Genomic DNA, 115,343 nt, shown 5'->3' with positions numbered 1-115,343 from the left:
TCAAGTAAGTTTAATTTGCCTTGTTGATAATATGTTGGGAATATCTGTTTCTTCTGCCATGCATAGATGTACTAATTAAGATCAAAGAAAAATATCCCAATCAACCTCTGCTAATGATTCAATTACACCTATTGAGTATGTTTTTTTTGAATTATCTTTATGATATCTTTCCCCGAATCCAAACTTGGTAATTGTTACACCATCAAACACACAAATAATTATAAATCAATTCATTAACACAATTAAAATAACCTTTCAATTTAATAAAATATGCCATGCCCGATATTAAATTAAATAGTCCCGCAGAAGATGTTACCACATACATTGCCAATTGTCCGGCAAAAGTGCAGGAGGTTTTGGAAAAATTGCGAAGCACTATACAAAAAGCTGCTCCCGAGGCGGAAGAATTGATCAGTTACAAGATGCCAGCCTATAAATACCATGGTATGTTAGTATACTTCGCTGCATTCAAAAATCATATCGGATTCTATGCCACGCCCACTGGCCATAAAAAATTTGAAAAAGAATTGGCACCGTATAAACAAGGGAAAGGCTCGGTTCAATTTCCGTTAGACCAACCCCTGCCTTTCCCATTAATTGCCAAAATTGTAAAATTCCGTATGCAGGAGAACCTCTTAAACTTTCAAAATAAAGAGAACAGTAAAAGGTGATTTTTTTAGGTGTTGGAAGGAATGCACCCAATGGACTAATCCTTAAAAAATAGGTTCTAAATGTCAAAAGAAATGTTTGGATCCAGAGTACAGGCCCACTTCAATTTCAACAAAAAACTCCAATTTCATACCTTAGTGGCTTCATTTAATTATTGTGGCCACAATATAAAAAGGGAACTTATAACTCCATGGCCCAATGCCATGGTTTTGTTATCTTCCATTTTGTTTTTATTATGACTTTTTAAAGACTAATTTTGGCATATGATGAAAAACTACTTAGTCCATTTTCTTTTGTGTATTTCCATTATTCTAGGCATTGCTTTGCCCACAGAGCTGAGGGCCCAAGAAATTAAGGTGTTTTCAGTTCAAGATTTTGATTTAAACGGACCGGTTAAATCTTGTTTGGTTGCAACCGATTATGGAAAGGAAGAATATACCTTTAACGAAGAGGGTCTTCTAACAAAGGCCGTTACCCGTTATAACGATACGGATTATGATATTACAATTTATAAGTTGAATGGAACGGCACTATTGGAAAAACGGGTAGAAAATTACAGGGACGGTATTTTTGTCAAGAACACCTCCATTGCCAATTTTTATGAATTGGATACCACAGAAGGCAGAAAGATTACCGAAAAAATAATTTCATACAACAAGGAGTTTTTAGATCAATATGAATACAACTATGGAGAGGATGGGAAACTCTCCACCATAAAACGCACCAATGACAGCGGTATTGACGAAACTGCCCTAAAATATGAAGTTTACAAGGGTGAGCTTACCACAACCTATTATTTGAACGATATAATATTTAAATCCATTAGAACCTCAAAAGTAAAAGGGAAAGACAATAGCGTTCAAAAATTAATCCTGACGAAGGAATTTCTTGAAGGATTACCCCAAAAGGCCTTGGAACAAACTTATGATAGCAATAACAAATTAATATCGGAAAAAAAGTTTATTTACAACGATGGCCAAAAAACATTTATTCCCACAGAGAGTACCATATACACTTACAACGACAAGGGAATGCTAGGTTCACTTAAAACGGTAAAGGGCAAATCTGTATCCGTCCAAGAATTCATTTACCAATACGACAGTCATGAATCCGGTAATTGGATCAAACAGATCATTACCCCGGACAACACTTATAAAACCAGAAAAATTAAGTATTACGAAAAAGAACCTATACAGGAAGTCAAGTCGTAAATCTTTCATCATAAAAAATTAACCCCATTCCTCCTTTAGAAGGCCATAGCAGCAGGTATTTCTTTTGTATCCATCCAGCAGGTAAACGTTTTTGCGCAAAATACCTTCCAATTTCGCTCCCAATTTTTCAACTGCTTTGCGGGAACGATTATTGCGCTCGTCAATCCTAAATTCAACCTTTTCAAAATGCATTTCATTAAAAGCGTAATCGAGCATTAGAAGTTTTGCATGACCATTCAGGCCAGTACCTTGAAATTCCCTTCCTATCCATGTGGAGCCTATTTCAAGAACCTTATTTTTTTGATCGATATTCATAAACCGGGTACTGCCCGCATACTTTTTGCTCCTTTTATCATAGATGATGAAGGGCATGGCCAAAAAAATTCTTTCTTTCTCCAAAGCTTGTTCCACATACTTTTTTAGAGCTTCGGGAGTCTCAATATCCGAGGGGGAAAATTGAATGAGTTTTTCCTGACTGGCAATAGGCAGCAAATAATGGTAGTTGCTTAATGAGAGTGGCGCCAATTTCACAAAATCGTTTTCCAGAATAGGGGTAAAACTTTTCATTCCATTAGACTGATTAAAATATCCTTTCTTATTTCATGTCCGCCATCAAATTTAATCAATTCAGCTTTTCCGCTAAATAGTGAGTCCATTTTTTTCGTCTCTTTTATGAGACGGGCTTCCGTTATAAATTCATCCTTATTGCCCAACACCATTTTAATCTTGGCATTTCCGGCAAGTAAAAATTTAAAATCGTCTGGGGTTAGTTCTTCTGGAATACCACCGGCATACAATATCAATTGATCAAGGTTTATTTTACTTTTTGCGGCCCAACGGGTAGCTATGGACACCCCTTGGGAAAACCCCAATACTATTAGCTGGCAATGGGCGGGTATGTTTTCCGAGGCAAAAAGATTATCCATATAATTTAGGACATTCGTCGTTTCCAAAACCGTGTTTTCCTTGGTAAGCCAACTAGCTCCAACATACTTAAAATCCTTGTTTAAATAATATTTTGAGGGGGCTTGTGGCGCAATAATATAATTTTCCTCCTTGGGAAGTTCATTAAAATATTTAATAAAATATCTACTTAAAAATCCAATACCGTGAAATACTACCCATACATTCCTGGTTTTTTCATTTAACGTATTCATGGTACTGTAGGTATTGGCCGTTGTGTATGAAATTTGCTTTTCTTTGGATGCCATAAATTTTGGGATAAGGGATAAAGTAACGCAATTGTTGAATTTCTAATGCTTAATTTTACAAAAAAATAATTCATGAACGAATACAAAGAGAAAATTCTAAAAATTTGTAATGAGTCCAACAAGGCTACCCTAATGGAAACCTTGAATATAGAATATATTGATGTGGGAGAGAATTATTTGGTAGCAAAAATGCCCGTTACCTCGCAGGTACACCAGCCTGATGGAGTTTTACACGGTGGTGCCACTGTAGCTTTGGCAGAAAGTGTAGGAAGTATGGCTTCCCATATTTTTTTGGATACCAAAGAATTTTTTGTTCGTGGTTTGGAAATTTCGGCCAATCATGTCAAGAGCATCAGGGAGGGGGATGTATACGCTAGGGCAGAGGTAGTACATAAAGGCCGTACAACACAAATCTGGGATATTAAAGTAACGGATAAAAACGGGAACCTAATTTCAATTTGCAAACTTACCACCATTGCCTTATCAAAAAAATAGTATGTCCCTAGGTTTTTTCCATCAAATTGAAGAACAGTTTCGTAAAGATCTGCCATTTGTAGCTTATAGAAAACCCAATGAAGTTGAAGTAAAGGTAATTTTTCAAAATGATCGGGAATTAAATTATGTAACCGACTATTCCGAGAGCGGCTTTGTTTTTGCTCCCTTCGATGGGGAAGTTCCTGCTGTGTTAATTAGAAAGGACCAAGCTATTGCTGAAGCCATTGAATTGGAACCGGAATATACCGAAAATCCAATTTTACCCTCATTAAATCAGGACTCCGATAAAGATTTTTACCTCAAGTTAATAGAAAAGGCGATCAATAGCATTGATTCTGGAAGTTTAAAAAAGGTAGTGCTATCCAGAGGTATAGAAGTAGAGACCTCCAAGACACCTTTTGTGATGTTCAGAGAATTGCTGAACCAATATTCAAAGGCTTTTTGTTATATCTGGTTCCACCCTAAAATAGGGCTATGGTTAGGAGCCACTCCCGAAATATTTCTGGAAACGAAAAACAATAAATTTAGGACTATGTCCCTGGCAGGCACCCAATTGTATAAGGTTGGTGAAGCGCCAATTTGGAAAGAAAAAGAACTTGAAGAGCAGGAGATGGTGACCCAATTTATCCATAGCTCTCTGGAAGACAAGGTTTCTTCCCTAGAGGTATCTGAGGCCATGTCCTTTAAAGCGGGTAATCTTTGGCATATAAAAACATCCGTGTCCGGGAATATGAATAATTCGCGACTTGAAGAAATTATAGGAGCCCTACACCCAACGCCGGCGGTTTGTGGACTGCCAAAAAAATCAGCTCTAAAATTTATTTTGGAAAATGAGAATTACGAACGTCAGTTCTATACCGGATTTTTAGGGGAGTTAAATTTTAAGGAAGATATGAGTAGGCCATCCACAAGAAGAAATCAGGAAAACAGGGCCTATAGGACCATAAAGAACAGAACCTCTTTATTTGTGAATTTAAGATGTATGCAGATATTGGGAAATACGGTCAAAGTGTATGTTGGCGGTGGCATAACCAGTAGATCCGTCCCGGAAAAAGAATGGCAGGAGACGAAGGATAAAAGTAGTACCATGTTAAATATAGTTTTAAAGTAAACCAAAAAGCAGCATTGAATTGGTTTTAGAAATACCTGAATTGTAATTTTGCAATAATGAAATATTCCAATATTCCCTCCGCACAGTCACTTGTTCATCATTGCAAAGCAAGGGGCATTAAAAATATAATTATTTCTCCGGGATCCAGAAATGCGCCTTTGACCATAAGTTTTTCGGAAGACCCTTTTTTTAATTGCTATAGTATCGTTGACGAGCGCTGCGCTGCATTTTTTGCGCTCGGCATAGCTCAACAACTAAATCAACCCACAGTGCTTTTATGTACCTCCGGTAGCGCATTATTAAATTATTATCCCGCCATTGCGGAAGCTTTCTATAGCGATATACCCTTAATTGTTATATCGGCGGATAGGCCCTCTTATAAAGTAGATATTGGGGACGGACAGACTATAAGGCAGGAAAATGTGTTTGAGAAGCATATTGGTTATTCGGCAAACCTTAAGCAGGATATTTGTCATGCAACCCATAAAGTCAGGAAATATGACCCGGATCAATTGGCGGAAGATACTGTTGACCAATCCCAAACCCTGGTTCAAAAGTATAATGACAAAATACTTAACAAGGCCTTAAATATAGCCTCTGCCAATAGTGCTCCGGTACATATAAATATTCCTTTTGAAGAGCCTTTGTATGAAACAGTGGAGGAATCCACACTTATGCCACAAATTAGTTTGTTGAAGGACCAGGGGGAAAATAGCCAGGAAGAATGGCAGGAATATGTTCATAGCTGGCAAAATGCTTCCCGAAAAATGGTGTTGGCGGGTGTAAATCCGCCTAACGGGATAGAACAAATGTATTTGGAAATTCTTGCAAAAGATCCAACGGTCGTGGTAATGACAGAATGTACCTCCAACTTATTTCATCCCAACTTTTTCCCCAGTATAGACAGTATCATAGCTCCGATTGAGAAATCTGCGGACAAGGAAGAATTGTTTAAAATGCTACGGCCAGAAATTGTCCTAACGTTTGGGGGACTTATTGTTTCCAAAAAAATAAAAGCATTTTTAAGGGATCATCCTCCCTTAATGCATTGGCATGTAAATCCTAAAAAGGCGTACAATACCTTTTTTTGTCTATCAAAACATTTTAAAACAAGTCCCAATGAACTATTTAAGAACCTTTTGGCAAACACCTCGGTTCAAGAAAGTGACTATTACGACTTTTGGGCAAAAAGGAAAGATCATTACAAGTTAAGAAGAGAACAGTACTTGCTGGAAATACCATTTTCGGACATGTGGGTATTCCATAAGGCCCTGGAAAGCATTCCAAGTAATTATCAACTACAATTATCCAACAGTTCCACTGTTAGATATGCCCAATTATTCGATTTGGAGCCCTCTATCCGCGTTTTTTGCAATAGAGGCACCAGTGGTATAGACGGTAGCACTTCAACAGCTATCGGGGCTTCGATTTATGATAGCAACCCCACATTGTTGATAACGGGCGATTTGAGTTTTCTCTATGACAGTAATGGTTTATGGAATAATTATATTAAGCCTAATTTTAGAATAATAGTTATCAATAATGGCGGCGGAGGCATTTTTAGGATCTTACCGGGCAAAGAGGAAACCGACAATTTTAACACCTTTTTTGAGACAACGCATAAGCTTAAGATACAGTCTATAGCTGACATGTATAACATTGAATTTGAGTCCGTTTCGAATAAAATCGATTTAATTAAGGCTTTGGGTAATTTTTATAAAGAGTCCGAAAAACCAAAAATCCTGGAAATAAAAACCCCAAGAATATTAAATGACAATATTTTGCTTAGTTATTTTGATTTCATATCTTAGAAGGATATTAATCTAATCATTAAGAATATTAATAATTATGAGCAAAAGAGATGAATTAATCGAAAAATACGCTGCAGACATCAAGGACAAATTTGGTGAAACACCTAATATGGATTTATTGAAGAAGGTGACCATCGGATTGGGTCCATCGATATATAACATGGATGCATCAAAAGTGTCCGGATCGGATGATAAAGAATTACAAACGGTTAAAAATAACTTCCTGATTAAAAAACTTGGATTAAAAGATAGCCCGCAATTAATGGATGCTATCAAAACCGTGACAGATAAATACGGTAGTTCTGTGAAGAGTAAGCACAGGGCAGTAGTTTATTATATGTTGGCGAAACACTTTAAAAAGGAGTCCGTATATAAATAATAGTCTCTGTAGTATAATAAATATGAGCCGCCTTTAAAAAGAGCGGCTTTTTTTTATTGAGATTCTTTTTAAACGTATTTTTGCCCCATGATAGCACTTGGAAAATATAACAATTTAGAAATACTTAGGGATACTACTGTAGGTCTCTTTTTAGGAGATGATGAAGGTAATGACGTTTTACTGCCCAATAAGTATGTACCAGAAGAATTTGAGATCGGAGACCACCTAGATGTATTTTGCTATCTGGACCATGAAGAGCGAATTGTGGCAACCACATTGGTGCCTTTTGTGACCGTTGAACAGTTTCAATTGCTCCAGGTTGCAGAAGTAAATGAATACGGCGCGTTTATGGACTGGGGGCTGGAAAAGCATTTGTTGGTTCCTTTTAGGGAACAACGCAATAAAATGCAAGAAGGTCAATGGTACGTTGTATACTGCTATTTGGATGAAAAAACGGATAGATTGGTAGCTTCCAACAAACTGGATAAATTTTTGTCCAATGATGAATTAACAGTGCAAGCACTGGACCAGGTGGATCTTGTGGTTACCAGACTGACCGATTTAGGCTGGGAGGTGATTATCAACCATAAGCACAAAGGATTGGTCTACTCCAATGAAATTTTCAAAAAAGTAGCCGTTGGGGACAAACTGAAAGGATATATTAAGAATATAAGACCGGATAACAAGATAGATGTTAGCTTACAACCTATTGGATACCAAAGTTTAGAGCCGGCGGCGAACCTAATTTATGACAAACTTGTTTCCAATGGTGGGGTCTTAAATTTGCACGACAAATCCGACCCTGAGGATATCAAACGAATGTTGCGGATGAGCAAGAAGACTTTTAAAAAGGGAATAGGAGCCCTGTACAAGGAACGCAAAATAGAAATTAGGCCAGATAGTATTAAGTTGCTATAATCGACTTGCTTTAAATAACAGTCTTTAAATTAATGGTGTCCAAATATTTAAGGATTTTAGTTTCAATTATTTGCCGTTTTGCAACAAAAACCATTACTTTTACAACAACCATGTTTGAAAACATAAATAGTCGATTTATTTTTACTAATTTTAGTACTCATCCCCTAAACAATTAAGACTATGCCATTCATAGAGGAAAGTGATTTATTGGAATTGCATAAAGACATAGACAAGGCTCAAATTATAAATGAGCGTCTATTGGATCAAATAAAATACAAGAACAAAGAATTAAAGCGCAGTAAGATACAACGCAATCTATTTGGCAGTATTACCGTGCTTTTTTTAATTGGCACCCTGGCCATTTTCTCGTACAATGCGGGATTTATCAGGTCTTCCAATTATGAAAATAGGAATAACATGGGCAATAACCTGTTGGTGTCCATAGATAGCCTTGAGGTAATAAAGGCCAGAATAGATAATCTTAAGGAGCAAAACGAAGAACTTAGTTTGGTGAAGGAGTTTTATTTGGCCAAAAAGTTTCTGGATAAAGAAAAAATTTATTCAGTACAGGTTAAATCCTTTGTAGACAACAACATAACACTTGCTTCAGAATCACTTAACAATACGATATTTGTAAAAACCAATCCCTTTTATTCCTACTCCCTAGGAAATTTTGAAACCTTGGAAGAGGCCAGATCTTTTAGGTTCCAATTGGTGAAAATGGGTTTTGAGGATGCATTCGTAGCTTCCTATAAAGAAGGAAAGCGTTTAGAAATAGAAGACCCATATTAAATTGCCTAAAATTAAAGCATGGATTAGTGCGGCTCGTTTGAGGACACTCCCTCTTTCGTTGTCCGGAATAATTATGGGTACAGCACTTGGAAGCATGTACAGCCAATTTCGTTGGGACATTTTTGTATTTGCACTATTAACCACCGTCGGATTCCAGATTACTTCAAATTTTGCCAATGATTATGGCGATGGTGTTAAAGGCACCGATAATGAAAATAGGGTAGGACCCAAGCGCGCCCTGCAAAGCGGACAGTTGTCCCGGAACGAGCTTAAAATGGGGATTATTATTTCGATCGCTATATGTATCCTCTTCACAGTAGCCCTTTTATATTTCTCATTTGGCACCGAGAACCTTCTTTTCACCATAATCTTCGGAGCACTTGGAATTCTAAGTATATGGGCAGCCATAAAATATACCGTTGGATCATCGGCCTATGGATATAAAGGCTTAGGGGATTTGTTCGTATTTCTCTTTTTTGGCCTGCTAGGGGTAATGGGCTCCATGTTTCTTTATACCAAAGCGCTTTATACAGTGACTATTTTCCCAGCAGTGGCAATAGGCCTTTTGAGTACAGGGGTACTTAATCTTAACAATTTAAGGGACTATGAGTCCGATAAGAAATCCAGTAAAAACACCCTTATAGTAAAGATGGGCATTAAAAACGGAAAAATATACCACGTTTTCCTCATCATAATTAGTTTTATAAGCATGTTGGCCTTTACCTACATCCATTACGATAATTGGAAAAATACTATCCATTTGGTGGCATTTGTACCTATATTTATGCATTTAAACAAAATGTGGAAACTTAAGAATACGGTTCTACTGGATCCCGAATTGAAAAAGCTGGCATTGAGTACTTTTTTATTGTCGATTCTGTTTTATTTTAGTTTTAATAATTTTTCGTAATTTTGAGATAATAACCAATCAAATAAATACACTTTGGAACAACCAATTAGAATTCTTATTGTAGAGGACAACGTGATTATTGCTGATGATATGCAATCTATGTTGGAAGAGATTGGATACGAAATCGTGGACAATGTTATTGTTTACGAGCAAGCAGTTGAAGTCTTAAAAAACAAGGAAGTTGACCTTGTATTGATCGACATAATCTTAGCCTCCGATAAAACCGGAATTGATTTGGGCAAGCACATTAGGGAAAACTATAATATCCCCTTTATATTTGTAACGTCCAATTCCGATCGTGCCACCGTTGAAAATGCCAAGACCGTAAAGCCCAATGGTTATTTGGTCAAGCCATTTGAGCAGCAGGATTTATACACCTCCATTGAAATTGCGCTATCCAACTTTACTTCCGTGAAGAACAATGGGTCATCGGAAAGTCAGGAAGAGGAAGATGACAGACTAATGTCCAACAAGGTATTAAAGGATTCCATTTTCGTTAAAAAACAACATTTGTATTATAGAATCCAATTTGGGGATATACAGTTTATCAAAGCGGATAACGTTTATTTAGAGGTAAATACAGTAGATAAAAAGTTTTTGGTTCGATCTCCGCTCAAGGATTATTTGGAGAAACTACCGCAACAAAAGTTTTACAGGGCACATAAATCCTATATTGTTAACGTAGATCATATTGATGCCATTAACTCCAAGGATATCTTAATTAACAATACGCTTATTCCTATTTCCAAGGAATTCAAGGAATTTATTATTTCAGCAATGAATTCGTAACGAATAATTTTATACAAGAATACAAAGGTGCTTCAAGGCACCTTTTTTTATTACTACAACCTTTTACTCCATAGATTTAATCTTAAACTAAAGTGGAAATAACTTCGATAAGGGTGTCCTGGTATTAAAGCAGAAACCCTGGCAAAAAGCCGGGGTTCTTTATACTATCGTCTTTCAACGGGCCTGTGGCTTTCGAAATACGGGTCTCACAAATAAAATTTAAAGTAGTTATTTAATCATACAGTACCTTTTACATTAAATTAAAGTGGCAGAATACTCCATTTCCCTCAATTTGGACAAAGCCTCCGATTTTGAGTTTACATTTAATTTCAGGTATATATTCTGTATATGAAAATTTACGGTACTCGGGGTAACAAATAAATTATCCGCAATTGTCTTATAAGTAGCTCCCTGACATAAATAATCAATAATCTGATTTTCCCTTTCAGAAAAAGAAGCATACGATTTTCTTTGGAACATAGAAATTATTTTCTTGGCTATATCGTTGCTTATGGTAGCACCTTCATACTTAATTGCATTCAGGGCATGGTACAAACTCTTTATGCCAACAGGCTTGGAAAGATAACCATTTGCCATATTTTTGAAGGCCTTTTTTACGATACCAAAATCACTTTGGCCACTTATCATAATAATTTTAACTTCAGGATCTTTTTTACGAAAGTGTCCAATACCTTCAATACCACAGCCATCCGGCATAGTAACTTCAGAAGCAATAATATCGGGCCGAACATTGTCGTAATCCAATAGCGCTTCCTTTACCGAAACATATATTCCTACAAGTGAATATTCCTCATAAGTTTCGAAATAATATTTGTAGGCATCGTGGAACGACAGGTCATTGTCTATAACAATAATTTTTAGAACGTTAGGTTTCATATCTTTTGGGGTTTGGGGGTATTTCTTTATGCTTTTATGCCAATAATAATCAAGTATTATGCTCAGAATTGATAACCACTTGATCCAAGTTAAGAACTATTGTTCCTAGAAGTGGAAAAGAAATATTTTGCTGGCTGTAATGCCGTTATAATTCCTTTGTTTTCTAAATTGGTAAGGGTAGGTTTTCATGCTTTGGTGATTTGGGATGTAATTAATATTTACTCTATTTCTGTTTTATGCTTTTATTGGAAAATATGGAACATGCAGCTAAACTTCATATTAAGACTGTAGGTAAATCTTAAACGATATGCTTTATCTTCCAATTCTTATTTTTAAAACTTAAAATTATGTTAATAAAATTTAAATATAGATATAAAATCTTGAACCTCCATAAAAAAACGATGTATTTTCCTACAAAATAAAATTGTAAGGGAGATTATGAATTATTAATAAAAATTAACCTATTTCACTGAATTATTATAACTACAATTGTATGTTGCTCACAGCCAAACCAATAGAATATATTACTCAAATTGGAAGCCCAAGGGATTCAAAATTTATCAATTAGGCTATGTATCTGAAGGGTAGGAGCTGAGTATATTAATACACCAATAGTACACCACAAAATTTTCGATAAAATTTGCAAACCCTCTGTTTGTGTAGACTATCTATACACTACAGTCCTTCCAATTAGATTTTGACCTATTCAAAACGGTCAATTAGCTCATCCCCATCTTCATATAAGTTCTCGGCGGTTGCCGTGTTGTTATTGACCTTCATAATCCATTTTTCATTTAGATACTTACCATCCAAATCCGTGGTATAAGCCATTTCCGCCTCGTTTTTCTTATTGTAATCTGCCAAATACACATAATACAGGCCATTTTCCTTATTGAAAAATTGCTTGGCACTTATACCCTTGTGTTTTAGGTCGCTTATAAAGGAATCCACGTTTTCTTTATTCTTATAAACGTTGGCAATCAAATAATAACCTGTCTTTACCCCGGCTATGCCCGATTGCTGCTCCATCCTTATGGGTAATTTGGCATAATCTTTATTCTCGATTGGTAATTTGGAGTAATCCTTATTCTCAGCATTATTAATTCGGTATATGGTTTTTTCTTGTATATCGGTAACAGCAGTTTCGTATTGTTCACTATTTAATTTCTGAAGGTCGGTTTTCATATTCTGCTTTATTTCGTCTTTTAGTATTCGTACCAACATATCGAACCTCTTATCTATTTCCCTCTTGTTTGCAGATTCCAACGAGTCCTGTCTTAGTATAAGTCCATCCAATATTAACCGGTTTTCATAGGCAAGAGTATTTTGGCACCCTTCACTTTTGTCCACGTTGTCGGCATTGGCGGTATTAACAGTAAGGTTTATTATGTGATCTTTGGAGTCATCATTTTTGGCGTATTGATTTTTAAGCAACTCCTTTAAGAGCAAGTGATTTTGGTATGCCAATGCACTCTGACATTCGCAATTGCTATTGCTACCATTATCATCGCCAGAACCCAACCTTAACATATCGTTCCTGGAGCCCGCGTTAACGGTATAATCATCAATTACTTCTGAATATTCAGAATCACTTAATTTTATGTTTTGATCCCTTCGCTGTATTTCAGCTTTCAATTTCTTAATCTCTTTCTCATAGTTCTTGACTACTGGGTCCGATTTTCTCTTCTTAGTTTTACTTGAGGTGGGTTTTCTATAGGTCGAATTTACTATTGGTCTCCTGGTATCTCCAAAGTCATTTTTAAACGTGTATGCCAAGGATAGTTCGTGGTTCCAACCAAGGCTGGCACCGTATTTTAAAAAATTCTTTTCAAATACATATCCAAGGGTCATCTTTTTTCCAAGATTAAATCCCAGACCTACAGACAGGCCGTACCTATCATCAAGGGTAGACTGTAGCCACCCATAATCCGGTAAGTCCAACAATACCGATCCCGCTATAGAAAAATTCTCCTGATCATCCCTATGGACCTGTAACAACGGCATAATCCTACCATTGGTAAACAATCCTCTCCTGGCGTCTAGCTCATGTGTATATTGGAGCGAAGCTTTTAGGGTTTTGTCGCTAAAATCCGTGATAACACTATTGGTCGTTTGATTATAACTAATGAGGTCTTGGGCATACAGGCCAAAATCGAACTGACCTATGGAGAGTACGGCCCCAGGCTGAAGTGCCAATCTAGTCTCTTTTCTGGCATCCAATATTTCCGGGTCGTTTTCTGAAGCTATAATCCTGTTTTTATCTATTCCTGCATTGAGATAGGTGATATTGGTTCCGAAACTTAAATTACTATTCCGACCTAATTGTACCGAAGTGGCATAATTGGCGTTTATTCCAAATTCCTGCATAACACCCGCCCGATTGGTATAAATACCAATTCCCATGGCGGTATTATCGTTTAATTTGTTGCCAAATCCCAGAAAATAATTTTGATTATTGTCGTTAAAGGTGGCATACTGATTTTGGTGTAGAATATTAACATAGGATTTGTTTTCCCTTACCAGTGAAAAAGCAGGATGAATTAAAAACCTATTGAAGACCAATTGGTTGTGATAGGAGGTAGAGGAATTGAAATCGGAATTGGCTTCTTGACAAAGCACGGCATCATTGCAGAGTACAATGCAAAATAATATTAGGAGTAATACCTTCTTAAAAATGGCACCTCTGCAGTTCATCCAAGGGGAAAAATTTATGTTAATCCGATTATAATTAGTTTCTTATAATCATATAGTGCGTGTCTCTCGCTAAACTTGGATCATTTATCTTAAGTTGACCGCAAACCTGGTCGGGGCTTTAGAAAAATTCAATTGAAATGGTCCAAAAAAATATAGAGGACCAAATTACAAATATGTAAGTAAATTCCTACTGTTAATTTATCACAGTATTACTCCTGTACAATTTATCCGATGCTTACTAATTGATAAAAGCCTTACTCTTCAAAAACAGTATTTGAGTAATTAATTTGCGCCTTGTCATCAATACTTTCCAAAATATTGAATTGCCTTTTCTCCAACAACCTGTCCCTTTTCTCTTTGGAGTAGGTGAATGCCACCCTTTGTGGATTACTTTTGCTTTCACCTCTATTGGACATAACGTACCCCATTCCGTTATTACCGGTTAGTAAAATTGAAAAGTCATCTTCAACACTATTGATATCGGTTCCAAGATTAACGGAAGTCCCCACCTTCCTTTGATCAACCTGAACCATGTACACATCCAGTCCACCAAAACCTTTTCTTCCTTCCGAAGCAAAGACCAGGGAGGAGCCTCCTATTATTTTTGGATAAAGATCGTTATCGTCCGTGTTTACCTTTTGACCTAAATTTTTAGCTACACTAAAAGATCCGTCGTTTTGAATGTCTGCTACGTAGATATCATATTTCCCAAAAGTACCGGGCATATTGGAGGCAAAGAACAATCTTCTTCCATCCGGAGAAACGGTAGGGTGGATGGCCGAATAATGCTGTGGTGCCAATGCAACTTCTTTTATGTTCTGCCATTCGCCATTTACCTTATTGGCCTTGAATATTCTGTGAACCAATTCTTTTTTTGAAAAGACCCCATACAAAGGTTTTGTATATACGGCCTTACTAAAATAGGCGGTACGGCCATCTTCGGTGATTGCAATTGGCGCATTATAGGCAAATTTAAACTTTTCCTTATCCTCAATATCAGACACCAACTCATTTTCCAATCCCAGATCTTCCAAAGTCAGTTCCCCGGACACCACTGGTTCTTGGGGCTGTTGAAAGTTGAAATCCCTATATTTGCCCACTTTTTCAGGATGATTGATATTTTCTACAGGGGCGCGTTTTATTTGATAGTCCCCTTTAATTTGGGCCAGCCAATCCTTATCTTCGGAAGTACTTTCCACAACTGTGGATCTAATTTTTTTTAGTGCGAAAAGATATCGTTCATAATAACTTGCCTTTGCTGTAGAATTGGTATTTGTATCTATTAACTTGGTATACCAAAATATAGCTTCCTCATAATTTTCGACCAAAAAGTTGGCGTTGCCAAGGTCCTCGAATATTTCGTTTTCCTTATAACCCAGTTTTAGAAGTTGTTGGTACTTGTCAGCTCTTTTGCTGTTTTCGTTACCATTGGACTGGCTGTAGGTAGAAACCTTGGATTCTTGGGCGGACAAAGAACAGAAGAATAACGTAATAATGCAGCCAAGTATCCCTTTAGTGCTATTGGATAGGTTCATATTATTAGATATTGGGGTGTTAAACTAGACAAAGGTCTATTAATTTGTAGGAATAATTATTAGTAAAATTTCATAGGTTTTTATTTTATTTCAATATTCCATCATCCAATTAGGGCTTGGAAGGTTGGCTCAGTGGCCGTGTACCAATGTGTTGCAACCATATCCCTTCCGGAATTTTCAAGAAAAAAAAACTGCCCAAAAAGGCAGCTTAATAAATTTTTCTATATTGATCACTATTCAATAATACCGGCGCAACTTATCCTTCCTCCAGCGTCGCCAGTGGGCTGGGTAACAAAATCATCCACACCTTGGTGTACTATCACGGCTTTGCCCAATAGGTTTTTGGTTTCGTCCGCGCATCCCAAACACCATTCGTCAGTAGAAAACTCCACGGTTGCATTACCTTGCTCGTCTGCTACAAAATTTCCAATATCTCCCCTGTGGTAGCCATCCGAAGAACCCCATTTACCATGAGAGGCAAAGGTTGGATTCCAATGTCCACCGGTAGATTTTCCGTCGGCCGAAGAACAGTCTGCTTTTTCATGGATATGAATGGCGTGTTCCCCTGGTGTTAGTCCGGACAAGCTAGCTTTCATGCTTACAGTTCCGTTTTCTTCAGTAAAGCTTACCTCACCTTTAACATTACTATCACTTTTTGGCTCCATGGGAAACTTTAGGGTCTTAACCTCAACCTCATTGTTTATTTCCTCGGCCATTGCTTCAACATTTTCCATAGCGTCTTTGGTTTCTTTCTTAGCCTCCTTACAACTGTAGGAACCAAGGAAAAGTAATACCAAGAACAATAATTTAATGTTATTCATCTTTCATTTTTTTTAGGTTCTCTTAAAATTAGCAATTTTGAGAAAGGATGTCAAGACCAGAAAGGATACACGTTATTTAATAACTTAATTGAGTCAAAAATTGGTCGATATAAACTAAAAATCCCCGTATTTGTACAAAACAAATACGGGGATTTTTATTCAAGCCTATTATTCCAAGGGAAGGAAACTTAGAATATGCTCATTCCTGAATCTTTAAGAATTATTTTTTTTGCACAAGGACATCGGCATGAACTGCAACTTCACTCCAAGTCTTACTAACGCCATCCTTACCTGTATGTAAAGCCTCACAGGCTTTATTTATGGACGCAACCGCATTCAAGGCGTCCCAGTTCTCCAAATTCATCACACCGTTAAAGGAATGGCCGTTATCGCCAGACACTTCATGTTCCAGGGGAATATTGGCAGTTTTTCCGTTAAGGGTAACATCTATAGAACATTTATCATCACCTGAAACTTTAAATACCCCTGAAATAAGTTCAGTATTATCCATAACACCGAAAAAGAATTCCAAAATCTTTGGATCTCTGGTTCCGGTAGCATCATTGGTAAATAAGCTGCTTACGGGAATACTAAAAGTGGTGCCGTTCAGGGCTTCCATGGCCGTACTGCCTTCAGTAGTATTTGTAATATTAATTTTGGTAAACTTGCCACCAACAGGCAATTTTTCAGTGGTCTTATAAGCCGTAAAACTTACTTTGGTTGAATCTTTGACCAGGCTAAATTTTTCGGAAGAGGCGGCCTCCAATTCTATGGTCCCACCATCTTGCCCTTTTTTGGCATCCTTACAGCTTATCCCAGTAATTAAAAGTAAACTTAAGCATGCAAAAGCGATTTTTTTCATGATTTTTTATTTGAAATATTAGCTATAAAGTTAAGCATAAAAAATATTGTCGAACAATTCTTTAAAATGAATTAATCATATTTTATTAAAGACCCGTTATTTTGGGATAGTGCATTGGCAAATTAATCATCCAATAATGTAGTAGCGATTTTTATCTCGCTTTTCAAGGTCCTGTGGACCGGGCATTTATCTGCGATCTCCATTATCCTGGCAATTTGTTTATTGTCCAGGCTGCCCGTAAGCTTAATGGCTCTCTGGAAAGTATCTATTTTTGCCTCACTTGAATCACAGTTCTCACAATCCGCTACATGTAATTTTTGATAAGAGGTGTGCACTTCCACATTCTCTAAAGGCCATTTCTTTCTTTTTGCATACATCTGTATGGTCATCACCGTACAGGCCGATAGACCGGCAGATACCAATTCGTAGGGAGAGGGACCAAAATTATTGCCACCATATGAAATAGGCTCATCTGCGGTGATATAATGACTCCCAACTTTCATTTGAGTAGTAAATCCATCAGCACTATCCAAACTGGCCACCACTTCTTTTTCCGTTTCCAAGGCTATGGCACCGGGCATCTCCAAATACCTTTTGGACCATTTTCCAATAATCTCCCCGGTATAGGTAGCGTCCTTGGGGTTACTTAGCAAATGGTCTGCCCCATCCAAAGAAACAAAGCTTTTCGGATGGCGAAGGGCAATGTAAATCTCCTCTGCATTTTTTATTTCAACAACTTTGTCCTGGGGAGAGTGAAGAATCAAAATAGATTTTCTATTATTCTTTAAAGTTTCCTGATAGGATTGTGATTTTAAATCCTCCAAAAACTGTTTCTTTATGGTAAAGCTTCTTCCTCCAATATTTACTTCGGCAGTTCCATGATCCTTAATGGTTTCGATATCATTTTTAAAAATGTGCTTTACATGTAAAGGATTGGACGGTGCACCAATAGTTGCAACGGCCCTTATGGATGATATTTTTTGCGCGGCAAGAATGGCCGCAGCTCCACCCAAGGAATGGCCAATGATCAATGTTGGGGCAGTATAATGCGTTTCCAAATATTTGGCCGCTTCCAATAAATCTTCCACATTTCCAGAAAAATTGGAATCTGAAAATTCACCCTCACTTTCACCAAGACCAGTAAAATCGAATCGTAAAACCCCAAAGCCTTCAGCGGTAAGGGCCCTGCTAATATTCCTAATGGCGGTAAAGTTTTTATTACAGGTAAAACAATGGGCAAATAGTACAAAATTATGCGGATGTTGGTTGGCAGGAAGGGACAAACGCCCTACCAAAGTTTCTCCGTCCACATTTTTAAAACTTACTTTTTGATGGTTCATAATATTATTTTTTCTTCAGTACACCCCTTAAGTCGGGATTATAGGTAACACCTATCTGTAATCGGTCATAATCTGCCCCTGAAAAATGATTTTTTAGGTAGCCCATTTGTACGCTCAAATTATTGGTCACATTAATTCCAAGAGCAGCGTAAAGGCGGTTTTGACCAAAAATATCATCCTGAAGATTGATAAAGATCTCATCGTAGAAATTAAGGAAAAACGTATTTGTCAAAGGAAGTGTCATCTGCAAACGATACCGCATCCTATGTTGCACATCGTTACGATCCCCAAAATCCAAAAAACGTTGTTCCAGGGTATATCTGTGTTCAAAGTTAAATTCCCACACCTTATTTTTCAGGAAAAATCGTTCAAAAATGCGGTGCTCAATAGAATTAGTTTCATCCGGGAATTCCTCAAAACTGCCGTCCGTAACAATATAGCCATATCCAAAAGTGGCCCATGCATTGGCATCAATATGATAGTTTAAACCCGTTCTCAAAAGCAATTGGTTAAAATTTTCGGCCTGTTCGTAATAGCGGAGCTGTGCTTCCGTGTGGATACTTAATTTATTGCTAATCTTGTTAGTACCAAAATACATGTGCCACGATCCCAACTTATTTTCACCATTTTCCTGTGCTTTCATTGTAAGGGTTGAGATAAGGATAAGTAAGCCTAAAATTTTCTTCATAATGTTATCGCGTTTCTTTTTTTTGTGTTTGTTTCTATTTTTTAAGTTTAATTTTAGGGAGTCGATAGCACCCAAGTCCCAAAAATACAGTTTCTACAGAAATCCCTATTTATTTCGGGATATCCGGTCAAAAACATTCTATTTCATCATGATTACGGACCCCAAACAAACATCCAAAATCCTGAATGAATTTTCAAAATCCAAGTAAGGTTTTTTTATCGGAATAACAGATATTAATTGTTTTTGGCATTAATGGCAATTTCCTTCAACTTTTCATCTATAGATTCCTTGGACAACCATTTTCCCCGTACCATAACACCGGAAATATCTTTGAGCATCGAAATATCCATTAAGGGATTGGAATTTAATAATACCAAGTCGGCATCCAGACCTTCCTTTATGCTTCCAAAGCTATCCTCCATCCCAAAGAATTTAGCCGGGTTAATGGTTCCGGATTGCAAAATCTCCAAAGGAGTGAGTCCTGCGGCTATCATCCCTTCCACCTCATGATGAATGGAAAAGCCAGGCACGTTGAACAATTGTGGTGCATCCGAACCTAATAACATTCCATGCCCATTCTCCTGTAGTTTTCGGATCAACTGCCTTCTTATGGCCGTAAATTTATTCCATTGCTCTTCGTTAAAACCGGTTTCAGGTTTAGTGGATTCATCCTTTCTTCTCTTCCAATCGTCCAAAGTGGAAACAGGCATATATTTCATTTCCGGTTGCTCCAACAATTCATCGGAGCTTACCGGGGCAAACCACCTCTCAAATAAACTCTGTGTGGGTACAACCCATACCTGGTTCTTTTTGGACAGGGCCACCAATTCATCAATTTTGGAAGTATCGGCCATAGGGGTAAAGGAGTAGCCAAAAAACCCATTGGCAGAAGGGTCAACGCCTTCAGATTCCGGCACAAGTCCCTCCAAATAGCCATCAACATGGTCTATGGAAGCATATTTACTTTCCAGTGCGTGACGTATGCCAACCATTACAGGCACATGGCCAGCAAAGGGAATATTAAGTTCATTGGCGGTTTCCACCATTTGATCAAAAACCTCCAACTGCATCCCCGGGTGTATTTTAAGAAAATCGTAGCCCTCATTCTTATAAGCGGTAACTTTCTGGACAGCCTCTTCCTTGTTGGTAACGGAATTGCCATTAAATGAAGGGCTTGAAGTAAAAATTCTCGGACTCAAAACTTCCCCTTTTAACGCCTTTTCCCTTAATACCAGATGGGTAGGATGACCCAACATTCCCCTAATGGTGGTGACACCATTGGATAGGTATAGATATAAAGTTTCCTCAATACGGGTATCGCTGGTAGGAGGCTGGGGAATGTGCGCGTGCATTTCTGCCAGTCCGGGAATAAGGTATTTGTCCTTAGCTTCAATTTTATTAGGATATTCCTCAGCGTTCTCGACAGACTCAACTATTTTTTTAATTTTCCCAGAGTCGATTACTACCTGCCTATTTTTTAGGATATTCCCGTTACTGACATCAACAATATTGACATCCGTTATCAATATGGCCGTTGTGCCAATACTTTTCTTTTTTGGGGAACAGGAAAGAAACGTTACAATACAAATGAGTAAACTAATTATTTTCATGTTGATATAGGTTTAAAGTTAATACGCAATGCCGTTATTGGTGGCAGGGGGAATTAACCAATATGGACAACATGTTTTGTCCTGAATTATATATTCAAGCTAGCCTAAAAAATAAGGGGTCTACCTGTTTCTAACATATATTAATTTAAAACGTCCCTTGACATTTTCACGTTGGTCTATTTCAAAGTTTTTAATGGACTTTATCAATGGTGTCAATTTTTGAAAACCATAGTTACGTGAATCAAAATTTGGCTGCTTCTTCTGAAGGAGGCTACCTACATCTCCCAAGAAAGCCCATCCATCCTCATCGGCAAGATCTGATATAGTGGAGGCTATAAGCTTAATTTCCTTTTGGGTAATCTTATCCACATTATCTTTCTTATCCCGCTTACTATCCGAAGTTTCAGAGGAGCTTTCCTCTGATTGATTTTTAAGAATTTCGATATAGATAAACTTATCACAAGCCACAATAAAAGGATTGGGGGTTTTCTTTTCCCCAATGCCAATTACATTCATACCGGCCTCCCTTAACCTTGTGGCCAAACGCGTAAAATCGCTATCACTGGAAACAATACAAAAACCACTGACCTTATTGGAATAAAGTATATCCATGGCATCAATGATCATAGCAGAGTCTGTAGCATTTTTACCAGTGGTATAAGCATATTGTTGAATTGGGGTTATGGCATTTTCCAACAACAAATTCTTCCATTTGGACAATTTGGGATTGGTCCAGTCGCCATATATTCTTTTTATGGTAGGGTTGCCATATTTAGCAATTTCCTCCATCATTTCCTTTACATAGGCAGAGGGAATATTGTCACCGTCTATTAGTACTGCTAGATTTATGTCCATTTTAATAAATTATTGGATTTAGATTTTTACGAAGCTAACCATTTATTGGTCGCGCGACTTTTTATTTTCTTTGCAAAGCGATATTATTTCACTTATCCGCTTCTGTCTTGTGACTTCCCGTTTGGCTTGCTTGAGCCAATAAAGATAGCTCTTTCTATAACTGGGGGCAAACCCTTGATAGTTAGCGTAGGCCCCCGGCTCCGCATCGAATGCAAGTTGCAGATCCTCAGGGACAACACCATTTTCAACATCGTCCAAAGCATTCCAGGAACCATCTATTTTTGCTTCCTTAATTTTCTCCAGTCCGCTGGGGTGCATTTCCCCCCTAGATTTGAGTTCTTTAATATAGTTTTTATTTAATTTACTCCAAACACTTTTTGGCTTTCTAGGACAAAAATATTGCTGTCGTTTACCATCCCCAAGACTTTTAACCGTACTGTCTATCCATCCAAAACACAGAGCAACCTTTACCGCATCCTCCCAGCGCATACTATCCTTTTCGTGTGCTACTTTATAGAAAATAAGATGTACACCAGTGCAACTGCTGTGATTGGCCTCTAACCAAGCGCGCCATTCGACGTCCGATTTAAAATAAAATTTTTCAATTGCTTTCAAGAATTACATTTTCTTTTGGTCCACATAAAAGTTCTTATCCACATTCACCGAAATGATATCCTTTTTAAAAGATTTTGACTTCCAATCGGAGGTGGGGTAAAACCACTCTTCGGTACTATTTACATTGATTTTTAGCGGCATGTCAAAACCATCTACTATGTTGGTATATCTAAATAACAGTTGTTTGCCTTTTACCTGGTATTCCAGCATGGGTATTTTAACAGTACGCAGATATTGGTCAAAAAATTGGGTAAGGTCTATTCCCGAAGTGCTACTGATATATTCTTCTATCTGTTTTGTAGTAACAGTCTTATGATAGAACTCTGTATTGAGACCACGTAAAACGGTCCGCCATTTTTCATCATCATCCACCAATTGCCTTATGGTATGCAGCATATTGGCACCCTTGGAGTACATATCTCCAGAACCTTTTTGATTAACGTCATAGACCCCAATGATAGGTTTGTCGTTTTGAATATTCCCCCTGGTACCTATAACATATTCCGATGCAGCTTCTTTGCCAAAGTGGTAATCCACATACAAATTTTCCGAATAGGCGGTAAAACCCTCATGGACCCACATGTCGGCTATATCCTTATAGGTAATATTATTGGCAAACCACTCATGACCCGATTCATGGATAAGGATAAAATCGAATTTTAGTCCCCAACCTGTTTTTGAAACATCCTTGCCCAAATATCCATTCTTGAACTGATTTCCGTATGTAACCGAACTTTGATGCTCCATCCCAGGGTATGGCACTTCTACCAGTTTATAGCCGTCTTCATAAAAAGGGTAGGGGCCAAACCAATGCTCCAAGGCTTCCATCATCATTGGAGCCTGTTTAAACTGTTCCCTGGCCTTTTCCTCGTTATCCCGAAGCACATAATAATCCATAGCCAATTTTCCCTTTTCCCCATTGTAGGTTTCACCAAAATGAACATAATCGCCCATATTGATGTTTACCCCATAATTGTTGATAGGATTGGACACATACCAATGATAGGTATTACTATCCTTATTTTCCACCACTTTTAGAAGCCTTCCATTGGAAACATCCATCAAATCTTTTGGAGTTGTAATGTTTATGGCCATGCTATCTACCTCATCGTACATATGGTCCTTATTTGGCCACCAGACGCTGGCGCCCAAACCTTGACAGGAAGTAGCTACAAAATGTTTTCCATTGTTATCTTTTTTCCACGAAAAACCTCCGTCCCATGGGGCACGGACCGCCTCTTTTGGATGGCCGGAGTAATATATTTTTATTTCATTTACCTCCCCTTTAAGTTGTGGCTTCTTAAGGGTGACAAAATGGGCATTCCCATTTGATTCCCATTTTAAATTTTCTCCTTCCTGGGTGATTTTTTCAATAATTAAGGGCGGTTGAAGGTCTACTTGAAGCCGCTGCTGTTCCTCCAAAACCGTATAACGAATTATATTACTACCCGAAATAAATTTTTCCTCAGGTTTCACTTCAACACTCAAATTATAAAAATTAAGGTCCCACCAAGAGCGCTCCGGGGTAATACTGCCCCTTAGGGAATCCTGTTCTGTGAAATTATGCTGTTGGGCATAGGAGGAAAGTCCAATAGCCAACAACAATGTTGTAGTAATTTTTTTCATTTTAAAAGAGTTATTAATTTCTTCCATGACTTTTCGTAAGCCATAGTATTAGGTCCATAAGCTTCTTCGGCACCCCTACTCATAAAAGCATGCCCTGCATCTTCATATATGTCAAAAGAATAAGGGTTGCCATAATCTTTCATTGTTTTTTCGGTGTCCGGAATCGTTCCATTTACCCTATTATCGGCAGCACCATAAAAACCATAGACTGGCGATTTAATATTTTTTAAGGTCGTTAAATCCTTTGGGGCTGTACCATAATAAACCATCACACTTTCCAGATCCGGGTTAAGTGCCGCATATTCAAAACTCTGGGATCCACCCCAACCGAATCCAACAACGGAAATTTTACCATTGACGGATGGGTCATTTTTTACGTAATTATAGACCAGGTTCAAATCTTTTGTTATTTGCACCTGATCAAGGGCATAAATGGCTTCCCTGACTTTATCTGCATTTTCAAAATCGGTCGTTTTTTCAACGCCCTCAATGCTATTAGATATCAGATCTGGGGCTATTACCAAAAATCCCTGTCCTGCTACCTTCTTTGAAAAAGTCATAATCCAATCATTCAATCCCAAATTTTCGTGAATTATAATCACTGCTTTGGTAGCTGCACCGCTTTCAGGATATACGACCAAAGCCTTTAATAGGCTACCGTTATCCCTTTCGAAATCTACCCATTCCTGATTTACGGGGCTTTCGGAAAGTTGCTGTGATCCTTGGGCTGATAAAATCCAGGTAAAACCCAAAGTTAGGACAAGTAATTGCAAATTTAATTTCATAAAATTTATTTCTAACCTTCCTATCTTACCTTATAATTGCATTTGGAAACACCACTACACTTTCAAAACCGCCCTTCCCAACAGCAGACACCCCAAAGAAAAAATTGTCGAGCACTACGCCTTCCAAAGTAAATTCAGAAACGTCACCTACAAACCTGCTATGGTCCCAAGTAGGGGAGGTGGTATCCCTCCAATTGATTTTATATCCGGTTGCTCCGGGAACCTTGCTCCATTTAAACTTTGCCGAGGGTTCTACAATACCTCCAATACTCACCTCTTTTGGGGACGGGGGTGCCCAAGCCAAGGAAGCCAGATTAATGGCGTTCACTGAAGTTAGTTTTTTGGCGTAATCAAAATTTACATGCTCCAAAACATCACCATAGGCAATTCCATTTTCAACCCGAATATCCTGATGCTGTTGGGTGTAATTTTCATGTGCCTCCATTATCCTTATTCCGGCATAGCCAGCATCATTAAAAGGGCGGTGGTGTCCACCACGTCCAAACCTATCCAATCTATAGATCATCATTGGGTTCATTTCCGGCATATAAGTTTTCACCTTCTTATATACGTATCTGGCCAATTGTCTGGAAATACCGTCCACTTCCCCTCCATAAAACCTGCGCATATTCCTTTCCCTTTCCGTCTCGGTCGGGGGCACAGGTTCAGAAAAAATCCTAAAATCGGTATTGCTAATAATTCCATCTCCCCCCTTAATATTGCCTATCATATCATTATTGAATATTCCAATAATATCCCATCCCTTTTCCTTGGCGCTTTTTACCAGGCCCTGGCCTCCAAAAAGACCTTGTTCCTCTCCTGAAAGTCCTAGGTATATGATACTGTTCTCAAATTTATAATTGGATAGGACCCTTGCAGCCTCTATAGTCCCCGCCATACCACTGGCATTATCATTGGCGCCAGGAGAATCTGAGGTGTAATTATTGGCGTCGCTAACGCGCGAATCAATATCCCCGCTCATAATTATATAGCGATCCGGATATGTAGTACCCCTTTGAATTGCCATAACATTAACTACCCAGACATCCTTAGGTATCCGATTGCTTTCTTCCTTTTTAACCAGGTCCCTTTGATAGGTCACTTCAAGACAATTATTGCAGTTGTTGGAAATTCTTTCGAACTCACTTTTTATCCAGCGTCTTGCTGCACCTATTCCCCTGCTACTGGAAATAGTATCACTCAGAGTATGACGTGTACCAAAGTTCACCAAAGTAGTGACATCATTTTTAATTCTTTCGGCCGAAACTTTGTTGATTATATCATAGATACGCTGGTCTGTTTGCCCCATTAGGCATAAAGAAAATAGGAATATACAAGCAATAGCAAATTTGTGCATTCGTCTTGGTTTTTAACTTGGTAATTTACGTTTATCCGTAAAATTAGCTTCTTAATTATTTGTTAAGTCCTCCTTTTCGCATAGCCCATAATCCAAGGACAGGACCAATCGTCAGAACTGTAAAAATATAGCTCGAATCTACAACTTCCAACCAGAAAGTTAGCAATTGTATGCTGATTATACTGATGGAAAAACCAATGCAGTTTACCAAGGTAAGGGCAGTACCTTTTAACTCTAAAGGGACTGCAGACGCAACCAAGGTGGAGAATTGGGGCGAATCTGAAACTACAAACATTCCCCATAGGCAAAATGCCAACAGGAACAGAGAAGCGGGCAAGAGAAAAAACAATGGGGAGGTCATACAAAGAAACCCTGACAGCAGCAATGAAATCACAGCTACTTTCTTACTGCCCCACCTAAGTGCAAAATAGCCGCCAATAGCACATGAAATACCGCCCAGACCAATAATAAAAAATGTCCATAAGGAAAATGGAAGATGGTTATTATGAATGGAATTGTATGTTTTAATGGCAAAAGGAATGAAGGCCCAGAAGGCATATAGCTCCCACATATGCCCGAAGTAGCCTATGGCTGCTTTCTTAAAGGCAGGAATCTTAAAAAGTGCTATTCCCGCTCTTAGCTGCAATACCTTACTTGGTTTTCTATAAGGACCATTGGGGACCAGAAAGTAAATGAATACCCCACCCAGTATAGCCAATAAGGAGGTTATTTTTATTACAATGGTGTAATCTTCACTCAATTTCAAACCCTGCAGTAAATGTGGAAATGCCGTACCCAACACCAACGCACCCACCAAATATCCCAAGGCCTTGCCCAGGCCTTTTTCATAGTAATCGGCTGCAATCTTCATCCCTACAGGGTAAATGCCCGCAAGAAAAAAGCCGGTACCCAATCTGGCAATAAAAAGTGTAGCATTGGAGATGTCCTGAAGCAGAAGCAACATATTACATGAGGCCGCCAAGAAGGCGCTGAACATAAAGACTTTGGAAGGGGAGTAGCGATCCACAATCATTAAAATGGCAAACACCAAGGTTCCCAAAATAAAACCTATTTGGACCGAAGACAGTACATAACCAATGATTTCGGTTCCCAATCCTGTTTTTAAGATTAGGTCATCCAAAACGGCGTTCCCTGCAAACCACAAGGAGGTGCACGCAAACTGCGAAATAATAATGATAGGCAGTATATACCACCCCGTCTTCAATTTAGTACTGGGTTTCACAATGGACATGCAAGAACAAATATGATGGAAAATGCTTGTAATAACCCACTATGGATTACGAAAGATTTTCCTTATTCTATTCGATAAAATGCTCCAATAATCCACGGACATTTTTAATACTGTCCAAATAATAGCTGGCCTGGGTTTTTTGTCGACCCACCTTTACCGTAATGGCACTTTCCGGTAATTCCTGAAACATAAACTCATCGGTCCAATCATCGCCTATGGCAAATACAAAATCATATTCCTTTTGTGAAAACACACGCATAGCCGCCCTACCTTTGTTTACATTGCTGCTCTTAATTTCTATGACCTTATTTCCGTTAAGAATACTCAGATCATCGTTGGCTATTAGACTTGTAAGTACCGTATTGAGTTCGGTGGCCCGTTTTTGCCCAAAATCTGGATCGGTCTTTCGGTAATGCCATGCCAAGGAATAGTTTTTTTCTTCAATAAAACTACCCGGGGTCCTATCCACAAAGGATTCCAGTACTGGGTGAATTTTTTCCATCCAGTCTTTTTTTACATTCTCCAGCATTCTAAAAGCTTCCCCATTTTCGGAAATCCACACCCCATGTTCCACAATCATATTGTACTTCTTTGGCAAAAACCATTTGGTAAAGGTGTCCTTGTCACGACCGCTAATTAAATAGACATCCGTGTTCTCCAATGCGGACAAGCGATCTAGCAAACCATATAATGCTTCATCTGGATTCGCTTTTTGGGGATCGCCATGAAACCCTGCCAAAGTACCGTCATAGTCCAAGAACATCAATCTTTTTTTAGATTTCCCATAATCCTTCATTATAACCTTTAAAATGTCATTGGACAGCCTGCGCGACTTATAGGAATGGTCTATTAGTTTTTGATTTTTCAAGGAGGTCATAAAATCATTGGCCCATTTTTCAACGTTATACCTTTCCAATCTTTTTTGCAAAATGGCATTTCTTGCCTGCTGCTCTTCTACCGGCATATTTATAGCCTCGTATAGTGTATCGGCAATTTCTTCAAAATTATTGGGATTTATGAGTAGGGCTTCATTCATTTCATTTGCGGAACCAGCCATTTCACTAAGGATAAGAACACCGGTTTTATCCGTTCTTGTTGCAATATATTCTTTGGCCACAAGGTTCATCCCGTCCCGGATAGGGGTCAGCCAGGCAATGTCGCTGGAGGTATATAGATCTATTAGGTTCTCGAACGGCATGGAGCGGTAGAAGTACCAAATGGGTGTCCAACTTACCGTAGAGAATTCGCCATTGATCCTCCCAACCAATTCGTCTATTTCTTTTTTTAATAATTGATATTGTGGCACATTTGACCTTGATGGCACCGCTAGTATAATAAGTCTAACCTTTTCTTTGTACTGTGGGTATTTGTTCAAAAAATACTCAAAAGCATTAAGTCGCTTTGCAATCCCCTTGGAATAATCCAATCTGTCTATAGATAAAAAGAATTTGGCATCTGGGTCCGATTCCTTGTGCATATCCAGCCTGCGCTGTAATTCGGATCGTTCACCGGTTTTGTTTTCATCATGTTTTTTTGCGGCATCGCTAAATTTCTTGTAGTCGATTCCCATTGGAAAAGAATCTACTTTAATGACCCTATCCTCTAAATAAATATCATTAAAACTAACCTCAAGCCCCAATAACCTACGTACAGAACTTAAAAAATGCCTTTCGTAATCATAGGTATGGAAACCGATCAAATCCGATCCCAACAACCCCATAAGAACTTCCTTACGCCAAGGTAAGGTTCTAAAGATCTCGTAGGACGGAAAGGGAATATGCAAAAAGAAACCAATAGAAATATTTGGGCGTTTTTCCCTAACCATTTGTGGTACCAGCATTAATTGATAGTCATGTACCCAAATGGTATCGTTTTCCCCAGCTTCTTTAAGAATGGCATCTGCAAATTTTTGATTAACGGATTTATAGGTGTCCCAGCTTTCCAGCTCAAACTCTGAATACTCCAAAAAATAATGAAAAAGAGGCCATATGGTACGGTTGCTAAATCCATAATAAAAGCCATCTACTTCCTCCGAAGTTAGATTTACTTTGGACGATCCGTGTTTTGCCAATGCCTTGTCAATTTCAGGAGCAAGTCCGTCCGGAATCTCTTCATCCGTTAATCCACTCCAACCGATCCATAAACTATCTCCTCCCGTATGAACAGATTTCATACCCGTTGCCAATCCACCTACACTTGGTATTGCAGTGATGCTTCCATTGTCAATTTGTAATTGTACGGGTAGTCTATTTGAGATTATGATAGTTTTGTCCATAATTTGCTTTTTTTAAGAGTTTATAGCATTAAATTTCCTTAAATTTCGGTAAAATGATGTGTAAAACCTACTATTTAGGTTTATTTAAAGAATAAAATGATATATGGATAATTTAGACTACGGAATAATAGGAAATTGTAGAAGTGCAGCTTTGATTTCTAAGAAGGGTTCATTGGATTGGTGTTGTTTACCAGAATTTGATTCTTCATCCATATTTGCAAAAATTCTTGATGAACAAATAGGAGGTAGTTTTGAAATCCTAGTGGATGATACTTACACCATAGAACAGAAATATATCCCCCTTACCGCAATCTTGGTCACTAAATTTTCTGATGGTCAAAATAGTTTTGAGATACAGGATTTTATGCCCCGTTATTACAAGCATAGTGGTGACTACAATGCACCACCAGAAATTATACGATATGTAAAGCACCTTTCCGGCAAACCGGTGTTCAAGGTGTTGTACAATCCTAAGTTGGAATATGCCATGGGGAAAACAAATACCTATGTCAAAGAAGATTTTATAGCTAGTTTAACCCATGAAGTAAAGTTCGATACCTTTTTTCTTTACACTTCCTTTGATAAGGAAAGTGTCCTGGCTCAACAGGAAATAGTATTGGAAAGCGATGGTTATTTTCTCTTAGGCTACAATGAAAAGATTTTTGTACCAACCCTGGAAAGGGTGTATTTGGAACTGGAGCGTACCAAGGTGTATTGGCTAAACTGGTCCAGTAAGACACCCACTTATAAGAAATACGATGCCGAAATAAAAAGAAGCGCCCTAACTCTAAAAATGCTGAGTTACGATAAGTCGGGGGCAGTTCTTGCTGCTGCAACAACCTCGCTTCCCGAAACCATAGGGGAGGTTAGAAATTGGGACTATCGCTTTTGCTGGATCCGGGATGCCTCCATGGTTATCAAGGTTGTTGGCCAGTTGGGACATAAGAATATAGCCAAACGGTATTTACAATTTATAATAGACCTTATTCCTGATAAGGATGAGAAATTGCAGATTATGTACGGCATCAACAAAGAAAAAAAGTTGACCGAAGAGACTTTGGACCACTTACAAGGTTACAAGGGTTCCAAACCTGTAAGAATAGGAAATGCCGCTTACAAGCAGCGACAAAATGATATTTATGGCATCCTAATGGACGTCATATATACCCAATTGGAAAAATTTGACACGGAAATAGAAAATGGGGAAGAGCTTTGGGGAATTACCAAGGGTATAGTGTGGATCGTAAATAAGCATTGGCAAGAGGCCGATAAGGGAATTTGGGAATTCCGTACAGAGGATAGGCATTTTACGTTTTCAAAAATTCTTTGTTGGACAGCCGTTGACAGGGCTATTAAAGTGGCCGAACTTTTTGGTAAGCATCGTAAAATGGATAAATGGCGTACTCTGGAAAAACAGATCAGGGAAGATATCCACCAACATGCTTGGAATGAAGAAAAACAGGCATTTACACAATCCTATGGGTCGCCGCATTTGGATGCCTCGGTCTTATTAATGGAATCCTACGGCTTTATCGACCCCAAAGACCCAAAATATGTAAGCACGGTACTGGCCATTGAAAAAGAACTTTGCAATGACGGATTACTATATAGGTATAAAAATGAAGATGACTTTGGACTGCCCTCCTCTTCCTTTACCATTTGTACCTTTTGGTTCATCAATAGCCTATTTAAGATAGGTCACGAAGAGAAAGCTATGAAACATTTTGACCAATTGTTAAGCTATAGCAACCATTTGGGCTTGTTCAGTGAGGATATAGATTTTAAGACCAAAAGGTTACTGGGGAATTTCCCGCAAGCCTATTCACACTTGGCATTGATAGAATGTGCTATGAACTTCTCCAAAAAACACAGTGAAATGGAAATCTTGGAATCCCTTCAAGACCACGACAAGTGATGTAGTTGGCATAATAATTACAAAAGGAAATCCATTGATGGAAGGGAAATAATTATAATTGATCGGAACTAAAATTTCTCAAAAACACCCAGACCAAATAAGGCAAAATCATATTTTACCGGATCCTGTGGATCCAATTTTCTTAGATTAACATCTAATTCCGCCAGGGCCTTGCCGTCGTTCTGTTTGCGTTGGATCAGGCCCAGTTTACGGGCCACATTGCCCGAATGAACATCTAGTGGGCATGACAACTGCGAAGGTGAAATTTTATCCCAGATACCAAAATCCACGCCGCTGTTATTATTTCTTACCATCCAGCGCAAGAACATATTGATTCGTTTTGCCGCAGACCCTTTTTGAGGGTCGGAAACATGTTTTGTGGTTCTTGGCTGATGGTCCAGCTCAAAAAAAATGGTCTTGAATTGGGAAATGGACATTTGCAGGGATGTTGTATCCCCTTTCAAGGCGAATACATTCTCCAATCCACCATGTTGCATATAAATATTGTTTAAACTGCGTATAAAATACCTTAGGTCCTCCCCATTAAAAGTCCTATGCACAAACCCTTGAAGGTTTTCCAGATCCTTTTCTTGATGGTTCATTACAAAGTCGAACGGGGAATTATCCAACAGTTCCATCATTCGCTCCGAATTGTTGATGATACTTTTTCTATTGCCCCAAGCAATCGTAGCGGTTAAAAATCCACTGATCTCAATATCTTCTTTTTTTGTGAATCTATGTGGAATCCCCAAAGGGTCTGTAGATAAAAAATCTGGGCGATTGTATTGTTCTACCTTAGCATCCAAAAATTCTTTCAGTTCTTCCTGCGTCATGGCAAAGGGAAATTTAAAAAATTATAAAGAAGTATGGGAGTGATGAGTACGCCATTATACATGGCGTGCAAACAAATAGACCATCCTAGTCCCAGTTTAACACGAATGTACCCCAAAAATACACCTAAGATTAATTGTGGCGCCACTAATAGTGGTGCAATATAATATACTTCCCTAGACATTTCAAAATTGGTCATATGCACGGCCGCAAATAATAAAACAGAAGCATAAAGAATAAATTTGAAATATTTCTTATTCTTAAAACAAATCAACGGGCCTCTGAACAAAATCTCCTCGACCGCTGGAGCAAAAATCACTGCCATAAAGAAAAGCGGAACTATGGAGTAATTCTCTAGAAATTTGTCAATGGCATGTTCTCCTAGATCAATTTTTAGAAGACCTATCAACCATTGATTAAAAATGCCAACAGTCACACCCATTATAATACCCCATTGTAGAAGGGCTAATACAATCTTTATTTTTAAGGGATTTGGGACATGGTCCAAGCGTTTATAAACAGGAGCTTTTGTAAATTCCCAGACCTTGGCAAGCATTTTCATTGCGAAATGGAACCATCCACCATGGTTAGCTTTCTATCGGCCATATTGGCAAGTTCCTCATTATGGGTTACAATGACAAAAGTTTGCCCAAAGGCATCCCGAAGATCGAAGAACAATTTATGAAGATTATCCGCACTTTCAGAATCCAAATTACCGCTGGGCTCGTCCGCAAAAATAACGGCAGGGCTGTTCACCAAGGCCCTTGCTACGGCTACCCGCTGTTGCTCGCCGCCAGAAAGTTCATTGGGTTTGTGTTGCAACCTATGTGAAAGTCCCAGAAACTCCAGAAGTTCTGCTGCCCTTAATTCTGCCTTTTCCTTTTTCGTTCCCTTAATAAATGCAGGGATACAGACATTTTCCAAGGCTGTAAACTCTGGCAACAACTGATGAAATTGAAAAATGAAACCAATGTGGCTATTTCGAAATTTGGCCATAGCCTTATCCGATAATTTAGTTACATCCTCGTCATTAATCAGCAAGGTACTGTCATTCTTATTGCTTAGGGTATCCAAAGTACCCAGTATTTGCAAGAGAGTAGTTTTACCAGCTCCAGAAGGGCCAACAATAGATACCACTTCTCCCTTTTTAATATGCAAATCAACTCCTTTGAGCACCTGGAGATTGCCGTAAAACTTATTGATATTGGTAGCCTTGATCATCATTCTTAATTATGGGTTGAAAGTAAACATTAACAAGAAGAATACAAAATAGTTATTACCCACATGGCCCTTTCTTATCAAATTTAACGTTAGGTAGAAAAAACACGACCGTTTAGGAAAAATTCTGATAGAATATTCTTTTTATTATAATACGGTAATGATTATATTGTGATGGCGACAAAAGAATAAATTTTAGGACAAGGCTTTTATGACACAATATAGAAATTTGGAAGAATACAACCTGGAAATTACCGACGAGGTAAAATCCAGATACTCATCTATCATTAAGGAAATAGGGGAGGACCTCAACAGGGACGGACTTATAAAAACTCCGGAGAGAGCAGCGAAGGCCATGCTTTTTTTAACCCAAGGGTACAAGCAGGATGCTGTAGAAATTCTGAAAGGAGCCATGTTCAAGGAGTCTTACGATGAAATGGTAATCATTAAGGATATTGAAGTGTATTCTTTGTGCGAACACCATATGCTGCCCTTTTTTGGCAAAGCCCACATAGCCTATATCCCCAATGGCCATATCGTTGGCCTAAGCAAAATTCCTAGGGTGGTGGATGTTTTTGCAAGACGTTTACAAGTGCAGGAGAGACTCACCAATGATATCCTGGAATGTATTAACAACACTTTAAAACCACAAGGTGTGGCTGTTGTTATAGAGGCTTCCCATATGTGTATGATGATGAGAGGAGTGCAAAAACAAAATTCCGTAACCACTACATCAGGCTTTAGAGGTCAGTTTGAAAAAATAGAAACTCGGAACGAATTTTTAAAATTGATAAGTTCAAAGTTATCTTAGGACTTTGTACTATCAAAAGTTCAAAATTTTGGCATCTTATTTGATTTAAGGCTGCTGTAAATTAATTGGTAAATACATCTACATTGAAAGACCATAAATTAAGAAACCTATTTTTGGGATTGCTTTTTGACGGGATAGGAATGCTTTCTTTCGTTATTCCAGGGATCGGGGAATTTTCAGACGTGATCTGGGCTCCCGTTGCCGGCTGGCTAATGACCAGATTATACAAGGGCAAAATAGGACGGGCTGCAGGGGTAATAACCTTTATTGAAGAAATGCTGCCCGGCTTGGACATTGTTCCAACATTTACGATCATGTGGTTTTATACTTATATTTTTAAATCTTCTAAAAACAAAAAAATTATATCGGCCGAGTAATTTCATTTTGAAGTTATTAAAGTACATTCAATTACCTTAGGACAAGCCAGCCCCTTCCGCTAAAGCTGGCAAACGTTGGAGCATTCAAATCTCACTTAGTGAATAATGTCCCGTATAAATATATTAAGTGACCAATGTTACTCAAGTTTTCCGATATCTTTCTTAGATTTATCTTGTATTATAATATTAAGTAAATGAAAAGAAGAAATTTTGTCAAAAAGACCAGCTTAGGGTCTTTGGCAGGAATACTGGGTTTGGAAATTGTATTTGCTGCTAAAATCCCAGAAAACTACACCCCATTGGGGCTTCAGGATCCGGACCCATTTCAAATGTTCAACAAGGATAAGGCAATGGTAGTCTTAAACAGCAAACCGTGGAATATGGAGGCGGTAGCCCATTTGTTAGACGATAGGATTACTCCCAATAAATATATGTTTATCCGAAACAATGGACTGGTTCCAGAAAATATCAATGTCAATGAATGGACTATTACTTTTGATGGTGAATCGGTAAAAGAAAAGAAAACTTTCACCTTGGAAGAATTAAAATCAAAATTTACACATCATACCTACCAACTTACAATAGAATGTGGCGGCAATGGACGGAGCGAATTCGATCCGCCTGCAAAGGGAAACCAATGGACAGTAGGGGCCGTAGGTTGTGCCACCTGGACAGGGGTTCGCCTTAAGGATGTACTTAAAGAGGTAGGGGTCAAGGATGATGCCGTGTATATAGGCTATCACGCTGCAGACCTACACCTAAGTCGAGATCCCAACAAAGAACCTATCTCAAGGGGGGTTCCCATTTCCAAGGCCATGATGGAGGAAACCCTGTTGGCCTTTAAAATGAACGGAGAGGATATTCCCCTAGTACATGGATACCCATTGCGTTTGGTATGTGGGGGCTGGCCAGCCTCTACTTCAGGAAAATGGGTAAATAGGATCAGCGTGCGAAACATTGTCCATGATGGGGAAAAAATGACGGGAACCTCCTATAAGGTGCCCTGTCATCCAGTTGCTCCTGGAGAAGATGTTAAAGAGGAGGATATGTGCATCATAGAATCCATGCCAGTAAAATCCTTGATTACCTATCCCAAATCAGGAGCGGTGATTCCCAAGGGAAAAAAACTGAATATTAGAGGCCATGCTTGGGCTGGGGAATTGGAAATTTCCAAAGTATCCTATTCCATTGATTTTGGGGCCACTTGGTCCAATTGTATTTTGGAAAAACCTGCAAACCGATTGGCTTGGCAGCATTTCAAAGCGAGTATAGATTTTCCAAAGACAGGGTATTATGAGGTTTGGGCGCGGGCTACAGATTCCAACGGAGTAAGTCAACCCATGTTGTTGCCCGGATGGAACCCAAAGGGATACCTTAATAACGCATGCCATAGAATTGCGGTAAAAGTAAGTTAAATGAGCAAACAGAATAATTTTAGAAAACAGGTCAAGTCCTTCTATAGCATTTTAGTGGTTGCCTTTGTTATGGTACTACTGATAGGCGTCTTGGGGGTTACCTATATGATGGACCCGTCCGCATTTTCATCCAAAAAGGATACTCCAAATTCAGAAGTCGTTAATGTAACGCCTGATAATGATGATTGGGATAAAATAGAAAATGGCATCCACCTAAGAACAGGGTTTAAGGATGGGGAAGGTTTAATGACGGTGGTCAACAACTGCACCAATTGTCATTCCGCCCAATTGGTCATACAAAATAGGATGAACGAAGAGCGATGGATAGAGACCATTCGCTGGATGCAAAAAACACAGAACCTATGGGATCTAGGGGAGAATGAAAAGGTTATTGTGAATTATTTGGTCACCAATTATCCGCCGAAAAGTAAGGGAAGGAGGGAAGCGCTGACTAATATAGAATGGTACCCATTGGAAGAGTAATGGATCATGGGTATAACGTAAAGGAAAAAGATCGTGGAAAAATATTTTGAAGGTTTCATCAATGCGATTGTAGGAACTGCAAACTGGACATGGAAATCCATAATATTTGAAGTTCCCTGGTATACCAATTATTTTTGGGGGCTGATCATTATTTCCCTAGTGGTGTGGATGCTGGAAATTTTATTTCCTTGGCGTAAGGAACAATCTATTTTTAGAAAGGATTTTTGGTTGGACGGCTTTTATATGTTCTTCAATTTTTTCCTTTTCGCCATTGCCATAAGTGGGTTTTACAAATTATTGGGCCTTCTTTTCAACGATTTGGGAATAAGGCAAAGTAGCCTTGCCCTTATAGATATGTCCCACTTTCCCAATTGGCTTCAATTATTGATCTTTTTCCTTATTTTGGATTTTGTACAGTGGTTTACCCATATTTTGCTCCACAAATATCCATTTTTATGGAAATTCCATCAAATACACCACAGTGTTAAAGAGATGGGCTTTGCAGCCCACTTGCGCTATCATTGGATGGAAAATGTATTCTATAAGCCCTTAAAGACCTTTGGAGTAATGATTTTGGGCGGTTTTGAACCTGAACAGGCCTACATTGTCCATTTCTTTGCCATTGCCATTGGGCATTTCAACCACGCCAATATTAAAATAACCTGGGGTCCTTTAAAATATATTTTAAACAACCCTGTAATGCATTTATACCATCATGCCCATGATTTGCCAGATGGAAAATATGGGGTGAATTTTGGAATTAGCCTCAGTCTTTGGGATTACATTTTTAAAACCGATTATATCCCCGAAGATAGTGGCACCATTGAATTGGGCTTTAAAGGGGATGAAAAAATTCCAAATTCATTTTGGAAACAAATAACCTACGGCCTAAAAAAGTCTAAGCCGTAGGTATTTTTTATAATGACAATAATTGTTGCGCACAATTTGGAATGAAGATTCCGTTATGGCAAACTTCTTTTACAATAGAATGTTTAGGCCCACAACAACCGATCTTCCCATATTCAATATGTCATCACTTTTCAGACGGGACAGATGGGCAATGTATTTTTTGTCCAAAAGGTTATTCGCACTAATGGTGATATTCATAGATTTTTTCAAAAATTGAATGTCCCCTCCTAAGCCTGCGTTTAAAAGGGAGTACCCTGGGGTAACTGTTTCAAAAGTACTTACTTTTCCCTGCTTAAAGTTAGTATTCAAAGAAACAAACGCATTGGACCTAAGCCACCATCCCTTGGCATTGTTAAACTCTACCCTCAAAGTATTGGTCAATTTATTGGCGGGTATCAAAGGCAAGGCCTCACCGGTCTGCAATTCACCGAACACCGTTTGATAACTACTTTCAATATGCAGCCAATCGTACGGATGGGGGTGTAAATGAAATCCAATTTCCCCTCCATAAAGTGTGGCATCTTGTTGTAGATAGTTGTAAACAGGAGTTTCATCCATAAAGGTTCCGCTAGGTGCTATGAAGATATAGTCCTTTATACTGTTGTGAAAACCGTTTAGAAAAAATTCATAATGCTCATTTTGAAATTCCAAAGCCAGATCAATTTGAAGGTTCTGTTCGTTCTTGAGGTCTGCATTTCCTATTTCGAACCTGTTGGTACCCTCATGGCTACCATAGGAAGTTAGTTCCGCCAAATTGGGAGCCCGGAAGCCTGTAGCAATATTGATTCTACCCGTGAATTGCTCTGAAATATTGTTCTTATATCCCACTGCGCCATTAAAGCTATTAAAGTTCCGTTTTAAAGGAGCAATATATCCTTCATCCCCGCTAACACCGTAGGCCTTTCCGTCTATTTGCCTGTGGTCATAGCGCAGTCCCACTTGAAAATCGTTGTTTTGATCGAGGTGAAAATGTGTGGTTCCCAAAAGCCCTATGTCTTTGGTCGTTGCATCCGGAATTAAGATCTCTTCCCCAAAATTTCTATTGGTTTGATGAATTCCTTGTATACCCACTACTGTTTCAAACCTATTCCACTCAGGAAAATGGTAAAGTACATTATAATTAAAGGTGTTGAGCTTCATGTCTAAAGCAGCTTCCTCATGGCCTTCTTCTTCATGGGCTTCATGATCTTCTTCGCCTTCTTCATGATCTTCCTCATCTTCCTCATGGTGATGGTGGTCTTCAAACTCCTTACGATTATTTCCTATATACCCCAAGGTGATGTCCAAGTTAGAGTTGTTGAAGAATATTTTGGTATTGGAACTCAAAATATGGTTGTCCAATTTTTGATAAGGTAAATCGGGTGTCCTGGAGGTGGTCTGCAATCCTATCTCTTCCGGAATCCCTAAATTGGATTGGTTGTAATTATACCTAAATTCACTTTTAAAGGAAGTTGCCTGGTAACCCAATCCCGCTTTTAAATCTTTTTCGTTGAATCTGGAATTGGTAACCCTATTGCCATCTCCACCTAAATAATCTACATGGTTATTGGTTGCCAATCGTAGAAGGTATTTAAATCTTTCTCCTGAAGATCTTATGCCAGCTCCACTATTTAAACCTTGGGTATTGGTATTGTAGTTGAGGTTTATATCTCCCTCCGTGCTATTAGGGGCCGCAAATTTTTCCGGGTTTAAATAAAGTACTCCCCCCATAGCGTCAGAGCCATATAATAGGGAAGCAGGACCCTTAATTACCTCAACACTTTCTATTCCCGCTTCGTTTACTCCCAGGCCATGTTCTGCCCCAAACTGTTGGTTTTCCAGCCTAATTCCCTGGGCGTACACCAAAACGCGGTTGGAAGTAAGTCCCCTGATTACTGGTTTCCCTATTCCCACCCCGGTAGAAACTACATCCACCCCGGGTATGGATCCTAAACCTTCCACAAGAGTAGGAGCTCCCTGGGCCTTAAGGGATGATAGCTTTGCAAACTCCACCTTCATAACATTTTCACGTTGCAATTTGTGGAATGGGGTAGATACAATAACTTCTTCCATTTCAATAGCGCTTGGAAGCAATGAAACATCCAAGGTATTGCTGCCTTTTTCTATAGTAATATTGCCAGAAAAAGTTAAAAAGCCGATATAGGAGGCTACTATTTTATAGGTCCCCGTTGGTAAAGCTTCAATTTTGTATTCCCCATCGCTATTGGTAATACCGCCCTTTTCCATTTGTGGAAAATATATGGTGACCTGTTCCAAGCCTTCTTGATTCTCTTTATTAATTATTTTACCGGATAGGGTATTTTGGGAATTTGCTGATATATATGTCAAAATGCAGAGCATTGACAGAATTACATTTCTCATTTATTTTATTTTAGGTAAAGGCTATAACTCCTAATGAAAGGCAATTCACCTCCAAAGTATTGTTTAAAATTGCTTGGTGTACTTATACGGTAAGGCTTTAAAACCTACAACCCCCTAAAGCTTATGATATAATACGGCATACCAACATCTATAAATGTATCGGGCCACCTTCTTTATAACTATAGAGTTTCATGGGCAAACAATGTGTATGTCCATGAATATATAAGTCGCGTAAAAAGTATTATATGGCCGATGGAGGTCCCCTTCTTGAGAAATGAAGTTTTTGGTACTTGCTTAAAAAATTATAGAAGTTTATAATTCTTTCTGATTTAGGTAATATTGAAAATGTGGTAAACTCCTGTTGCGTATGGGTATAATAATGCGTAAGGTTGAATTTATGGTAATCACAATCCAATTCTACTTCATGTATATGCAGTTTACCTTTTTCCTTACAAACAAAGGTATGGTGCTCAAAGATGGCATGTTTTAATTTTAAAACAGAAGGAAGGGTTATTAAACCGACCAAGAGGACGGCAATAAAAGAAAATAGGATATTTCTTAAATTTATCTTCACTTTTCAAATCTAGTGGTATGCCAACAAAATGTTTGTTAAGAAAAATATAATTTATTTAAGCATGAAGCCTAAGCCCAATCGGCTCAACATCTTTTTTTCAAATTCCCAAAAGAATTTGAACTGACCGAACAGCCATCCATAAATAACCAAGAGGAATTGATAAATGGGAAAAATCAACAATATTCTAAAAGTCAGATAAATAAGACCTCCCCATAGAAAATCAGGAGAAAAATTTTCTCTATTAAGTCCGATCCAATTTAGAAACGGCTTTGCAGCATATACCGCAGATGAACCAGTAATGGAGAATACTATAAAAATTATAGCGAGCTGCAAATTGGAGCTTACTCCCCAACGTTGTTTTAATTTCTTCATACCTTAAAAAATCATTACAAAGATAACTTTTTATACGCGGGGAACAAATGGTCCCAATCTTTGATTGTATTTGCGCTGAAAATAAATAAAGTAGTTGTACAATTTATAATTTACCTCGTACCCATAATCTATATTAGGGTCATAATCGATTCGAAGCTCATATAGATTGGAATTATATCTATATGGTTGCATTACCCTTTGGTTCCATTCTATTACCATAATTCTATTCCTATTTTCCAGAAAGGATTGGGAATAATAACCTTCAGGCTTGGCTATACTTTGAAGCCAAAAATCGAAGCCAGGCTCAATTATAATAATTTCATATTCCGTTTTTTCATCCCTGATGGTTATAGTATCTCCCTCCGTTTGGGAAAAAGCGGCCTTCTCTTCGTCCGTAACCGAAATAGCTTGCTTGGTACTAGTACAGTTAGCCAAGAATAATACAAACAGGATAGCAACCCCTAGTGTAAAAATAATCTTTTTCATCGCTTATATATTTTCAAAAGTCATAGAATAAATACGTAACAGCACAGGTTTTCCAGGTGTAATGCCGGAGATTTACTGTGCTTACAGATCCTCCATTTCCTTCTTATAAGATACAAAAAAAGCCATTTATGTTACAAATGGCTTTCCTTATATTATGTTAAAACTGTTATTTTCCAAAAAGCCCGCCAAGCAAACCTCCCAATCCACTTTTCTTTTTACTGGTTCCCATGACCATCCCAGCAACATCATCCAATACACTACCATCGCCGTCAGAATCCAACAAAGTCATAATTAGGCTCTGGTTCTGTTCTGGTTGCCCACCAAGCATACTTCCCAATAAGCTATTTAGTCCATTGGCATCATTTACATTGCTTTGTGCTTTTTCTTTACCCAAGTAGGCCATTACCAAAGGTGCGGCAATTTTAAGGATTTGGGCAACAGATCCTGCGTCCAATCCCGATTTCTGACTTAAAGCATTTTCCACATTGGCCTGCTTTCCTCCAAATACATGTCCTAAAATCCCTGCTCCATCATTAATAACGGATTGATCGACTCCGCCACCAAACAAACCTCCTAGATTATCCAACAATCCACCATCATGTTTAGAAGATAGGGCATTCATTAGACCTTCAGCCCCTTGTGGGGAAGACACGTTCTTCTTCATGGCACCTAATAAAAGCGGCATTGCCATGCTCAAAACGTCTGCCGTTTTGTTTTCCGGTTGTCCAGTTTGACCGGCAACCCCACTAATTAATTGTTTGCCCATTGGGCTGCTTAAAAGATCCAATAATCCTGACATTTTTATAAGTGTTATGATTAGTAATTAATATGCTTTAAGATACAAAAAACAGTTTGAACTGCTTGATTTTATCTTCAATTCCTTTATTTATAAAGTTCAATAATTTGCGAGGCCAGTTCCATTCCTATACGATCCTGGGCCTCCTCTGTAGCAGCACCAATATGTGGACTAAGGGAAATATCCGGATGCATCAAAATCCGTATTTCCGGAATAGGTTCGGACTCATAAACATCCAATCCTGCAAAGGCAACCTTCCCACTTTCCAATGCATCCACAAGGGCTACCTCATCCAGAATACCCCCACGGGCAGCGTTTACTATGCCAACACCGTCCTTCATTAAACCAAATTCCCTCTTGCCTATAAGATAGGTTTTTTGAGCAGGAACGTGCAGGCTAATAAAATCAGCGCTTTTCAACAAGTTTTCCAAGGGAGTACTAGTAAGTTCAAAAGAAATTGATCGGTTATCAAAAAATGGTACGGTCACCGTAGCATCATCCAAAAAAGGGTCGGTAAAAATAACCTTCATACCAATCCCAAGGGCTATCCTGGCGGTTGCCACACCAATCCTCCCAAAACCTATTATCCCTAAAGTCTTACCTCTTAACTCTATGCCCTTGGCATAGGCATTTTTAAGTTTCTTAAAATTACTATCGCCTTCCAACGGCATATTCCTATTGGCATCGTGCAAAAATCTTACGCCACTGAACAAATGGGCAAAAACCAATTCGGCCACAGAGGAAGATGAAGCTTCTGGAGTATTAATAACATGGATGCCCTTGGATTTGGCATAATCCACATCTATATTGTCCATTCCCACGCCACCCCGGCCTATGATTTTCAAGGCAGGGCAACCATCTATTACATCCTTAAAAACTTTAGTTGCGCTTCTTACTAGCAGTACCGAAACCTTATTTTGGTTTATGTAAGACACAAGCTGTTCTTGCGCCACATTCACCGCCAAAACTTCAAAACCGGCATTTTCCAAGGTTTGCACGCCACTTTTTGATATTCCGTCGTTTGCTAAAATTTTCATGCTAATTGTTAATTATAATACTATTAATATTAAATATTGGCGCCAAATTGATCTATCTGAACACTCAAGCTAATATTTTGATGAATTGCCTTAGCTCTTGGCATAGGCACTATGCCGTGCTATTACAGCAGGCCCAAGACCTATCCGAACTTTTACGCTTTTCGCTCCAATTCGCTCATTACATCTACCAAGGTGCCCACACTCTCCAAAGGAAGGGCATTATACATGGAAGCCCTATATCCGCCAACAGAACGATGTCCGTTTATTCCATTTATTCCAGCTTCCTTGCACATTCCGTCAAATACATCTTTAAGCTTTTCCTCTTCTAGCGTAAAGGTTGCATTCATATTGGAACGGTCCTCTTTATGGGCGTAGCCGTTGAACAAAGGATTCAAATCTATTTCTGAGTACAACAGTTGAGCTTTCTTTTCATTAATCTCCTCAATGGCTGCAATTCCACCCAACTTTTGAAGCCACTCCAACGTTAGCATGGAAACGTAAACCGGAAATACGGCAGGGGTGTTAAACATACTTTCTTTCTCAATATGAACCTTATAATCCAGCATAGACGGTATTTTTCTGCTTACCCTGCCCAGGATTTCCTCTTTCACCACTACTAAGGTGGTCCCTGCAGGACCCATGTTTTTTTGGGCTCCGGCGTAAATTAGGTCGAATTGTGAAAAATCCAATTGTCTGGAAAATATATCGGAACTCATATCACAGACCAAAGTAGCTTCCGTTTTTGGAAATTTCTTTATCTGTGTTCCATAAATAGTATTGTTTGAAGTTAGGTGCAGGTAGTCCAAGTCGCTAGGAATAGAATAACCCTTGGGGATATAGCTAAAATTCTCATCTTTGGATGAACCCACCTCAATGACCTCACCAAAAAACTTGGCTTCCTTTAACGCTTTATCGGCCCAGGTACCTGTATTAAGATATCCAGCTTTCTTCTCCAATAAGTTGTAGGCTACCATTAAAAACTCCATGCTAGCGCCTCCTTGTAGGAATAAGGCCTGATAGCCTTTTCCTTCCAGATCCAATAGCTCCAAGGCGAGGGATCTGGCTTTATCCATTACAGCGACAAAATCCTTACTTCTATGTGAAATTTCGATCAGGGAAAGTCCCAGTCCATTAAAATCCAACACAGCCTCAGAAGCTTTTATGATTACTTCCTGTGGCAGGATACAAGGGCCGGCACTAAAATTATGTTTTTTCATTTATTACTAATTAGGGTTATTCAAAGATTGCATTACATCTCTGAGAGGTTAAAAAAATATTACAATTTCCAGGTAACACGGAACTTAATTATTTTTACTATTTGTCCGTACTACACATGTTATTGGGCTATTTTTAAATTCAGTTATACTTTTTTCAAAGGTTAAAGGTCATAAATATTTTAGGAAGTAGGGTAGTGCCTACCTAAATTATTACATTATATTTTCAACAAAAAATCAACAGTATCAATATTATCCGCATAATCCGTCAAAGATGGCTTTTGGGTCTGTCCAAATGGTACCTCATCTGCCATAAATCCTTTGGCCACCAAACATTGAATCCTATTTTTTTCATTAGCTAGCCTAATTTTCAACTCCTCAGGGGATTCATAAAACTCATAAAAAACGGTAGCAATAGGGGATGCATAATTTTTATCCTCCTTTAACATAAGGAAACCATTTTCCAAAATCTTATATAAACTCATTAGGTACACCGCCTTGTTATAGTCATAATTGTTGGCGTACTTAAGTTGTTCGATTATGCTATTATAAGGGTAAAGAGCCTTAAACAGGGTATCAAAATTATAATCTATTGGAACAAATAATTTGGAAACACTTCTACAGCCCAATCCATAATACCTAAAAATATCCTCGCCCAAGGCGGTCAACTCATCTTTGGTTTCATGGCCACTAAGGATGGCCACCGAATTCCTATTTCTCCTGATGATATTGGGCTTTTTTCCAAAATAATGTTCAAAATACCGCGATGTATTGTCGCTTCCTGTGGCAATAACAGCATCAAAATGTTCCAGTTTGCCTTCAGAAAATGAAATTTGATCTTTTAACAAAGGCTCTATTTCAATTAGATATTGAGCAATAAAAGGCAATAAAACTTTGTCGTTGGAAGAGAGTTTTACCAAGACTCTGTTACCTGTTATCAGAGCACTTATAAAGTCATGGAAGCCCACCAAGGGGATATTACCCGCCATGATCAAGGCCACTGTTTTAGGCCTGCTTTTTTTCAGTTCATAGGCGGACAACCAATTTTCAAGCCCTGATGGCGTTAGTAATTCTGCCCAACTTTCTAAACTAAATAAAATATTTTCAGGGGTAAACCAACCATTATGATGTCCGGCCAATTCTAGTATTTCATCGAATTTTACAAACCATGCATACTGATTATCATCTAATTGAGTTTTGTTTTTAGCATATTTGCAATATTCTTTGAAAAAACTACCAAGTTTAACAAAAGCATTAAGTCTATGTCTAAGGTCAGTCATTATATTTGTAAAAGATTTTATTAGGCTTTACCTTTGTACAAAAGTATTGATACTGAAATTAAATCAGCATAAAAGAAATATAAAATATGGCAATTATAATAACAGATGAGTGCATAAATTGTGGAGCTTGTGAACCGGAATGCCCAAATACTGCAATTTATGAAGGTGCGGATGATTGGCGCTATAGCGACGGAACCCTTTTAAAAGGTGATGTTGTACTGCCCAATGGCAAAGCAGTCAATGCCGAGGAATCACAGGAGCCCGTAAGTGACGAGATATATTTTATTGTCCCTGATAAGTGCACGGAATGTAAAGGTTTCCATGACGAACCACAGTGTGCCGCCGTTTGTCCAGTAGATTGCTGCGTACCTGATGAAGACCACGTGGAGACTGAAGAAGTACTTTTGGGCAAGCAACGTTTTATGCACCCTGAATAGGTCAGGCATAAATATAGATGCACATTCCCCAATTGAAATTTAATTGGAGGATATCTAAATTTTTCTGAAAATTCTATGGCAATTACAGTTCCAGACAAAGGTTCTTGCCAATGTTTCAAAATAAAAAAGGCTGCTCAAGAGCAGCCTTTTTTATTTTGGGTTCTAGAATTTTTTAAAATGTAAAGCCTATTTTGGCATAGTAATAAGCTCCCCCAAAGCCCATTTGTACGGAGTCCCAATAACCTCCTCCTTCTACCCAATCGTCCTGTTGGTCAGGGTAAACGTTAAATAAATTATTGGCGCCTATATTTAATTTAAGGCCATCAGATAATTTATAACCAAAAACCAGATCTGTAACCAGCCTGGCATCATAGGTATCCGTTGCCTGATTAATTTGATCTTCAAAACTGGCATAATCGGAGGTGGGCTCATACATCTGGTAATCCAGTAACTCCACCTTGCTAAAATGGGTGAAGGCCAGGCCGGCATCAAACTTGTCCCTGCTGTAATTCATATTCAGGGTAAATTTGCTTTTTGGGGCCGAGGCCAGTAGAAAACCCTTATCCCTTTCTCCAAAAAAGGTTTCCGCATCCAAACTACCATTGTTTACCTTATCTATTTTCATATCATTAATATTGCCCGTAAAAGTGGCAGACAACCTATTGTCGTCAAAACTTTTCTTCCAAGCCAAAACAATATCCAAACCTGTAGTTTTGGTATCCACCCCATTTACAAAGAATTGCGCCGCCTCTACATTAGGGATTTGAGGCGCATCAAAATTACCTGTAAGCACTATACGATCGTCTACCTTAATATAGTACCCATCCACAGTTGCCGTAAAATCTCCAAAAGTTGCCGTAAAACCTAGGCCAGCATTTAGGGCTTTTTCCTCTGTCAGCTGATCTATTCCGAATGAAGCTGTTACAGGACTGTTATTGGGAGACAACAGGGACTCCAAGGCTGCTCCACCTACAAAATTCGTAAACTGTAGATTGTAATATTTTTGGGCCAAGGAAGGAGCTCTAAAACCTGTACTTACAGAACCTCTTATATTCACATTGTCCGATGCTTTTAACCTAGCGGCCAATTTGCCGTTTAGAGTACTTCCGAAATCACTAAAATTCTCAAATCGAGCTGCAGCACTTAGAAGAAAGGTTTCGGTTAGATCAAACTCTCCGTCCGCATACAGTGAAAAGTTACTCCTACTTCTATCCACTTCGTTTTTGGGACTGTATCCAGGAAAACCTTGGGATCCTCCGGGACGGGGATCGCCCGAATCCGGATCGATGGGCTGGGTTTGGTTGGCCGGATCTGTAATTAATAGGCCATTTACGTCATAAGTGCCCCAAGATCCTTCCTCACCGGCAAAAATGATAAAGTTTTCCGTTCTATATTCAGCACCAAAAGCCAAGTTCATACCCTCCAAAACATCTTCATAATACTTGGAAAAATCCAAATTCACCGTGTTCTGGGTTAGACTATGTCCACCAGCATCAAAATCGGTGGGAGATACATCTTCCAAGGAAGCATTAAGGGTTCCTTTTATATAATAATGAAAATTATTCTTGCCATAAGTATTGCTTATATCCAGTTTCCAGCCATTATCCAATTCCGTCCTAAAACCGGCCGAAAAGGAATTATCTATAATATTGGAAGTAATCCTTGGGGTAAATCCGTTGGGATAAATGGACGGAATTACCCTATTGCCACCATTCCTGGTAAAGGCGTAGGCATCTGTGTCCCTATAATTTCTTCCACCAAAGGCATATAATTCCGAATTATCAGAAAGGGGAACGGAGGCATTCAACATTAAATTAAATCCGTCAATGGCCGCCTCCCCGAAACCTCTCCTGAAATCGAACCCAGGTCTCAAGGTCTTGTTCTTGCTGATATATTCCGTAGTAACATTTACAAAACCACCATCGTTGCCGATAGCCGCCCCAAAATTAACTCCAGCTTTTAGAGAACCTCCATCAAAACTCTGATCACTACCTATTGCGTTTCCATCCTTCTCCGTGTCCAATCGGTTGCCATCGGTATTAGGTGTTCCTGACGGAAAATCTCCTTTTGCGTTGGTACTATAGGCCCCATAATTAATAAAGCCAGATACCTTATCCGTTTGGTTTTTCAAAACAATGTTGATTACCCCTGCAATGGCATCAGAACCATATTGGGCAGCAGCGCCATCCCGCAATATTTCTATTCGTTTAATGGCCGATGACGGAATAGCATTCAAATCGGTACCTGTGTTGCCACGCCCCCTGGTTCCAAAAATATTGATCAAGGAGGATTGGTGCCTTCTTTTACCATTGATAAGTACCAAAGTTTGGTCTGGGCCAAGGCCTCTAAGGGTGGCGGGATCTATATGGTCGGCACCGTCCGACCCAGATTGTTTATTGGCATTGAATGAAGGCGCAGCATATTGCAATAGTTCATTTACCTCCACGCGGCCTGTTTGGGTAGAGATTTCCGCAATATCTATAACATCCACAGGAACCGCAGTATCGGTAGAGGTACGTTTTGGACTTCTAGAACCCACTAATTGCACCTCGTCCAGCATCATTCCACCGGACAGGGCAACATTGATAACGGATTTTCCGGAAACATTTTCCTCCTTGGTATCATACCCAATATAGCTAAAGACAAGGGTTGCATTATCCATGACCGATATTTGATAATTACCATCAAAATCGGTAGTTGTACCATTGGTAGTGCCCTTTTCCACAATGTTTACCCCAACCAAAGGTTCGCCACTATCATCCGTAATGTTCCCGGACACCGAATTTTGGGCAACTGTTAAGGCAAAATTGCCCAGAATAAAAGCAGTCAATAAGATGATTTTTTTCATATTAATGGTTTTAAGTGTTTCGACTTCTAATTTAGGTATTTTATTTTTACATAATTAAGATTGTCAATGTGTGTTCATAAACGTACATAAATAGTATCTTTGCAGCTGTTTTAAAAAAAGGCTGGGAAATAAACTTTAATTAATGTTTCCCGTTTAATATAGATCTCGACCATGAAAGCAGGTATTGTAGGATTGCCAAATGTAGGAAAGTCCACACTTTTTAATTGTTTGTCCAACGCAAAGGCGCAAAGTGCCAATTTTCCTTTTTGTACCATTGAACCCAACATTGGGGTGGTAAATGTACCGGATACACGATTACAAAAATTGGAAGAACTGGTAAACCCGGAAAGAGTACTGCCTGCAACTGTGGAGATCGTAGATATCGCAGGATTGGTAAAGGGAGCTAGCAAGGGCGAAGGCCTAGGTAACCAATTTTTAGGTAATATTCGCGAGACAGATGCAATTTTACATGTGCTACGGTGCTTTGACAACGAAAATATTGTACACGTAGATGGTTCTGTAAATCCGGTAAGGGATAAAGAGACTATTGACATTGAACTTCAATTAAAGGATTTGGAGACCGTGGACAAAAAGCTTGAAAAAGTAAAACGGGCAGCCAAAACTGGAAATAAGGAAGCTCAAAAAGAGGAAGCGGTACTATTGAAGATCAAACAAGGACTTGAAACTGGTACCTCTGTACGTGCCCTGGATATCAACAAGGAAGATCGCGCAGAATTTGTTAAGCCTTTACAATTCATTACGGATAAGCCAGTAATGTACGTATGCAATGTGGATGAAGATGCTGCTACCACTGGTAACGCATATGTAGAGCAAGTAAAGACAGCTGTTGCCAACGAAAATGCAGAAGTAATCTTTTTGGCCGTTGGCACGGAAGCCGATATTACGGAATTGGACAGTTATGAGGAACGACAAATGTTCTTGGAAGATTTAGGACTGACCGAACCTGGTTCCGCCAAATTAATCAGGGGAGCCTATAAACTATTGGATCTGGAAACCTATTTTACCGCTGGAGTGAAGGAAGTACGGGCCTGGACTATTCCTGTGGGAGCCACGGCACCTCAAGCTGCAGGAGTTATACATACCGATTTTGAAAAAGGTTTTATTAGGGCAGAAGTTATTTCCTATAACGATTTTGTTTCTTTTGGCAGTGAGGCCAAGGTCAAGGAAGCTGGAAAAATGCGTGTAGAAGGAAAAGAATACATTGTCAAGGATGGCGATGTAATGCATTTTAGGTTTAACGTATAAGTTATTATACCCTCTTAAAGCAAACCCAACTAGGCCTAGAAATCCTAGAAGTATTCATAATGGTCCTCTTGGTAGAAAAAAGGCATTTTCAATGCCGATATCTATAAGGTCGTAAAAGCTGGACGGAGTTGCCCTTGATTTTTTTGTCGCCCCAAAGAATCAATAAAATTTCATACTTTTGTTATTGCTATTTTTCTTATAAATAAGAATTTATATTGCACAATACCCCTTACTATCAACAAAACGTTGGTTTCCTTTGTTAATTACTTTAACGCCTAGGGGTTTCATCTTTTTATAACACTTGCTATATTAGCAACACTTTGGATAAAGCCCTAGACCATGTCAGATAACGCCCAATATACAGAAGACAACATTCGCTCATTAGACTGGAAAGAACATATCCGGATGCGTCCGGGGATGTATATTGGTAAATTGGGAGATGGATCCTCTGCTGATGACGGCATCTACATCCTTTTAAAAGAGGTTATAGACAACTGTATAGATGAATTTGTAATGGGTGCCGGTAAGACCATAGATATCGTGATAAAGGATAATATGGTCAATGTGAGGGATTATGGTCGGGGAATACCTTTGGGCAAGGTTGTGGACGTAGTCTCCAAAATGAACACTGGTGGTAAGTACGACTCAAGGGCCTTTAAAAAATCTGTTGGTCTTAACGGGGTTGGTACTAAAGCCGTAAATGCACTCTCCAGTTTTTTCAAAGTGCAGTCCTCCAGGGATAATATGCTTAAAACTGCAGAATTTCAGCAGGGAAACCTAGTAGCAGAAGTAGGCCCGGAAGAAACCTCCAAGCGAAAAGGAACCAAGGTTTCCTTTACTCCGGACGAAATTATCTTCAAAAAATATAAGTACAGAAACGAGTATGTGGAACGCATGCTCAAAAATTACGTATACCTCAATCCTGGTCTCACCATTATTTACAATGGGGAGAAATTCCATTCCGAGAACGGTCTAAAAGATCTATTGGAGGACAATAATAATATTGAGGACATGACTTACCCTATTATACACCTAAAGGGTAACGATATCGAAATTGCCTTAACACATAGCAAAACACAGTATAGCGAAGAATACCATTCGTTTGTTAACGGACAAAATACCACCCAGGGCGGAACACATCAGACCGCATTTCGGGAGGCAATAGTAAAAACCATAAGGGAATTCTACGGCAAAAATTACGATCCATCCGATGTTAGGAAATCTATTATTTCCGCCATAGCCATTAAGGTAATGGAACCTGTTTTTGAGAGTCAGACCAAAACGAAATTAGGATCTACGGATATGGGCGGCGATCTACCAACGGTGCGTACCTATATTAACGATTTTGTGGGTACCCAGCTAAACAATTACCTACACAAAAATCCAGATACCGCAGAAAAGCTTCAGCGTAAAATTATGCAGGCAGAGCGGGAGCGAAAGGAGCTCTCCGGAATTAGAAAATTGGCCAAGGACAGGGCAAAAAAAGCAAACCTCCACAATAAGAAATTAAGGGATTGCAGAGTACATTTGGCAGATTCCAAAAATGATCGCTGCCTGGAAAGCACCTTGTTTATCACAGAGGGTGATTCGGCTTCGGGTTCCATAACCAAATCAAGGGACGTAAACACCCAAGCGGTATTTAGCCTAAGGGGGAAACCTTTGAACTCCTACGGCATGTCCAAAAAAATAGTGTATGAAAACGAAGAGTTCAACCTTCTCCAAGCTGCATTGAATATTGAGGAGTCCATGGAGGATTTAAGGTACAACAAAATAGTAATTGCAACGGATGCCGATGTTGATGGGATGCACATTCGCCTTTTATTGATAACTTTTTTCCTGCAATTTTTCCCGGAACTAATAAAAGAAAATCACCTTTACATACTTCAGACTCCGCTGTTCAGGGTCCGCAACAAAAAGGACACCTATTACTGTTACAGCCATGAGGAAAAATTACAGGCCATTGAAAAGTTAACTGGGAAACCCGAAATAACCCGATTCAAGGGATTGGGCGAAATCTCCCCAGATGAGTTTCAACATTTTATTGGCGAAGATATTAGATTGGAACCGGTAATGCTGGACAAAGCGATGTCCATAGAGAACCTATTGGAATTCTATATGGGCAAAAACACCCCTGACCGTCAGGAATTTATAATAAACAACCTTAAAGTAGAGGTAGACCTAGTAGAGGAAAACCAAATATAAACCAGCCCGCCCGCAGGCAGGCCAAACTAATACGAATCTTTCTTTATGGAAGAGAATGAAGAACTGAACGAAGTACCAAAAGAAAATCAAGAAGAAACCCAGGATACCCTTACCAAGGTTACGGGGATGTACAAAGACTGGTTTTTAGATTACGCTTCCTATGTTATTCTGGAGCGCGCAGTACCCGCAATAGAGGACGGATTCAAACCTGTTCAGCGAAGGATAATGCACGCATTAAAGGAATTGGACGACGGCCGATACAACAAAGTAGCCAACGTTGTAGGCCATACCATGCAGTACCACCCCCACGGTGATGCGAGTATTGCGGACGCCATGGTACAAATTGGACAAAAAGACCTCTTGATTGACACTCAAGGTAACTGGGGAAACATCTTAACGGGCGATAGTGCAGCTGCATCCCGTTATATTGAGGCCCGATTGACAAAGTTTGCCCTTGAAGTGGTATTTAGCCCAAAAATTACAGAATGGCAACTCTCCTATGACGGCAGAAAAAAAGAACCTGTAAATCTCCCGGTTAAATTTCCCCTTTTACTGGCACAAGGAGCAGAGGGCATCGCGGTAGGACTCTCCACAAAGGTCCTGCCACACAATTTTATTGAACTTATCGAAGCCTCCATAAAACATCTTAAAGGACAAAAATTCACCATTTACCCAGACTTCCCCACCTCCGGTATAATAGACGTAAGCAACTATAACGACGGATTAAGAGGAGGTAAGATCAGGGTCAGGGCCAAGATACAGCAGTTAGACAAGAACACATTGGTAATCAGAGAAATACCATACGGCACCAACACCTCTTCTTTAATAGATTCCATCCTAAAAGCCAACGAAAAGGGAAAGATAAAAATCAAGAAAATTGAGGACAATACCGCTGCGGAAGTAGAAATATTGGTACATCTACCATCAGGACTTTCTCCGGATAAAACCATAGATGCCCTATACGCCTTTACCTCCTGCGAATCTTCCATTTCTCCATTGGGCTGTATTATAGAGGACAACAAACCTCTTTTTATAGGAGTCACAGAGATGCTGCAACGCTCCACAGATTATACCGTGGAACTTCTAAAGGCCGAATTGGAAATACAACTGGGAGAACTGGAGGAACAGTGGCATTTTGCTTCCCTTGAGCGCATCTTTATAGAGAATAGGATATACCGGGATATTGAAGAGGAAGAGACTTGGGAAGGCGTTATTGCAGCCATAGACAAAGGCCTTGCTCCGCATACGACCCATTTAAAAAGAAAAGTTACCGAAGACGATATTGTCCGACTTACAGAAATTAGGATCAAAAGAATCTCCAAGTTCGATTTGGGCAAGGCCCAACAATATTTGGATAGTCTTGAAGAAAGGATCGCAGAGGTAAAACACCATTTGGCCAATCTGATCGAATTTGCCATAAACTACTTCAAGTCCCTAAAGGAAAAATATGGAAAGGGACGGGAGCGAAAATCGGAAATTAGGATTTTTGACGACATCGAAGCCACCAAGGTGGTTATAAGAAACACAAAATTATACGTAAACCGCGAGGAGGGATTTGTTGGCACCTCCTTAAAACGGGATGAGTATGTAACCGATTGTAGCGACATTGACGACATTATTGTTTTCACCAGGGAAGGTAAAATGATGATTGCCAAGGTAGACTCCAAAATTTTTGTAGGCAAGAACATTATTCACGTGGCCGTATTCAAGAAAAAAGACAAACGGACCATTTACAACATGATCTACAAAGACGGCAAGGGCGGAGCCAGTTACATTAAACGATTCAGCGTAACGGGGGTTACCAGGGACAAACCTTACGACCTTACAAACGGCAAACCACAATCCGAAGTCCTTTATTTTTCAGCCAATCCCAATGGGGAGGCCGAAGTAATCACCGTCCTTTTAAGACAGGTGGGCAGCGTAAAGAAGTTAAAGTGGGATATAGATTTCGCCGACGTACTGATAAAAGGAAGAGCCTCCAAAGGAAATATTGTCACCAAATACTCGGTAAAACGCATTGAGCTAAAAGAAAAAGGGGTTTCCACCCTAAAGCCGAGAAAAATTTGGTTCGACGAAATAGTCAGAAGACTTAATGTGGATGGCCGCGGAGAACTCCTTGGAGAATTTAAGGGAGACGATATGCTATTGGTCGTCACCCAAAAAGGGGTTGCAAAAACTTTTATCCCCAACCTTTCCACCCATTTCGATGAAGACATGGTTGTTCTGGAAAAATGGAATCCCAACAAGCCATTATCTGCCATATACTATGAAGGGGAAAAAGACCGCTACTATGTAAAACGTTTTATGATCGAGAACGAAAACAAGGAGGAATTGTTTATTTCGGAACACCCAAAATCGTTCTTGGAACTCGTTTCTACCGATTGGCGACCCGTTGTTGAAATTGAATTTTCAAAACCAAGAGGCAAGGATGTTAAACCTAATCAAATAATTGATTTAGAGGATTTTATATCGGTTAAGGGAATAAAAGCTTTAGGTAACCAACTAACTTCGGACAAGGTGAAGAACATAAATGCCCTGGACCCACTTCCTTTTGAAGAACCCAAAGAAAACGAAACTAGTGAAATTGAGGTTATAGACGAAGAGAACATAGAAGCCAAGGAGGACCAAAAGGCGGATTCCCCAAAAACCGGGACAAGCGAACAAGAACCAAAGAAGGAAAAGAACTCGGACAAAGAGGATGACGAAGGACAGACAACACTTTTTTAAGACTTTTCAAGGGTATCTGCAAGATAATATAAAAGCTAACACCCTTTTTAATTGTATTAATTAATGGTTAATTGGGTTAATTCCTTAAGGAAATACCCCAAGAATAGCCTATATTTGCACAAATTGATTTTTTTATATGGATTTTACCAACCCCCTGGTATATGGAGTTCCTTGTTTTATAGCTTTCATTTTACTGGAACTTACTTATAGCAAAACACATGGCGACGATCATTTATATGATTGGAAAGATTTGGCCGCGAGCGGATTTATGGGTGTTGGTTCGGCCATAATAGCACCTTTGATCAAGGTTATATCCGCAATTGTAATATTTGAATTTACCTATGAATTGTTCAATCCAATTACCGACGGGGTAAGGACCAACATTCTTGGATATGAATCTTTTGGATACGCTTGGTATGTTTGGCTCCTTTGCCAGCTAGCGGACGATTTTACATATTATTGGTTCCACAGGGCCAATCATGAGGTTCGTATTTTATGGGCTGCTCATATAGTACACCACTCCTCGGACAATTTCAATTTAGGGACAGCCGTACGTAACGGATGGTTCACCATTTTATACAAGCCCCTCTTTTATATGTGGCTCCCAGCCATAGGTTTTCCTCCAGAAATGGTAGTTGTATGCCTAGGAATTGAAGCCTTATGGCAATTTCAATTACATTCTGTCTACATCCCAAAGATGGGATTTATTGAAAAAATATTCAATACCCACACCATGCACCAAGTGCACCATGCCCAAAATGTAGAATATCTAGACAAAAATCACGGCGGTTTCTTGAATATTTTCGACAAAATGTTTGGAACTTGGAAAGAACTGGATGATGATATTGATGTTAAATACGGGGTTATTCACGCACCCAATTCCCACAATCCAGTAGTTATCCTAACACACGAGTTTAAGGATATTTACAATGACGTTAAGAAATCAAAAAAACTATCACACGCCCTAATGTATATTTTTGGCCCTCCAGGATGGAGTCCGGACGGAAGCACACTTACCGTGAAACAGCAACAGCGACTGTTTAAGCAGCAAAAAACTTCAAATCCAGAGGTAGCCTTTAGTCGACCCAATTAATACATTACATCTTACACACAAACTTCGTTAGACCTTTGGATCAATAGCACTACTTGCCACCTTATAAATAATTTAAGGAACTGATCAACGAAACCTATCACCCAAAAACCTTTAAGAAATTATTGGAACGCATGTTATATAAAATGAATAACAATAATATTGCCTTCCTACAGCGCCCATAGAATTACCTCAATCCTTCGCGAACCTACGTTGCAACAACTATTACATTACCAGAAATTACCCGTATCCAAACAGTCGAAACCTGATCCCTGAACAATTGTTTTTAAATCGAACTACAAAGGAAACAAAGCATAACAAAAAAAGAATCCGCTACGACCAAGACCCTTATTCCTTTACTTCCGAAGACTTATTCTTTTGCATTCGAATATTGAGAAATTCCACAAATAAAGAGAAGGCTATAGCAAAATAAAGGTAGCCCTTAGGAATTGCACCTACTTCATTGCCGAAAAATTTAGCGTGACTCAAATGCGCTGCCTCCATAATCAACATAAATCCGATAAGTATCAAAAAGGAAAGTGCCAGAATCTGCATAGACGGGTGGGCACTTATAAATTGTCGTATTGGATTAGCAAAGACCATCATGATGATAATGGAAATAACGACAGCTATGATCATAAGCAATAATGCATCCCCCGGCTTGTTTCCAATACCGTTGGTCATACCCACCGCAGTAAGGATGGAATCTATAGAAAAAATAAAGTCGATCAGGATAATCTGTACAATGGCACTGGACAAGCTGGTAATACCCTTGGCACTAACTTGATTCTCATCATGGTCGGGCATTTCTATTTTTTCATGAATTTCAGAGGTGCTCTTATACAATAGAAACAGCCCCCCAAAAAACAAGATCAATGCCTGACCACTAATCCCCAAATAAACCCACGAGCTCTCTATATAGAAAAACGGATTTTTAAGCCCTATTAAGAAAGAAACGGCAAACAACAATATGATCCTTTGCACCATAGCCAAAAGCAGCCCTAGATTAGTTGCTTTGGCCTGCAGTTTTCGGGGTAGTTTGTTGGCGATTATAGAGATGAAGATAATATTATCTATTCCCAAGACAATCTCCAAAAAGGTTAGGGTAACCAACGCTACCCAAGCATCCGGAGTCGATAAGATTTCAAACATAGCTACTCAATTTTAATTGCGGTTCCCTTGGATTTTTTGGTACTGCCAACAACGTTGTATTCAAATGTATACGAATTATCGCTAGTAGACAAAATCTTCATATGAATTGATTTCTCCTCGGCCATATTCTTAGGATGAAGTTTTTTAACGATGTACTCACAATCATTTATCCATCTAACCGAGGAGGTATCAACCCTTCCCTGAAAATAATCCAATTCAATACTATCGTTCCTCACAAATGTTGTAGTAAGTTCCTCCCCGTTAACCTCTGCGGTAAAGGAAAATTTTCCGTTTTTAAAATTGGCGCAATTGCGTTCAGGTTGATAACAAGAGCATACCACCAACAAGAGTAGCACCACCCCTAAAGTCATGTTTTTAGTCATGCTACAAAATAAAGAAATTTGATGCTGAAATCACCTAAAAAACTAATAATTCAACCTCCTTTTTCCGAATAGGATTTAAAACTTCCGTCAGAATAAAAAATAACAATTTTATCTATGGCCTGGGTCTGTGATAAAGCACTTATAGGCACTTCATTCTTTACAACCGCTTTCGAATCGGATTCCACACTAGGGGCCGGTTTGGATTTCTTGGGAAAAGAGCCCTTACCGAACAACAGCCAATACAGATCAACATCCGGAAAAGAGGTAATGACCTTAAGAACAAATTCCAGACTGGGTTTATTTCTGCCCGCTAAAAGATGGGAGATACTGGATCGCTGAACACCTATGGTGTCTGCAAACACAGAAGCGGATAAATCATGGAACTTCAAAATTTGATCTATTCTATTTATAAAATCAGGAGTATTCACAATTGTAAATTTATATTCACAAAAGTAATTAAAAACTGTCAAAGTCTAATAACGAGCACCACCTTTAAGAGCTATAATTATTAATCTAACACTTTAGGTAACTGTACTAATAAACTTGAATTATAATAGTATGTATTTTAATAATAGACAAGGTATATTTTATGTCCGAAGACTCAAATTAGTTCCAATATCGACAGTTTTTCATACCTATTTTTGATTTACATTTGTAACATTTATAGTTTACAAATGTAAAACTTTTTGATACTACCTTTGCACGGTTCAAACAAAACCAGAGACTATCGCATGCCGTTAAATTATAAGGATATAAAGGAAGTAACGATAACAGGGAGATACGTTACCGATAAGGACATTGCCCCATTTCTAAATACTGTCGCCAAAGATTTTACAGTTAAAACCGAGGGATTATCGGTTGAAGGACGAGCTATAAAAAGTATAGTGCTAGGTAAGGGGGATTTGAAAATTTTGATGTGGTCCCAAATGCACGGAAACGAATCCACTACAACAAAAGCTGTTTTGGATTTAATAAATTTTTTAAAATCGGATTCAGATCTGGCCAGTTCCATTTTAAAGGACTGTACCCTTAAAATTGTCCCTATATTAAATCCGGATGGAGCCATTGCCTACACTAGGGTCAACGCCAACGACGTGGATTTAAACCGGGATGCCCAGGAACGAACCCAACCTGAAAGCGTGGTGTTAAGAAAAATATACGAGGATTTTAAACCCAACTATTGTTTTAACCTACATGACCAACGCACAATTTTTAATGTAGGAAATACTCCAAAACCCGCAACGGTTTCTTTTTTGGCACCTGCCCATGACCCCGAACGCAGTATATCCACAACCAGGGGGATCAGCATGCAGCTGATTGTTGCCATGAACGAAGAATTGCAAAAGTTTATTCCTGGTCAGGTGGGAAGATATGATGACGGATTTAACAGCAACTGTGTTGGCGATACATTTCAAATGTTGAATATCCCCACTATATTATTCGAGTCGGGTCATTTTCCCGGAGATTATGACAGGGAAGAAACAAGAAAATATATTTTTACCGCCATGCTCAAGGCCATTGAGGTAATTTCAAAGGGAACCATCGACCAATTCAACAGGGATTCCTATTTTGATATTCCTGACAACAACAAATTATTTTTTGATGTTATAATAAAGAATATTCACCTTCTTGAATCCAAGTACGAATTAGGCAGTAGTGCGGCTATACTATTTGTAGAAACTTTGACAAACGGAAAGATTGAATTCAAAGGGAAATTGGAAGAAATAGGTGATTTGCAAGGTAAATTTGGTCACAAAACATATAATTGCCTTTATTCTAAGGACTTAACGGAGCTTAAAAACAATCCTGACCTGGTCGACCTACTCAACTCCAATGGAATATTTTTTCAAAAAATCTAAAAATGTTACGGTTTTCATAAAAAAACAATGTATTCATTACATTTAATTCGATATTTTATTATTTTTGCATTTAAATAAAACACTAATGGGTAAAGTAAAATTAGACGAAATAGACCACCAAATTCTGGACATGTTAATTGACAATACCAGAACACCATTTACCGATATAGCAAAAAAGCTTCTGATATCTGCAGGGACTGTTCATGTTCGTGTAAAGAAAATGGAGGAAGCCGGCATTATCAAAGGATCATCATTAACATTGGATTATGTTAAACTAGGTTATGCCTTTATCGCATATGTTGGTATATTTTTGGAAAAAACGCATCAGACCAAGTTTGTGCTGGAGCGATTAAATCAAATTCCAAATGTTACCGTAGCCCATATCACTACAGGGAAATTTAATATCTTCTGTAAAATACGAGCAAAGGATACCAATCATGCTAAAAATATTATTTTTAAAATAGATGATATTGACGGTATCGATAGGACAGAGACCATGATTTCATTGGAAGAAAGCATCAACGACAAAAAACGTCTTATGCATACGATCTTCAACGAAATGTAATTAATTCTTAAAGGCAAGAAAATGTAAAAGGTCCCAAGCAGTTTTTGTTTGGGATTTTTTTGTTTTTAAGAAGGTGGGAGTAAAGAAGGCATATTCTGCTCAGAGCAAACTTTTATTATTTACAAAATGAGAAAATCCGATCTACCCAAAGAAGCATACGATCAGTTTTATGGAACTTATTTATCCGTATTGGACGATAGCGAATTAAAGGTTTTATTGGTCAATGGAAAAACAGAGTTTGCAAATTTTATCAAAAACATTCCCGACAATAAATTACATAGCACCTACGAAATAGGCAAATGGACCATTGCGGAAGTAATTTTACATATTATTGATGCCGAACGTGTTTTTCAATATAGGGCCCTGCGCTTCCTGCGAAATGACAAAACACCTTTGCCCGGTTTTGACCAGGACTTATTTGTTAAGCACTCCAATGCCAACACTAGGGACAAGGACAGCCTAATTGCAGAATTTAAGGCCGTTAGGGAGGCATCCATTACCCTGTTCCTTAATTTAAAAAATGAAGATCTTTCCCGTACTGGGACAGCCAGTAATATTGAATGGACCGTAGGAACCCTGGGATTTGTAATCTGTGGGCATCTTAAACACCATCAACAGATTATTCTCCATAGATATCTGCAGGCTTAATCCATTTTAGATTCCTCCTCTTCGTGGTTTAATTCGAGCTCCATTTCATCCGAAGGCGAATCGAAGGTTTCGGATTCCGGCTGATCATCCAATTCCTTTTCCATATTATCCTCGAAGTTTGAAATAAAACTGGCCAGACTTTTACTGATCTTTACGAGATAAATAGTATCCTCTGTTTTTACTTCCACGGCTTCAATAATTTCTCCATGGATATTTTTGAACATAATAATGTCTTCATCTCCATAGCCATAGGGATACATTTCTATTAGGCGTGCAGCCACTTCATGACTCAGTTTTTTGTAATCTACAAGTTTACGTAACATAGCAGTTGGTTTATTCCCCAAAAAAAATAAGGGCGGTTATTTACACTACCTAAACTATATAATTTTCCCAATCAACCCCATAAAGAGTTGTAAAAGTGGTAATTATAGTATACGTATCCTTTATTCAGCGTAGTAAGCAAAAGATTCTTCCAGTAATTCGGGGGTTACTTTTATGTCAATCGCGGGTTCACCTATTCTTTTCAACAAAACAAAATTGACATTACCATGAGAGTTTTTCTTGTCAAATTTCAATAAGGTTAGAATGGTATCGATATCCTTCTGTTCAAAATCTACTTTTTTGTACCTCCCTAGAAAGGTTGCCTTAATATCCTCCAAGTCACTCTTACTTAGGCCTGTCAATTTATAGGAAAGATAGCCTTCCAGTATCATTCCAACAGCAATAGCTTCCCCATGCAATAGTAGCTGGTGTTCTTTGCTTTCCAAGAAATAGGATTCTACGGCATGCCCTAAGGTATGTCCGTAATTTAAGATTTTTCTAAGATGCTGTTCTGTGGGGTCCTGTTGTACCACTTCATTTTTTATGGCTACCGACCTAAGGATATATTCATCCAAATCGTCAAAACCTGTAAGACCTTTTAAGGCCTCCCAATAGGCTGCATCGGTAATAAGACCGTGCTTGAGCATTTCGGCATAACCACTATTTAATTGTCTTTGGTCCAACGTATTTAGAAAATCGGTATCCACCACCACTATTTGGGGTTGATTAATAACCCCAACCTGATTCTTTAGAGGGCCAAGATCAACTCCTGTTTTCCCCCCAACGGAGGCATCTACCATAGACAAAAGGGTAGTAGGTACGTTGATAAAATCTATACCCCTCTTAAAACAGGAAGCCACAAAGCCTCCAAGATCTGTAACTACACCACCGCCAAGGTTTATCATTGCGCTTTTTCGGTCTGCATCCAATTCGGACAAAACTTCCCAGACCTGTGTACAGGTGGCTATGTTCTTATTGATTTCACCCTCTTCTATTTCAATAATCTCAAAATCGTATTCACCTTCAATTTTCGACATAAAAATTGGCAGGCAGCAATTATGGGTATTTTCATCAACCAGAATAAATATTTTGGAGTAGTTGGATTTTGCCAAATGATTATTGAGGGCCACATAGGCCTTTTCGTTAAAATGAACAGAGTAGGAGTGTGTCGTAATAGAATTCATTATTGATTTATTTACGGCAAAATAAACATTATTTTATATGATAAGAATATAAAATCTGTACTTATATTTGAATCCTTAATAAATTCATAGGAATGAAGGAAATTTTTGAGGATACGGCAACGGCATTTGCACTTAAAACCGACTCAGAACTAGAAAGAGCATATTTTTTATTCAAACTCATCGCAAACGAACCCCTGGTTAAAATAGGTACTGCTGTAACCAACTTTGCCATAAAGGCACACTTGCCTGTTGAAAAACTTATCCGGGCCAGTGTTTTTGATCATTTCTGTGGCGGGGTAAACGAGGAAGAGTGTTTAGTGGTAGCCGATAAAATGTTTGAAAAGGGGGTAAGCACTATTTTGGATTATTCTGTGGAGGGGCAAGAAGTAGAGAACCAGCTGGATTCCTGTTATGAAAAAGCCTTGAGAACCTTGGATTTTGTTAAAGAAAATGCCGCAATACCTTTCATTGTCTTTAAACCTACCGGTTTTGGACGTTTTAAACTTTATCAAAAGATAACGGAAGGCCAGAGCCTTAACCAAGATGAAAAAGCAGAATGGCAACGCGTGGTAAATAGGTACGACAAGGTCTGCAAAAAAGCTCATGAATTGGAAGTTTCTATTCTGATAGATGGTGAGGAAAGTTGGATGCAGGGAGCAGCGGATGAACTGGTCGAAGCCATGATGCGGAAATACAACCAAAAGAAGGCCATTGTTTTCAACACCCTACAAACCTATAGATGGGACCGGCTGGACTACCTAAAAAGACTCCATAAGGACGCCATAAAAAACAATTATTTTATAGGGATGAAAGTAGTCCGTGGAGCCTATATGGAAAAAGAAAACGACAGGGCCGAGGAAAAAGGGTATCCATCCCCGATCTGCGCATCCAAAAAGGCCACCGATGAAAATTTCGACAATGTAGTAGCTTATATGGTGGATAATTTGGACACCATGTCCCTGTTCGCAGGAACCCACAATGAAATAAGTAGTTACCGTTTAATGGAACAAATGGAAGCCGGAGATATTAAGCACAACGACCCGAGAATTTGGTTTGGACAACTTTATGGCATGAGTGACCATATATCCTTTAATCTGGCAAAAGAAGGATATAATGTAGCCAAATACCTCCCATTTGGACCGGTCAAGGACGTTATGCCCTATTTAATTAGACGGGCCGAAGAAAACACCTCTGTAGCGGGTCAAACCAGCCGGGAACTCACCTTATTGAAAAAAGAACGGAAGCGAAGAAAAATTTAAAAAGCAACACTCTCTATGACGGCCTTTTCTGAACAGTTTTTCACTTTCAAGATCGCCGTTCTATCTTTTAACATACCTTCAATATAATAAGTTTTACACGGCTTGGTCTTGGTTTCGCTTGCACCAAAGTCCACTTCTCCATTATATAAAAAACCGTTTATATCGGTACTGTCCAATTCCCTTTCTTGCATTAGTTGAACAATGGCGTCCGAATAGGAAATTTGCTTGGATCTGATATCCTTTAGCGTCCTACAATTAGGGAAATAGCAGAATTCAGTACCCGTTTCCTGTGATTTTTTCTTTAGAAAAATCGTCAAAAAAACCAAGCCAATAGATAATCCAAAAAGAAAGAAGCCCAAACGCTTTAAAAATGCCATAAATTAAAAAATAAGAAAATTAATATCGCTGTATGAGAGGTCGAACCACTCGCCAACAGATTTATTGGTCAGTATACCATGATACAGATATAGACCGTTGCGCAGCCCCTTATCAAATCGCAAGGCATTTTCAAAACCGCCATCTTCCCCAATCTTTAGTAAATAAGGAGTAAAAATATTACTAATGGAAATGGAAGCTGTTTTTGGATATCTTGAAGGAATATTGGGCACTCCATAATGCAATACCCCATTTTTAACCTTTATAGGTTTGTCATGGGTGGTAACCTCACTAGATTCAAAACATCCGCCCATATCAATACTCACGTCGATAATTACCGCCCCTTTCTTCATTTGCTCCATCATGGTAGTACTTACTACAACGGGCGATCTGTCTTTTCCCCGGGTTGCACCAATAGCCACATCGCAACGCTTTAATGCCTTCAATAAATTTTTAGGCTGAATGGTAGAGGTGTAAACGGTCTGCCTTAAATTGGTCTGAATACTCCGCAATTTTGTAATGGAATTATCAAAAACCTTTACATTGGCCCCTAGTCCTATAGCCGATCTTGCAGCAAATTCTCCCACAGTGCCCGCCCCTATGATCACAACCTCCACTGGGGGAACACCACTTATATTTCCAAACATAAGGCCATTGCCTTTGTTGGTGGCCGCCATAATTTCAGAGGCTATCAATACCGAAGATATCCCCGCTATTTCACTCAGGGAGCGAACCGCTGGATATTTACCATCGTCGTCCCTAATATATTCGAAGGCAATAGCAGTTATCCTCTTTTTGGCCAGTTCCTCAAAATACTTCTTACTTTGGGTCTTGATCTGAAGAGCCGAAATGATGGTAGATTGTGGATTGATAAACTGGATCTCCTGCAAGGTAGCAGGCTCTACCTTCAAAATTATGGGACAGGCAAAAACTTTCTTGTTATCCCTGGTTATTTCGCCCCCGGCATTGGTGTAATCCACATCGGAATAATTGGCACCATCACCAGCTCCGGATTCAATTAAAATCCTGTGTCCATTGGCCGTAATTGCATTTACGGCGTCAGGTGTTAGACAAATTCTCTTTTCCTGATATTGATTTTCCTTTGGAATCCCAATAAAAAGCTCTCCTTTTTGTCTTAGGATTTCCAAAGTTTCTTCTTGGGGCAGTAATTGCTGCTTGCTAAACGGTGAGGAATGTTGGCTCATATAATGTAAATCTGTCAGATATATACCGATATGTATCGAAGCTATCTAAAATCAAAATTACAATAATTTTTCTTTTGCCATTTCGTCTTTTTGAAGACGCTCCTTTTCTTTAAGCTCTTTTTCCTTATATGCCTTTAATTCCCGGTCCATTGCCTCCAAATCAATGCCAAGAACATGCTTGTCAAACAATTTTAAGCGAATAAAATAAACAAAGGGTATTATCACTATCATTATGGGCAACAACCAAAATATCTCGACTTCATCTATAAACCGATCCTCATAAATTAAGGAAACAGCTTGAAAGATGTACATGGCAATTGGAATTAACAACACGTGATACCACCAATGTTTACAGGTAAAAAACCATAAGACCAGGAGCAATAGGGGTACAAATTTGGCCATAAACAGCCACATCACGGTAATAATACTTAGCTGATATTTACTTTCATAAGTATAAAAATAAAGGTTCAATGTACTACCGGAAGGGAAGAATTTATAAGAATAAAATATTAAGGGGGTCAAGGCAATAATAACCGCTACAATACTGCCAATTAGAAGACTTCTCGACTTCTTTGTTTTGTTGCTTTGGTCGAGTTTGCGGAATGGTTTGAACATATTGGTCAAGTGGGAAATTGTTTTACTCCTATTATAACAAAAAAAATGGGCTTCTAGTATATAAAAGCCCATCTAAATATGAAAAGTTTGTGTTAACCGTTTTTAGGCACTTTTACCTTTAAAATGTCTATGCCATTTGCCGGTACCTTAATTTTTAAAATGTCGATATTTTGCTCATATAATGAATCGTCTTCAGCAGTACTGTTAGGGGTACAGGAGAAACTCATTAATGAAATAAATGCCGCAAGAGCAAAGCCTAGGGTAACTTTTTTAATGTTCATGGTTTTTAATTTTTAAGTTCGATAAAGGGTTTAAAGTAAAAACAAAAATATAAAAAAAAACCACATAGCATGCATTACATCGGTGAAATCATGCATTTTGTCGAGACACAGAAACTTGCCCCTTCGTCCTAATTTTCAGGAGGGCCAACGGAATTATGGAATTTGCCCTGGCTAAATTTCTTGAATTTTAAAAATTAAACCAAATAGCAACTATATAATTGAAAGTTGCCGGGTTTTTTCATCCAGAATTTCAATTCTAATTTCGGTTCTAGTAGGTGGAAGTAATCCTTCTATTTTTTCTGGCCATTCCATAAAAATCCATGTATCGCTGCTAAGGTATTCTTCTAGACCAAGATCCCAAGCTTCCGATTCATCGTTCAAACGGTAAAAATCAAAATGATACCCCAACAGCTCCCCATTTTCCCTGTGATATTCGTTTACAATACCAAAAGTTGGACTGCTTGTAGAGCCACTACCTTCCAACTCTTTCACCAAGGCTTTTATTAGGGTAGTCTTTCCGGCCCCCATCTCCCCATAAAAGCAGAGCGTTTTTGAAGGAACTTTGGCAATCAACTGTTGGGCCACATCGGATATTTGGGAAATGTTATAGGAAATAGTCATTTTAAAATATTAAAATATGCGCAAGTTAAATCCTATTCCCCATTTATTAAAATAGAAGTTCTATTTGAGCCACAGAAACTGTGATCACCTGGGTTCCAAAACTACAAAGGGAATTATCATTTCCTCCATTGACACCCCTCCATGCTGATAGGTATTGCGGTAATAACTAACATAATGGTTATAGTTATTGGGATAAGCAAAGAACAGATCGTTTTTGGCAAATATGTACGAACTACTAACATTTATATTGGGCAAAAATATTTTTTTTGGATCTTTTGCTTCCAATACATCCTTTTCTTCATAGGTTAGGCTCCGTCCTGTTTTGTAGCGCAGGTTAAGACTCGTTTCCTTATCACCGATTACCTTGGATGGCTGTTTAACATTTATGGTGCCGTGGTCCGTAGTAATGATCAATTTTAATCCCAACCCTTGTGCTTGCTGTATAATTTCCAGTAAGGGAGAGTTTTTAAACCAACTCTGTGTTAGGGAACGGTAAGCTTTATCATTGGCGGCCAATTCCTTAACAACATCCATTTCCGTTTTGGAATGCGAGAGCATATCCACAAAGTTGTAAACTATAACCGTAAGGTCGTTGTCCTTCTGGGACCTAAAATTTTGGGATAGGTGTTTCCCTTGTTTCAAGCTGCTTATTTTATGGTAATCCCACTTCAATTCCAGCCCCAACCGCTTTAACTGTGCTTCTAGGAACTCCGCTTCAAAAAGATTCTTGCCCCCTTCCTCTGTATCATTTCTCCACCATTGCGGATATTTTTTCTCCATATCCAATGGCGTAAGCCCTGAAAAAATTGCATTCCTTGCATATTGGGTGGCCGTAGGCAAAATACTGAAATAGGGTACTTCCTTGCGTTTCCTATAGAAAGAATTTAAGGTGTCTTCAAAAGCCAACCACTGATCATATCGCAAATTGTCTATAACCACCAATAATGTTTTATTATCCTTCAATTCTGGTTTAACCAATTGTCCAAAGAGGGTATGGGACATAATGGGACCGTCCTTATCAGTAAACCAACTGGGATAATTTTTTTCCACAAATTTTCCAAACTGTTGGTTTGCCTCCGTTTTTTGGGACTCCAATATTTGGAACATTCCGGAGTCCTCTATTTCCTCCAATCGTAATTCCCAGGAAATAAGTTTTTTATATAGTTCCGCCCACTCCTCATAGCTATTTACCATAGCCAGTTCCATAGCAATTTTCCGGAATTCCTGCTGATAGTTGGCAGTGGTCTTTTCCGAGACCAGGCGCGAATGGTCCAGATTCTTTTTTAGGGACAATAGAATTTGATTAGGATTTACCGGCTTAATCAAATAATCCGCTATTTTGGAACCAATTGCCTCTTCCATAATCAATTCCTCCTCACTTTTGGTAATCATAACCACCGGAAGCGAATTATTTATCACCTTTATTTCGTTCAAAGTTTCCAAGCCGGAAATGCCGGGCATGTTTTCATCCAAAAAAACAATATCTACATGTGTTTCCTTCAATTCATCCAACGCCTCGCGACCGCTTAGACATGTAATTACTTTATAATTCTTGCCCTCTAAAAATAAGATGTGCGGTTTTAATAAATCTATTTCATCATCTACCCAAAGTATTGTTATCTTGTTCATTTAGTCCTTATATTTGCCTGCGTAAAGAATTCTTGTTTTGATAAAATCAAATAAGCTCAAAATTTTCAATGATCCAATTTACGGATTTATCGGAATACCCAATGCACTAATCTTTAATCTAATTGCTGAACCCTATTTTCAGCGGTTAAGGAGAATCTCCCAAATGGGGTTATCCTATCTAGTTTATCCAGGTGCCCACCATACCCGTTTCCACCATGCTTTAGGAAGTATGCACTTAATGCAGCAGGCCATTCAGGTTCTGCGCTTTAAGTCCATCGAAATTTCAAAAGAAGAAGAGGACGGACTTTTGTGCGCCATATTATTGCATGATATTGGACACGGACCTTTTTCGCATGCCATGGAGCACAGTATTGTGGACGGGGTTAATCATGAACACATATCCTTATTGTTCATGGAGGCCCTCAATGAAAAATACAAAGGAAAATTACGCACGGCCATTGACATTTTTAAAGGACAATATCCCAAGAAATTTTTAAACCAGTTGGTCTCCAGTCAGCTGGATATGGACAGGATGGATTATTTAAAAAGGGATAGTTTCTACACTGGCGTGGCGGAAGGAAATATAAATTCCGAAAGGCTCCTTACCATGTTGAATGTTGTACATGGCGAATTGGTGATAGAGGAGAAGGGGATATATTCGGTTGAAAAGTTCCTAATGGCAAGACGCTTTATGTATTGGCAGGTTTATTTGCACAAAACCGGATTGGTAGCAGAACAGCTTTTAATAAAAATATTACAAAGGGCAAAGGAATTGTTGGCCCAGGGCAAAAATGTTCAATTTAACGGTGCCCTAAAGTTTTTCATGGAAAACAAAATTCCAAAAGAAGAATTTTCACAGGATAAATTGGATTTGTTTGCCCAATTGGATGATGTAGATATTTTGTGGGCCATTAAAGGCTGGCAAGATCATGACGATTTTGTATTATCAAAACTATGTAAGATGATCATTAATCGTAAGTTATTACACGTAAAACTGAAAAACAAGCCTATTAATGAAGCTAAACTGAACAAATACTTTTTAAGCTTCAAAAACGAACATCAATTAACGGATGAAGAAACGGCATATTTTGTATTTTCCGGTGAAATAAAAAACCAGGCCTATAACTCCAAAAGTCAGAATATAAACATTCTGCGCAGTAATGGTAGGATTACGGATGTAGCCAAGGCCTCCGATCAACAATATTTAAAAACACTGTCCAAGACCGTTACCAAATATTATATGTGCTATCCTAAAGTTTCCGTTTAACTATTTTTCTTACTTTTGTCCACATGATATTTACAGCAAGCCAAATCGCGGGTATATTGGAAGGGGATGTAGAGGGCAATCCAGAGATAGCTGTACATAAATTAGCGAAAATAGAAGAAGGTGAAAAAGGAGCACTTACGTTTCTGGCCAACCCAAAATACACTTCGTTCATTTATACTACAAAAGCGTCTGTAACCATTGTAAACAGGGACTTTGTTCCGGATCATCATTTAGAAACCACCTTGATAAAAGTGGATGATGCCTACAAGTCTTTTTCCAAACTTTTGGAATATTACAATCAGGTTAAAAATAACAAAATAGGCATTGAGGAACCTGTTTTTAGAGCGGATACCGCTACCCACGGCAAGGATTTTTATTTAGGGGCTTTTTCCTATTTGGGAAATAACGTGAAGATAGGGGACAATGTAAAAATATATCCCAATGTATATATAGGCGACAATGTTTCCATAGGCAATAATGTGGTCATTTTTGCAGGGGCCAAAATATATTCCGAAACCCTGATCGGTAACAATTGTGTAGTCCATAGCGGAGTTGTTTTGGGAGCCGATGGCTTTGGATTTGCACCCACCGAAAATGGTGAATATATAACTGTTCCCCAGACAGGCAACGTTATTCTGGAGGACAATGTAGATATAGGGGCGGGTACTACCATTGATCGTGCCACCTTGGGCTCTACCATTCTGAGAAAAGGTGTAAAATTGGACAATCAAATTCAGATAGCCCACAATGTAGAAATTGGGGAACATACCGTAATCGCCGCACAGACCGGGATAGCCGGATCCACTAAAATTGGAAAATACTGCAAAATAGGGGGGCAAGTAGGTATTGTTGGTCATATTATAATAGGCGATAGGGTAAAAATACAGGCACAGTCCGGTATTGGAAGAAATGTTAAGGATGATGAAATATTGCAGGGCTCCCCGGCATTAAATTATGGGGACTATAATAAGTCGTATGTACATTTTAAAAATCTGCCCAAAATAGTAAATAGATTAGAACACATTGAAAAAAAGGATTGACGGTGAGTAATACAACTACAAAACAACGGACAATTGCAAAGGAAATTACACTCAAGGGTGTAGGATTGCACACAGGGGAAAATGTAACATTGAAGTTTGTTCCTGCCCCTGAAAATTTTGGTTATGCTTTTAAGCGTGTGGATCTGGAAGGTGAACCCATCATAGAAGCTGACGCCAATTATGTAGTAAATACCCAACGTGGTACCAATCTGGAGAAACGTGGGGTAAAGATTCAAACTTCGGAACATGTTTTGGCCGCCCTGGTAGGCTTGGAAATAGACAATGTCCTAATAGAGTTGAATGCCCCTGAACCTCCAATAATGGATGGGTCTTCCAAGTTTTTTGTAGAAGCACTTGAAGAGGCAGGAATCGTTGAGCAGAATGCCTTGCGGGATGAGTTTATAGTTAAGGACGTTATATCTTACAAAGACGAGGAAACCGGTAGTGAAATCACTATTATCCCATCGGATAACTACCAGATAACTACCATGGTAGATTTTGGCACAAAAGTACTTGGCACCCAAAATGCCACTTTAGAGAATTTAAGCGATTTTAAATCGGAAATAGCGGACGCCAGAACTTTTAGTTTTTTACACGAACTTGAAATGTTGTTGGAAAACGGCCTTATAAAAGGTGGCGATTTAAATAACGCCATTGTTTATGTGGATAAAGAGATTTCCGATTCCACTATGAAAAAGCTGGAAAAGGCTTTTAACAAGAAAAAATTATCGGTAAAGCCCAACGGGATATTGGACAACTTAACGCTGCACCAACCCAATGAAGCTGCCAGACATAAGTTACTTGATGTTATTGGTGATCTTGCCTTGACTGGAACAAGGATCAGAGGGAAAGTAATTGCCAATAAGCCTGGACATTTTGTGAATACACAGTTCGCCAAAAAATTGTCCAAAATCATTAAAATGGAAAAGAGAAACCATGTGCCGCAATATGATTTAAACAAACCACCTTTGATGGATATCCATCAAATTATGGACATGTTGCCGCACAGACCTCCTTTTCTGCTTATAGACAGAATATTGGAACTTTCGGACCAACATGTGGTAGGAATGAAGAATGTGACCATGAACGAACCATTTTTTGTGGGGCACTTCCCCGGCGCTCCTGTAATGCCAGGGGTACTTCAGGTTGAAGCGATGGCGCAAACTGGGGGTATATTGGTTCTGAGTACCGTTCCGGATCCCGAAAATTATCTTACACTTTTCATGAAAATTGATAATGTGAAGTTTAAGCAAAAGGTACTTCCGGGAGATACACTAATTTTCCACTGTAGTTTAATTACACCTATTAGAAGAGGTATATGTCACATGCAGGCCTATGCCTATGCCAATAGTAAATTGGTTTGCGAAGCTGAAATGATGGCTCAAATAGTTAAAAAGAAATAAGAAGGATGAATCAACCACTGGCTTACATTCACCCTGGAGCTAAAATTTCCAAAAATGTTGTAGTAGAACCGTTTACAACTATTCACAATAATGTAGTAATTGGGGATGGTACCTGGATAGGTTCCAATGTTACCATAATGGAAGGGGCACGTATTGGGAAAAACTGCAATATTTTTCCTGGTGCCGTCATATCTGCACCACCGCAGGATCTAAAATATGAAGGGGAAGACACCACCGTCATAATAGGCAACAACACCACTATAAGGGAATGTGCCACCATACACAAAGGCACATCGGATAGGATGAAAACGGTTATTGGGGACAATTGTCTAATTATGGCTTATTGCCATGTTGCGCACGATTGTCTGGTTGGCAATAATTGTATTTTCTCCAACAATTCCACCTTGGCCGGACATGTTACCATTGGTGACAATGTAATATTGGCCGGATTGGTAGCCGTACATCAATTTGTATCCATTGGTCGCCACGCCTTTGTAACGGGCGGTTCCCTGGTAAGGAAAGATGTACCTCCATTTGTAAAAGCGGCGCGGGAGCCCTTATCATACGTAGGTATTAATTCCGTAGGATTGAGAAGAAGAAACTTTGATTCCGATAAAATCCGGGAGATACAGAACATTTATCGAATACTATATCAAAAGAATTATAATAATACCCAGGCTGTTCAAATTATTGAAGCAGAAATGGAGGCTACTCCGGAAAGGGATGAAATTTTACAATTTATAAGGGATTCCCAAAGAGGAATCATGAAAGGTTATTTCAGTACTAATTAGAATTTTATGGCATCAACATCAGATATTAGAAAAGGATTGTGCATTAGGTACAACAACGACATTTACAAAATAATTGAATTTCTTCATGTAAAACCGGGGAAGGGTCCTGCTTTTGTACGGACCAAACTTAAAAGTGTAAGTACTGGAAAAGTGTTGGACAACACATTTTCCGGAGGTGCAAAAATTGAAGATGTGCGAGTGGAAACCCGCTCCTATCAGTTTTTATATGCAGAAGGGGAAAACTACCACTTTATGAATACGGACGACTATAACCAAATTACGCTTCAAGAAAGCTCTTTGGATGCGCCTAATTTATTGAAGGAAGGCGAAGTAGTAACCATTCTTTTCAACACAGAGGACAGTATGCCATTATCAGTAGACATGCCTGCCAGCGTTATTTTGGAAGTTACATATGCCGAACCTGGAGTTAAAGGCAATACGGCTACCAATGCAACCAAACCTGCCAAGGTTGAAACAGGAGCTACTGTAAATGTTCCTTTGTTTATAAATGAAGGCGATAAAATAAAAATTGATACGGAAAAAGGCGCTTATATGGAGCGTGTTAAGGAATAATACAGTTTACACCAAACTTTTTGCTGCTTAATGGCATAAGAACCTTTTTATGAAATTTCCATCTCCTTATACGCTTAACCAGATTGCGACCATAATCAATGCTGACTATGTGGGCCATGACGATTTTCCTGTTTTGGGCATGAACGAAATCCATGTCGTGGAGAAAGGTGATATCGTTTTTGTGGATCATCCTAAATACTACGACAAGGCCCTAAACTGTGCAGCTTCCATTGTTTTAATCAATAAAAAAGTGGACTGCCCTGAAGGGAAGGCATTATTGATCTCAGACGACCCATTTAGGGATTTTAATATCCTCACCCTTTTCTTTAAGCCTTTTATTAAGGCCCAAAACAACATTTCGAGCACTGCCAAGATAGGTAAGGATACTATTATACAACCCAATTGCTTTATTGGGAACAATGTAGTAATAGGGGATAACTGCCTTATCCATTCCAACGTATCCATTTACGACAATTGTGTAATAGGAAGCAATGTTACTATTCATTCAGGATCGGTATTGGGCTCGGACGCCTTTTATTACAAAAAAAGGCCGGAAGGATATGATAAATTGATCTCGGGCGGAAGGGTCGTTATAGAGGACAAGGTGGACATAGGTGCACTTTGTACTATAGACAAGGGTGTTACAGGCGACACAACTATAAAAAAAGGAACAAAGTTGGACAACCAAGTACATGTAGGTCATGATACGGTAATTGGGGAGAAATGCCTTATAGCATCCCAAACCGGTATTGCTGGATGCGTAATCATCGAAGATGAAGTTACCTTATGGGGGCAGGTTGGCGTAACAAGTGCCGCTACCATTGGAAAAAAAGCAATAGTTAGTGCACAATCGGGAGTTTCAAAATCTCTGGAAGGGGGGAAAAATTATTTTGGTAGCCCGGCGGAAGAAATGAGGGAAAAATTAAAGCAGCTGGCCTTTGTAAAACAAATCCCTTTTATATTAAAAAAATTAGAAAAATAAATATGCAGGAGAATAGTTTAGAATTCCTTTTCAAAACTTTATTTTTGCAAGAATCAATTAAACCAAATATATAATGAGCGTTTTAGTAAATAAAGATTCCAAAATTATTGTTCAAGGTTTTACAGGTAGCGAAGGTACTTTTCATGCCGAACAGATGATCGAATACGGCACCAATGTGGTTGGTGGGGTAACACCAGGCAAAGGTGGACAAGAGCATTTGGGAAAACCTGTGTTCAATACAGTTGAAGAAGCCGTTCAAAAAGTTGGGGCCGATACCACCATCATTTTTGTGCCACCAGCTTTTGCTGCAGATGCAATCATGGAAGCTGCTAGCGCTGGAATTAAAGTTATAATTACAATTACAGAAGGAATTCCCGTTGCCGATATGGTGAAGGTATATGACTATATTAAACATATGGACTGCAGATTGGTAGGTCCAAACTGTCCTGGAGTAATTACCCCAGGGGAAGCCAAAGTGGGTATTATGCCAGGCTTCGTCTTTAAAAAGGGAACTGTAGGAATTGTTTCCAAATCAGGAACTTTAACCTATGAAGCCGCCGATCAAGTAGTACGCCAGGGTCTAGGAATTACAACTGCCATAGGAATTGGCGGGGATCCAATAATTGGCACTACTACAAAGGAAGCGGTAGAGTTATTGATCAATGATCCAGAAACCACCTGTGTGGTTATGATCGGTGAAATAGGCGGACAACTGGAAGCTGATGCAGCTCAATGGTACAAGGCTAGCGGAAGCAAGAAACCAATCGTTGGATTTATAGCTGGTGAAACAGCTCCTGCAGGAAGAACTATGGGACACGCAGGTGCAATAGTTGGAGGTAGTGATGATACGGCCCAGGCCAAAAAAAGAATTATGAGGGAATGTGGAATCCATGTTGTTGATTCCCCTGCCGAAATTGGTTTAAAAGTAAAACAAGTATTGGGATAACCCCCATTCAATAAATTTAATTCCGTTTATACTGTGCCGATTAGCTCGGAATTTTTCAGGATAAGCGGGATTTTTTTTGTCTGGAATTACCAGGGCGTAAAAATTTTATATCAGCATTTAGGGTAAAAATTTTAAAACAGCTAAAACATAACTTATATTTGATTATCAACTAAGAAACTAAAGACAGATGAAGTTACTAGAAGGAAAAAATGCAATAATCACCGGAGCAAGCAGGGGAATTGGAACTGGAATAGCGCAAGTTTTTGCTAAGCACGGTGCCAATGTTGCCTTTACATATAGTTCCAGTGAAGCCCCGGCTTTGGCCTTGGAAAAAGAGTTGAGTGCCTATGGTGTAAAAGCCAAGGCATATAAGAGCAATGCCGCCAGTTTTGCGGATTCAGAAAAATTGGTATCACAAGTATTGGAAGATTTTGGGGGTGTAATCGATATTCTGATCAACAATGCCGGTATTACTAAGGACAATCTATTGATGAGGATGGGTGAAGATGATTTCGATTCTGTTATAGAAATAAATTTAAAATCGGTTTTTAATATGACAAAGGCCGTACAGCGAACCATGCTAAAACAAAGAAAAGGCTCAATAATAAATATGAGTAGTGTAGTAGGGGTGAAGGGTAACGCGGGCCAGGCAAATTATGCGGCTTCCAAAGCCGGAATGATCGGATTTACCAAATCCATTGCCCTGGAACTTGGTTCCAGGAACATAAGATGTAACGCTATTGCACCAGGCTTCATTGAAACAGAAATGACAGATAAGTTGGATGCCAAGGTTGTGCAGGGATGGCGCGATGGTATTCCGTTAAAAAGAGGAGGCCAACCAGAAGATGTTGCCAATGCCTGTCTGTTTTTAGCTTCGGACCTCTCGGCTTATATTACAGGACAAGTTATAAATGTGGATGGAGGAATGCTCACCTAGGTTTAATTTTCAACCTGACAGGCCTTGAACTAGCTGTAGAAATACTTTTTCCCGGTTACGGCTTGTCGCCGTGCTGACCAAGCTCATCAAGTATCCAGCACACAGCAATAATTCCAACGACCATAAATGATACAATTACAAACAGTACTTTTAATATTGCTTGCGGCCATAGTGGCACTGGCACTGGTACTGTTTCAATATTACTACAAAAGTAAAAGGAAGGGAAAACTACAGGTAATCCTTTCCTTTTTGCGTTTTTCGGCCATATTCGGAACTATTTTACTCTTTATAAATCCAAAATTTACCAAGAACGAATACAGCCTGGAAAAGCCCAATTTGGTGCTACTTGCAGACAATTCTTCCTCAATGACGTCAGAGGATAAGACCCAAGTAATCTCCGACCTTTCTTCATTAAAGAATAATGTGGGATCATTATCCGAAAATTTCAACATACTCAATTACAGATTTGGAGCGGATTTATCCAATTCCGATAGCCTTAGTCTCACAGAAAAAAGCACCAATATTTCCAAGGCCTTGGCTAGTTTAAACGAAATATTCACTGGTACCAATACCGCAGTAGTGCTATTTTCCGATGGCAATCAGACCATAGGAGAAGATTATGAATTTTATGGCAAGCGACAAAAATTTCCTATTTATCCTGTTGTTTTGGGGGATACCACAAAATATGAAGATATAGCAATAAGCCAAATAAATGCCAATAGATATGCCTTTTTAAAGAATAAATTCCCCTTGGAAGTTTTTATTTCTTATGACGGCAAGGAAAAGGTCTCTTCGGAGTTACAAGTTTTTATGGATGACAAATTGGTATACAAGGAAAAAGTTTCGTTTTCAAATGTTTCCAACACTAAGATTGTCAGCACACAGATAGAGGCCAATTCGGTAGGGATGAAAAATATTAAGGTGGCCGTAACCCCATTGCCAAATGAAAAAAATAAGGTGAACAATGAAAAATTATTGGCCTTGGAAGTATTGGACGAAAAAACAAATGTGGCCATCATTTCCACTGTCCAACACCCGGATATTGGCGCTCTTAAGAAAGCCATTGAGAGCAACGAGCAAAGGTTGGTCTCCATTTATAGACCTGACACCGATTTAAGCAAATTGCAGGAGGTTGACGTTTACATACTCTATCAGCCCGATGCCTCTTTTGATAAGGTTTACAAACAAATCCAATTGCGAAATTCCAACTCTTTTACCGTATTGGGCACGTATACCGACCTTAATTTTGTAAACAAAATTCAAAACAACTTCCTTATAGAAACAGGCTATCCAGTGCAAGAATTATTTGCAAGCCAGAATGCCACATTTTCAAAGTTTGATATTTCGGATTTCTCCCTGGAAGGTTTTCCGCCCCTTGTATCGGACGCAGGGCCGGTGAATATTTTGGGCAGGGGAGAACCCTTGCTAAAAGTCCGCATCAAAGGGGTGGATATGGACCAACCCTTATTGACCACTGCAGAAGAGGATACGGCAAAACATGCCATATTGGTAGGGGAAAACATATGGAAATGGAGGGTTCAAAATTACCGGAACGATCAAACATTTAAGAGTTTTGATGCATTTCTCGGAAAACTGATCCTTTACCTTTCTACCTCCAAAGGTAAAAATAGATTTGTATTGGATTATAGTTCCATTTACAATAACAGTAGTGAAACAAAAATAAAGGCTAATTATTTTGATGAGGCTTTTGCTTTTGATTCCAATGCATCCATCAACATAAAAGTGGAGAATAAATCCACCAATACCTCATTAGAAGTTCCAATGTTATTAAAGGATGGTTACTATGAGGCAGACCTAAGCAACTTACCCCCGGGAAAATATGATTTTGTTGCTACTGTAACCAAAGAGAACCTAAGTAGGTCAGGTAGCTATTCCATATTGGATTTTGATGCCGAAAAACAATTCTCTTCCAGCAATTACAGTAAACTGAATCGTCTGGCAAACAATACAGCGGGAAAACTTTACTTTCCGGATCAAATGGACTCTTTGGTAATGGCATTGGAAACCGATTCTAAGTTTGTCCCTGTTCAAAAAAGCAAACAAATTGTCGTACCTTTAATCGATTTTAAATTTCTTTTAGGATTTATCATTGCGGCCTTATCGCTGGAATGGTTTATCAGGAAGTATAACGGATTAACTTAATAAATATAATAAATGGACAAATTACCAAAAATTGCATTACCGGCCATATTCGGCTTAATAGTTCTTGTAATATTAATTTCAAAATCGGCTGTTACCATTGGTTCAGGGGAAGCCGGAGTGCTATACAAAACTTTTGGTGGAGGAGTGGTCACCGATGAGGCACCACTGGGAGAGGGATTCCAAATAGTAGCGCCATGGAACAAGGTATTTATATATGAGGTGAGGCAACAAGAGCTTATGGAAAAAATGCAGGTATTATCGTCCAACGGTCTTGAAATTAAATTGGAAGCTTCGGCCTGGTTTGAGCCAAAAAGAGAATTTTTAGGAAAATTGCACCAAGAAAAAGGCACTGAGTATGTACAACGTGTATTATTGCCGACTATCAGATCAGCAGCGAGAAGTGTTGTTGGAAGATATACCCCGGAACAGCTCTATTCCAGCAAAAGGGATGCCATTCAACAGGAGATTTTTGAAGAAACCCAGAAAATTGTTGACGGCCAATACATTCAGCTCAATGAAATTTTGGTTAGAGACGTAACCCTGCCAGCTACTATTAAGGAGGCCATTGAGCGTAAACTTAAACAGGAACAAGAATCCCTTGAGTATGAATTTAGATTGGTAACCGCACAAAAAGAAGCTGAAAAGGTGCGTATTGAGGCGCAGGGTAAAGCAGATGCCAATACCATATTAAGTGCTTCCTTAACCGACAAAATATTACAGGACAAGGGTATTGATGCGACTATTAAATTATCGGAATCTACCAATGCCAAGGTAATCGTTATTGGAAGTGGAGAATCAGGAATGCCAATTATACTAGGGAATCAATAATAATTTAACAATTTTAAAATAAATTGTTCCGTATAAATTTTCCAAGGTTGAAAAATAGTTTTAATTTTGCCTTATCATGAAAAACAACAGGACACATCATCATCATTTCTTCACTTGCAATCAAGCGAGCTAGGAATGTATTGTTGTATCTAAACTATATTCTAACCCGTTTGAGCAATCAAACGGGTTTTGTATTTAACAACCTGTTAGATATGTTCAGGCCAAAAACAAAATACCAAAAATGAAAAAAATTAGAATTGCGATCCAAAAAAGTGGCCGATTAAACGAAGACTCACTTCAAATATTAAAGGACTGTGGTATTTCCATAGACAATGGAAAAGACCAACTTAAGGCTTCTTCCAGAAATTTTCCTTTAGAGGTTTTCTATCTTAGAAATGGGGATATTCCCCAATATCTTAGGGATGGGGTCGTAGATATCGCCATTATTGGCGAAAATGTCCTCATAGAAAAAGGTGAGGATATCTCCATCGCCGAGAAACTTGGTTTTTCCAAATGCAAAGTCTCCCTGGCGGTCCCAAAATCGGTCAAGTACAAATCGGTGACCGATTTTGAAGGTAAAAGGATTGCCACTTCCTATCCCAATACCGTAAAGAATTATTTGGATAGCAAAGGGGTAAAAGCGGATCTTCACATTATAAACGGTTCTGTAGAAATTGCCCCAAATATTGGTTTGGCAGATGCCATTTGCGATATTGTTTCCAGTGGTAGTACGCTGTTTAAAAACAATTTAAAGGAAGTTGAGGTAATGTTGACCAGTGAAGCCGTACTGGCCGTTTCTCCACAAATTTCCCAAGAACGGACAGTCTTGTTGGAGGACTTAAGGTTCAGGATACAATCCGTATTACGTGCCAGACAGTCCAAGTATGTTCTTTTAAACGCACCAAACGAAAAGTTAAACGATATTATCGCATTATTACCGGGCATGAGGAGTCCAACCGTACTTCCTTTAGCAGAAGAAGGATGGAGTTCCGTACATACCGTAATCAATAAGGATAAGTTCTGGGAGGTAATCCAAGAGCTAAAAAAAGCAGGAGCAGAAGGAATATTGGTTTGCCCTATTGAAAAAATGGTGTTGTAATAGTGCTATGGCTACTGATTTTCAAATAGGGTTCATCCCAAAGGAGAATATGAATGAAATTTTGCCTTTGGTACAAATGCTCAACAACTATAAAGTACCTGTAGAAACCCTTAAAAAAAGATTGCAGGATATGCTCATGGACGGATATCAATGTTTGGGAGCTTATGATAAAGAAGTATTGATCGGCATTTGTGGGGTATGGATTTTAAATAAGTTATACGTAGGTAAACATCTGGAACCGGACAATGTATTTGTATTGCCAGAATATAGAAGTTCTGGAGTCGGGAAATTAATGTTGGATCAGGTTTTAAATTATGCGTTGGAAATTGGATGCAATACCGCTGAGATCAACTGCTATATAAATAATGAGAAAGGTGTTCGGTTTTGGAACAAACAAGGTTATAAGGCTATAGGTTACCACATGCAAAAAGTATTATAGTAATGAACAAAATATACAATCCGGAAAGAACACAATGGAAGACCGTTTTAAAACGGCCTACACAATCTGTCTCCGACATCGAGGATATTGTCAATTCTGTCTTCAGGGAAATAAAGGCCGGTGGGGATGCCGTGGTAAGTAGCTACACCAAAAAGTTTGACGGGGTGGTCTTACAGGACGCTTTGGTACCATCTATGGAGATAGAGGAATCCAACAAATTGATTTCCAATGATTTAAAATTAGCTATTCAACAAGCTAAAAACAATATTGAAAAATTTCACAAGGCACAAAAAACCGAAAGAATTACAGTAGAGACTGCAGATGGTGTACAGTGCTGGCAAGAAAAAAGGCCCATTCAGAAGGTAGGCTTATATATTCCAGGGGGTACTGCCCCTTTATTTTCTACCATTTTAATGTTGGCCATTCCTGCCAATATTGCCGGATGCAAAGAAATTATTCTATGTACCCCTCCCAACAAGGAAGGAAAAGTACATCCAGCTATTTTATATGCTGCCAACCTATGTGGCGTTACCAAAATATTCAAGGTGGGCGGCATCCAAGCCATTGCCAGCATGACTTTTGGGACGGAAACCATTCCTCCTGTATACAAGATATTTGGACCGGGTAACCAATTTGTTACCGTTGCCAAACAGATTGCCACTAAATACGGAATCGCCATAGATATGCCAGCCGGTCCCAGTGAACTTTTGGTCATGGCCGATGATACCGCCAATGCCGCATTTGTGGCCTCCGATCTATTGAGTCAGGCCGAACACGGTGTGGACAGTCAGGTCATTTTGGTGTCCACTTCAAAAACCCTAATAGATGCGGTAGAAGCGGAGGTTGCCAAGCAAATTAAGGACCTGCCCAGAAAAGAAATAGCCGTAAAGGCCATCGCCAATAGTAAGTTGATCTTCGTGGAAGACCAACAGACAGCTGTAGATCTAATAAATGAATACGGGCCGGAACATTACATTTTATGTGTTCAAAACGAGGAGTTTTATTTAGGACAAACCTATAATGCCGGTTCTGTTTTTATTGGAAATTACACTCCGGAAAGTGCGGGGGATTACGCATCGGGAACCAATCACACCCTACCTACCAACGGATATGCCAAGCAGTATAGCGGGGTAAACTTGGATAGTTTTATGAAGAGCATGACCTTTCAGAAAATATCTGAAAAAGGGATTCAGGAAATTGGCAAGACCATTGAGTTAATGGCCGAAGCCGAAGGGTTACAGGCTCACAAAAATGCAGTAACGCTTAGATTGGACAGTTTAAAATAAGGGGACCCATGTATTGAGGTAAATCACCTTTTTACAAGTGGTGCCAAATGGCGAAAAGCACAAAAAGAATGAAAACGAAAATATTCAATATCAACAATATAGTACGGGAAAACGTAAAGGGATTGAGCCCCTATTCCTCTGCAAGGGACGAATATGTTTCGGACGGCTCCAAGATGGTATTTTTGGATGCCAATGAAAATCCTTTTGAAACTGGGGTAAATAGATATCCCGATCCGCACCAAAGACGTTTAAAAGAGGTATTGGCAGAAAGAAAAGGAGTTTCTTCCCAACAACTTCTATTGGGCAACGGTAGCGATGAAGTACTGGATTTAATTTTTAGGGCCTTTTGTGAACCCAAAGAGGACAACATTATAAGCCTACCTCCAACCTATGGCATGTACAAGGTACTTGCAGGTATTAACAACGTGGAGAATAGGGAGGTTCTTTTGACACAGGATTTTGAACCCAATGTGCCCAAAATACTTAGTATAGCCGACGACAGAAGTAAATTATTATTTCTGTGTTCCCCAAACAATCCAACAGGGAATAGTTTTTCCAATAGCAGCGTAAGGGAGTTGTTGGACAATTTTAATGGATTGGTAGTCGTGGATGAGGCCTATATCGACTTTTCAAGTGAGAAGAGCTGGATTACGGAATTGGCCAACTATCCCAATCTGGTAGTTACCCAAACTTTGTCCAAAGCCTATGGAATGGCCGGAATACGCTTGGGAACATGTTACGCTTCAGAAGAAATTATCTCAGTATTGAATAAAATTAAACCTCCGTACAACGTAAATGAATTAACCCAGCAAAGAGCACTGGAAAGGGTTTTGGACACAAATGCGGTTAATTTGGAGGTTTCGGATATTTTAACGGAACGGGAGGCTCTTGTTAATGTATTAAGCCAAGTAGATTTCGTGGAAAAAATATACCCTTCCGACGCTAATTTTGTGTTGGCCAAAGTGGATGATGCTACCAAAAGATATAATCAACTACTAAAAAAAGGTATTGTTGTCCGCAACAGAACAACCCAGCCCCTTTGCGAAAACACCTTACGGTTCACTGTAGGGACCAAGGAGGAAAATGAGACATTGATAAGTGCATTGCAGAATATAACAACCATATAATACTATGAGTCCGGATACAAATACAAATTCCCCACAAGGGAAGCAAAAGGCGAAAAAAGTGCTCTTTATAGATAGGGACGGAACCATCATTAAAGAAACAGTAGATGAGCAGATAGACTCCTTTGAAAAGATGGTGTTTTACCCCAAAGCCTTTACTTATTTGGGTAAAATAGCCAAGGAATTGGATTATGAATTGGTGATGATTACCAATCAGGATGGATTGGGAACCGATATTTTTCCAGAGCATACCTTTTGGCCGGTACATAATTTTATACTAAAATCCTTCGAAAATGAGGGTGTTGTTTTTGATAAGGTATTTCTGGATCGGACATTTCCCCACGAAAATGCCAATACCCGAAAACCGGGAACCGGATTGCTTACCGAGTATTTTTCCGAAGCCTATGATCTAGCCAATTCCTTTGTAATAGGGGATCGCTTGACCGATGTGGAACTGGCCAAGAATTTAGGGGCCAAAGGAATCTTTATCAATGACAATACCAATTTGGGGACTGGGGAAATATCCGTTAAAAGGGAGGAATTGGATAATTTCATAGCCCTGGAAAGCAATGATTGGGAGAAAATTTACGAATTTTTAAAACTGAAAGACCGGGTATCAGAAATAACGCGGAAAACCAATGAAACCGATATTTTTATAAAACTCAATTTGGACGGTACCGGCAAAAGTGATATCAGTACCGGATTGGACTTCTTTGATCATATGTTGGATCAATTGGCGCGTCATGGCCAAATGGATCTGGAAATCAAGGTTAAGGGAGATCTGGAAGTAGATGAACACCATACTATTGAAGATACTGCCATAGCGCTGGGAGAGGTTTTCCATAAAGCCCTGGGCAATAAATTGGGCATAGAGCGATATGGTTTCTGTTTGCCCATGGATGACTGTTTGGCACAGGCAGCCATAGATTTCGGTGGACGAAACTGGCTGGTGTGGGAAACAGAATTTAAAAGGGAGATGATAGGCAAAATGCCTACGGAAATGTTTTATCATTTCTTTAAATCGTTTACAGATGGGGCTAAGGCCAACCTTAATATCAAGGCCGAAGGCAAGAACGAACACCATAAGATCGAGGCGATTTTCAAAGCATTTGCCAAAGCCATTAAGATGGCTGTGAAACGCGATGTAGAAAAAATGGTGCTACCGAGTACCAAAGGAGTATTATAAAATTCGATTACCTCAGGGCAAGCCTACCTTAAAGTAATGGGCAGGCAAGCGTTGGGGCATTCAAATCTCACTTAGTGGGCAAAAAATATGTCCAAAGGACAAAGAAAATGAAAATAGTAATTATAGATTACGGAGCAGGAAATATACAGAGCATTAAATTTGCCTTTCAACGCTTGGGCTACGAAGCTATCTTGAGCAAAGATGCAGATGAAATTATGGCGGCCGATAAAGTTATTTTTCCTGGCGTTGGGGAAGCCAGTAGTGCCATGAAAAAATTGCGCGAAAGTAAATTGGACCAGATTATACCCAAATTAAAACAGCCGGTTTTGGGAATTTGTCTGGGGATGCAATTAATGTGTCATTCCTCTGAAGAAGGAGATACACAGGGCCTTGGTATTTTTGATGTAGATGTGGTTAGATTTTCCAAAGACGTAAAAGTTCCACAAATTGGATGGAATCAAATTACCAATTTGAAATCCGATTTATTCAAGAACGTGAAAGAAAAAGAGCATATTTATTTAGTTCACAGTTTTTATGCCCCTTTGTGCGAAGAAACCATTGCCGAAGCCGAATATGGGTTGGGATATAGTGCTGCTTTAAAAAAGGATAATTTTTATGGAACCCAATTTCACCCAGAAAAGAGCAGTGAAGTAGGGGAACAGATTCTTAGAAATTTTATCGAAACCATAGAGACCCAAGTATAAATAAATACCAATAGGGACTTAATTAAAAACAAAAATGAGAATAATACCTGCAATAGACATCATTGAAGGAAAATGTGTTAGACTTTCCAAGGGAGACTATGACACCAAGAAAATTTACAATGAGAATCCCTTGGAGGTTGCAAAGGAGTTTGAAGCCCATGGTATAGAATACCTACACTTAGTAGACCTGGACGGTGCCAAATCCAAGCACATCGTAAATCATAAAGTACTGGAAAAAATAGCCTCCAATACCAACTTAAAAATAGATTTCGGGGGTGGACTCAAGACAGATGAGGATCTAAGAATAGCGTTTGAAAGTGGGGCCAATCAAATTACAGGAGGGAGTATTGCCGTAAAGGACAGGGAAACATTTATCTCTTGGATCAACAAATACAGTCCCGAGAAGATTATTCTAGGAGCGGATGCCAAGGATGAGATGGTTGCCGTATCCGGTTGGATGGAAGAATCACAGGAGGAGTTGGTACCCTTTATACAGGGGTATCAAAAAGAAGGAATCAGAGGGGTTATCTGTACCGATATTAGTAAAGATGGCATGTTGGAAGGCCCTTCTTTTGATTTGTACCGCAAGATTTTGGAAGAATGTGGACCTAAACTATTACTTATAGCCAGTGGCGGTATTTCAACTTATGACGAACTCCCTAAATTGGCGGAGTTGGGCTGCGAAGGAACTATAATTGGAAAGGCCATTTATGAAAATAGAATTAGTTTAAAACAATTGGAAAAGTTCATTCTAAACATTTAACCAATAAATCCTGTAGTAGTATAACGGGGCAAGCTAGTAATAGCATTGAAGATAATAACTGGATTCATCTCCAAAGACAAAAATAAAATTACCCAATGTTAACAAAAAGAATAATCCCTTGTTTGGATATTAAAAATGGTAGAACGGTAAAGGGGATAAACTTTGTAGATCTGCGAGATGCAGGGGACCCTGTGGAATTGGCTGAAATCTATGCCAAAACCGGAGCGGACGAGCTTGTTTTCCTAGATATTTCCGCTACGGAGGAAAGGAGGAGAACATTGGCCGATTTAGTGCTGCGCGTTGCCGAAAAAGTGAATATTCCGTTTACTGTAGGCGGTGGTATTTCTTCAGTGGAAGATGTGGATATTTTGCTGCACAACGGAGCGGATAAAGTATCCATAAATTCATCGGCCGTAAAAAATCCTCAATTGATCAATGACCTAGTAGCCAAATTTGGTTCCCAATGTATAGTTGTAGCCATAGATGCCAAACAAATAAATGGGGAATGGATTGTTCACTTGGTAGGAGGGAAGGTGCCTACAACGCTAAATCTATTCACCTGGGCAAAGGAAGTGGAAGACCGTGGGGCCGGAGAAATCCTATTTACCTCCATGAACCATGATGGTACTAAGGATGGGTTTGCCAATGAAGCTTTGGCCAAATTATCCACCGAATTGAATATTCCCATAATAGCATCGGGCGGCGCAGGAAATATGCAACATTTCACGGATACATTTATTGAAGGCAAGGCCGATGCAGCTTTGGCGGCAAGCGTTTTTCACTTCAAGGAAATTGAGATTAAGGACTTGAAAGAAGAGTTAAAAAGAAATAATATACCGGTTAGATTATAAAACCATTATGGAATCCAAAATCATGAACATAGACTTTAACAAAAATAACGATGGCCTAGTACCGGCCATAGTCCAGGATGCACTTACCAAAAATGTACTTATGCTCGGTTACATGAACCAAGAGGCCTACAAAAAAACAGTGGATAGCCGTAAAGTAACCTTCTTTAGTCGAACCAAAAAAAGATTATGGACCAAAGGGGAGGAAAGCGGAAATTTTTTGAATCTTGTGGATATTAAACTGGATTGCGACAATGACACCCTATTGGTCATGGTAGATCCTGTTGGACCAACTTGTCACAAAGGAACCGATACCTGCTGGGGCCAAGAAAACAGTACTTCCTTTGGATTTATTTCTGAATTGGAAAATATTATCCAAAACAGAAAAGAACAAGCTGAAGGAAAGGTAGAAATTCCAGTAGGAGCAAAGCCTAGCTATGTTTCCTCTCTATTTAAGAGCGGCATCAATAAAGTTGCACAGAAAGTAGGCGAAGAGGCCGTAGAGGTCGTAATTGAGGCCAAAGACGACAACGACAAGCTGTTTAAGGATGAAAGTGCCGATCTTTTGTTCCATTACCTAATATTGCTACAGGCAAAAGGATTTAAACTTCAAGACATAGTTAATGTTTTGAAGTCTCGGCATTGATTTATGGATATTTTTCATATGTCTTGAAAATTGTGCAATTTCCAACTTGGTTTTTTTTTGTAAAAAAAATTAACTTATCTTCAAAAACTGGAAGCATTATTCAATAACATTAACAAGATGATAGACTATGAAATCAAATAGGAGAGATTTTCTTAGAAAAACATCCATTGCTGGTATGGGTTTGGCAATGACCCCGGCATGGTCCAATTCAATCACTGGCAACAAGCCGTATAATATTCCGGCATCTTTATCTGGCGCCATGTATATGGGTGGATTTTCTGCTCCTAAATTGGAAACAGTAAAATGTGCTTTTATCGGGGTAGGTGCCCGGGGTTCCGGGCATGCACAACAGATTGCGGCCATTGAAGGAACAGAGGTAGTGGCTATCAGTGATTTGTACCAAGATTTGGCCGAGAAATCTGCGAAGGTATGTACGGAGAACGGTGCAGGGACCCGTCACAAGAAGATAAAGCTGTATACCAATGGTGAAGACGATTGGAAAAAAATGCTAAAAAAGGAAAAACCTGATGCGGTTTTCGTCTGTACCCCATGGGAATTGCACGCCCCCATGGCCATTGAAGCTATGAAAAGTGGGGCCCATGTTTTTGTTGAAGTTCCTCTTGCTCTAACCATACAGGAGATGTGGGATATTGTGGATACCTCGGAAAAAACCCAAAAGCACTGTATGATGATGGAAAACGTCAACTACGGTAGGGAAGAACTCCTTTACTTAAATATGTGCCGACAAGGTGTTATTGGGGAGTTACTCCACGGAGAAGCTGCCTACATCCACGAATTAAGAGGTCAAATGAATTCGGTGGAACGCGGTACCGGATCTTGGCGTACCTATCATTATGCCAATCGCGATGGCAATCTTTATCCTACACATGGATTGGGACCTGTTGCCCAATATATGAATTTAGCCCGGGGAGAAGATAATTTTAAATTTATAAACTCTTTCTCTTCTCCCGGAAAAGGACGTAATCTATACGCTGCCAAGAATTTTCCAGCAGACCACAAATGGAATAAGTTGGATTTCAAAGGTGGGGATATAAATACCTCAATAGTTAAAACAAACATGGGCAGGACTATTATGGTACAATGGGATGAAACAAGCCCCAGACCTTATACTAGACATAATCTCATTCAAGGAACAAAAGGAACCCTGACAGGCTTCCCGACCCGGATTGCCCTGGAAGGAGGGGTTGAAGGTGGCCCGGATAACCACCACGAATGGGCAGAAGGAGAGCAATTGCAGAAGATTTTTGAAAAATATGAACATCCATTGTATGTGCGCTTGGGAGAATTGGCTACCAAAATGGGCGGACATGGGGGAATGGACTTCATAATGAGGTATCGGATCATCGAGTGCCTACGCAATGGCCTTCCTTTAGATCAGAACGTATACGAAGGCTGTTATTGGAGTGCTGTAGGAACTTTGAGCGAGGTATCCGTGGCCCAAAACGGTGCACCCCAAGAGTTTCCGGATTTTACACGGGGCAATTGGAAAACCACAGCGCCTTTGGATATCGTCGGCTAAGAATTCTACGGAACAAAAAAAAAGAAAAAGTCATTGCTTACTTGGACAACGTAATATTAAGTTGAACCGGTATACAATGACTTTTTATTTAATATAAGAATGGGTAAAATACCCAAAAAACTAATCTGTACTGTCCACTCCTGCAACCTCAGTCCTACTATCCATATGGCTTATTAGGTCTTGGGTACTTGTGAATACCTTTTTACTATAGTAACGTCCTCTATCCCAGTCAGCAGGGTCCGCAGCCTTTAAGGCATCTGCTATAATGTCCTGAACTTTTTCTGAAAGTCCTTCACATTGACTCCCTTCCAATAGCTTAAAAAGTTTTTCGTAGGACTCCAAGGCCTTGCCTGAATAGTATTTCTGATGATCATAGTTGTTCGCCTTTAATGCACTTTTGGCATGATTCAGGGCATAGGAAGCGGTAGAATAAATTAATTCACAATCGTCCTTTGCCTGTGCCATTGAAAAAACAAACAATGAAAAGAACAACAAATAAACTTTTTTCATAAGTGCGGGGTTTTATGATTTGTCTTGAAAAAACGAAACTTTAAACCCGATATTGCCGACCCAACCCATTTCTGTTATTTTTACACAGGTTTTACACCTCCCTTATTTCCTCCAAATTTAATAGGTTTTACCACCAAACAATGAAAAGTTTTTCAATGGTAAAATCAGATGATTTCATCCATAATAATGGCGAATTTTTATTTTCCAATCCAATTGAAATCAATTCCAGCATATCTTTATGGCTAAGCCAATTAACTCCTTGATGCGGGTCCAGAAGCCATTCTTGCTTGGAGGGTAAATAGTAACGGTGTTCAAAAAACCAAGGGGAATTAAATTTTTGGAAAGGAATCCACCTACCACTTATACAATTGGAATTAAATGGGGCCAAATCCAAATTATTTGCCATATAAGGGATAAATAATTGGGATTTAAAGCAAACCTGATGCAATAGTTCCGAAGTTTCTATATTAAACCGTTGCAGCACAGATGTGGCTTCCGGTGTCTTCAAAAGTGGAATCTGATGATTTATGATCCTGTCTTTCTTGGCTTGAAAGGAATCGCGTTGATTGGGCCCTATCAATTGGCCCTCAATATTCGTTGCTACCTCAGATATTACATAAAACTTATACGTTAATTCAATATGAATATATTCTTGACTATCAACATCTTGCAATAAGAAATCTATTTCCCCTAAACTTACTTTATCCCTCCTTATGGGAATGTTGTGCGCTATTACTTTGTATTGCCCTGAATGTTGGATAAGCTTTAGAAAAATGTGTTCTATTTTATGCCCCAACCTTATATTGGAGGGTATTAATCCCATATCCAAATTTTCAAAATATATTTCTGGAAACACAAATTGCTTCAAACCGTCCAATTCTCCTGTCCAAAGGGAAGGAGTGTTAAAAAATGCCCTGTAATATGAAAGGTTTTTATGATCCAAGCGGTACTAATATAGGTAAACCGTTAAGTTTTCTTTAAAAAGGAAATGGTCTAGACCAAATTAAGTAATTTTATAGTATGGCTGATAATAAAAGAAAAGGGTTTCGATTTTCCAACTATGAAGCCCCAGAGCAAACTCCTTTCGAAAAGCTTTTTGATATTTTCAAGGAACTGATTACACATACTTCGGGAGATGTGGATGAGGCTTTGGATTGGTTAAGGGAGCTGGACAAGGAATATGAACTTACCGATGAGAATTATACCATTGATGATTTTATAGAGGACCTCAAGGCCAAGGGATTTCTTAAGGAAGAACCTAAGGATGGTGATGGCGACGGTTCGGGGGAACAAAAGGCAGATTTGTCCATAACCGCCAAAATGGAACGCATTATTAGGCAAGCGGCCTTGAATCAAATTTTTGGCAAGATCAAACGCAGTGGCTCGGGCAACCATAAAACCGGTTTATCGGGTAGGGGGGATGAACATATGGGAGAATTCAGGGAATATAGATTTGGCGACAGTTTAGAGCGGATTTCCATGACGGAGAGTTTAAAAAATGCCCAGATAAATCATGGTATCGGTAATTTCCATTTAAGTGAAGAGGATTTAGTAGTAGAGGATACCCAATTTAAAGCTCAAATGAGTACGGTCTTAATGATAGACATTAGCCATAGTATGATACTCTATGGGGAAGACCGCATTACGCCGGCAAAAAAGGTCGCCATGGCCTTGGCAGAACTGATTACGACCCGTTATCCGAAGGACACCTTGGAGATTTTGGTTTTTGGCAATGATGCCTGGCCCATTCCAATAAAGGATCTGCCTTATCTAAAAGTGGGGCCCTATCATACCAATACCGTTGCAGGATTGCAATTGGCGATGGACATGCTCCGTAGAAAGCGAAATACGAACAAACAGATATTTATGATTACCGATGGTAAACCCAGCTGCATTCGATTGGCTGATGGCACCTATTATAAAAACAGTGTGGGCTTGGATGATTATATCGTTGAGAAATGCTACAACATGGCCAGACAGGCCAGAAAACTCCATATTCCCATAACCACCTTTATGATTGCCAAAGACCCGTATTTAACACAATTTGTGAGGCATTTTACGGAAGCCAATAAGGGGAAGGCTTTCTTTACCGGCTTAAAGGGACTTGGTGAAATGATTTTTGAGGATTACGAACAAAATAGGAGAAAAAGATTAAAGGGATAATTAATAAAAAACAAAAATTGGTAAAAGCTATTAAGCTCCGTTCCCTGTAGTACCCAAATAGATAGGGAGACCAAAATATAAATTTTTACATATGAAATTGAATCATAAGGAAATTACCAACCTAGGAGAACTTAGAAAGGCAGGATACAAAACAAAAAAAATAAAGGATGAGTTAAGGGCAAATCTTATTGACAAAATAAAGTCGGATGAAATTACATTTCCTGGAGTATGGGGATATGAAAATTCCGTAGTTCCCGAACTGGAAAGAGCTATATTATCTAGGCACAACATTAATTTATTAGGGCTTAGGGGCCAAGCCAAAACACGTTTGGCAAGGCTAATGGTTAATTTGTTGGACGAGTATATTCCAATAGTCTCCGGTTCGGAGATAAATGATGACCCTTTGAGTCCAATCTCACGGTTTGCCATTGAAACTATAAAGGAACACGGCGACTTAACGCCTATTTCCTGGCTGCACAGAAGTGATCGATTCTATGAAAAATTGGCTACACCAGACGTAACCGTGGCCGATTTAATTGGCGATGTTGACCCCATTAAAGCCGCCAACCTAAAGTTGTCCTATGCAGATGACAGGGTTATACATTTTGGAATGATCCCACGTGCCAACCGTTGTATTTTTGTAATCAATGAACTGCCGGATCTACAGGCAAGGATACAGGTCTCCCTTTTTAATATCCTACAGGAGGGCGACATACAAATAAGGGGGTTTAAGCTTCGATTGCCTTTGGACCTGCAGTTTGTATTTACCGCAAACCCTGAAGACTATACCAATAGGGGTAGTATTGTAACCCCTTTAAAAGATAGGATAGGGTCCCAGATTTTAACGCACTATCCTGAGGACATTGAAACCGCACGTAAAATTACGGAACAGGAATCGAAATTGGATAAACGCCAAAGCGAGGCCATTTATGTCCCTGATTTGGCAAAAGATCTCTTAGAACAAATAAGCAGGGAAGCCCGGGAAAGTGAATATGTAGATGCCAAAAGTGGTATAAGCGCCAGGATGAGCATAACTTCCTTCGAAAACCTAATGAGCACCGCTGAAAGAAGGGTGTTGAAGAATGGCCAAGAAACTACTATGGTAAGACTAAGCGATTTTATGGGGGTTATTCCTTCTATTATCGGTAAGATAGAATTGGTTTATGAAGGGGAACAGGAAGGTTCGGGCAGTGTAGCGGAAATATTGATCGAAGATGCCGTAAAGTCCCTCTTCCTAAATTATTTCCCCAAAATTGATAAATTGGAACGCAAGGATGCGGAAGGGCCTTATGATGAATTGGTAAGTTGGTTTTTTGATGGGGAAGGTTTTGATTTGTTGGATGATGCCACTGATAAGGAATACAAGGAAAAGCTAGATAGCATTATTCCACTTCAACAATTGATCGTTAAATACCAACCTGACATTAAAAAGGAAGATACCTATTTTCTAAAGGAATTGCTATTGTGGGGACTTGTTGCCCATAAAAAATTGAGCAAACAGCGTTATACAATAGGGTATCAGATAAAAGATGTTTACGGTAGCTTTATAAGAGGATTGTAATATATAGAAGCTTACTCCCAGGCATCAATGTGATTGTTCAAGTAATCAAAATCATATTTGCCTACTATCCGTTTTCTTATGACAAAGGACCAAACGGTAAGTAGCACCAACAGGGTTTGTAATGCAATAATCAAGAAGCCCATAGGGACGAAAGAACTTGGTATAACATGGTCCTGAAATTCATTTTGGGAACCAAGTATTAAAAAGGTTTCATAAATATTATATCCATAGGCCAATAGGATTCCATACATCACATACTCAATATTTTTCATGATCATATCAGGATATTCCTTTTCTGTTATCTTAAACCATAATACATATAAATAAAGAAAGTGGATCATTGTCAACAACGGAAAGATATAACTCCCCAATTTATTAAAAACAAAGGTATTCCCGTACATGCTATAAAAACCAAGGATTATTAAGGACAACAGGGAAACAATGGTCAGGATAATATTAATTTGGGGAGTGGTTCGTTTAACGGAATTTTCCATAATTAAGGTTTAAGATTATAGGACAATTTTCAACATAATTACAATTAAATTCCTACTCGATATGCAAAATTTCGTTGAATATATAGAAATTTAAGATAGAAAAAAGGGGGCTCGGACGAAGTACCAAAAAGCACGACGAACTCATGACCAATATATTTTAAAATACGTTTAAGGAGCAAACATAAATCCGACCTTCCTTTCCTATCTTTGCCAAGGTTATGTTCGTATGTAGCCGAGCAACATATACACCAAATGCAAACACCCCGTTTTTACTATTTAATACATGTTCAATTCCTAGGCTTTCGCTATAGCGGTTGGCAAAAGCAGCCGAATCAAAAAACGGTGGAGGGTATGTTGGTAAAGACCTTAAAATTTGTTTTGCCCAATTCCAAATTCAAGATCCTGGGAGCCGGACGTACAGATGCCAAAGTATCTGCCTTAAACACGGCCTTTGAACTATTTTTGGATAAGGAACCCCTAGAAGACCTTCAGGAATTCATGTATGATTTTAATGCAAACCTACCACCGGATATTCGGGTTATCAGTATAGACCAGATCAATGAAAATTTCAATATCATCCAAGAAAGTAAACTAAAGGAATATGTATATCTTTTTTCCTTTGGACAAAAAAACCACCCCTTTTGCGCGCCCTTTTTGGCAAATATCATAGACGAACTCAATGTGGATCTAATGTCTGATTGTGCCCGACTTTTTATTGGCACCCATGATTTTTCATCCTATACGGCCCGACTTCAGCCCAACACAAAAGTGCTTAGGACTATAGAATCATGTGAAATAAAAAAAAACGAAATATTGACGGCCAATTTTTTTCCGGAAGTGAGTTACGCCCTCCATATTACCGGGGAAGGCTTTATGAGATATCAGATTAGAATGATAATGGGGGCTTTGATTCAAGTGGGCAAGGGAGAACTTACAGTAATGGACATTAAAGAATCCTTGAAAAAGGAAAACAATACTGTGTTTACCTATGTTGCCCCTGGTTCAGGTTTATTGCTTAACAGCCTAAAGTTTAAATAGCTGCTTCTAAATAAACTGTAGCGAAATTGTCTAATTATTTTTTAAAATCATGACAAGTCGGCATTTCGAAGACTGGATTTCATAAATTAGTGGCTAGAACAAATAGCAACTAGTATCTTAAAATAAGATTCCAACCTATGTCCAAAAACAAACCAACTCACAAAAAAGCTTCCATAAGACACATTAAGACCGGTAAGTCTCCTGGGACAGTTACCTATTTAGGAAGTAGAGAAGGGGCCAAGAGCGTTGTCAACATCATGGAATACAGTCAGCAGGACATTAAAGAATCTACCATTGATGTCTATGCTCCATCCAATTTCAATAAAATTATTGCCCACAAAACATCTTCATCCATCTCGTGGATAAATATTATTGGCATTAGCGACGAGAAGTTCATTGAAAATTTGGGAAATGCCTTCTCTCTCAACCCATTATCCACAGAAGATGCCGTAAACACACATCAACGCCCAAAGATTGACGAATACGACAACTATATTTTTGGAACATTTAAAATGCTCTATTTAGATCAGAACAATGAATTGGTGACCGAACATGTGGCCATTGTTTTAATGGAAAATACGGTTCTTGTTTTACAGGAAATGCCGGATGACGTTTTTAAGAGCGTTAGGGAAAGGGCCAGGACCAAAACTGGACGAATAAGAACCAAAAAGGCCGATTACTTATTTTTTGCACTTTTGGACGCCATTATTGATAATTATTTTGTGGTGCTGGAGAACGTTAATCAAAAAATAGACCTTTTGGAAGAGGAAGTATACGATAACCCTAGACCCAAAACGGCCCACGCCATCCAAGACTTAAAAAAGGAAATACTTAAAATTAGAAGGTTTATTTATCCCGTAAAAGAGCTTATTAGTAAACTAATTGATTCAGAACATATCCTAATTAGCGATGATACCAAGGTTTTTCTCAGAGACACCATGGATCATTGCACAGAAATTAATGATAGCCTAAATATATTACGGGAAATGTCCATGAGCCTCATGGAAATGTATATGAGTAATATTAGCAATAAAATGAACGAGGTGATGAAGGTACTGACCATTATGGCCACTATTTTCATCCCCCTGACCTTTATTGTTGGGGTATATGGAATGAATTTCGAATATATCCCGGAATTGAAACATCATAATGGATACTTCTATGTTTGGGGGCTAATGATAGCAATCTTTATCGGCCTTCTATTTTATTTTAAAAAGAAGGGGTGGCTGTAGTTTCGAAATAAATGGATACAATTAATCGAAAAGATCCGAGGAAAGATAACGGTCCCCACGATCGCATACAATAGAAACAATAACACCCTCTTCCAAACTTTCGGCCAATTTCACTGCGGCAGCGGCAGCGCCACCACTGCTCATACCCGCAAAAATACCTTCTTCTTTCGCCAATCGCTTGGCCATATCCCTAGCTTCCTGCTCGGTAACCTCCATAACGGTGTCCACTTTCTTGGGATTAAAAATTTTAGGGAGGTATTCTTGGGGCCATTTGCGAATACCGGGAATTTTGGCCTCATCGGCAGGTTGCACCCCAACAATTTGAATCTTGGAATTCGTTTCCTTCAAAAAGGTAGATGTCCCCATTATAGTTCCGGTGGTCCCCATAGAAGAAACAAAATGGGTAATTCCCCCCTGTGTATCCCTCCATATCTCCGGACCGGTACTTATATAATGTGCCTTCCAATTATCATCATTGGAAAATTGGTTGATCATGATGTACCCCTCTTCCTTTACCTTTAGTTCGGCATAGTCCCTAGCTCCTTCAATACCTACATCGGCAGGGGTAAGGGTTACCTTGGCCCCATAGGCCTTCATGGTCTGTACTCTTTCCTTTGTGGAATTTTCGGGCATTACCAATTCTATGTCCAATCCATAAATTCCGGCTATCATGGCCAGAGCAATACCGGTATTTCCACTAGTAGCTTCTATCAATTTGGAGTTTACATCAAAATCGCCCCTTTCCAAACCTCCTTTTATCATATTAAGGGCGGCACGATCCTTTACGCTTCCTCCAGGATTGTTGCCCTCCAGTTTAAAAAAAAGTTTAACCTTGGGATTGGTGTTGATTACTTTTGATATTACCAAGGGAGTATTCCCTATAATATCCAAAATACTATGAGACATGCGGTAGGGTTTTTATTTTGATTATTGGAGAATGGTAAACAGTGGAATTGGCAGGCACAGATTCTGTTATCCATGCATTTCCTCCAATTATGGAATTTTCCCCGATTACAGTATCCCCTCCAAGGATAGTGGCATTGGCATATATGGTAACATTGTCTTCAATGGTGGGATGACGCTTTGTTTTTTGTAATTTTTTGGCAACATACAAAGCTCCCAAAGTTACCCCTTGATAGATTTTTACATTGTTTTTAATTATCGCTGTTTCCCCTATGACTACACCTGTTGCATGATCTATGAAAAAAGATTTTCCAATTTGCGCCCCTGGGTTAATATCTACACCGGTCTGCCTATGCGCATATTCCGTCATTAATCTGGGAACCAAAGGAAAGCCGTCGATATAAAGTTCATGGGCAAGCCTGTAAATAGCAATGGCATAAAAACCTGGATAGGCCATGTATACCTCTTCTATAGAAAGGGAGGCTGGATCGCAATTTACAATGGCCTCGGCATCCAAATTCAATTTTTCCAGAATCTTAGGCAAGCGTACCACGAAATTCGCCCAAACCCTTTGGCAAGGTTTATCCACCTGCCAACACGCCAAATTTACCAATGCATCAAATTCCTTTTCCAAGAGATCCAGATTTTCATCCACCGGAGTATCTATATCGAACAAGGTATAAAACAGACGATTGGTAAATAATTCAGTTCTTTCCTTAAGTTCGAACCTAAGGTTAGGCTGATTTTTATGTTCCTTAATATTCTTTATTATAGATGCTTTATCCATTTGCACTTTTAATTATACATTCAAAATTAACCATTATTTCAAAATCAGCTTATGCTAATTTGGTTAACTTTAGCACAAAGATAATGTGTTATGAGTCGTATACAACAGCAGCTGATTACGAAAGATGTATTTCAATTTTTGGAAAACCTAAAAAAAAACAACTCTAGGGAATGGTTCACGGAGCACAAAACTGAATTCAAGGCACTGGAAACAGAGGTCAAGAGTTTTTATTCCGCATTAATGGACAAATTGAAAACTCATGATGATATTGAAAAATTAAAAATGTTTCGCATCTATAGGGATGTACGTTTCTCAAAAGACAAAACCCCCTATAAGACCCATTTTGCGGGATCTTTTTCCCGGTCTGGGCAGCGGTTGAGAGGCGGATACTATTTACGGTTAAAGCCAAATGAATCCTTTGTTGCCGCTGGATTTTGGGAACCCAACAAAGAAGACCTCTTTAGAATTAGGAAGGAATTTGAAACCGATGCATCGGAAATACGTGCCATAATCAACAAAAATAGCTTCAAGGAAGTTTGGGGCGGAATGCAGGGTGATGAATTAAAAACTGCTCCCTCCGGCTTCAATAAAGATCACCCCAACATTGATTTGATAAAAAGAAAACAATTCATTTTTGTTAAGAATTTTTCCGACAAGGAGGTTTTATCGCCCGATTTTATTACGAATGCAGACCTTGCTTTCCAAGCAATACGACCTTATTTTGATCTTATGAGCGACATACTCACCACTAACCTTAATGGGGAATCACTTTTGGATTAAGAATTCTATACTGCCTGAAGTGAGGCTTTTTCAAAAAATTGAACCTGATCTTTAATGCGTTCAATGACCATTTGCATCATGCGTTTGTTTAAAGACGACGAATTAAGTATGTATAATTCATACTCCTCCGTGGTAAATTGGCCTATGATAATTCCTTTTAATGAATTTCTAAACTTAATGTCCTTTTGGATCGCATTTTCTATAAAAATCAGACGCTTGTTCATCCCTAGTTCATAAAAACTATTTTTATGTTTAGTGATGTAATTCTGAAAGACCAAAAGTAATAAGGAGTTTTGCATTTTAATTACAGGACGTAAGGTTTGGTTTTGAAACCTCTCATCACTGCTCATAATTTCCGTTACTTTAGCCGAAGGGATTATAGGACGAATTTCCAAAAGACTATGGGACCTATCGCTCATATCATTGGTGTTTTTATAAAGGTAGGTATAAGGTTTTTTCTTAATTCGGCAATTCTATATAGTTTTTAACGAGGTTATGAACATTGTTATTTTTTACTTGGAACAATACCTTGACTTTGTGGGGGAACAAAAAATTCAACTTTTACTACTACACCATAAACCACAATTAATTAAAGAATAATCTTACTTATTTACTACTTATTGATTATGGGAATCTAATTATTATTACCCCTATTAATTCCCAAATTGAACAAAAAATTAAGCTGTAATTTAGATTTACCTAAATCGGTTGACATTTCCAAGTGAAGAGTATTATAGGGCAGATTTCTTTACTAATTTTGCAGTAAAATTTTAGATACTATGAGATTTCATACAAGAAAATGGGTGAAACCAGAAGATTTAAACGCCAATGGCACTCTATTTGGCGGCAAGTTACTTGCCTGGATAGACGAGGAAGCCGCACTATATAGTATTATACAATTGGAAAACAAAAGGGTAGTTACCAAGTATATGTCCGAAATAAACTTTATGAGCACCGCATTAAAAGGTGATATTGTTGAAATAGGTATAGGCGTGGTAAAATTTGGAAAGACCTCCTTGACGCTGAACTGTGAGGTTAGGAACAAAATGACCAGGGAAACCATTGTGACGGTAGACAATATTATCATGGTAAATCTAGGTGCGGATGGAAAACCCAAACCACATGGAAAAACCAAAATTGAATTTGTAAGGGACCGTCTGGCTTCGGAAGTTTAGTTTACGGCATAAGTTTTCGCCACTTCCTGTACCTTATCCAGTACCCTTAGTAAATTGCCCCCCCAAAGTTGAGCAATTTCCGCTTCGGAATAACCTCTTTTGACCAGCTCCAAGGTTACATTAGGGGTTTCGGAGGCATCTGTCCACCCGGCAATGCCTCCACCTCCATCAAAATCAGAACTGATTCCCACATGGTCTATTCCAATTAAATTTACCATATAATCAATGTGGTCAACAAAATCGGCTACATCCACAGCCTGTGGCCGATCTGTCCTATTGCCAACCTTGGCCTTGGCCAAAGCCACTACTTTGGAATAATTCTCTATAAAAGTATTTTTCTTTGCTTCTGAAAGATCGGCAAGCTCGTCAAAGGAATACCAATCTATCCCCAAAGAATCGGCAACCTCTTCATAGAATCCTTTCAAGAAGGCTGCATGGGCCTCATGCTTTTTGGTATTCAAATAAGAACTAAAGGCTACCGTTTGCACCACGCCTCCATTTTCCTTCATAAGCAACAATTGTTCGTCATCCAAATTCCGGCTATGGTCGCACAGTGCCCGTGCAGAGGAATGGGAAGCAATAATTGGAGCTTTGGACAAGGCTATCATTTGCTTCATGGATTCTTTGGATACATGGGATACATCTATCATTATCCCCAGCCTATTCATTTCCTTTACAGCCATTTTACCAAGGTCGCTCAACCCGTTATGCAACCACACTCCATCGGCCTCACCAGTATTGGAATCACAAAACTGGCTATGCCCGTTGTGGGAGAGGGAAATATATCTCGCCCCTAAATTATAATAGTTCTCAAATTCAGAAATGTCTTCTCCAATTGGATAGGCATTTTCAACCCCTATCATGGCCACTTTTTTACCCGAACCTGCAATTCGGTGGACATCCTTGGAGGTATAGGCCAGATCTATCTCTTCCGGGGCTATTTCCTCGCATAATCTGTGAATGGCATTAAACTTTGCCATGGCATTGTCCTTGGCTTTCGCATACCCTTCTTCCGTTAAGTCGCCCTGACCGGTATAGACTATTAACCAAGGAACATCCAAATCCCCACTTTTAAGTTTTGGGAGATTTACCTGATTGTCCAATTTCTGGGTATAATTTATAGTATCGGTAAAATTGGCCACATTAATATCTACATGGGTATCTATAGTAATAACGTCCTTGTGTATACGTGCCGCTTTTTCTTCGACCGACTCGGCCAATTTTTCTTGTTTTTCCTTACAGGCCATAATCGCTAAAAGGCACATAAATCCGACAAACTGCTTCATGCTTATAGGTTTTGATACATACAAATAACGGCATTTGACAACATAAAATGAAGCGTAGATAACATTTAATTGTAAACCGCACTTTAAAAGGGGAGTTTTAGACTTTCAGAACCCAAACTATTAAAAATTGAAAACCAACAACCTACTATCCCATCTGACAAATCTTGAAGGTCAACTAAATCATTTTTCATTTGAGGAATTAACCTCGGAGGAAGCTTCTTTATTAAAAAAATCCTTTATGACCTTTAAATATCGTCTGGAGGAAAAAGTATTGGGGCCAAAGCCAAAAGTTTCCAACTCCAATGTAGTCAACAAGGATTTTGAATCGGGCATTGGGAATAAAGAATTGGCAAATCCGTTAAAAAACAAACCGAACCGGGAAGAAGGTAGGCTTCTTGCAAAGGTAGGTGATGAGATTAGAACCCCAATTAACGGAATAATAGCGTCTGTAGATCTGCTAAAAGAAGGCAACATAAGTGCGGAACAACTAGTGCAACTTAATTCCATAACTGCTACCTCCAATAACCTTTTGGATATAATTAATGAGCTGTTGGAATATACCAAGCTTACTTCAGGAAGGGAAAAGTTTGAAAGCATCGATTTTAATTTCTACAGTATTATTAGGGATACCATGTATCTATGCAATACCCTAATAATCAACAAGGATGTTACCCTGGAAGTAGATCTGGATACGGAAATACCCGAGGTTCTTCTAGGAGATCCATCAAAGTTGTCCCAAATTCTACTTACCCTATTGGGCAATTCGATAAAACTTATAGATGAAGGAAGTATCCTTCTCAAAATTAAACTACGAAGGCAGCACAGTAATTACTTTGTGCTCGATTTTGAAATTAGGGATTTGCGTACCGGAGCATTAAAGAACGACTTAAGGCCTAATGTACCCACTGAAAATATGGAACCCAACACAAATGATTTGGGAATTGGTTTTGCCATGGTCAAGGGAATATTGGAAATTCTAAACGGGTCCTTGGCAACGATGGCCACCTTAGACGACGGATGTGCTTATAAGTTCACCATCCCCTATAAAAAAGGCAAACAGATCAAAGCATCCGGCCACCAGTTGGATTCCAACCATTTAGATACAACAGACAAAATTATAGAAGGTCTAAATGTACTTGTTTTTGAGGACAATATTCTCATTCAAAAAATAATTGAACAGCGCTTAAAAAATTGGGGATGTACGGTGTATGTAACCGATAATGGCCTAACTGGAATGGATTATTTGTTAAAGAATAGGGTAGACTTGGTTTTAATGGACCTTAGAATGCCGGTAATGAATGGTTTTCAAATTACCCAAATAATTCGGGAATCCAGCAATAATCACGTTAAGAGCATACCCATCATTGCCTTAACGGGCGATTTTACCATTAATGATAAAATTAAATGTAATGCACTGGGAATAGATGATTATATCCTAAAACCTTATAGCCCTGATGAATTACTGACCACTTTATATAAATACAAAAAGGACATAGGGTCCAAGCCTCTATTGGCACCTAGTGAAGACCTTGCCCAACTTTCAGTAAATAAGGAAGTGTGGGAGGTTAGCTTAGCAGATATACTGGAAGAGTGTATGGGTGAAGTAGACCTATTGGAAGAGCTAATCGGCTTATTTAAACAAAATATGCTGGACTTCATCGGTAGGGCCAATGTCTATATCCCAGAAGGCAATTTCAATCGTTTGGGGTTTGCTGCCCATAAGGTAAAATCGGGACTTTCCATGATGAAGGCGGATCACCTTTATTCCCTTGTGGATAAAATTACGGTAGGCTGCAGGACCCATAGAAATCTCCCGGAAATTGGACGGTTATATGATCAATTACTATTGGCATATCCCATGGTAGAGAAAGCCATTGATAGGGAACTGATGCTCTTAAAAAGAAGGGGGAAGTAAGCGTAGAGTTTAATGGAAAGTTTGAATAAGTGAATATACCCAACATACATACCAACCTTATATGGGATTTAACGGCCTTGTTCCTGCTTATAACTATAGGATATTTGACCATCCTATTCTTTTTAAGAAACAACACACTGTTAAAGTGGAACAATAAGGAAGAAAAAAAGAAACATCTACGTGGAATAATATGTGAGCTTTTACTTTATGACCAAGGAAAGTTAAAAATGGCAGAAAGAGAGCTCATAGACCTAAAAGTGGAATTATGGAAGCTTCTAAGGCAGTCGAGAAATAAACGCATCATGTCCAAAATATTGATAGAGATGAACAACGATCTGGATGACGGGGCAAAACAGATAATCCTTAGACTTTCCAAAGAATTCGGACTTCAAATAAATGCCTTTGAAAACTTGGAAAATTTGGACAGCGGTACCAAAGGGAATATTACGGCACAGAATTATAAAACTGGCAATGTAGACAACTTACAAGATACAGAAAGAATAATGGAAGCACCCAAAATGAATCAACCATTGAAGAGCAATACCAATAAGTTGGATTCAAAAACCGATTTATTAAAAGGGGAGGAGCTAGATCTTAGCTTCGTTCCCTTGGTAATTAATAATGAGGATATAAATGACGGTAGCAGTTCGGAAGTAGAGGAAGTGCTTATGATTAGTAACGACTTGGAATTCTTAACGGAATGCCTCGGCAAGGAAAGTTTTGAAAGAAACCCTTATGAGGCAATATACGAGGAAATTTATGGGGAAAATATAATTCTCCCCCCAAACAAACCACATAGGAAGGAGGCTTCTTTTTTAAACATAGATTTCTTGCCCTTGATAATGGAAATTGAAGAAGAGGAAGAGGAACCAATTACAAACATCAATGATCTTGAAGTGGAATATGAGGTGGTCTTGGATCCGCACTTTAAAAAACAGATCAGTGATATATTAAAGTCGCATGTAGAGGGACAAAACAAGGTAGCGACCACAGAGGAAGATGATAATATATTGGATCTAGGAGAAATGTACCTTCCTGCGGCCAAATTTTACACAGATTGGGAATTTAAAAAAGTTAAATTACTACATTCCATAGCAGAAATGGGAGATATACGAGAGGTTCCCCTATTAAATGAAATGTTGGATGAAGAAGAAAATGAATCTATTGGCAATCTCATTAAAGAAATAATTTTCAGGTTCCTTTCAGAGTATCCCTTGGATATCGATGAGGAGGAGGTGAACGACAACAATCTGGTAGATTTTGGGGAACATTATGTGTTCAACCATTTATTCAACTCTTTGGGTAAGGAATCGCAACTGCTATTATTGGAAGAGATGCAGCAAATAGGGGACCTAAGTGATCTATATTTTTTGGAAACCCTTCACAATCATTCGGATAAAGCTATAAGGGAAAAGGCAAAATTGGTTTCACTTTATATGGAAGCGAAAATACCGGCCATTCCAACTAGCAGCATAGAAATCCTTTCAGGACACAACTTGGATTTAAAGAAGGAAATCAGTAAACCCCAAAAGTTGCATTTAGACCCTTCGATCACTTTTGAACTAGGAAAATCCGGCTTTATATCTACGGCATCATCCAAGAGGGAAACCCTGGAAAACGACAAGACAACATCCTTGGATCATTGCGCTACACCTCTGGATAACGAGGAGGAACCCACTGGTCACACTGACCTGTTCAACATCGATTTTGATATTACAACCTCAGAGAATATTACGTTCTACCACAATGGCAACCAAAAAAAGGAAGAAAGTTTGGAGGAATTGGAGGAAATGAAATTCCTAGACCAATTAAAGGACCTCACCAATAAAATTTTTAAGAAATAAAAGGTATTAAACCCTAGGGAAAGCTCTAGGCACCCTTTAAGAAACCGCCACAAGCTTAGGCGTATTAAACCAGAAACCCCGCCAAATAAGCGGGATTCGTTCTACTATCGTAATCCAATTGGTCCGTGGCTTTTTAAATCCGGGTCTCATTAATAAACCCATAGCAAATTGAACAATTGGAACAATCAGATTATGTGCCAATAAAAAGATTAAACTTTATGAACTCTACATTTTACAACTAAAAAACACTTTTACACAACATTTTATTGGTGAGAAAAGAGATAATAAATATGTTTACCATATAATTATTGACCCAAACAATAATAACCTAAACCAAGTCTTACTATGTTATACGACACCTACGGAGAGGAATACCTAGCATTCCTACAAGATTTAAATGAAATTTTGAGTTTAAACGAATTGGCTGAGTTGGACTACATGTAGTTCGGCCCACAATTCAGAACCTAAAAACCCCTATTAAGATGGCAAAACAAAATCCAGACAACGCAGCTTATTTAAACTTCATTGAAGATTTAAATGAAATTCTAATCGATTTCAATATTAGTAAATTAAGTTATTCTTAAACCCATAACTTTAGAAACAAAGAGGCCGAATAAATACTATTTATTCGGCCTCTTTGTTTTGGGTCAATTATCCCAAATAGGTTTTGAGTAATTTACTCCTGGAGTTGTGGCGAAGCTTTCTAATAGCTTTTTCCCTTATCTGCCTAACCCGTTCCCTTGTAAGGTCAAAAGTAAGTCCTATCTCCGCCAAGGTCATGGATTGCTGATCGCCTATGCCGTAATATAATTTAACAACATCTGCCTCCCTTTGGGAAAGTGTATCCAAAGCCCTATTGATCTCTGTATTCAAAGACTGCTGTAAAAGAAACATATCCGGTCTTGGAGATTCACCTGAACGAAGTACATCGTAAAGATTGGAGTTTTCCCCTTCCTTCAAGGGGGCATCCATGGAAACGTGTCTTCCGGAATTTTTTAAGGATTGCTTAACCTCACTAACGGACATTTCCAATTCTTTGGCTATCTCCTCTGGGGATGGTGGCCGCTGATGGGCCTGCTCTAAATATGAAAAGGTTTTTTTAATTTTATTTATGGAACCGATCTTGTTCAGCGGTAAGCGCACAACCCTGGACTGTTCCGCCAGTGCCTGTAAAATAGCCTGACGTATCCACCAAACGGCATACGATATAAATTTAAATCCCCTTGTTTCATCAAAGCGCTTGGCTGCTTTTACCAACCCTACATTTCCCTCATTGATTAAATCAGGGAGTTTCAAACCTTGATTTTGATATTGTTTGGCGACAGAAACAACGAATCTTAAATTTGCAGTTGTAAGTTTTTCCAAGGCAATTTGATCCCCATCCCTAATTTTCTGAGCCAATTCAACCTCTTCATTAGCGGTGATCAACTCTATTTTACTGATATCCTGCAGATATTTGTCTAGTGACTTTGATTCCCTATTCGTAACCTGCTTGATAATCTTTAGTTGCCTCATATATTTTTTATTTGGATTTTGAAGTGTTAATCTCTCATTATACCCTTTTTTTGTGTCTTTTCCAAAGGAAGCTGCATTACTTATACATAATTTATGAGAAGTTTATGATATTCATTGTCCAATCCAATTATTAAAATACTAATTTACCTTCTTGTGCTATTTTTTGATTTTTAAATGGGAAATTGCAATCCTTAAGTTCAAATCGAATTAATTGGGAGAATGAGTAAAAGGGCATTGGTAAAATATTTGTCGGAATTAAAAAAAAAGGAACTGGAAGAACAATTGATTGATCTATATCACAGATTTCCGGTAGTAAAGGAATATTACGATTTTGTTTTCAATCCTAAGGAAGATAAACTGGTGCAGGATGCGAAAATAAAGATCTCCAATGAATATTTTCCGTTAAAAAGAAAAAGGCCCAAGGCCAGAAGGTCCGTAGCCCAAAAATACATAAAGCACTTTGTGAAATTGGGGGTAGACCCGCATTTAACAGCCGATCTAATGTTGTACAATCTGGAAGTGGCACAATCTTTTTCCCTAGAAAAAAATGTCCCTGAGGCGTTCTACAAGAGCATGGGTAACTCCTTTAAAGAACTGGTCCAATTTATTTCCGTGAATGCCTTATTAGGCGATTTTAAGGACAGAATTGTTGCCTGTTATATATTTACCCAGGATCACCATTGGCCCAACAGGGAGGACTTCTCAAAGTCCTTGGATATTATAGACTAAGCAAATGCGAGCACCTTTTTCACTTATTTAAACGTATTTGTTATCCCCTGACCTAGGGAATTCTCCTCTTAAATGCACCCCATGAACAATTTCAATTTCATGTTTTTAACTTATAAATTTGAAACCGGCATAAAAAACTCTTAATTTTGTAAGGTTTGATTTTTCTTAATTTTAAAAAATTTCATTTCCCGTTTGGAGCTACCTAAAGAAAGTACAGAAAAGACCCTTTATGATTATCAAGAGGAAGACCTGAATACCATTTTTAAGTGTTTGGAGGAATCCCCTGACGATATGAACCTTTTATACCAATTACCTACAGGCGGAGGTAAAACGGTTGTTTTCTCGGAAATTGCCAAAAGATATATTCATAAAACCAATAAAAAGGTAGTAGTTCTTACCCATAGAATTGAATTGAGCAGCCAAACCTCCAAAATGTTGAAGGGATTTGGCGTTAAAAACAAAATTATCAATAGCGAAGTAAAGGAGTTACAGGACCAGGACCAATACATGTGTTTTGTAGCCATGGTAGAAACCCTTAACAATAGGCTTCAGGATGATAAGGTAAAGATCAATGATATTGGACTTGTCATCATTGATGAAGCACATTATAATTCCTTTAGAAAATTATTCAAATATTTTAAAAAGTCCATTATCCTTGGGGTTACCGCAACGCCCTTGAGCTCTAATATAAAACTCCCGATGAAGGACCACTATCAGAAGTTGATCGTGGGAGAATCCATATCATCGCTCATTGAAAAGAATTTTTTGGCCAAGGCCAATATGTACAATTACGACGTAAGCCTTAAAAGTTTGAAGTTAGGCATAAGCGGAGATTATACGGTAAAATCATCGGATGAGTTATATGGCAACCAGAATATGCTTACCAAATTGGTAAATGCCTATGAAGAGATTGCGAAAGGTACCAAAACCCTTATTTTCAATAATGGTATCAATACGTCTTTATACGTTTTGGACACCTTTAAAAAGGCAGGGTACAACATTCGGCACTTAGATAATAAGAACAGTGCTTCCGAGCGAAAGGAAATTTTAAAATGGTTTTCAAAAACCCCTGATGCCATACTCACCTCTGTAAGTATATTGACCACCGGATTTGACGAACCCACAGTGGAAACCATTATTTTAAATAGGGCTACCAAATCCTTGACCCTTTATTTTCAGATGATAGGAAGGGGTTCCAGGATATTGCCCAATAAGAGTGAGTTTACAGTGGTAGATCTAGGGAACAATGTAGCCCGATTTGGACTTTGGAACGCTCCCATAGATTGGCAGGAAATTTTTCATTTCCCTGATTTCTTTTTGGAAAGCATAAAAAATGATGAAGAAATAGAGCGGGAATTTGTGTACGAGATGCCGGCCGACCTGAAGGCGCTATTCAGCAAGTCCAAAAATATCGAATTTGACATCAAGGCAGAGTACAAAAAAGTTTTTGCCCAGGGACTTAAATCCAAAACCGTACTGGAGAACAGTATTGAACAGCATGCCACCATATGCGTAGAAAATAGTGACGATGTATTTGACGCCCGTATCCTGGCCAAAAAATTAAAGGAAGAGATCGCTTATCGCGTACGCCAGTATTCCTATTGTATAATGAACAATACCAAAAACTACAAGGAATGGTTGGAGGAAGATTATGAGCGGAAACTACGTTCCAAAATTTCCCAGAAATTCGCCAAGCGTTTATAGAACAAATGTTCCCGCAAATGGACAAAAAAATGTTGATCATTGGCTATGTATGGCCAGAGCCCAATACAACGGCTGCTGGTGGAAGAATGCTGCAATTGATCCACTTCTTTTTGGAACAGGAATACCAGATAACCTTTGCGAGTACTGCGGCAGAAAGTGAATATTCCTATGACCTGTCGAGCATTGGGGTAAGTAAACAACCCATTTTACTCAATCAATCCAGTTTTGATACTTTTTTAAAGGATTTAGATCCGGACATTGTAGTCTTTGATCGTTTTATGACCGAAGAACAATTTGGATGGCGTGTTGTGAAAAATACTCCAAATGCCCTGCGTATTTTGGATACCGAAGATTTACACTCGCTTAGGATTGCCAGACAATTGGCGTACAAAAAAGCCATTCCCTTTACGGAACAATTTTGGTTGGACCAGGACCAGACAAAAAGGGAAATGGCCAGTATTTACAGATGCGATCTTAGTTTGATCATTTCCCTACATGAAATGGAGCTTCTGACCAAGACCATTAAAATAGATAAAAGCTTACTATTGCACTTACCCATGATGTATGATGCAATAAATGGGGAAGAACAGAATAGTTGGCTCCATTTTGAACAGAAAAAGGATTTTGTCTGTATCGGCAATGGGAAACATGCACCCAATATAGACGCAGTGCAGACCCTTAAAAAAGAGATTTGGCCATTGATCCGTAAGGAATTGCCCCTTGCCAACTTATTTATCTACGGAGCTTATATGCCAGAAAGCATTAAACAATTGAACAGTCCAAAACAAGGGTTTCACATTATGGGACATGCCAATGATGCGCGTGAGGTTATATCCCATGCCAGATTGAATCTTGCGCCCATTAACTTTGGGGCGGGAATAAAAGGCAAACTGCTCAGTGGCATGGTATGCGGCACTCCCAGTATTACGACGAAAATTGGCGCAGAAGGCATCTGCGAAAACTTACCCTGGAACGGAATTATTGCCAATGATGCGGAGACTTTTGCAAAGGCCGCCGTTCTCCTTTATCAAAATGAAGATGAGTGGTCCATTGCCAGACAGAATGGAACAGCCATTATTAATAGTATTTACAACAAGGCTGTTTTGCAACAAAGATTAAAGAATAAAATAGAGCTACTTGCCAAGAATTTAGAAGGGCACAGATCCTGTAATTTTATAGGCAGCATGCTCTTGCACCATACCTTGGCCAGCACCAAATTTATGTCCAAATGGATCGAGGAAAAAAACAGCAATCCATAATTGGAAAAAAACATTGGTCGAAGTTTACCAAAATAAAGAGTATTATCTTTGATAACTGTTAAACCATTTTTGAAATGCAGAAAAAAATTGATTGGAAAGTAGCTAAGGAATTTGAGGATATCACCTACAAGAAATGTGGTGGCGTTGCTAGAATTGCCTTTAACAGGCCCAACGTTAGAAATGCCTTTAGGCCCAAGACCACAAGTGAACTATACCAGGCGTTTTATGACGCCCAGGAGGATACCAGCATAGGAGTGGTTTTACTTTCTGCCGAAGGTCCGTCTACGAAGGATGGAGTATATTCCTTTTGCAGTGGTGGCGATCAAAAGGCCAGAGGGCATAAGGGCTATGTAGGGGAAGACGGAATGCACCGCTTAAATATTTTGGAAGTACAGCGCCTAATCAGGTTTATGCCAAAAGTGGTGATTGCAGTGGTACCCGGATGGGCCGTTGGGGGAGGCCATAGTTTGCATGTGGTCTGCGATCTAACCTTGGCCAGTAAGGAACACGCCATCTTTAAACAAACGGATGCCGACGTAACCAGTTTTGATGGTGGATACGGGTCTGCCTACCTGGCCAAGATGGTGGGACAAAAAAAGGCGAGGGAGATATTTTTCCTCGGCAGGAATTATTCTGCCCAGGATGCACTGGAAATGGGAATGGTAAATGCAGTTATTCCCCATGAGGAACTGGAAGATACAGCTTATGATTGGGCCCAGGAAATACTTGAAAAATCGCCAACCTCCATTAAGATGCTAAAGTTCGCCATGAACCTTACGGACGACGGTATGGTAGGACAACAGGTATTTGCGGGTGAAGCAACAAGATTGGCCTATATGACGGAGGAAGCAAAGGAAGGAAGGAATGCCTTTTTAGAAAAGCGAAAACCAAATTTTGGCAAGAACAATTGGATTCCTTAACTATTTATACTTTATAGTTTCCAAAACCTTAGAAACTAAAAAGAGCCTTGTCTTTTGGATCAAGGCTCTTTTACGAGAACACTATATGAAAATGAAAAAATTATTACTTCGTTTTTATTACACTGCTAAAGTAGGGTAGAAGGCCTTATTGGGAAAACTATTGTTGTGAAGTGATCAAAAGTTGTGGTTAGGCTAGGAAAACTTGTTATGTACCAATTACAGAGAATTAAAATTGGAATAGTTAATACAAAAATATGGCATTTAAAAAAATACAGGAACAGTTAAGAGAAGTGTTGGAAGTACAAGGAATAAAAGATCCGCTTCCATTTCAAAAGGCAATCCTTTCAAAAATAAAAGGGGGGTCAAGTGTTTTTGGTATAGCCCCTGAAGGTGCCGGTAAAACTACCTCCATTATAATTAGTACGCTTCAAAAATTAAATTGTGCTGCCTTTGAAGAGGCTCCAAGAGCCTTGATCTTCGTTAAGGACAAAGAAGCGGCATTGGCCCTTCAAAGTGAATTTGAACGCTTTACAAGAAGAATGGATCTGCGCATTTACCCAGTTTATGAAGAACACAATATAGAAGCCCAGAGAAATGAAATTTTCGAGGGAGTGGATATTGTTATTGCCACACCAAAAAGATTGAGCAAGATCTTTTACCTCAACGGTATCAATCTAGGGAAACTAAAGTTATTTATTGTGGACGACGCTGAATTCTTGTCCAAAGCCAGCCCTTTTTCCGATGTTATCCGAATCCCTGAGAGCTTGGACAGGTGTCAGTATGCCATTTTTTCCACAAAGTTCGATCACCGCATGGAGCGGATGCAGGAATTGTTTATGGCCAATGCACAGATAGTTGAAGTAGGGGAGTGATCCAATGTAACAATGTATTAGTACAACAATTGTTCCATATTTAATAGCAATCCAAAAAGGCCTGTAACTAAAAAGAGCCTTATCCTTTGGGACAAAGCTCTTTTACGAGAACACTATATGAAAATGAAAAAATTATTAATTCGTTTTTTATTACACTGCTAAAGTATAATGCTTGTACAGTTGTAAGAAATTAATGTTGGGAAATAGGTCATTTATGTGGTGAAAGGGGCAAATTGTGATATTTTGAAAAATTACCGACTTCAAAAAACAGGGTTCTACTGCTTTAAATGGATACCAATAAATCAAATTTTAGCTGGTAATAGATTCCTAAATACATGGATTGGGCCTCATTCCAAATCCTTGTAGCCATAATGACCGTATTGAAAATCCGCCAAATAATTCAACTTTACCAAAGGTTTTATAATTACAAGCAAACACTTTTTACTATCTTTAATACTCGCTATTTCCCGATTGGATTTCATCATAACAGGTTGATTTATCAAACAAGTATGAAAAATTGGTTGACGTTTTTAGTTTTATTGTTTGTATTACCATTTCACTCCCAAACTTCTGAAAATACAATTTCGGGAAGGGTGACCGATGTATGGGAAACTCCCATTCCAAATGTAAATATTTTGCTAAAAGGTACTCAACGTGGAACACAAACAGATGAAGGAGGATGGTTCTCCCTAAATGCACAAGCCAATGAAGTCTTAATATTCTCTTCCCTAGGATATGGTAGTTATGAACTTGTTGTTACCCAAACTGAAGAGATACTGAAAATTGTCTTATCACCAATGGCAACTGAGTTGGATGAAGTAACCTTAAAGAAAAGGAAACGAAAAACCCAAAAAGACATTTTGGCCGAATTCCCCGAAAACACAAATCTGGTAAAGACCTCAAGAGGTGTTTTAAACAAAGACCGTTCTTCATCATCTTTTCAGGTTATCAGCGGTAAGGATTTGGTGGCAACAGGACCTGATTTTTTAACTTCTTTGTTAACCTATAGCCCTAGTATGAGGGTTGTGCGAGTGCCTGAGGTAAGGGTTTATTTGCGTAGAATAGCTTATTCCATGTATGATTCCGTCAGGGCACCTCCGAAGGCCATTTTTGATGTGGACGGATTCATCCATGAAACCGCACCTACGTATCTATCATCACATGATATAGACCGTATTGCAATTCTGGAGCGTAATGCTGCGATTTCGAGATATGGGCCAATGGGAGTTGGAGGGGTTATTGTAATCAATACCAAGGCCACTACCCAAGTGGACTACAGTGAACTTGATAAAAAGTATGATAATTCCGCTTTAAGGGACAGTCTAAATGAATTGTTTATAGACCAAAGTAGGAATGTGCCAATACCACCTGATTAAATGGAAGCTTTTTGGAAGATTTCCTCATAAATTAGTAAGTGCTTATTTTAACGAAGCAAAATTGTCAATATTTAATTTTGTTTTTATCCGGTTGTTCCATTTAACCAAACCTTCATAGTCACTACCATTACGTGTTTCCTTTTCCATTTTTTTCACTTCTGTTGAAGCTCCCTTGTACATTTCATCATAAATTAATTTTGCCTTATCAAAGGTCGTATTCTCCGTAATCCGGGAAGCGGCCAATTGTCTATAAACCTCATAAATATCAAAAATGATATTGAAATAGACCAGCTTATTTTTTGTACGCTCATAGCTGAATTGAGAGGAATCTATATCCAACAGAGTTCGGCTCACTATTTTTGTAATCCCATTTTCACCTTTATAACTATCCACCATATAACAGATATTGATATTGTCTTTGTCATTTCGGAAAGTCTTAGTTTGCAGATGTTGAAACGGTGTATCGTAGGCTTTGCCAGTTAACTCCCTTAATCCTCGATTATAACCCATTGTGTCGCTCTCATATTCTTCGGTAGTTAAACTATGTAAATGTCCCCAATTAAGCCTACGACCTTGCAACCATGAAAGCACCGTAGGTCTTGTAAATTTTAGATCATCCAATGGGATGTAATTATTAAAATTAATCAGGAATCCATTTTTTTTCATGAAGTCCATCGACTTATTTTCATTGATACTTTTGGGAAATTGGTAGTTGGTCTCCCAAAAATCATCGGATGCCTGCAAGGCAATCATTTTGTCATAATCATTGTTAAAAGGGATTGTCTTTGTAAAATAGGGATCTTCAAAAAATGTGTCATAATCAAAGAAATATAAAAAAGTGCGGGAATCAATGATTTCCGAAACATAATTGGATCTGTAACCCATCTGAAAGTTAAGTTCCACATACTGGATCTTTTCAGGATCAATAGGGTTAAAAACAATGGCGAGCTGAATTTCCTTTGGGGTCAGCACCACATCTGGGTTGATGGAAGCCAATGCATTTGTTATAGGATCAACAGCCAAAAGTTCTATTTTTTTGATCATCAACAATTCAGGGTCTACTAACATTTTACCATTAAACAATCTACCATTTGCTACTTTGGGGGAAAACGAAATGGATACTTCCTCCTTGCTACAGCTGATGCAATCATCAATTTTTACATCGTATATTCTTTCAATCGCATTAAAGCTCAAATTCCCTGGATAATCGGGCAATATTTGTTTGGAGGCCCCAAAAAGTTGAAAGTCACTCAAAATTTTGGTATTGTCCAGACTATAGAAGGGGAATGATCTGTTTTGGCCAAACCGACCACTTTTGACCCTAAGGTCCAAGATTCCCTCTGCTAAATTTTGCTCGCCGTTGTAGAAGCCCTCTACATGCTCTATCGGAATATTTCTTGTGGAGGAAATCATGGTTAAAAAGGCCTTGCTGACCGTTGTATTTGTGCTCTTTCGGTACACTTCTATTATCCTGGCCAATAGCTTATATGGGTACACCTCGTCTTTGCCGGCAGTCAGCACAACTTCGTCCAAAACGGAAACATCCATTTCCAATTTAAGTTTGAATTCCTTCTCAAAATAGGATACTACTGTTTTTATCGTTTTAAACCCTAAGTGCCTTACTTCTATAGAATCTTTAGAGAAAATACTATCTACTGCAAACTTTCCATCCTCATTTGTTATAGTAGAATGTGCCTTAGTGCCGTAAATCCTTATAGTACAATAGGGTAGTGGATCATCGGACATCCCATCGTAAATAAAGCCTTCTATTTTAGACTGCGCCAAACTTGTTGTACCAGTAATAATTATCAAAAGGAAAATGATTTTTTTCATACCGCCTATTTCTTCCTTAAAAGAATTCTCACCCTAAGTTAATCGTTTTATTTTTAATACGTTACGTGATTGGAGGTTTCTTACTTCTCCTTTTTTAAAAGGAATTTGCACTAATTTTTGTTATGATGAATGTAACTCTAATTACCTTATTCGAAATAAATTAATAGTATAAAACGACCACACTGCTATGAGATAAAATTATAGATTCCATGAAAGTACCGGATGGTTTCAACCTAATAATTGCCACTCAAACGGTAAATCGTCTACTTTAATGGACCGATAATATCTAAGTTTTGAAAGTGATTATCAAAGATTCCACTTATTCCTAAATAAAGGGTTAAATTTATTCCTCTCAAGTTTCTAATTTGGGAATGAAATGTATATAAGTGAATATTGTGTTTCAAAAAGAAAATACAGGAATAAAGTATGCATCGGCCCCATAAAAGGCTAGTGCCAACCATTTAGTTGGTTTACAGGTATATGGTATTAATAGGACCAGCTTGGATCCGCACTTAAATTATTCAGATATATGGAAGATTTCGAATTATTTGAACCTAAGAGTTGGCTGGAACTACAAGCATATTTATTCAATGAAAAAGACGATAAGATCGATAGGTTTCGTTCTCCG

110 protein-coding genes (1 of these 110 running past the window's edge) are annotated in these 115,343 nt (G+C 38.8%); 60 read left to right on the top strand and 50 right to left on the bottom strand.

What is annotated here, in order from left to right:
- Positions 1-275: 275 nt before the first annotated feature.
- On the top strand, positions 276-671 hold the full coding sequence (locus tag KO529_RS13050; RefSeq protein ID WP_215948315.1) for an iron chaperone: 396 nt from the start codon (positions 276-278) through the stop codon (positions 669-671).
- Between the two features lie 261 nt (positions 672-932).
- Positions 933-1,880, top strand: a complete 948-nt coding sequence (locus tag KO529_RS13045; protein WP_215948314.1) for a hypothetical protein — start codon at positions 933-935, stop codon at positions 1,878-1,880.
- A gap of 18 nt (positions 1,881-1,898) precedes the next feature.
- Here KO529_RS13045 and KO529_RS13040 read toward each other — a convergent pair whose 3' ends face one another.
- Positions 1,899-2,447 (bottom strand): GNAT family N-acetyltransferase, encoded by a 549-nt coding sequence (locus KO529_RS13040; protein WP_215948313.1) that lies wholly within the window; start codon positions 2,445-2,447, stop codon positions 1,899-1,901.
- Complete coding sequence (locus tag KO529_RS13035) at positions 2,444-3,091, bottom strand: alpha/beta hydrolase (RefSeq protein ID WP_215948312.1); 648 nt, start codon at positions 3,089-3,091, stop codon at positions 2,444-2,446. Before KO529_RS13035 ends, KO529_RS13040 begins: the two co-directional genes overlap by 4 nt.
- 72 nt (positions 3,092-3,163) lie before the next feature.
- Between KO529_RS13035 and KO529_RS13030 the strand changes: the two genes are divergently transcribed.
- The 8 genes from KO529_RS13030 (at position 3,164) to KO529_RS12995 (ending at position 10,296) form a co-directional block, all read left to right on the top strand.
- Positions 3,164-3,586 carry a PaaI family thioesterase gene (locus KO529_RS13030; protein ID WP_215948311.1) on the top strand — a complete coding sequence of 141 codons (423 nt, stop codon included), beginning with the start codon at positions 3,164-3,166 and terminating at the stop codon, positions 3,584-3,586.
- A 1-nt stretch (position 3,587) separates the two neighbouring features.
- Positions 3,588-4,697 (top strand): chorismate-binding protein, encoded by a 1,110-nt coding sequence (locus KO529_RS13025; protein WP_215948310.1) that lies wholly within the window; start codon positions 3,588-3,590, stop codon positions 4,695-4,697.
- A 56-nt stretch (positions 4,698-4,753) separates the two neighbouring features.
- Complete coding sequence (gene menD / locus KO529_RS13020; RefSeq protein ID WP_215948309.1) at positions 4,754-6,508, top strand: 2-succinyl-5-enolpyruvyl-6-hydroxy-3-cyclohexene-1-carboxylic-acid synthase; 1,755 nt, start codon at positions 4,754-4,756, stop codon at positions 6,506-6,508.
- Between the two features lie 37 nt (positions 6,509-6,545).
- Positions 6,546-6,887, top strand: a complete 342-nt coding sequence (locus KO529_RS13015; RefSeq protein ID WP_215948308.1) for a DUF2853 family protein — start codon at positions 6,546-6,548, stop codon at positions 6,885-6,887.
- An 87-nt stretch (positions 6,888-6,974) separates the two neighbouring features.
- The gene (locus tag KO529_RS13010) at positions 6,975-7,805 is read left to right on the top strand and encodes a CvfB family protein (protein WP_215948307.1); all 831 of its coding nucleotides are present in this window, start codon (positions 6,975-6,977) and stop codon (positions 7,803-7,805) included.
- Positions 7,806-7,985: 180 nt separating this feature from the next.
- On the top strand, positions 7,986-8,597 hold the full coding sequence (locus KO529_RS13005) for an SPOR domain-containing protein (RefSeq protein WP_215948306.1): 612 nt from the start codon (positions 7,986-7,988) through the stop codon (positions 8,595-8,597).
- A gap of 73 nt (positions 8,598-8,670) precedes the next feature.
- A complete protein-coding gene (menA, locus tag KO529_RS13000) occupies positions 8,671-9,507 on the top strand; it encodes a 1,4-dihydroxy-2-naphthoate octaprenyltransferase (protein WP_436835202.1) in 837 nt (278 codons plus the stop codon).
- 33 nt (positions 9,508-9,540) lie between these two features.
- Positions 9,541-10,296 carry a LytR/AlgR family response regulator transcription factor gene (locus KO529_RS12995; protein WP_215948304.1) on the top strand — a complete coding sequence of 252 codons (756 nt, stop codon included), beginning with the start codon at positions 9,541-9,543 and terminating at the stop codon, positions 10,294-10,296.
- Positions 10,297-10,551: 255 nt separating this feature from the next.
- On the opposite strand, the gene KO529_RS12990 is transcribed toward KO529_RS12995, so the two are convergent.
- The 15 genes from KO529_RS12990 to KO529_RS12920 form a co-directional block, all read right to left on the bottom strand.
- Complete coding sequence (locus KO529_RS12990; RefSeq protein WP_215948303.1) at positions 10,552-11,193, bottom strand: response regulator transcription factor; 642 nt, start codon at positions 11,191-11,193, stop codon at positions 10,552-10,554.
- Positions 11,194-11,895: 702 nt separating this feature from the next.
- On the bottom strand, positions 11,896-13,887 hold the full coding sequence (locus tag KO529_RS12985) for a PorP/SprF family type IX secretion system membrane protein (RefSeq protein ID WP_215948302.1): 1,992 nt from the start codon (positions 13,885-13,887) through the stop codon (positions 11,896-11,898).
- A gap of 254 nt (positions 13,888-14,141) precedes the next feature.
- The gene (locus tag KO529_RS12980) at positions 14,142-15,422 is read right to left on the bottom strand and encodes a TolB family protein (RefSeq protein WP_215948301.1); all 1,281 of its coding nucleotides are present in this window, start codon (positions 15,420-15,422) and stop codon (positions 14,142-14,144) included.
- A 233-nt stretch (positions 15,423-15,655) separates the two neighbouring features.
- On the bottom strand, positions 15,656-16,243 hold the full coding sequence (locus KO529_RS12975) for a superoxide dismutase family protein (RefSeq protein ID WP_215948300.1): 588 nt from the start codon (positions 16,241-16,243) through the stop codon (positions 15,656-15,658).
- A gap of 220 nt (positions 16,244-16,463) precedes the next feature.
- Entirely contained in the window at positions 16,464-17,105 is a 642-nt protein-coding gene (locus KO529_RS12970) for a YceI family protein (RefSeq protein WP_215948299.1), read from the bottom strand.
- Between the two features lie 122 nt (positions 17,106-17,227).
- Positions 17,228-18,445, bottom strand: a complete 1,218-nt coding sequence (locus tag KO529_RS12965; protein WP_215948298.1) for a bifunctional alpha/beta hydrolase/OsmC family protein — start codon at positions 18,443-18,445, stop codon at positions 17,228-17,230.
- A 4-nt stretch (positions 18,446-18,449) separates the two neighbouring features.
- Entirely contained in the window at positions 18,450-19,133 is a 684-nt protein-coding gene (locus KO529_RS12960; RefSeq protein ID WP_215948297.1) for a DUF2490 domain-containing protein, read from the bottom strand.
- Positions 19,134-19,366: 233 nt separating this feature from the next.
- Positions 19,367-20,743 carry an amidohydrolase family protein gene (locus KO529_RS12955; protein ID WP_215948296.1) on the bottom strand — a complete coding sequence of 459 codons (1,377 nt, stop codon included), beginning with the start codon at positions 20,741-20,743 and terminating at the stop codon, positions 19,367-19,369.
- Positions 20,744-20,863: 120 nt separating this feature from the next.
- Positions 20,864-21,598, bottom strand: a complete 735-nt coding sequence (locus KO529_RS12950) for an NYN domain-containing protein (protein WP_215948295.1) — start codon at positions 21,596-21,598, stop codon at positions 20,864-20,866.
- Between the two features lie 42 nt (positions 21,599-21,640).
- Entirely contained in the window at positions 21,641-22,213 is a 573-nt protein-coding gene (locus tag KO529_RS12945) for a YdeI/OmpD-associated family protein (protein WP_215948294.1), read from the bottom strand.
- 3 nt (positions 22,214-22,216) lie between these two features.
- Entirely contained in the window at positions 22,217-23,839 is a 1,623-nt protein-coding gene (locus KO529_RS12940; protein ID WP_215948293.1) for a M1 family metallopeptidase, read from the bottom strand.
- Positions 23,836-24,624 (bottom strand): dienelactone hydrolase family protein, encoded by a 789-nt coding sequence (locus KO529_RS12935; protein ID WP_215948292.1) that lies wholly within the window; start codon positions 24,622-24,624, stop codon positions 23,836-23,838. Before KO529_RS12935 ends, KO529_RS12940 begins: the two co-directional genes overlap by 4 nt.
- A 25-nt stretch (positions 24,625-24,649) precedes the next feature.
- Positions 24,650-25,981 (bottom strand): M28 family metallopeptidase, encoded by a 1,332-nt coding sequence (locus tag KO529_RS12930; RefSeq protein WP_215948291.1) that lies wholly within the window; start codon positions 25,979-25,981, stop codon positions 24,650-24,652.
- A 55-nt stretch (positions 25,982-26,036) separates the two neighbouring features.
- A complete protein-coding gene (locus tag KO529_RS12925; RefSeq protein WP_215948290.1) occupies positions 26,037-27,233 on the bottom strand; it encodes an MFS transporter in 1,197 nt (398 codons plus the stop codon).
- A gap of 67 nt (positions 27,234-27,300) precedes the next feature.
- The gene (locus tag KO529_RS12920; RefSeq protein WP_215948289.1) at positions 27,301-29,508 is read right to left on the bottom strand and encodes a bifunctional alpha,alpha-trehalose-phosphate synthase (UDP-forming)/trehalose-phosphatase; all 2,208 of its coding nucleotides are present in this window, start codon (positions 29,506-29,508) and stop codon (positions 27,301-27,303) included.
- Between the two features lie 103 nt (positions 29,509-29,611).
- Here KO529_RS12920 and KO529_RS12915 point away from each other — a divergent pair, with 103 nt between their 5' ends.
- Positions 29,612-31,423, top strand: coding sequence for a glycoside hydrolase family 15 protein (locus KO529_RS12915; protein WP_215948288.1), 1,812 nt, complete (start codon positions 29,612-29,614; stop codon positions 31,421-31,423).
- Between the two features lie 68 nt (positions 31,424-31,491).
- On the opposite strand, the gene KO529_RS12910 is transcribed toward KO529_RS12915, so the two are convergent.
- The 3 genes from KO529_RS12910 to KO529_RS12900 are packed head-to-tail and all read right to left on the bottom strand — an operon-like array spanning position 31,492 to position 33,475.
- Positions 31,492-32,256, bottom strand: a complete 765-nt coding sequence (locus KO529_RS12910) for a TIGR02757 family protein (protein WP_215948287.1) — start codon at positions 32,254-32,256, stop codon at positions 31,492-31,494.
- The gene (locus tag KO529_RS12905) at positions 32,253-32,816 is read right to left on the bottom strand and encodes a CPBP family intramembrane glutamic endopeptidase (protein ID WP_215948286.1); all 564 of its coding nucleotides are present in this window, start codon (positions 32,814-32,816) and stop codon (positions 32,253-32,255) included. The genes KO529_RS12910 and KO529_RS12905 overlap by 4 nt, the downstream gene beginning before the upstream one ends.
- On the bottom strand, positions 32,813-33,475 hold the full coding sequence (locus KO529_RS12900; protein ID WP_215948575.1) for an ABC transporter ATP-binding protein: 663 nt from the start codon (positions 33,473-33,475) through the stop codon (positions 32,813-32,815). The genes KO529_RS12905 and KO529_RS12900 overlap by 4 nt, the downstream gene beginning before the upstream one ends.
- Positions 33,476-33,683: 208 nt before the next feature.
- Here KO529_RS12900 and folE point away from each other — a divergent pair, with 208 nt between their 5' ends.
- From folE to KO529_RS12875, 5 genes are all read left to right on the top strand, one after another.
- Entirely contained in the window at positions 33,684-34,283 is a 600-nt protein-coding gene (gene folE / locus KO529_RS12895) for a GTP cyclohydrolase I FolE (RefSeq protein WP_215948285.1), read from the top strand.
- 140 nt (positions 34,284-34,423) lie between these two features.
- Positions 34,424-34,660 (top strand): hypothetical protein, encoded by a 237-nt coding sequence (locus KO529_RS12890; protein WP_247095546.1) that lies wholly within the window; start codon positions 34,424-34,426, stop codon positions 34,658-34,660.
- Between the two features lie 194 nt (positions 34,661-34,854).
- The gene (locus KO529_RS12885) at positions 34,855-36,075 is read left to right on the top strand and encodes a sulfite oxidase (protein WP_215948283.1); all 1,221 of its coding nucleotides are present in this window, start codon (positions 34,855-34,857) and stop codon (positions 36,073-36,075) included.
- Positions 36,076-36,558: a monoheme cytochrome C gene (locus tag KO529_RS12880; protein WP_215948282.1), complete on the top strand. Its 483-nt coding sequence runs from the start codon at positions 36,076-36,078 to the stop codon at positions 36,556-36,558.
- Between the two features lie 33 nt (positions 36,559-36,591).
- Positions 36,592-37,467, top strand: a complete 876-nt coding sequence (locus tag KO529_RS12875; protein ID WP_215948281.1) for a sterol desaturase family protein — start codon at positions 36,592-36,594, stop codon at positions 37,465-37,467.
- A gap of 69 nt (positions 37,468-37,536) precedes the next feature.
- On the opposite strand, the gene KO529_RS12870 is transcribed toward KO529_RS12875, so the two are convergent.
- From KO529_RS12870 to KO529_RS12835, 8 genes are all read right to left on the bottom strand, one after another.
- A complete protein-coding gene (locus tag KO529_RS12870; protein ID WP_215948280.1) occupies positions 37,537-39,828 on the bottom strand; it encodes a TonB-dependent receptor in 2,292 nt (763 codons plus the stop codon).
- A gap of 241 nt (positions 39,829-40,069) precedes the next feature.
- Positions 40,070-40,402, bottom strand: coding sequence for a hypothetical protein (locus KO529_RS12865; RefSeq protein ID WP_215948279.1), 333 nt, complete (start codon positions 40,400-40,402; stop codon positions 40,070-40,072).
- Positions 40,403-40,453: 51 nt separating this feature from the next.
- A complete protein-coding gene (locus KO529_RS12860) occupies positions 40,454-40,774 on the bottom strand; it encodes a DUF6787 family protein (RefSeq protein ID WP_215948278.1) in 321 nt (106 codons plus the stop codon).
- A gap of 30 nt (positions 40,775-40,804) precedes the next feature.
- Entirely contained in the window at positions 40,805-41,260 is a 456-nt protein-coding gene (locus KO529_RS12855; protein ID WP_215948277.1) for a DUF6146 family protein, read from the bottom strand.
- A gap of 166 nt (positions 41,261-41,426) precedes the next feature.
- Positions 41,427-42,059: a DUF937 domain-containing protein gene (locus tag KO529_RS12850; protein ID WP_215948276.1), complete on the bottom strand. Its 633-nt coding sequence runs from the start codon at positions 42,057-42,059 to the stop codon at positions 41,427-41,429.
- A gap of 83 nt (positions 42,060-42,142) precedes the next feature.
- Positions 42,143-43,093 carry a D-2-hydroxyacid dehydrogenase gene (locus KO529_RS12845; RefSeq protein ID WP_215948275.1) on the bottom strand — a complete coding sequence of 317 codons (951 nt, stop codon included), beginning with the start codon at positions 43,091-43,093 and terminating at the stop codon, positions 42,143-42,145.
- Between the two features lie 152 nt (positions 43,094-43,245).
- Positions 43,246-44,310, bottom strand: a complete 1,065-nt coding sequence (gene serC / locus KO529_RS12840; protein ID WP_215948274.1) for a 3-phosphoserine/phosphohydroxythreonine transaminase — start codon at positions 44,308-44,310, stop codon at positions 43,246-43,248.
- Positions 44,311-44,525: 215 nt separating this feature from the next.
- Complete coding sequence (locus KO529_RS12835) at positions 44,526-45,587, bottom strand: acyl-CoA reductase (RefSeq protein ID WP_215948273.1); 1,062 nt, start codon at positions 45,585-45,587, stop codon at positions 44,526-44,528.
- Between the two features lie 86 nt (positions 45,588-45,673).
- On the opposite strand from KO529_RS12835, the gene KO529_RS12830 reads away from it, so the two are divergent.
- Complete coding sequence (locus KO529_RS12830; RefSeq protein WP_215948272.1) at positions 45,674-46,024, top strand: 4Fe-4S dicluster domain-containing protein; 351 nt, start codon at positions 45,674-45,676, stop codon at positions 46,022-46,024.
- Between the two features lie 172 nt (positions 46,025-46,196).
- Here the strand turns inward: KO529_RS12830 and KO529_RS12825 are convergent, their stop codons facing one another.
- A complete protein-coding gene (locus KO529_RS12825; RefSeq protein ID WP_215948271.1) occupies positions 46,197-48,872 on the bottom strand; it encodes a TonB-dependent receptor in 2,676 nt (891 codons plus the stop codon).
- A gap of 171 nt (positions 48,873-49,043) precedes the next feature.
- Between KO529_RS12825 and ychF the strand changes: the two genes are divergently transcribed.
- From ychF to KO529_RS12805, 4 genes are all read left to right on the top strand, one after another.
- Positions 49,044-50,138: a redox-regulated ATPase YchF gene (gene ychF / locus KO529_RS12820; RefSeq protein ID WP_215948270.1), complete on the top strand. Its 1,095-nt coding sequence runs from the start codon at positions 49,044-49,046 to the stop codon at positions 50,136-50,138.
- A 339-nt stretch (positions 50,139-50,477) separates the two neighbouring features.
- Positions 50,478-52,340: a DNA topoisomerase IV subunit B gene (locus KO529_RS12815; RefSeq protein ID WP_215948269.1), complete on the top strand. Its 1,863-nt coding sequence runs from the start codon at positions 50,478-50,480 to the stop codon at positions 52,338-52,340.
- 45 nt (positions 52,341-52,385) lie between these two features.
- Positions 52,386-55,067, top strand: a complete 2,682-nt coding sequence (locus KO529_RS12810) for a DNA gyrase/topoisomerase IV subunit A (RefSeq protein WP_215948268.1) — start codon at positions 52,386-52,388, stop codon at positions 55,065-55,067.
- Between the two features lie 136 nt (positions 55,068-55,203).
- Positions 55,204-56,160 (top strand): sterol desaturase family protein, encoded by a 957-nt coding sequence (locus tag KO529_RS12805; protein WP_215948267.1) that lies wholly within the window; start codon positions 55,204-55,206, stop codon positions 56,158-56,160.
- A gap of 345 nt (positions 56,161-56,505) precedes the next feature.
- Here KO529_RS12805 and KO529_RS12800 read toward each other — a convergent pair whose 3' ends face one another.
- Genes KO529_RS12800 through KO529_RS12790 form a run of 3 tightly spaced genes read right to left on the bottom strand, consistent with a single transcriptional unit; the run spans position 56,506 to position 58,120 of the window.
- Positions 56,506-57,309 (bottom strand): TerC family protein, encoded by an 804-nt coding sequence (locus KO529_RS12800; RefSeq protein WP_215948266.1) that lies wholly within the window; start codon positions 57,307-57,309, stop codon positions 56,506-56,508.
- A gap of 2 nt (positions 57,310-57,311) precedes the next feature.
- Positions 57,312-57,692, bottom strand: coding sequence for a DNA topoisomerase IV (locus KO529_RS12795; protein ID WP_215948265.1), 381 nt, complete (start codon positions 57,690-57,692; stop codon positions 57,312-57,314).
- Positions 57,693-57,742: 50 nt separating this feature from the next.
- A complete protein-coding gene (locus KO529_RS12790; RefSeq protein ID WP_348646977.1) occupies positions 57,743-58,120 on the bottom strand; it encodes a helix-turn-helix transcriptional regulator in 378 nt (125 codons plus the stop codon).
- A 303-nt stretch (positions 58,121-58,423) separates the two neighbouring features.
- Here KO529_RS12790 and KO529_RS12785 point away from each other — a divergent pair, with 303 nt between their 5' ends.
- The 3 genes from KO529_RS12785 to KO529_RS12775 all read left to right on the top strand — a co-directional run bounded on the left by KO529_RS12785 (position 58,424) and on the right by KO529_RS12775 (position 60,764).
- Entirely contained in the window at positions 58,424-59,551 is a 1,128-nt protein-coding gene (locus KO529_RS12785) for a M14 family metallopeptidase (RefSeq protein WP_215948264.1), read from the top strand.
- A gap of 85 nt (positions 59,552-59,636) precedes the next feature.
- Positions 59,637-60,116 (top strand): Lrp/AsnC family transcriptional regulator, encoded by a 480-nt coding sequence (locus tag KO529_RS12780; RefSeq protein WP_031444145.1) that lies wholly within the window; start codon positions 59,637-59,639, stop codon positions 60,114-60,116.
- 126 nt (positions 60,117-60,242) lie between these two features.
- Entirely contained in the window at positions 60,243-60,764 is a 522-nt protein-coding gene (locus KO529_RS12775; RefSeq protein WP_215948263.1) for a DinB family protein, read from the top strand.
- On the opposite strand, the gene KO529_RS12770 is transcribed toward KO529_RS12775, so the two are convergent.
- Complete coding sequence (locus tag KO529_RS12770) at positions 60,761-61,087, bottom strand: hypothetical protein (RefSeq protein ID WP_215948262.1); 327 nt, start codon at positions 61,085-61,087, stop codon at positions 60,761-60,763. The genes KO529_RS12775 and KO529_RS12770 overlap by 4 nt on opposite strands.
- Positions 61,088-61,207: 120 nt before the next feature.
- Positions 61,208-62,269 (bottom strand): 3-dehydroquinate synthase, encoded by a 1,062-nt coding sequence (gene aroB, locus KO529_RS12765; protein WP_215948261.1) that lies wholly within the window; start codon positions 62,267-62,269, stop codon positions 61,208-61,210.
- 92 nt (positions 62,270-62,361) lie between these two features.
- Between aroB and KO529_RS12760 the strand changes: the two genes are divergently transcribed.
- A complete protein-coding gene (locus tag KO529_RS12760; RefSeq protein ID WP_215948260.1) occupies positions 62,362-63,528 on the top strand; it encodes a proline dehydrogenase family protein in 1,167 nt (388 codons plus the stop codon).
- On the opposite strand, the gene KO529_RS12755 is transcribed toward KO529_RS12760, so the two are convergent.
- From KO529_RS12755 to KO529_RS12730, 6 genes are all read right to left on the bottom strand, one after another.
- Positions 63,525-63,905 (bottom strand): DUF4258 domain-containing protein, encoded by a 381-nt coding sequence (locus tag KO529_RS12755; RefSeq protein WP_215948259.1) that lies wholly within the window; start codon positions 63,903-63,905, stop codon positions 63,525-63,527. The genes KO529_RS12760 and KO529_RS12755 overlap by 4 nt on opposite strands.
- Before the next feature lie 3 nt (positions 63,906-63,908).
- Positions 63,909-65,108: an alanine dehydrogenase gene (locus tag KO529_RS12750; protein WP_215948258.1), complete on the bottom strand. Its 1,200-nt coding sequence runs from the start codon at positions 65,106-65,108 to the stop codon at positions 63,909-63,911.
- A 57-nt stretch (positions 65,109-65,165) separates the two neighbouring features.
- Positions 65,166-65,723, bottom strand: coding sequence for a hypothetical protein (locus KO529_RS12745; RefSeq protein WP_215948257.1), 558 nt, complete (start codon positions 65,721-65,723; stop codon positions 65,166-65,168).
- A gap of 92 nt (positions 65,724-65,815) precedes the next feature.
- Positions 65,816-66,004 carry a hypothetical protein gene (locus tag KO529_RS12740; protein ID WP_215948256.1) on the bottom strand — a complete coding sequence of 63 codons (189 nt, stop codon included), beginning with the start codon at positions 66,002-66,004 and terminating at the stop codon, positions 65,816-65,818.
- Positions 66,005-66,214: 210 nt separating this feature from the next.
- The gene (tsaE, locus tag KO529_RS12735) at positions 66,215-66,625 is read right to left on the bottom strand and encodes a tRNA (adenosine(37)-N6)-threonylcarbamoyltransferase complex ATPase subunit type 1 TsaE (protein WP_215948255.1); all 411 of its coding nucleotides are present in this window, start codon (positions 66,623-66,625) and stop codon (positions 66,215-66,217) included.
- 84 nt (positions 66,626-66,709) lie between these two features.
- Positions 66,710-68,254 carry a PglZ domain-containing protein gene (locus KO529_RS12730; protein ID WP_215948254.1) on the bottom strand — a complete coding sequence of 515 codons (1,545 nt, stop codon included), beginning with the start codon at positions 68,252-68,254 and terminating at the stop codon, positions 66,710-66,712.
- Positions 68,255-68,291: 37 nt separating this feature from the next.
- Between KO529_RS12730 and KO529_RS12725 the strand changes: the two genes are divergently transcribed.
- From KO529_RS12725 to KO529_RS12630, 20 genes are all read left to right on the top strand, one after another.
- On the top strand, positions 68,292-69,521 hold the full coding sequence (locus KO529_RS12725) for an HD domain-containing protein (RefSeq protein WP_215948253.1): 1,230 nt from the start codon (positions 68,292-68,294) through the stop codon (positions 69,519-69,521).
- Between the two features lie 23 nt (positions 69,522-69,544).
- Positions 69,545-70,561: a UDP-3-O-(3-hydroxymyristoyl)glucosamine N-acyltransferase gene (lpxD, locus tag KO529_RS12720; RefSeq protein ID WP_215948252.1), complete on the top strand. Its 1,017-nt coding sequence runs from the start codon at positions 69,545-69,547 to the stop codon at positions 70,559-70,561.
- 2 nt (positions 70,562-70,563) lie between these two features.
- Positions 70,564-71,964, top strand: coding sequence for a bifunctional UDP-3-O-[3-hydroxymyristoyl] N-acetylglucosamine deacetylase/3-hydroxyacyl-ACP dehydratase (locus KO529_RS12715; protein WP_215948251.1), 1,401 nt, complete (start codon positions 70,564-70,566; stop codon positions 71,962-71,964).
- A gap of 5 nt (positions 71,965-71,969) precedes the next feature.
- Complete coding sequence (lpxA, locus tag KO529_RS12710) at positions 71,970-72,755, top strand: acyl-ACP--UDP-N-acetylglucosamine O-acyltransferase (RefSeq protein ID WP_093979885.1); 786 nt, start codon at positions 71,970-71,972, stop codon at positions 72,753-72,755.
- Between the two features lie 6 nt (positions 72,756-72,761).
- The gene (gene efp, locus KO529_RS12705) at positions 72,762-73,328 is read left to right on the top strand and encodes an elongation factor P (RefSeq protein WP_215948250.1); all 567 of its coding nucleotides are present in this window, start codon (positions 72,762-72,764) and stop codon (positions 73,326-73,328) included.
- 49 nt (positions 73,329-73,377) lie between these two features.
- Complete coding sequence (locus KO529_RS12700) at positions 73,378-74,310, top strand: UDP-3-O-(3-hydroxymyristoyl)glucosamine N-acyltransferase (RefSeq protein WP_215948249.1); 933 nt, start codon at positions 73,378-73,380, stop codon at positions 74,308-74,310.
- 73 nt (positions 74,311-74,383) lie between these two features.
- Positions 74,384-75,256, top strand: coding sequence for a succinate--CoA ligase subunit alpha (gene sucD / locus KO529_RS12695; protein ID WP_031444162.1), 873 nt, complete (start codon positions 74,384-74,386; stop codon positions 75,254-75,256).
- A 187-nt stretch (positions 75,257-75,443) separates the two neighbouring features.
- A complete protein-coding gene (fabG, locus tag KO529_RS12690) occupies positions 75,444-76,193 on the top strand; it encodes a 3-oxoacyl-[acyl-carrier-protein] reductase (protein ID WP_215948248.1) in 750 nt (249 codons plus the stop codon).
- A gap of 126 nt (positions 76,194-76,319) precedes the next feature.
- A complete protein-coding gene (locus tag KO529_RS12685; protein ID WP_252734390.1) occupies positions 76,320-78,356 on the top strand; it encodes a VWA domain-containing protein in 2,037 nt (678 codons plus the stop codon).
- A 12-nt stretch (positions 78,357-78,368) separates the two neighbouring features.
- Positions 78,369-79,184, top strand: coding sequence for a prohibitin family protein (locus KO529_RS12680; protein ID WP_215948247.1), 816 nt, complete (start codon positions 78,369-78,371; stop codon positions 79,182-79,184).
- 241 nt (positions 79,185-79,425) lie between these two features.
- The gene (gene hisG / locus KO529_RS12675) at positions 79,426-80,283 is read left to right on the top strand and encodes an ATP phosphoribosyltransferase (RefSeq protein ID WP_215948246.1); all 858 of its coding nucleotides are present in this window, start codon (positions 79,426-79,428) and stop codon (positions 80,281-80,283) included.
- Between the two features lie 7 nt (positions 80,284-80,290).
- Entirely contained in the window at positions 80,291-80,722 is a 432-nt protein-coding gene (locus tag KO529_RS12670) for a GNAT family N-acetyltransferase (protein ID WP_215948245.1), read from the top strand.
- 2 nt (positions 80,723-80,724) lie between these two features.
- The gene (gene hisD, locus KO529_RS12665) at positions 80,725-82,008 is read left to right on the top strand and encodes a histidinol dehydrogenase (protein WP_215948244.1); all 1,284 of its coding nucleotides are present in this window, start codon (positions 80,725-80,727) and stop codon (positions 82,006-82,008) included.
- Positions 82,009-82,076: 68 nt separating this feature from the next.
- The gene (gene hisC, locus KO529_RS12660) at positions 82,077-83,135 is read left to right on the top strand and encodes a histidinol-phosphate transaminase (protein WP_215948243.1); all 1,059 of its coding nucleotides are present in this window, start codon (positions 82,077-82,079) and stop codon (positions 83,133-83,135) included.
- A gap of 4 nt (positions 83,136-83,139) precedes the next feature.
- The gene (hisB, locus tag KO529_RS12655; RefSeq protein ID WP_215948242.1) at positions 83,140-84,318 is read left to right on the top strand and encodes a bifunctional histidinol-phosphatase/imidazoleglycerol-phosphate dehydratase HisB; all 1,179 of its coding nucleotides are present in this window, start codon (positions 83,140-83,142) and stop codon (positions 84,316-84,318) included.
- A gap of 107 nt (positions 84,319-84,425) precedes the next feature.
- Entirely contained in the window at positions 84,426-85,022 is a 597-nt protein-coding gene (hisH, locus tag KO529_RS12650) for an imidazole glycerol phosphate synthase subunit HisH (RefSeq protein ID WP_215948241.1), read from the top strand.
- 34 nt (positions 85,023-85,056) lie between these two features.
- Positions 85,057-85,785, top strand: coding sequence for a 1-(5-phosphoribosyl)-5-[(5-phosphoribosylamino)methylideneamino]imidazole-4-carboxamide isomerase (gene hisA / locus KO529_RS12645; RefSeq protein ID WP_215948240.1), 729 nt, complete (start codon positions 85,057-85,059; stop codon positions 85,783-85,785).
- 95 nt (positions 85,786-85,880) lie between these two features.
- Positions 85,881-86,636, top strand: coding sequence for an imidazole glycerol phosphate synthase subunit HisF (hisF, locus tag KO529_RS12640; protein WP_215948239.1), 756 nt, complete (start codon positions 85,881-85,883; stop codon positions 86,634-86,636).
- Between the two features lie 22 nt (positions 86,637-86,658).
- Positions 86,659-87,279 (top strand): bifunctional phosphoribosyl-AMP cyclohydrolase/phosphoribosyl-ATP diphosphatase HisIE, encoded by a 621-nt coding sequence (hisIE, locus tag KO529_RS12635; protein WP_215948572.1) that lies wholly within the window; start codon positions 86,659-86,661, stop codon positions 87,277-87,279.
- Positions 87,280-87,406: 127 nt separating this feature from the next.
- Entirely contained in the window at positions 87,407-88,819 is a 1,413-nt protein-coding gene (locus KO529_RS12630; RefSeq protein ID WP_215948238.1) for a Gfo/Idh/MocA family protein, read from the top strand.
- 120 nt (positions 88,820-88,939) lie between these two features.
- On the opposite strand, the gene KO529_RS12625 is transcribed toward KO529_RS12630, so the two are convergent.
- A complete protein-coding gene (locus tag KO529_RS12625; protein ID WP_215948237.1) occupies positions 88,940-89,329 on the bottom strand; it encodes a hypothetical protein in 390 nt (129 codons plus the stop codon).
- A gap of 127 nt (positions 89,330-89,456) precedes the next feature.
- On the bottom strand, positions 89,457-90,272 hold the full coding sequence (locus KO529_RS12620; protein WP_215948236.1) for a DUF1853 family protein: 816 nt from the start codon (positions 90,270-90,272) through the stop codon (positions 89,457-89,459).
- A 77-nt stretch (positions 90,273-90,349) separates the two neighbouring features.
- Between KO529_RS12620 and KO529_RS12615 the strand changes: the two genes are divergently transcribed.
- Entirely contained in the window at positions 90,350-91,492 is a 1,143-nt protein-coding gene (locus KO529_RS12615) for a vWA domain-containing protein (protein ID WP_215948235.1), read from the top strand.
- A 91-nt stretch (positions 91,493-91,583) separates the two neighbouring features.
- Positions 91,584-93,053 carry a magnesium chelatase gene (locus KO529_RS12610; protein ID WP_215948234.1) on the top strand — a complete coding sequence of 490 codons (1,470 nt, stop codon included), beginning with the start codon at positions 91,584-91,586 and terminating at the stop codon, positions 93,051-93,053.
- An 11-nt stretch (positions 93,054-93,064) separates the two neighbouring features.
- Here the strand turns inward: KO529_RS12610 and KO529_RS12605 are convergent, their stop codons facing one another.
- Positions 93,065-93,547, bottom strand: coding sequence for a hypothetical protein (locus KO529_RS12605; RefSeq protein ID WP_215948233.1), 483 nt, complete (start codon positions 93,545-93,547; stop codon positions 93,065-93,067).
- Positions 93,548-93,799: 252 nt separating this feature from the next.
- Between KO529_RS12605 and truA the strand changes: the two genes are divergently transcribed.
- Positions 93,800-94,585 (top strand): tRNA pseudouridine(38-40) synthase TruA, encoded by a 786-nt coding sequence (truA, locus tag KO529_RS12600; protein ID WP_215948232.1) that lies wholly within the window; start codon positions 93,800-93,802, stop codon positions 94,583-94,585.
- A gap of 137 nt (positions 94,586-94,722) precedes the next feature.
- Positions 94,723-95,817 carry a magnesium/cobalt transporter CorA gene (gene corA / locus KO529_RS12595; RefSeq protein ID WP_215948231.1) on the top strand — a complete coding sequence of 365 codons (1,095 nt, stop codon included), beginning with the start codon at positions 94,723-94,725 and terminating at the stop codon, positions 95,815-95,817.
- A 21-nt stretch (positions 95,818-95,838) separates the two neighbouring features.
- Here the strand turns inward: corA and cysM are convergent, their stop codons facing one another.
- Positions 95,839-96,723, bottom strand: a complete 885-nt coding sequence (cysM, locus tag KO529_RS12590; protein ID WP_215948230.1) for a cysteine synthase CysM — start codon at positions 96,721-96,723, stop codon at positions 95,839-95,841.
- Positions 96,713-97,507 (bottom strand): serine O-acetyltransferase EpsC, encoded by a 795-nt coding sequence (epsC, locus tag KO529_RS12585; RefSeq protein WP_215948229.1) that lies wholly within the window; start codon positions 97,505-97,507, stop codon positions 96,713-96,715. Before epsC ends, cysM begins: the two co-directional genes overlap by 11 nt.
- A 90-nt stretch (positions 97,508-97,597) precedes the next feature.
- On the opposite strand from epsC, the gene KO529_RS12580 reads away from it, so the two are divergent.
- Positions 97,598-98,287 carry a DUF2461 domain-containing protein gene (locus KO529_RS12580; protein ID WP_252734389.1) on the top strand — a complete coding sequence of 230 codons (690 nt, stop codon included), beginning with the start codon at positions 97,598-97,600 and terminating at the stop codon, positions 98,285-98,287.
- 5 nt (positions 98,288-98,292) lie between these two features.
- Here the strand turns inward: KO529_RS12580 and KO529_RS12575 are convergent, their stop codons facing one another.
- Positions 98,293-98,706 (bottom strand): glyoxalase, encoded by a 414-nt coding sequence (locus KO529_RS12575; RefSeq protein ID WP_072861371.1) that lies wholly within the window; start codon positions 98,704-98,706, stop codon positions 98,293-98,295.
- 360 nt (positions 98,707-99,066) lie between these two features.
- Between KO529_RS12575 and KO529_RS12570 the strand changes: the two genes are divergently transcribed.
- Complete coding sequence (locus tag KO529_RS12570; RefSeq protein WP_215948228.1) at positions 99,067-99,462, top strand: acyl-CoA thioesterase; 396 nt, start codon at positions 99,067-99,069, stop codon at positions 99,460-99,462.
- Here the strand turns inward: KO529_RS12570 and KO529_RS12565 are convergent.
- Complete coding sequence (locus KO529_RS12565; protein ID WP_215948227.1) at positions 99,459-100,748, bottom strand: dipeptidase; 1,290 nt, start codon at positions 100,746-100,748, stop codon at positions 99,459-99,461. The two genes, KO529_RS12570 and KO529_RS12565, sit on opposite strands and share 4 nt — an antisense overlap.
- 127 nt (positions 100,749-100,875) lie before the next feature.
- Here KO529_RS12565 and KO529_RS12560 point away from each other — a divergent pair, with 127 nt between their 5' ends.
- Both KO529_RS12560 and KO529_RS12555 read left to right on the top strand, forming a co-directional pair.
- The gene (locus KO529_RS12560) at positions 100,876-102,663 is read left to right on the top strand and encodes a response regulator (protein WP_215948226.1); all 1,788 of its coding nucleotides are present in this window, start codon (positions 100,876-100,878) and stop codon (positions 102,661-102,663) included.
- 29 nt (positions 102,664-102,692) lie between these two features.
- Positions 102,693-104,507, top strand: a complete 1,815-nt coding sequence (locus KO529_RS12555; protein WP_215948225.1) for a hypothetical protein — start codon at positions 102,693-102,695, stop codon at positions 104,505-104,507.
- 651 nt (positions 104,508-105,158) lie between these two features.
- Here the strand turns inward: KO529_RS12555 and KO529_RS12550 are convergent.
- Positions 105,159-106,022: a sigma-70 family RNA polymerase sigma factor gene (locus KO529_RS12550; RefSeq protein ID WP_215948224.1), complete on the bottom strand. Its 864-nt coding sequence runs from the start codon at positions 106,020-106,022 to the stop codon at positions 105,159-105,161.
- Positions 106,023-106,241: 219 nt separating this feature from the next.
- Here KO529_RS12550 and KO529_RS12545 point away from each other — a divergent pair, with 219 nt between their 5' ends.
- From KO529_RS12545 to KO529_RS12525, 5 genes are all read left to right on the top strand, one after another.
- Positions 106,242-106,751, top strand: coding sequence for a DUF6155 family protein (locus KO529_RS12545; RefSeq protein ID WP_215948223.1), 510 nt, complete (start codon positions 106,242-106,244; stop codon positions 106,749-106,751).
- 192 nt (positions 106,752-106,943) lie between these two features.
- Positions 106,944-108,455 carry a DEAD/DEAH box helicase gene (locus KO529_RS12540; protein WP_215948222.1) on the top strand — a complete coding sequence of 504 codons (1,512 nt, stop codon included), beginning with the start codon at positions 106,944-106,946 and terminating at the stop codon, positions 108,453-108,455.
- 17 nt (positions 108,456-108,472) lie between these two features.
- Positions 108,473-109,714 (top strand): glycosyltransferase, encoded by a 1,242-nt coding sequence (locus KO529_RS12535; protein WP_215948221.1) that lies wholly within the window; start codon positions 108,473-108,475, stop codon positions 109,712-109,714.
- Positions 109,715-109,788: 74 nt separating this feature from the next.
- The gene (locus KO529_RS12530) at positions 109,789-110,634 is read left to right on the top strand and encodes a 1,4-dihydroxy-2-naphthoyl-CoA synthase (RefSeq protein ID WP_247095482.1); all 846 of its coding nucleotides are present in this window, start codon (positions 109,789-109,791) and stop codon (positions 110,632-110,634) included.
- 254 nt (positions 110,635-110,888) lie between these two features.
- Complete coding sequence (locus KO529_RS12525) at positions 110,889-111,506, top strand: DEAD/DEAH box helicase (protein ID WP_215948220.1); 618 nt, start codon at positions 110,889-110,891, stop codon at positions 111,504-111,506.
- 347 nt (positions 111,507-111,853) lie between these two features.
- Here the strand turns inward: KO529_RS12525 and KO529_RS12520 are convergent, their stop codons facing one another.
- Positions 111,854-111,991: a hypothetical protein gene (locus KO529_RS12520; protein WP_215948219.1), complete on the bottom strand. Its 138-nt coding sequence runs from the start codon at positions 111,989-111,991 to the stop codon at positions 111,854-111,856.
- 24 nt (positions 111,992-112,015) lie between these two features.
- Between KO529_RS12520 and KO529_RS12515 the strand changes: the two genes are divergently transcribed.
- The gene (locus tag KO529_RS12515; RefSeq protein WP_215948218.1) at positions 112,016-112,882 is read left to right on the top strand and encodes a carboxypeptidase-like regulatory domain-containing protein; all 867 of its coding nucleotides are present in this window, start codon (positions 112,016-112,018) and stop codon (positions 112,880-112,882) included.
- Positions 112,883-112,924: 42 nt separating this feature from the next.
- Here the strand turns inward: KO529_RS12515 and KO529_RS12510 are convergent, their stop codons facing one another.
- Positions 112,925-114,715, bottom strand: coding sequence for a carboxypeptidase-like regulatory domain-containing protein (locus KO529_RS12510; protein WP_215948217.1), 1,791 nt, complete (start codon positions 114,713-114,715; stop codon positions 112,925-112,927).
- 529 nt (positions 114,716-115,244) lie between these two features.
- On the opposite strand from KO529_RS12510, the gene KO529_RS12505 reads away from it, so the two are divergent.
- A protein-coding gene (locus KO529_RS12505) for an FRG domain-containing protein (RefSeq protein ID WP_215948216.1) crosses the window boundary here: on the top strand, positions 115,245-115,343 show its 5' portion. Its footprint extends 717 nt past the window's final position; the window shows 99 of its 816 coding nt (coding positions 1-99); the start codon lies at positions 115,245-115,247; its stop codon lies off the right edge, out of view.

Origin of the sequence: Arenibacter algicola (genome assembly GCF_018860365.1) — a bacterium.
GTDB lineage: Bacteria > Bacteroidota > Bacteroidia > Flavobacteriales > Flavobacteriaceae > Arenibacter > Arenibacter algicola_B.
This window is presented reverse-complemented; position numbering and strand designations above follow the sequence as displayed.

Coding starts and splice junctions, on each gene's coding strand:
- KO529_RS13050 (WP_215948315.1), top strand. CDS start 276: ATGCCCGATATTAAATTAAATAGTCCCGCAGAAGATGTTACCACATAC.
- KO529_RS13045 (WP_215948314.1), top strand. CDS start 933: ATGATGAAAAACTACTTAGTCCATTTTCTTTTGTGTATTTCCATTATT.
- KO529_RS13040 (WP_215948313.1), bottom strand. CDS start 2,447: ATGAAAAGTTTTACCCCTATTCTGGAAAACGATTTTGTGAAATTGGCG.
- KO529_RS13035 (WP_215948312.1), bottom strand. CDS start 3,091: ATGGCATCCAAAGAAAAGCAAATTTCATACACAACGGCCAATACCTAC.
- KO529_RS13030 (WP_215948311.1), top strand. CDS start 3,164: ATGAACGAATACAAAGAGAAAATTCTAAAAATTTGTAATGAGTCCAAC.
- KO529_RS13025 (WP_215948310.1), top strand. CDS start 3,588: ATGTCCCTAGGTTTTTTCCATCAAATTGAAGAACAGTTTCGTAAAGAT.
- menD (WP_215948309.1), top strand. CDS start 4,754: ATGAAATATTCCAATATTCCCTCCGCACAGTCACTTGTTCATCATTGC.
- KO529_RS13015 (WP_215948308.1), top strand. CDS start 6,546: ATGAGCAAAAGAGATGAATTAATCGAAAAATACGCTGCAGACATCAAG.
- KO529_RS13010 (WP_215948307.1), top strand. CDS start 6,975: ATGATAGCACTTGGAAAATATAACAATTTAGAAATACTTAGGGATACT.
- KO529_RS13005 (WP_215948306.1), top strand. CDS start 7,986: ATGCCATTCATAGAGGAAAGTGATTTATTGGAATTGCATAAAGACATA.
- menA (WP_436835202.1), top strand. CDS start 8,671: ATGGGTACAGCACTTGGAAGCATGTACAGCCAATTTCGTTGGGACATT.
- KO529_RS12990 (WP_215948303.1), bottom strand. CDS start 11,193: ATGAAACCTAACGTTCTAAAAATTATTGTTATAGACAATGACCTGTCG.
- KO529_RS12985 (WP_215948302.1), bottom strand. CDS start 13,887: ATGAACTGCAGAGGTGCCATTTTTAAGAAGGTATTACTCCTAATATTA.
- KO529_RS12980 (WP_215948301.1), bottom strand. CDS start 15,422: ATGAACCTATCCAATAGCACTAAAGGGATACTTGGCTGCATTATTACG.
- KO529_RS12975 (WP_215948300.1), bottom strand. CDS start 16,243: ATGAATAACATTAAATTATTGTTCTTGGTATTACTTTTCCTTGGTTCC.
- KO529_RS12970 (WP_215948299.1), bottom strand. CDS start 17,105: ATGAAAAAAATCGCTTTTGCATGCTTAAGTTTACTTTTAATTACTGGG.
- KO529_RS12965 (WP_215948298.1), bottom strand. CDS start 18,445: ATGAACCATCAAAAAGTAAGTTTTAAAAATGTGGACGGAGAAACTTTG.
- KO529_RS12960 (WP_215948297.1), bottom strand. CDS start 19,133: ATGAAGAAAATTTTAGGCTTACTTATCCTTATCTCAACCCTTACAATG.
- KO529_RS12955 (WP_215948296.1), bottom strand. CDS start 20,743: ATGAAAATAATTAGTTTACTCATTTGTATTGTAACGTTTCTTTCCTGT.
- KO529_RS12950 (WP_215948295.1), bottom strand. CDS start 21,598: ATGGACATAAATCTAGCAGTACTAATAGACGGTGACAATATTCCCTCT.
- KO529_RS12940 (WP_215948293.1), bottom strand. CDS start 23,839: ATGAAAAAAATTACTACAACATTGTTGTTGGCTATTGGACTTTCCTCC.
- KO529_RS12935 (WP_215948292.1), bottom strand. CDS start 24,624: ATGAAATTAAATTTGCAATTACTTGTCCTAACTTTGGGTTTTACCTGG.
- KO529_RS12930 (WP_215948291.1), bottom strand. CDS start 25,981: ATGCACAAATTTGCTATTGCTTGTATATTCCTATTTTCTTTATGCCTA.
- KO529_RS12925 (WP_215948290.1), bottom strand. CDS start 27,233: ATGTCCATTGTGAAACCCAGTACTAAATTGAAGACGGGGTGGTATATA.
- KO529_RS12920 (WP_215948289.1), bottom strand. CDS start 29,508: ATGGACAAAACTATCATAATCTCAAATAGACTACCCGTACAATTACAA.
- KO529_RS12915 (WP_215948288.1), top strand. CDS start 29,612: ATGGATAATTTAGACTACGGAATAATAGGAAATTGTAGAAGTGCAGCT.
- KO529_RS12910 (WP_215948287.1), bottom strand. CDS start 32,256: ATGACGCAGGAAGAACTGAAAGAATTTTTGGATGCTAAGGTAGAACAA.
- KO529_RS12905 (WP_215948286.1), bottom strand. CDS start 32,816: ATGAAAATGCTTGCCAAGGTCTGGGAATTTACAAAAGCTCCTGTTTAT.
- KO529_RS12900 (WP_215948575.1), bottom strand. CDS start 33,475: ATGATCAAGGCTACCAATATCAATAAGTTTTACGGCAATCTCCAGGTG.
- folE (WP_215948285.1), top strand. CDS start 33,684: ATGACACAATATAGAAATTTGGAAGAATACAACCTGGAAATTACCGAC.
- KO529_RS12890 (WP_247095546.1), top strand. CDS start 34,424: ATGCTTTCTTTCGTTATTCCAGGGATCGGGGAATTTTCAGACGTGATC.
- KO529_RS12885 (WP_215948283.1), top strand. CDS start 34,855: ATGAAAAGAAGAAATTTTGTCAAAAAGACCAGCTTAGGGTCTTTGGCA.
- KO529_RS12880 (WP_215948282.1), top strand. CDS start 36,076: ATGAGCAAACAGAATAATTTTAGAAAACAGGTCAAGTCCTTCTATAGC.
- KO529_RS12870 (WP_215948280.1), bottom strand. CDS start 39,828: ATGAGAAATGTAATTCTGTCAATGCTCTGCATTTTGACATATATATCA.
- KO529_RS12860 (WP_215948278.1), bottom strand. CDS start 40,774: ATGAAGAAATTAAAACAACGTTGGGGAGTAAGCTCCAATTTGCAGCTC.
- KO529_RS12855 (WP_215948277.1), bottom strand. CDS start 41,260: ATGAAAAAGATTATTTTTACACTAGGGGTTGCTATCCTGTTTGTATTA.
- KO529_RS12850 (WP_215948276.1), bottom strand. CDS start 42,059: ATGTCAGGATTATTGGATCTTTTAAGCAGCCCAATGGGCAAACAATTA.
- KO529_RS12845 (WP_215948275.1), bottom strand. CDS start 43,093: ATGAAAATTTTAGCAAACGACGGAATATCAAAAAGTGGCGTGCAAACC.
- serC (WP_215948274.1), bottom strand. CDS start 44,310: ATGAAAAAACATAATTTTAGTGCCGGCCCTTGTATCCTGCCACAGGAA.
- KO529_RS12835 (WP_215948273.1), bottom strand. CDS start 45,587: ATGACTGACCTTAGACATAGACTTAATGCTTTTGTTAAACTTGGTAGT.
- KO529_RS12830 (WP_215948272.1), top strand. CDS start 45,674: ATGGCAATTATAATAACAGATGAGTGCATAAATTGTGGAGCTTGTGAA.
- KO529_RS12825 (WP_215948271.1), bottom strand. CDS start 48,872: ATGAAAAAAATCATCTTATTGACTGCTTTTATTCTGGGCAATTTTGCC.
- ychF (WP_215948270.1), top strand. CDS start 49,044: ATGAAAGCAGGTATTGTAGGATTGCCAAATGTAGGAAAGTCCACACTT.
- KO529_RS12815 (WP_215948269.1), top strand. CDS start 50,478: ATGTCAGATAACGCCCAATATACAGAAGACAACATTCGCTCATTAGAC.
- KO529_RS12810 (WP_215948268.1), top strand. CDS start 52,386: ATGGAAGAGAATGAAGAACTGAACGAAGTACCAAAAGAAAATCAAGAA.
- KO529_RS12805 (WP_215948267.1), top strand. CDS start 55,204: ATGGATTTTACCAACCCCCTGGTATATGGAGTTCCTTGTTTTATAGCT.
- KO529_RS12800 (WP_215948266.1), bottom strand. CDS start 57,309: ATGTTTGAAATCTTATCGACTCCGGATGCTTGGGTAGCGTTGGTTACC.
- KO529_RS12795 (WP_215948265.1), bottom strand. CDS start 57,692: ATGACTAAAAACATGACTTTAGGGGTGGTGCTACTCTTGTTGGTGGTA.
- KO529_RS12785 (WP_215948264.1), top strand. CDS start 58,424: ATGCCGTTAAATTATAAGGATATAAAGGAAGTAACGATAACAGGGAGA.
- KO529_RS12780 (WP_031444145.1), top strand. CDS start 59,637: ATGGGTAAAGTAAAATTAGACGAAATAGACCACCAAATTCTGGACATG.
- KO529_RS12775 (WP_215948263.1), top strand. CDS start 60,243: ATGAGAAAATCCGATCTACCCAAAGAAGCATACGATCAGTTTTATGGA.
- KO529_RS12770 (WP_215948262.1), bottom strand. CDS start 61,087: ATGTTACGTAAACTTGTAGATTACAAAAAACTGAGTCATGAAGTGGCT.
- aroB (WP_215948261.1), bottom strand. CDS start 62,269: ATGAATTCTATTACGACACACTCCTACTCTGTTCATTTTAACGAAAAG.
- KO529_RS12760 (WP_215948260.1), top strand. CDS start 62,362: ATGAAGGAAATTTTTGAGGATACGGCAACGGCATTTGCACTTAAAACC.
- KO529_RS12755 (WP_215948259.1), bottom strand. CDS start 63,905: ATGGCATTTTTAAAGCGTTTGGGCTTCTTTCTTTTTGGATTATCTATT.
- KO529_RS12750 (WP_215948258.1), bottom strand. CDS start 65,108: ATGAGCCAACATTCCTCACCGTTTAGCAAGCAGCAATTACTGCCCCAA.
- KO529_RS12745 (WP_215948257.1), bottom strand. CDS start 65,723: ATGTTCAAACCATTCCGCAAACTCGACCAAAGCAACAAAACAAAGAAG.
- KO529_RS12740 (WP_215948256.1), bottom strand. CDS start 66,004: ATGAACATTAAAAAAGTTACCCTAGGCTTTGCTCTTGCGGCATTTATT.
- tsaE (WP_215948255.1), bottom strand. CDS start 66,625: ATGACTATTTCCTATAACATTTCCCAAATATCCGATGTGGCCCAACAG.
- KO529_RS12730 (WP_215948254.1), bottom strand. CDS start 68,254: ATGAACAAGATAACAATACTTTGGGTAGATGATGAAATAGATTTATTA.
- lpxD (WP_215948252.1), top strand. CDS start 69,545: ATGATATTTACAGCAAGCCAAATCGCGGGTATATTGGAAGGGGATGTA.
- lpxA (WP_093979885.1), top strand. CDS start 71,970: ATGAATCAACCACTGGCTTACATTCACCCTGGAGCTAAAATTTCCAAA.
- efp (WP_215948250.1), top strand. CDS start 72,762: ATGGCATCAACATCAGATATTAGAAAAGGATTGTGCATTAGGTACAAC.
- KO529_RS12700 (WP_215948249.1), top strand. CDS start 73,378: ATGAAATTTCCATCTCCTTATACGCTTAACCAGATTGCGACCATAATC.
- sucD (WP_031444162.1), top strand. CDS start 74,384: ATGAGCGTTTTAGTAAATAAAGATTCCAAAATTATTGTTCAAGGTTTT.
- fabG (WP_215948248.1), top strand. CDS start 75,444: ATGAAGTTACTAGAAGGAAAAAATGCAATAATCACCGGAGCAAGCAGG.
- KO529_RS12685 (WP_252734390.1), top strand. CDS start 76,320: ATGATACAATTACAAACAGTACTTTTAATATTGCTTGCGGCCATAGTG.
- KO529_RS12680 (WP_215948247.1), top strand. CDS start 78,369: ATGGACAAATTACCAAAAATTGCATTACCGGCCATATTCGGCTTAATA.
- hisG (WP_215948246.1), top strand. CDS start 79,426: ATGAAAAAAATTAGAATTGCGATCCAAAAAAGTGGCCGATTAAACGAA.
- KO529_RS12670 (WP_215948245.1), top strand. CDS start 80,291: ATGGCTACTGATTTTCAAATAGGGTTCATCCCAAAGGAGAATATGAAT.
- hisD (WP_215948244.1), top strand. CDS start 80,725: ATGAACAAAATATACAATCCGGAAAGAACACAATGGAAGACCGTTTTA.
- hisC (WP_215948243.1), top strand. CDS start 82,077: ATGAAAACGAAAATATTCAATATCAACAATATAGTACGGGAAAACGTA.
- hisB (WP_215948242.1), top strand. CDS start 83,140: ATGAGTCCGGATACAAATACAAATTCCCCACAAGGGAAGCAAAAGGCG.
- hisH (WP_215948241.1), top strand. CDS start 84,426: ATGAAAATAGTAATTATAGATTACGGAGCAGGAAATATACAGAGCATT.
- hisA (WP_215948240.1), top strand. CDS start 85,057: ATGAGAATAATACCTGCAATAGACATCATTGAAGGAAAATGTGTTAGA.
- hisF (WP_215948239.1), top strand. CDS start 85,881: ATGTTAACAAAAAGAATAATCCCTTGTTTGGATATTAAAAATGGTAGA.
- hisIE (WP_215948572.1), top strand. CDS start 86,659: ATGAACATAGACTTTAACAAAAATAACGATGGCCTAGTACCGGCCATA.
- KO529_RS12630 (WP_215948238.1), top strand. CDS start 87,407: ATGAAATCAAATAGGAGAGATTTTCTTAGAAAAACATCCATTGCTGGT.
- KO529_RS12625 (WP_215948237.1), bottom strand. CDS start 89,329: ATGAAAAAAGTTTATTTGTTGTTCTTTTCATTGTTTGTTTTTTCAATG.
- KO529_RS12615 (WP_215948235.1), top strand. CDS start 90,350: ATGGCTGATAATAAAAGAAAAGGGTTTCGATTTTCCAACTATGAAGCC.
- KO529_RS12610 (WP_215948234.1), top strand. CDS start 91,584: ATGAAATTGAATCATAAGGAAATTACCAACCTAGGAGAACTTAGAAAG.
- KO529_RS12605 (WP_215948233.1), bottom strand. CDS start 93,547: ATGGAAAATTCCGTTAAACGAACCACTCCCCAAATTAATATTATCCTG.
- truA (WP_215948232.1), top strand. CDS start 93,800: ATGCAAACACCCCGTTTTTACTATTTAATACATGTTCAATTCCTAGGC.
- corA (WP_215948231.1), top strand. CDS start 94,723: ATGTCCAAAAACAAACCAACTCACAAAAAAGCTTCCATAAGACACATT.
- cysM (WP_215948230.1), bottom strand. CDS start 96,723: ATGTCTCATAGTATTTTGGATATTATAGGGAATACTCCCTTGGTAATA.
- epsC (WP_215948229.1), bottom strand. CDS start 97,507: ATGGATAAAGCATCTATAATAAAGAATATTAAGGAACATAAAAATCAG.
- KO529_RS12580 (WP_252734389.1), top strand. CDS start 97,598: ATGAGTCGTATACAACAGCAGCTGATTACGAAAGATGTATTTCAATTT.
- KO529_RS12575 (WP_072861371.1), bottom strand. CDS start 98,706: ATGAGCGATAGGTCCCATAGTCTTTTGGAAATTCGTCCTATAATCCCT.
- KO529_RS12570 (WP_215948228.1), top strand. CDS start 99,067: ATGAGATTTCATACAAGAAAATGGGTGAAACCAGAAGATTTAAACGCC.
- KO529_RS12565 (WP_215948227.1), bottom strand. CDS start 100,748: ATGAAGCAGTTTGTCGGATTTATGTGCCTTTTAGCGATTATGGCCTGT.
- KO529_RS12550 (WP_215948224.1), bottom strand. CDS start 106,022: ATGAGGCAACTAAAGATTATCAAGCAGGTTACGAATAGGGAATCAAAG.
- KO529_RS12545 (WP_215948223.1), top strand. CDS start 106,242: ATGAGTAAAAGGGCATTGGTAAAATATTTGTCGGAATTAAAAAAAAAG.
- KO529_RS12535 (WP_215948221.1), top strand. CDS start 108,473: ATGGACAAAAAAATGTTGATCATTGGCTATGTATGGCCAGAGCCCAAT.
- KO529_RS12530 (WP_247095482.1), top strand. CDS start 109,789: ATGCAGAAAAAAATTGATTGGAAAGTAGCTAAGGAATTTGAGGATATC.
- KO529_RS12525 (WP_215948220.1), top strand. CDS start 110,889: ATGGCATTTAAAAAAATACAGGAACAGTTAAGAGAAGTGTTGGAAGTA.
- KO529_RS12520 (WP_215948219.1), bottom strand. CDS start 111,991: ATGATGAAATCCAATCGGGAAATAGCGAGTATTAAAGATAGTAAAAAG.
- KO529_RS12515 (WP_215948218.1), top strand. CDS start 112,016: ATGAAAAATTGGTTGACGTTTTTAGTTTTATTGTTTGTATTACCATTT.
- KO529_RS12510 (WP_215948217.1), bottom strand. CDS start 114,715: ATGAAAAAAATCATTTTCCTTTTGATAATTATTACTGGTACAACAAGT.